Source organism: Stenotrophomonas sp. A3_2, from assembly GCF_036624925.1.
Taxonomy (GTDB): domain Bacteria; phylum Pseudomonadota; class Gammaproteobacteria; order Xanthomonadales; family Xanthomonadaceae; genus Stenotrophomonas; species Stenotrophomonas hibiscicola.
Window position 1 is genome coordinate 1 of sequence record NZ_JAZKVY010000316.1, and the last position, 81,391, is coordinate 81,391.

The window sequence follows — 81,391 nt, forward strand, 5'->3', positions numbered from 1 at the left end:
TGTGCGGTGATCCAGAAGGCCCCGTAAGGACGCTTTTGCTGGAAACGGAAAACGCCGGCGCAAGCCGGCGTTTTTGTTTGCAACGCTTCCAGTAGAGCCGAGCCCCAGCGAGGCAGGGGTTGGGGGGGCCAGAGCCGCGCCCTGGCTGGCCTCAGGTCCACCGACTACCAGCCGCGATTGGGCTCGGCTCTACAGGAAGCGATGCAAATAAACACGCCGGCTTGCGCCGGCGTTTTCCGTTTCCAGCAAAAGCGTCCTTACGGGGCCTTCTGGATCACCGCACACGCCAGGCGCGCGCCGGCGTTGCCGGTCGGCTGGGTCTTGTAGTCATCCGCATCGGCGTGGACGATCAGGCCGCGGCCGATGATGTCGAAGTCATCACCCTTGCCGATGTTGACGTTGCTCGACACCGGGCCGTCGATGGTGGCCATGCCCTTGTCGTCGGCCTTGATGTTGGGCATGTCGCCGCCGTGGTGCGGATCGGCCGCCACGCTTCCGTGGTCCTGCTTGCCCGGGTTGAAGTGGCCGCCGGCACTCATGCCGTCCGGCGCGCTGCAGTCGCCCTTCTCGTGGATGTGGAAACCGTGCTCGCTACCCGGCTTCAGGCCCGTAACCTGGCCGGTCACGTGCACCTTGCCATCAACCACCTTGAAGGTGACGCTGCCCTTGGTCTCGTTGCCCTGGGTCGGTGCCAGCTCGGCCGTTGCCGAAGCATCGGCCGCCGGTGCCGCAGCCGGTTCCGGAGTTGCCGCCGGTCCGGTGGTGGCGCCGTCGGCCGGCGCGGCCGGCGGAGTTTCAGTCTGCGGCGTGGCGGGCTGCTGATTACAGGCCGCCAGGCCCAGCGCGGCGATGGCCGCAAACAGCGAAGTGTGGATCAGACGCATTGGAATCTCTCCCTCGATGATGCCTGCAGTGATCAGCGGACGACCCGGATCACGCCACAGGCGATGCGGACGCCGGCATTGCCGGCGGGCTGGCTGCGATAGTCGTCGGCGTTGGCATGCACGACCAGTGCACGTCCGGCGATATCGGTGGCGGCGCCTCCGCCAAGGGTAACGCCCTTGAGGTGGATATCGACGTTGGCGCGGCCCTGGGCGTCGGCACGCAGGTTGTCCATGTCGCCCAGGTGGTGCTTGCCGGTGCCGGCGCGGCCATGCGCAGCGCCACCGGGATTGAAATGATTGCCGGCACTGCTGGCATCCACCGCACTGCAGTCGCCGCGCTCATGGATGTGGAAGCCGGCCTGCTGCATCGGCTGCAGGCCACCGACCAGGCCGGTGATGTGCATGCCGCCGGGCTCCACCATCAGTGCGATGCGGCCACTGACAATGCTGGCCGAGGCCGGCGCGAGATTGGCCTCGCCCTGCTTCGCAGCGCTGACCACGGTCGGCGGCGGCGGGGTGGGCTCGGCTTTCTTCGGCGTACTGCCACAGGCAGACAGCAGCACGGCGGCGGACAACGGCAGGATGGCAAAGGACAGACGCATCGAAGACTCCTTGCAGGTGACACTAAGCGTTGCATCGTCCATGAACGATCAACAGTTCGGCAAGCAGGCGCGAGGACCGCGTGCAGGGACCGTTCAATGGCCCCCGCGGCGGCGCCCGGCGCCCAGCTTGCGGGTAAGCGTATTGCGGCCCAGGCCCAGGCGGGCAGCGGCCTCGGCGCGGCGGCCATGGGTAATCTGAAGCGCCGCTTCCAGCAGCGCATGGTCGACCCGCTCGCGCACCTGCGCATGCAGCCCTTCCACACCTTCGGCCAGCTGGCGGCGCGCCCATTCGGCCAGCAGCACTTCCCACTGGCCTGGATCGGCACCGCTGATGCTGCCGCGACGGCCCCGCGTACGGTTCAGCGCGGTATCGACGTCGGCAACGCCGATGGTGTCAGCGGCGGCCAGCGCGGCCATCCGCCAGCACACGTTTTCCAGTTCGCGCACGTTGCCGGGCCAGTCGTGTTCGCGCAGCGCCTGCAGCGCTGCGGCGGTCAGGCGCTTCGGTGGCGTGTCCAGCCTGCGTGCGGCGGCAGCCAGGAAGGTGCTGGCCAGTTGCGCGATATCTTCACGGCGCTCGCGCAGCGGCGGCAACTGCAGGCGCACCACGTCGAGGCGGTGCAGCAGGTCCGCGCGGAACTTCCCCTGCGCGACCAGCCCTTCCAGGTCCTGGTGGGTGGCGGCCACCACGCGCACATCGACGCGGATCAGTTCGCGGCCACCGACGCGGAAGAACTCGCCCTGCGCCAGCACGCGCAGCAACCGGGTCTGCAACGGCAGCGGCATGTCGCCGATCTCGTCAAGGAACAGCGTGCCACCGTTGGCCTGCTCGAAGCGGCCGATATGGCGGCGCTGCGCACCGGTGAAGGCACCGGCCTCGTGGCCGAACAACTCGCTTTCCAGCAGCTCGGACGGGATTGCAGCGGTATTGAGCGCGACGAACGGCCCATGCGCACGCGGCGATTCGCGATGCAGTGCATTGGCCACCAGCTCCTTGCCGGTGCCGGTCTCGCCGGTGATCAGCACCGCCAGCGGCGCCTGCGCCAGGCGACCGATGGCGCGGAACAGCGCGCGCATCGGTGGCGTCTCACCCACCAGTTGCGGCGGTTGGTCGCCATGCGCTTCCGGCGCAGGCGTGGGCGCTGCCAGTGCCGGCGCCACCGCCGGCAGCACGCGCTGCGCCAGCGCCACGGCATCGTCCAGGTCGAACGGCTTGGACAGGAATTCATGCGCGCCGCCGCGGAACGCACCGGCCGTGCTGGCCACATCGGTATAGGCCGACATCACGACCACCGGCAGCTGCGGCAACGCGGCCTTGAGCTTGTCCAGCAGCACCAGGCCATCGTCGCCAGGCATGCGCACATCGGTGAACAGCAGCGCCGGCGGCGCGCCTTCGCCCAGGGCCTGCAGGGCTGCCGCAGCGCTGTCGAAATCGACGACCTGGTAGCCCGCCTCGCGCAGCGCGGTGCACAGCACGAAGCGCACGGCACGATCGTCATCGACCACCCAGATGCGCTGCGGGGACGAAGAAGACTCAGACATCGCGCGGGGCCTCCTCGGCCGGGGCGGCGCCACTGACAATCGGCAGCAGCAGGGTGAACACGGTATGGCCCGGGCGCGAGCGGTAGGTCAGCGTGCCGCGGTGCTCGCGCGCCACCTGCTGGGCCAGCGCCAGGCCCAGGCCAGTGCCTTCGGCGCGGCCACTGACCAGCGGCAGGAACAGGTGCTCGGCCAGTTCCTCGGGTACACCACGGCCGTCGTCGGCAATTTCCAGGCGCAACGCCAGCGTGTGCAGCTGCTCGGCGATGCGCGCGCCATGCTCCACGCGGGTGCGCAGGGTGATGCTGCCGGCACCGGCCTGGATTGCGTTTCGCACCAGGTTCCACACCGCCTGGGTAAGACGGTCGGCGTCGCCACGGAATTCGGGAATGCTGGGGTCGTAGTCGCGCTGCAGGCGCACTGCCCAGCCGGCCTCGTTCTCAGCCAGGCGCAGCACGCGTTCCAGCGCGGCATGGATGTTCAGTTCGGCGTGCGGTGCGGCCGGGGCCGGCGACAGCAGCTGGTCGAGCAGGCCGTTGAGGCGCTCGATCTCCGAGCCGATCAGTTCGATCAGTTCGCGCTCGCTGGCCTCGCGCTGGGCCGCGCGGCGGGCCAGCAGCTGGGCCGCACCCTTCAACCCGGCCAGCGGGTTGCGCAGCTCGTGGGCCAGGCCCTTCAGCGCCGCGCTGAGCGCGCTGGGCAGGGCCTGCGTCGGGTCCAGCCCAGGGAATTCGTCGACCGGATGTGCCTCCAGCAACCAGCCGCCATCGTCGCGGCGGCTCATCCAGCCCTCGGCGAAGCGCGGCGCCTCGCCGGGCACCGCCAGCGCCAACCGGTTCAGGCGCAGGCTGTCGCGCTCATCGCGTGCCAGGAAGTGGGCCAGCGCTTCGCCCTGCACTTCCAGTGCAGCCAGCGGCTGGCCCAGCAGGCGGCGCCCGCTGACACCCAGCCAGCGGCCGAAGGCCGGATTGCAGCCGATGATGCGGCCATCGGCCCCGGCCCAGGCCAGCGGCGTGCCCAGGGCATCGAGGGACGGCGGGGGTGCGGGGTCGGACATTGCACCAATGTAGTGCAAAATGCGGGGTTCGGGGTCAGAGCACGTTCCGCCAGAAAATGGACGCTTTGGCAAAGTCAGTGCTGTAGGCACCAACTATGGCGAATCGCGTGAGTACGAACTATGCCGAACTGTAGTTTCAGGGCAGGTTCCCAGATTCGACAGTTCAGGGAACTGCGGAACCAGATGAGAGCGTACGCCTGTTTGGCCAGCCAGGAACGCATTCGTGAGAATGAAGCGTTACGAGTAGCGGGCCATCTTAGGTGCCGAAGGCTAGCGCCCTTGCTCTGGCCCTCAGATTGCCTCGGTTGCCGCTTCCGCAGCCTCGAGGCACTATCCAGTGGCGGCCGGCTTGGCTGCATGGAAGGCGCTCAGGGGGAGCGAAGATATGCGCTTGGAAGCAATCAGCATTACCAACTTTCGTTGCTATGGGGATGAGATCCGGGTCGAACTGGACGATTTGACTACTTTTGTCGGCCGGAACGACATCGGCAAGTCAGCGATTCTGGAAGCGCTGGAAATATTCTTCAACGCAGACGTGGTGGCCATGGAGCAGGGAGATGCTCATGTTCACAGCGTAGACAAGACCGTTTCGATCACGTGTGAGTTCTCGGAGCTTCCGCCAACACTGACGTTAGACGCGGGGGCAGATACCACGTTGGCTGATGAGTATCTTTTGACCTTGGACGGCCGGCTGAAAATTCGTAAAACCTACGACTGCACCAGCAAGAAGCCATCCGCGGAAGTGCTGGTGCTTGCGTTTCACCCCACTGCGGCCAATTACGACAACCTGCTGGAATTGAAGGAGAAGGAGCTCCAGAAGAGGGTGAAAGATCTTGGCTTGGCGGTTGCATTGAAGGGCAACCCTGGCATGCGCCGCGCACTTTGGGCGGCCGCTGGCGACCTCAAGCTTCAAGAGGTCGCGATCGCGGTCGGCAAGTCCAAGGAGGACGTCAAACGTATCTGGGACCAGATTGAGCCTCACTTGCCGATGTTCGCTCTCTTCCAAAGTGATCGGAGCAGTCGGGACTCGGACAGCGAGGTCCAAAGCCCGATGAAGGCAGCCGTCGCTGCTGCCATTGCAGAGGTCCAAGATGACATTGCTCGAATCCAAACAAAGGTTCGCGAGAAGGCCGAAGAGATTGCGAAGAACACGCACAGAGCTTTGACCACGATCGATCCCAACCTTGCCAGCGAACTTACACCAGAGTTCAGCCCTCCCACCGCCGCCAAGTGGCAGGGACTGTTTTCGCTCGGCTTGAGCACCGACGATGGCATACCGTTGAATAAGCGAGGCAGCGGCGTCAGGCGGCTTGTGCTGGTGAGCTTCTTCAAAGCCGAAGCGGAGCGACGGCTCAAAACCAGCACCAAGCGCAGCATCATCTACGCGATCGAGGAGCCAGAGACTGCTCAGCACCCCAGCAACCAACGGATTCTCATCGACTCCTTCAAGGTGTTGTCAGAAGACCCCGGCTGTCAGGTCATATTGACCACTCACAGTCCCGGATTTGCCTCGGCGCTACCCCAGCAGAGCATTCGTTACATCTCTCGCCACTCCGACACGAAAAAGCCGCAGGTTGAGTCGGGGGTCGACGTGTTCGGTAAGGTGGCTGAAGCATTGGGCGTAACGCCTGACAGCCGGGTCCAGGTACTAGTGTGCGTCGAAGGTCCAACCGATGTACTAGCCTTGAAAGCCCTTTCCAAAGCGCTCCACGAGGTCGACTCCAACCTGCCAAATCTTTCATCCGATGAGCGACTGGCATTTGTTGTCCTGGGCGGTGGAACGCTGGAGCACTGGGTCAATCACCACTACCTGCGGGGCCTAGGCAAGCAGGAGGTGCACATCTACGACGGCGATGTCCCGGCATATGCCCTAAGCGCGCAGCAGGTCAATGACCGTGGGGACGGGTCATGGGCTGTCGTCACAACCAAGCATGAGATTGAGAGCTACTTGCACAAGGACGCAATTGCGCTCGCGTTCGGATTTGAGATTGAAGTCACTGATCACCCCATGGCGGGCAAAGCTGTTCCAAAGGTCTTCGGGGAGGCTTTTGTCGCCCACGCCGGCGTAGGCAGTCCGCTTAAAGACTCCAACGCCAAGAGAAAGTTGGCTCAGCATGCGTTCCCTTGCATGACAGCAGCCATGTTGGAAGAGCGTGATCCCGATGGCGAAGTTCGTGGTTGGATGCGTCGGCTAGGCGAGATGTTGGCTTAAATGCCCCTTTGGGTCGGAAACTGGCCTTCGTTACCACCGGTAAGAGTCCGTAGATCCAGCATTGGACATCTGCTCCCCAAGCCTAAGCTTTGGGCAAATGCCCCCTTCCGGCCACAAGCGGACCAGGTTGCGCTGCCGAAACGCTCCTGACCGTCCTGGCGGCGCTATTCCGTCACCGCCCAACCCGCTACGGCAGTCAGCAACACGACCAGGACCGGCGGAGCACGCGCAACGACCAGTAGCCCAAACGCAGCCAGTGCCATCGCGACATCCCACCGGTCATGGATCGCGCTTGTCCACACCGGGTCATACAACGCCGCCAGCAGGATGCCGACCACCCCGGCATTGACGCCTGCAATCGAAGCTTGGAGATCCTTGCGGTGGCGCAGGGACTCCCAGAACGGCAGCACCCCCACGAGCACAAGAAGGGCTGGCAGGAAAATGACCACCAACAGCGCAAGGCCGCCTGCCCAGCCACCCAGCGGCCCCTCGGCCATAGCCCCCAGATACGCTGCAAAGGAGAAGAGAGGGCCCGGCATTGCCTGCGCCGCACCGTAGCCGGCCAGGAGATCCGCCGTGCTCACGGTGCCGCTCTGGACGACCGCGGTCTGCAGCAGCGGCAGCACGACATGGCCGCCGCCGAAGACCAAGGCGCCAGCGCGGTACACACCCTCCATCAGCGCGGCCAAGGGGGAGCCGCTAGCCACCGCCCACAAGGGCAGCAGAACAAGCGGCAGGACCAGTAGCACTAGTGCCACCGCGCCGGTTCTTCGCGAGACGGAATAGCCGCAGTCTGATTGGCCGGACGCCGGTTCGATATTCAGTATCCAGCGACCGAGCAGTCCGCTGGCGATGATCACCACGATCTGGCCGGCGATCGAGGGCATGGACAAGGTCAACACAGCCGCAAAGACCGCCATCGCTGCCCGTAAACGATCCGGGCACAGGGATCTGGCCATTCCCCATACTGCTTGGGCCACCACAGCAACTGCCACGATCTTCAGGCCATGCAGCCAGCCGGATTCAATGATGGCCTGGTATTTGGCAACGCCCGAAGCGAAGAGGATCATCAGCACGGCCGACGGCAGCGTAAAGCCGGCCCAAGCGGCCAACAGGCCAGGCCAGCCGGCGCGACGCAAGCCCAGCGCCATGCCTACCTGGCTGCTGGCCGGGCCTGGCAGTAACTGACACAGGGCCACCAGATCGGAGTAGCTACAGTCCGTCAGCCAACGGCGGCGTTCGACGAACTCGAGACGGAAGTAGCTCAGGTGGGCGATTGGACCGCCAAACGACGTCAGCCCCAGTCGCAGGAACACCAGGAAGACGCGCCATGCGCTGTCGCTTGTCGTGGGATTCAGCGCCGACATGGGGCATGACCTCCTGTGGTTCTCAGCGGTGGCAAGCCAAGCCTGGCAATGGGATCACGGCGTCGAGCTTCCCGGGTGCCCGGTCACCAACTCTCCATCTTCCTTTCGGAACGGTCCGGGCAGCGGCGGCAGGATCTCCAGTACCACTTCCGAAGGCCGACACAGACGAGTACCCCTATCGGTCTGTACGAAAGGACGATTGATGAGTATCGGGTGCGCCAGCATCGCATCAAGCAGCGCTTCCTCGCTCAGTGCTGCGTCGCCTAGCCCGAGTTCGTCATACGGCGTTCCCTTCTGCCGGATGGCATCGCGCACGCTCAATCCCGCCGCCGCAATGAGATCGACCAGGCGCGCACGGGTGGGTGGGTTGGCCAGGTAGTCGATCACTTCCGGCTCGATCCCGGCAAAGCGGATCAGCGCTAGGGCATTGCGCGAGGTGCCGCACTTTGGGTTGTGATAGATGACAGCGTTCACGCACTTTCCTTCTGGTTCAAAACGGTCTCCACCACGCCTGCGGCAGCGGCCAGCGCCGCTGCCTCGACGGCCCCCTTGCGCTCGCTGTAGCGGTCCACCAGGTAGTCACTACGCCCGCGCACCAGCAGGGTGAACTTGACCAGTTCCTCCATCACGTCCACCACGCGATCGTAGTACGCCGAAGGCTTCATTCGACCGTCGTCATCGAACTCCTGCCAGGCTTTGGCCACCGAGGACTGGTTGGGAATTGTCACCATCCGCATCCACCGGCCGAGCACGCGCAGCGCGTTGACCACGTTGAACGACTGGGAACCGCCGCAGACCTGCATCACGGCCAACGTACGGCCCTGGGTGGGGCGAACGCTGCCCTCTTCGAGCGGCAGCCAGTCGATCTGGTTCTTGAATACCGCCGTAAGGGTGCCGTGGCGTTCCGGGCTGACCCACACATGTCCTTCCGACCACAGCGAGGCCTGGCGCAGCTCCTGCACCTTTGGGTGGCTGGCTGGCACCGAGTCAAGCATCGGCAGCTCATGTGGATCGAACAGGCGGGCTTCCGCCCCAAGCTGCTCCAGCAGCCGCTGCGCCTCCAGCGCCAGCTTGCGACTGAACGACTGCGGCCGCAGCGACCCGTACAGGATCAGGATGCGTGGCCGGTGTGGCTGCGCGGCCGGATCATTGAGCTTGGCGGCCGTGGGAATGTCCATGGCACCCGGGACCACGTTGGGGATCTGCTGCACGGGGGTTGTCCTGTCATTTCGCTTCCATTATTCTAGAATCATGGAACATAAGAACGCAACCCACGCCTTGGCAGCCCTGGGTCATGCCACCCGCCTGTCGATCTTCCGTCTTCTGGTTCAGGCGGGCAGCGCCGGCAAGCTGGCCGGCGACATTGCCCAAGCCCTCTCTTTGCCTGGCGCCACGCTCTCCTTCCACCTGAAGGAACTGCTGGCTGCGGGACTGATCAGCGCCGAGCAACGTGGCCGGACCATCTGCTACCGGGCCGAGTTCGTGGCGATGAACGCGCTGGTGGCCTACCTCACCGAAAACTGCTGTGCCGACGAACAGGCCTGTGAACGCCCCGCAGGCTGCTGACCCCTTACCCAGAGATCGCCAAAATGACCCGTCGTGTTCTGTTCCTTTGTACCGGCAATTCCGCGCGCAGCGTGTTGGCCGAATCAACCCTGAAAAAGTGGGGCGAAGGCCGCTATCAGTCCTTCAGTGCAGGCAGCCAGCCAGCCGGTCGGGTCAATCCGTTCGCCATTGCCCAATTGCAGCGCGAGGGCTTCCCGGTGGAGGGCCTGCGCAGCAAGTCCTGGGACGAATTTGCTGAAGCGGATGCTGCTGCCATGGATCTTATCGTCACCGTGTGCGACAGCGCGGCCGCCGAGGCGTGCCCGGTTGTGTTTGGCGATTTCGTGCGCGTGCACTGGGGCCTGTTCGACCCGGCCGGTGTGGAAGGCTCGGATGCACAGAAGGCTGAAGCGTTCGACAGGGCGCATCAGATCATCAAAGCCCGCCTGAAGGCTTTCCTGGAGATTCCTGACGGGACATGGGATGACCGTGAAGCCCTCCAGGCCCAGCTTGAACCGATTGCGCAGATCAACTGACCATCCTCCCGGAAGCCCCCATGACCACTGACACCTCCCGCCTGTCGTTTCTGGACCGGTACCTGACGCTGTGGATCTTCGCCGCCATGGCGCTCGGCGTCGGCCTGGGCGCGATGCTCGAAGGCGTGCCCAGCGCGTTGAACAGCCTTTCCGTAGGGTCGACCAACATCCCAATCGCCATTGGCCTGATCCTGATGATGTACCCGCCGCTGGCCAAGGTGAAGTACGAGGAACTGCCCACCGTCTTTGCCGACAAGCGCGTGCTGATGCTCTCGCTGCTGCAGAACTGGATCGTGGGCCCGTTCCTGATGTTCGGCCTGGCGGTGCTGTTCCTGCGCGACTACCCCGAGTACATGACCGGCCTGATCCTGATCGGCCTGGCGCGCTGCATCGCCATGGTGCTGGTGTGGAACCAGCTCGCCCGCGGCGACGGCCAGTACGTGGCCGGCCTGGTGGCATTCAACTCGATCTTCCAGATTGCGCTGTTCAGCGTCTACGCGTGGTTCTTTCTTTCGTGGTTGCCGCCGGTGTTCGGACTGCAGGGCAGCGTCATCGATGTCAGCGTCTGGACCATCGCAGAGGCGGTTCTGATCTACCTGGGCATCCCGTTCCTGGCCGGTTTCCTCACCAGTCGATGGCTGAAGGCGCGCAAGAGCGTGCAGTGGTATGAAGAGAAGTTCCTGCCTGCCATCAGCCCGATAACGCTCGCCGCACTACTGTTCACCATCGTGGCGATGTTCAGCCTGAAAGGCGGTGACGTACTGCGGATTCCCATGGACGCGGTGCGCATCGCGATCCCGCTGACGTTGTACTTCATCATCCAGTTCGTCATCAGCTTCTTCATGGGCAAGCTGATCGCCAAGGATTATCCACGCACCACTGCGATCGCGTTCACCGCGGCAGGCAACAACTTCGAACTGGCCATCGCGGTAGCCATCGCGGCCTTCGGCCTGGCCTCGCCGGTCGCCTTCGCCGCCGTCATCGGCCCGCTGGTGGAAGTGCCGGTACTGATCCTGCTGGTCCATGTCGCCCTGCGGCTGGGCAAGCGCTACTTTCCTGCCGACGCACGGAGCCGCTGAGCCATGAGCATCACCCGACACATTCCATTGCTGATCCTTGGTTCCGGCCCGGCCGGCTGGACCGCCGCCGTCTACGCCGCCCGCGCCAACCTGAAGCCGGTCGTCATCACCGGCCTGCAGCAGGGTGGCCAGCTGATGACCACCACCGAGGTGGACAACTGGCCGGGCGACGCCCATGGCCTGATGGGCCCGGACCTGATGGCGCGCATGCAGGCTCACGCCGAGCGCTTCGAGACCGAAGTCATCTTCGACCACATCCACACGGCCGACCTGTCCCAGCGCCCGTTCCGGCTGATCGGCGACAGTCACGAATACACCTGTGACGCCCTGATCATCGCTACCGGCGCCACCGCCAAGTACCTGGGCATCCCGACCGAAGAGGCGTTCAAGGGCCGCGGCGTGTCCGCCTGCGCCACCTGCGACGGGTTCTTCTACCGTGACCAGGATGTGGTCGTAGTCGGCGGTGGCAACACTGCGGTGGAAGAGGCCCTGTACCTGTCCAACATCGCCCGCAAGGTCTACCTGGTCCACCGCCGCGACACCCTCAAAGCGGAAAAGATCATGCAGGACAAGCTGTTCGCCAAGGTCGCGGCCGGCAAGATCGAAACCGTCTGGCACCACCAGGTCGAGGAAGTGCTGGGCAACGATGCCGGCGTGACCGGTGTGCGCGTGAAGTCCACCCTGGACGGCAGCACCCGCGACATCGACGCGCACGGCTTCTTCGTGGCAATCGGTCATCACCCGAACACCACCCTGTTCGACGGCCAGCTGGCGATGAACAACGGCTACCTGGAAATCCGCTCGGGCCTGGGCGGCAATGCCACCCAGACCTCGGTGGAAGGCGTGTTCGCCGCAGGCGACGTGGCCGACCAGCACTATCGGCAGGCCATCACCTCCGCCGGCTTCGGCTGCATGGCCGCACTGGATGCCGAGCGCTACCTGGATGCACTTAAGATCTCCGATCAACAGCAGCACAGGAACGCCGCCTGAGTGCAGCGATGTGAGGAATTCCAGATGGACAGCGTCGATGTGGTGGTGATCGGAGGTGGGCAGGCGGGTCTTTCGGCTGGCTACTTCCTGCGTCGCAGCGGGCTGTCCTATGTGATTCTTGATGCTGAAGCGTCACCTGGTGGGGCGTGGCAGCATGCGTGGAAATCCTTGCATCTGTTCTCGCCGGCGGGCTGGAGCTCGATTCCCGGTTGGCCGATGCCCGCCACCCGGGAACCGTACCCTTCGCAGGCGGAAGTGCTGGACTACCTCACGCGCTACGAGCACAAATATGCACTGCCCGTCATCCGTCCCGTGCAGGTGGAACGCGTCAGTCGTTCGGGAACCCGGTTGCTGGTGGAAGCAGATGACGGCCGACAGTGGCATACGCGTGCAGTGATAAGCGCCACAGGTACCTGGCGGCATCCCTACACGCCCGACTATGAAGGTATGGACGCATTCGGCGGCGCGCAGCTGCACTCGGCCCACTACAGCCATCCTGGATCCATTGCCGGAATGCGCGTGGCGATCATCGGCAGCGGCAACTCAGGGGCACAGATTCTGGCCGAGGTATCAAAGGTGGCCGACACCACTTGGATCACCCAGGGCAAGCCAGCCTTCCTGGCCGACGATGTGGACGGGCGCGTTCTGTTCGCACGCGCAACCGAGAAGTGGAGGGCCCAGCAGGAAGGCCGCGAACCGGATGTTCCGCACGGTGGTTTTGGCGACATCGTCATGGTGCCGCCGGTGGTGGATGCGCGGCGCCGCGGTGTACTGGTCTCCATGCCGCCACCCGTCCGTTTCACCGCCACCGGCATACAGTGGGCAGATGGCAGCGAACGCAACTTGGACGCCGTGATCTGGTGCACCGGCTTCCGGCCGGCGTTGTCGCACCTGGAAGGAATGGGCATGGTCAACGCCCTGGGTCGGATCGACGTGGATGACACCCAGGTCCGTTCGGTCGCAGCGCCATCGGTCTGGCTGCTTGGCTATGGCGACTGGAATGGCGCAGCGTCGGCCACGCTGATCGGGGTGACCCGATACGCGCGCGAGGCAGTAAGGCAAATCAGCGACTACGTTGGGGCTTTTTCTCCGCTGTCATCTGGCGCGTGAGCCTCGGCGCCATTGCCCAGCGCCCGCACCTGCGATTGCAGGGTCATGCGGTCCAGCGCTTCAGGCTTGAGCGCCAAGAGCAAGCCGAGACGATGCTGGAGCTGGTGAAGCGTGCTCAGGAACGCCTTGTGGACCTGCTCCGCGCTGCCCTGTACTGCAGCCGGGTCGGGGATACCCCAGTGAGCCGTAACCGGGTGACCTGGCCACACTGGACACGCTTCACCCGCTGCGCGATCGCACACGGTCACGATCAGATCCATCTGTGGTGCTTCCGGACCTGCGAATGCCTCCCACGGCTTGCTCGACAGCCCGGCAACGTCGAAGCCAATCTCCGAGAGCACCTGCAGGGCCACTGGATGAACTACGCCCTTGGGATAACTGCCGGCACTGTAAGCGCGGATACGTCCGCGCCCTAAATGGTTGGCTAGTGCCTCGGCAAGAATGCTGCGCGCCGAGTTGCCTGTGCAGAGGAACAGAACATTCAGGGTACGCATACCATCGCAACTATTTATCTAGAACAATCGAAGTATTACCTTCCCATATGTCAGTTCGATGACCGCCGGAAAGGACGCGGGCACCTTTCGGTGCCCGCTTCGCTCATTCAATGACCCGACGACAGCGCGGCGCCTGGCGTACGGTGCTTTCCCAGGCGATCAACCAAGGTCTCACTTGCATCGTTGAGACCGAACACTTCAACGGTCGCGCCGTGCTCGCGCAGCTTCATCACTACCCTGTCGAGCGCATCAACGGCGGTCAGGTCCCAGAAGTGGGCGTCCTTCAGATCGATTTTGACGTTCTTGGGGACATCCAGATAGTTGAAGCTGCTCACGAACTGTCCGGCAGACGCAAAGAACACCTGCCCCCTCACAACGTAGACGCGCGAGTCGATGTCGACCTGGGTGTCGTCGATGCTCAGCATCTTTCCGACCTTGCGGGTGAAGAACACGGCCGACAGGACCACGCCTGTCAACACGCCCTTGGCAAGGTCGTGGGTAGCCACGGTCACGATGACCGTCCCAATCATCACAATTGAAGAGCTCTTGGGATGAACGGCCAGCTCGCGCAGCGAGCGCCAGCTGAAGGTTCCGATGCTGACCATGATCATCACCGCGACCAGTGCGGCCATTGGAATCTGACTCACCAGGTTTGACCCATAAACAACGAGGAGGAGCAGAACCACGCCGGCCACCAGGCAGGAGAGACGGCCTCGGCCACCGGAAGTGATGTTGATCACCGACTGGCCGATCATTGCACAGCCTGCCATGCCCCCAAAGAAGCCCGTTACGGTGTTAGCCAAGCCTTGGCCCGCACATTCGCGATTCTTCTGGCTCGGGGTATCGGTCATGTCTTCGACGATCTGCGCGGTCATCAGCGATTCCAACAGGCCAACGACCGCCAAAGTCGCCGAAACCGGCAGCAGGATCTGGAGTGTCTCCCAGGTGAATGGCACGTCCGGAATCAGGAACGACGGCAGGCTGTCAGGCAGCGCCCCCATGTCGCCTACGGTGCGTACCTGGAAGCCGAAATACATGGAAGCGGCCGTAAGAACCACGATCGCCACCAATGCCGAAGGAACGGCTTTGGTCAGCAGCGGCAGCAGGTAGATGATTGCCAGACCCACAGCACAGATCGCATACACCATCCACGGCATGCCGATGAGCTCGGGAAGCTGCGCCATGAAAATGAGAATCGCCAGTGCATTCACAAATCCGGTCACCACCGAGCGCGACACAAAGCGCATCAGCGAGCCCAACCGCAGGGCGCCGGCCAGCATCTGCAGCACGCCGGCCAGGATGGTGGCGGCAAACAGATACTGGATGCCGTGCTCGCGCACCAGCGTAACCATCACCAACGCCATGGCGCCGGTCGCAGCCGAGATCATGCCAGGGCGGCCACCGGCGATGGCGGTGATGACGGCGATGCAGAACGAGGCATACAAACCTACCTTTGGGTCGACGCCGGCGATGATGGAAAACGCGATTGCCTCAGGAATCAGGGCTAGCGCAACGACGATGCCCGACAGCAGGTCACCACGGATGTTACCGAGCCATTGCTGGCGCAGGGGATAAATTGCAGACATAGGAAATGATCTCCGCGCACAGCCGTGCGCGCCAAACGAAAGAAACAGGCACCCTTCCAGACCTAAGTGTCTGGATCGCTTCTTCAATCAAGCGTCAGGGTGGAGTCATCGCTAGCCGATCCGTTAGGTATTTGACGGTCTATTGTAAACCGGCATAGCGCCTGAGGGGAAATCCGGCATCGCGGTCGCCTCGGTGCATTCTCAAGGGTAGCTTCCCAGATCCCAAGATCATTTCGCAGGCGAGGACGACAAGCTGGTAGGCAGTTGATCAGACTGAATTGAGCTCTGACCGAATCGCCAAAGAAGAGGTGGACATTCGCCGCGGGTCCTATGTCCCGCTATCGGCCATACGCAGACATCCACCCCATCCCTGATAAACATCCCTAGGCCGCAGCAGACCTCGAGCCTGCTGCGGTCAATTGGTTTTGGGGCAGACTACGCCAATGGCCTAAATTCCCCTAGGTCAGTGAGTCTAGCCCGTCCCTTCTAGGACGCCTTAGGCCACTTCAAGTTGATGCATCGTCCGCACAGAAGATCCCATGCATCGCGCCCAGCAGTGCTGCAACGCGCGGGTCTGCCATGCGGTAGATGATCGACCGCGATTCCCGCCGGGTCGCTACAAGCTTTCGTTGGCGGAGTTCGGCCAGTTGCTGGGAGAGCGCCGGCTGTCGAATGCCAGTTGCGTCCTCAAGTCCGCCCACCGTCATTTCACCTTGCGCGAGCTGGCATAGCAGCAACAGGCGCGAGGGGGTGGCCATGAAGCGCAGCAACTCGGCCACTTCGGGCACGCGCTCCTTCATCGTGGCTAGGTCAGACGGGCTGAATGGGGGGCTGGTCACAGGCAATGGCAACTTGGGCGGCTGATGTGATGCGAACACCATGGGTAACCGATTCAATCTAGCATGTTTCCATAGTTGCACAGATTACGTAACTATGTAATTCTCAGGCCACGAAGCCTCCTGGAGCCAGCCATGATCCCATCCGTAGCGGTAGACGCCCCCCTGGAGCAGGCTGTGCGCCTGGTCAGTGATGCGCGTGCCGGCCTGCTTCCCTCACCTTCCGTGAAGACGTTCTTTGACCCTGCTACGTTCACTGCCAGCCATGTCGTACGCGATCCAACTTCTTCAGCGTGCGCCATCATCGACAGCGTCCTGGACTTCGACATGGCCGCAGGCCGCACGTCCACGTCCTCCGCATCGGCGTTGGTGGACTACGTGCGTGCCGAGCGCCTGCAGGTGCAGTGGTTGCTGGAAACCCACGCGCATGCCGACCACCTGTCCGCGGCTCCATGGCTGCAGGAGCAGGTGGGAGGCGCGCTGGCTATTGGCGAACACATCACCACCGTCCAGGAAACCTTCGGCAAGGTCTTCAATGCCGGTACTGCGTTCAAGCGTGATGGCAGCCAGTTCGATCACCTGTTCGCTGACGGTGCCTCCTTCCGCATCGGTAATCTGCAGGCGATGTCGCTGCACGTGCCAGGCCATACTCCCGCTTGTCTGGCGTACGTGATCGGCGACGCCGTATTTCCTGGAGACACGCTGTTCATGCCGGACTACGGCACCGCCCGATGCGACTTTCCAGGTGGCTCGGCTCGCCAGTTGTATCGCTCGATCCAGCGCCTGCTGTCCCTGCCCGACGCCGCCCGTGTATTCCTGTGCCACGACTACAAAGCCACCGGCCGGGACCATTTCGCATGGGAAACAACCATCGGTGCCGAAAGGGCGACAAACATGCATGTGCACGAGGGCGTGAGCGAAGCCATGTTTGTGCAACTGCGGGAGGCTCGTGATGCCACGCTTCCGATGCCACGGCTGATCCTGCCATCAGTGCAGGTCAACATGCGCGCAGGCCATATGCCCGAACCCGAAGACAACGGCGTGCGCTACCTCAAGCTGCCGGTGGACCTGCTATGACGCTCTCTCATCTGGCTTGGTATTGGCCGCTCGCTGGGGGTGCGATGATCGGTACAGCGGCCGGAGCCTATCTACTCCTTCTCGGGCGCGTTGCTGGCATCTCGGGTCTGCTTGCCAGGGCACTGGGCATGACAGGTGACGGCGGGCGCAGCAGTGCTGTCCTGTTTCTGGCAGGACTTGCCCTGGCGTCAGGCTTGGCATTGGCGGCCAGACCCATACCCCTGCCGGCGCTCTCCGCAAACGGAACTGTGGTGCTGGTGATTGCGGGACTGCTGGTGGGTTACGGAACTCGCCTTGGGGCGGGCTGTACCAGTGGGCACGGTGTCTGCGGCCTGGGCCGGGCGTCGCCGCGGTCAGTGGTGGCGACCTGCGTGTTCATGCTCGTAGGCATGGCCACGGCGACCCTGGTACAGATTGCGACCGGGGGCCCGGCATGATCCGTCTTGCCGCGTTCCTGTGCGGCGCACTCTTCGGATTGGGCCTGGTTGTATCCGATATGGCCAACCCAGCCCGCGTGCTTGCTTTCCTTGATGTGAGCGACGCCTGGGACCCCTCACTGGCGCTGGTCATGCTGGGCGCACTGATTCCTTCCGGCGCAGCCTACCTGCGGATACGCGCCCGTAGAACACCTCTGCTTGCCGAATCGCTGCACATTCCCACCCATCGCATCATCGACCGGCGCCTGGTCATTGGTTCGGCAATATTCGGCTTGGGTTGGGGACTGGCCGGAGTGTGTCCCGGCCCTGCCATCGCATTGCTGGGAACCGGCCAGCCCTTCGCGATCATCTTCACCACGGCAATGATCGCAGGCGTGATCCTGCATGGCCTCATTCATCACCCCACTGCACCTATGGGACAACCATGAACCTCAAACCACTCTCTGCCAACCTCAAGGTATCCGGTCAGCTCCTGCCAGAGGATATTGAAACTCTGAAGGAGCAGGGCTTTGCGAGCGTGATCTGCAATCGGCCTGACGACGAACAGCCGGAGCAGCCCAGTCACCATGCGCTGCAGGCTGCCTGCCACCAGGCGGGCATGCAGTTTGCCTATCTTCCCGTCGTGCCTGGTGTCATTACCGATGATCAGGTGCATACCTTTGCCAGGTTGATCGACGCGCTGCCACGCCCTGTTGCCGCGTACTGCAGAACCGGCACCCGTGCTGCGATGCTCTGGGCGCTGTCGGAAGTCGTTCACAACAGAGCGGCGTTTGCCCACGTCCTGTCTGTTGCCTCGGACGCAGGCTATGACCTTTCCTCCATCGCAACACGGCTGCAGCAAGGTCCGGCGTCCGGCGACTGACATATGGAAACCCTATCTCTGCTGCAGTGGGTGCTGGGCGGCCTGTCTGGTGTTCTGGTCGGCTTCGTGCTCGGCGTGGTTGGCGGGGGCGGATCCATCCTGGCGGTACCACTGATGCTCTACGTGGTCGGCGTGGAAGATCCGCATGCGGCTATCGGCACCAGCGCCCTGGCAGTGGCGGTCAATGCGGTGTCGAATCTGGTGGTACACGCCCGTAGAGGGAATGTTCGTTGGCCCTGTGCTTCGGTCTTCGCCCTGGCGGGGGTCGCGGGCGCCTACCTGGGTTCCAGCGTGGGCAAGGCCTTCGACGGCAAGAGGCTGTTGGCGCTGTTTGCTGTGGTCATGGTCATTGTCGGCATCGCCATGCTTCGCAGGCGCAACACGCCTGGATTCGCGGACGCTCGGCTCGGCAGACGCAACGCGCCCGCACTGATTGGGCTGGGCGCCACCGCCGGCGGGCTATCCGGCTTCTTTGGCATTGGCGGAGGGTTCCTTATCGTGCCCGCACTGGTGGCCGCGACGGGCATGCCGATGATCGCCGCAGTCGGAAGCTCGCTCGTCGCCGTCGCCGCATTTGGCATGACCACCGCACTGAACTACGCGCATGCAGGTCTGATCAACTGGAAGCTCGCGGCAGTGTTCGTCGTTGCCGGCATGGCTGGTGGTACTGCAGGAGCAGCAACTTCGACGAAGCTTGCCAGCTATCGTGGAGCTCTGAACACGGTATTTGCAGTACTGATCTTCATTACTGCCGCATACATGCTGTGGAAGGTGGGCTGGCCGGATGTGTTCCAGACCACAGCCGAGCACTGATAGCCAGCGCAGCGCTTCAAAGGCATTGTTAGGAAATTACTACGAACGTTGGTCCACATCTTCCAGAGTCAAATTAGATACGACGGCTCGAAGCGCCTTGCGATCAGCTTCGAAATCCATGGCCAATAGGCCGCGCTCCAACGCAATGCGGGCATGCGCCTGTGATGCGACTCTAGTCGCTTCATTCGAGGACCCTGCCAACGCTACGAAGGCCTTCTGCAGCCGGATGTTGACCTCCAGCGAGCCGGCCGCATCCCTGGAGATTGGTGTGAATGCATCCTCGAACATGTCGCGGACATCGAGGCACTGCACGTGCACACGCGGATAAAGCACATCACACGTCGCAGCGTCCCCAGTGTGGCTGGCCCATGCACAGAGCAGCCTGACACAGGTCCCGATGACGTCGATGCAGGTGCCAGGGTCGTTCACTGCAGGTGACATGGCTCGCTGGGCAATTTCCGCAAGCACTACCAGCCCGAACCGTGGGTCATTCTCGATGGAGCGCGCGTCACTGAAGGAAATGGCTGAGATCACTTCACTCTGCACTTCCGGAAGTGGATTTCCCTCGATGGCTATCAAGGGACGGGCCGGAGTTGCGAACGTACCCGGCTGGCAGAGCAGATGAACGCGCAGATCATGTTCCTGTGCAATGCCGTCGATCCGGGCGACGTCCACATGTTCAACGTAGGCAACCTGATCGCCAACCAGCAGTACCGCCCCCTCCCCTACCGGGACAGCACTGGCTCCGCCGAGCCGAGGCTCCTCGGCGCGGCGCTTCATTGCCGCTTTGGTCGCCCGCTCCACCAGATCGATGGTTTCGCCAACGCGGCCAAAGCGTGAGAACTGCTCGATAGCCCTGAGCAACGTCACTGTGATGACAATGATGACCGCGATGGTTGCCCCGAACAGCACAAGCCGGCCGCTGTCCCCGTAGATGCCGGTGCTGAGCGCGATGAGGCCCACGATCGAGAACAGGAAGGCACCAATGAAGGTGGCCAGCGCACCTTGGGCCCGGGTGTCTTCGATCAGCAGGCGGGCCGCGCGCGGGGTGGCGCTGCTGGACGCGGAGCCGTATGCCGAAACCATGGTGGACAGCGAGAAGGTGGTGACCGTCAGCATCGACGCGGCAAGTATGCCAAGAATGTTACCGACGGAATCGGCGCCGATCCGTGCAGCAAGGCCGGAGGGAATTAGGAACTTCAGGAACGCGCCGGCCAACGCTGTGATGATGCCCAGGGCGCCATACAGGGTGGAGCGGAACCACATCCGCTTTGTAACTTTGCTGGCTGCAAGCCTCAATCTGGTGAGCACGGGCTACTTCCTGGGCAGTTCGACCATCAATAGCACGGTCGGGTGCCGAGGCCACGTCAAAGGCAGGGTCATGCCCGGCCCAAGGCAGATGCCGCCCCTCCGGGCGGCATCTGTGTACGGATTCTACGAGCGCACCTTGTCCAGGAACTGACGGTGGCGCTCGTACTGATCGAGCACATCGTGGATGAGCTGAACCTTGGTCCACCCCATGACGTCGTAGTCCTGCCCGCCCTCCCGCAGATAGACCTCCGCACGGTAATGACGGGTGCCCTCGCTGACCGGCCGACGGGGATCCTGCAGGGCGAACGTCGGCGGCTCATAGGGCTGGGGCCGTACGGAGTAGAAGAAGTCCATCTCCTCGCCATGGCCAACCTGTAGCCACGCACGACCATCCTCTCCCTTGGAGACCTGGACCGGCAGATCCTGCTTGCGAAGCTCAGCGGCAACCTCTTCCAATGCAGGAATGACGCGCTGCTCGATGAAGCCGGTCACCTCGATCTTCAACGGGTTGTGCGCCAGCAGGCGCAGGCGCGCCCGCCAATCCTCGCTGGTACCCGGTAGGATACGTGCCTCGCGCAGGATCGAGCGCTTGGTGGCATCCAGATGCATGGCCTTCAGCAGTCCCCAGCACATCAGGATCATGACGATCGTAAATGGCAACGCGCTGGCAATGGTGGCAGCCTGCAACGATTCCAGCCCGCCAGCCACCAGCAATGCAATCGCCAGGCCGCCGACCAGCAGCGCCCAGAAGATCCGCTGCCAGACCGGCGATTCCTGCTCACCCTTCGAGGTGAGCATGTCGATTACCAGGGCACCGGAGTCCGCTGAGGTTACGAAGAACAGCGCAACCAGGATGACCGCCAGCGAAGAGGTCAGCATGGTCAGCGGCAGGTGCTCCAGGAACTCGAAGAGCGCCATCGAGCTGTCGGTTGCGACCGCCTGCACCAACTGCTGTATGCCCTCTGCCCGCACCATGTGCAACGCGGTGTTGCCGTAGATGGTCATCCACAGGAATGTGAAGCCAAGCGGCACAAGCAACACCCCTACCACGAACTCACGGACGGTGCGTCCACGTGAGATGCGCGCGATGAACATGCCAACGAAGGGCGACCAGGCAATCCACCAGCCCCAGTAGAACAGCGTCCAGCCACCCAGCCAACCAGTGGGTTCGTAGGCATAAAGGTTGAAGGTCATCGAGAACAGCTGGGAAACGTACATGCCGGTGTTCTGCACCAGCGCCTGCATCAGGTGAACGGTAGGTCCACAGACCAGCACGAAGGCCAGCAGCGCCGCCGCCAGGATCATGTTGAGCTCGGACAACCTGCGTACGCCGCTGTCCAGGCCAGCCACGACCGATCCGGTGGCCACCAGTGTGATGACGGTGATCAAGCCAACCTGGGCGAGGGTACTGACCTCCAGGCCGAACAGGTAGTTCAGGCCGGCGTTGATCTGCATGACGCCCAGCCCCAGCGAGGTGGCGAGGCCGAAGATGGTACCCAGCGCGGCAAACGTGTCCACGGCATGTCCCAACGGGCCGTGGATACGGTCGCCGATGAGCGGATACAGCGCGGAGCGGACACGCAGCGGGAGATTGTGTCGGTACGCAAAGTACGCCAGCGACAGCGCCACCACAGCGTAGATCGCCCATGCGTGGATGCCCCAGTGGAAGAAGGTGATGCGCATCGCCTGGCGGGCAGCGGCGGCCGACTCGGGCGAACCAACCGGCGGCGTGGCGTAGTGCATGATGGGCTCGGCAACGCCGAAGAACATCAGACCGATGCCCATGCCGGCAGCGAACAACATGGCGAACCAGGAGCCGTAGCTGTAGTCCGGCGTACTGTGGTCAGGGCCGAGCTTGATGCGGCCGTAACTGCTGATGGCGACGCCGACAACGAAGACCAGGAAGCCGGCTACTGCAAGGATGGTGAACCAACCTGCATCATTGGCAGCCCATGACTTGGCCGCGGTGAACCACCGCGTGGCCATTTCGGGCGCGAAGGTGGCAAGCGCGAGCAGCGCGATGACGATGGCTGCCGTGGGAATGAACACCTGCGGAAGGATCCGCTGGCGAACGGGGGGATGTTGCGGAGCCGTGCTCTGCATGGATACCTCCGTGTTATTGGGTGGAAGAACCTGCGGCTTGCGCGAGGCCGATCAGAAGTAGAAGCCGATATTGAGGTTCAGCCGCGAATGCCAGCTGGAAGGGCCTCCTTCGTCGATGCCGATACCATCACCACCAGCAAACCACATGTTGCGGCCAGCGATCCAGTCGACATAGGTGAGCAAGATGCCTTTCTGCAGGCTGCAACCGGTCACGTTCTGCCACGAATCACGAAGGCCCGCGCGGTGCCCGACCGGGCGGGTCATGCTGAGGTTGTTATAGCAGGTGATGTCATCCAGCCAGCCCTTCTGGCCGAACGAATAGGCGATGTTGGCGCTTGGCACATCCGCCTGCGCTGCAACCTGGAAGGGGGATTGGAACGCCGACATTGCGATGCGATCTCCGGGCACGTCATACCGGTACCGCGCCCACTGCAGCTGCGCGGTCCAACCATCGCGCTGCCACTGTGCATGGAGGGCCGCGCCCTGATGACCGTAGTGACGCCGTGTCTGAGTGTTCTGCACCTTGCCAGCAAACGCTGATGCGCCCAGCAACAGTTCGCCGCCGCCCCAGTCGCGCGCGCTCTCCACGCGTGCATGCAGTCGTTGCCGCTCGCGATACGGCAACGCCTCGGTCTGCGCGACATCAAAGGAGTAGCGATCGTAGCGAGCCCCGGACCCGTATTCGTCTCCGGAGAACCAGCCAAGATGCCAAGTTGTGCTGCCGCTGCGGTGAATCACCACAAGGCCCGGATCGTAATCATCCTCGATGCCCAGGTAGTAGCCGGAGCCGAACCAGAAACTCTGCGAAACGGTGGGGAGCAGCCCGAACGGGACTTGCTGGATACCTGCCTTGAGCTGGGTAGCATCGGAGAACTGCCAGCCCGCGTAGGCGTGATGCACGGCGTCGAAACCATCGTACCAGCGGTACTGGGCAGAGAAGGAAAACGGTCCGGTTCCAGCATCAAGATCTGCACGCATCAGTTCAAGCTGCAGGCGGCTGGTCGGCCCGTAGTCGAGCCAGCCATAGTTGAACCTGACGGCGCCTCCTGGATCAAAGTAAGGATCTCTATGGAGGTTATCCTCAGAAGCATCTGCGGCCAGCGAAGTTCCCACCAACGCGGCAGCGACAATGAAGGGAATTGATCTCACGGTTGTGCGCGTTGCCTCCCTGATCTGCTACGGAAAGCGCTTGAGTCTAACGTCGATTCATCCATTGCCTCAAACAGGCGATCTCAAAGAACTCCTGGCGACGCCACAGCAATCACTCACGGCCCGTCTTTAGTCCTCAGGTCCATATACCACGCGAAAGTCACGTGCAGCGAGAGAGTAGCTAACACGATCCACTTTAGTAGTCGATCCTGTGATTGAGCGACTCATAGTGGATATGGAGTGACACGCAATGTCATTTGAGAATAGGCTAGGGCCTCGACACCGGGGGAAGAATTCATGACTATTGATATCAGCGGCCTTTCGGCCAAGGAACTTCGCTCACTGATTGCTCAGGCGGAGAAGCAGCAGTCTAAAGTGCTGTCACGCCCTAAGGCCACAGCGATGCGCGCCAAGATCAATAAGTACGTCAAAGATCATGGCTACACGATAGAAGAGCTCTACGGCGCTTCAGTGATCGCGCCCTCCGAAGCCGCCAAGAAGCGAGGCGATCGGAGGTCTGCTAAATCGACAGTGCCCAAGATCGCTCCCAAGTACCGTAATCCTGCAGTGCGCGGCCAGACGTGGTCCGGTCGAGGGCGGCAACCGCGATGGATAGCCGAGCTGGTAGCAAGCGGAAAATCACTGAATGACTTTCTGATCAAGTAGTGACAATGGGGCAGGCGTACACCGGTACCGCAGCCGGTCCTGAGAATCACTAGTCATCAGATCGAACAGGATGCTGGTGCGCGGAATGCCCTGCCAGGTAGGCGATCAAAGATTGGAGCTAGTCGCAGTTGATGTGACAGCGGGCGAACAGCAGGCGCTCCCCTTGCCTTTGGAGAGTGCGCTCAGGCAGCAATGATTGCAGTATCCGCTTCTGGCCTTGGATTCAACCGATCGACGCAACAGTTTGTCGATATCGCTCTGCCGGTGTTTCGTACCCCAGCGTCTTACGTGGCCGTTCGTTGAGCTGGCGCGCCACGGCATCCAGCTTCGCCTGCGTGACATCGGCCAGATTGATCCCCTTCGGGAAGTACTGCCGTAGTAGGCCGTTGGTGTTCTCGTTGGTGCCGCGCTGCCAGGGATGATGCGGATCGCAGAAGTAGACCTGGATGTCGGTGGCCAAGGTGAAGCGGCGGTGTCCTGCCATCTCCTTGCCCCGATCCCAGGTCAGCGACCGGTACAGCTGCTTCGGCAGGCGGCGCGCGTTCTTGATCAGTGCATTGACCACGGTCTCGGTGTCCTTGCCTGCCACCTTCACCAACATCAGATAGCGGGTCTGCCGCTCCACCAGCGTGGCGATCTGACTGTTCCGGTCACCGAACAGCAGGTCGCCTTCCCAGTGTCCCGGCACAGCCCGATCTTCGGCGCTGGCTGGCCGTTCGCTGATCGAGACGGTGTCGGTGATCCGGCCGTGGTTCTCTGTCTTCTGGGTGTGGTGTCGTGAACGACGCATCGCCCGCGTGCGCCTCAGATGCGCGAGCAGTTCCTGTTTCAAGGCGCCATGCGACTGGATGTAGAGCGTGCGATAGATGGTCTCGTGGGACACCTGACGGCTCGCATCATCGGGATAGGTGCGTTTAAGCCAGCCGGCCACCTGCTCAGGCGACCACTGTCGCTGGATTTTCTCTGCCACACGAGCGGCCAAGGCTCGATGCAGCGCCAGCTTACAGGGCTTGGGACGCCGCGCTCGGTCCCAGGCGGCATGGTCGGCTTGGCTGGCGCGGTAGCCCTCAGGGCCCTCATTGCGGCCGACTTCTCGGCTCACCGTGGAAGGCGCCCGCCCGAGCGATGCGGCGATCGCACGGATCGAGCGCCCCGCCGCCAGCCCACGGGAGATCTCCTCACGCTCGGCCAAGCTCAGCACCCTCGGAGATCGTCGCCGCACCGGCGGACGAATCCCGCCATGCTCGGCCAGGATGTTCCGCACCGAACTATGGTGCCGATCGAACAAGGATGCGATCTGGTGCAGCGACTCGCCCTGCTGCCAGCGATCCCACATCAGTGCCTTCTGGGTGTCGGTGTAGTAGATCCTCTTCCTGCGCTTCATCTGCAACACTCCCGCTGCCTGTGCAGCTATCCGTGTGTTGCTTCGATCATATGAATCCGCGGCCAGAAGCGGACTTGGATCAGGGCCAATGCGGCCGGGATAGCTTCGGGCCGCTGCGATCCTAGGCAACTCGGTCACTTCACCAGGTTCCAAGAGACGCCGGCGTCGAGCGGTACAGCCTACCAGAGTCGCCGAAAGTAACGGTGTTAGGTCAAAATTGCGTCGGATCCGAAGGATTAGAGCCCTCATGGCAAACCCTCGTCATATGAACTTTCGCTAGAATCAGCTAAACCTCCGGGGGCAGAAATGGCCAATAGAACTCAGCTTCGCCAAGCACTCATTGAAGCTCAGGCTTCTCTGCGCTTGGAGGGCCTGCCCATCGGAGATCGTGATGATGACATCTATGCCGCAGCCATTGATGGTTCGCTCAGTGGACCGTTGCGCGACCTGGTCTTGAAGCGTATTCGCACTGAGTTGGGACTGGCTCACGAGACGAATGAAAGTTGACAGAGGCCGCGAGGGCTAGGCGACGCTATGTGGTCGCCGGCCACCAGACCGCTGTTTTCGCAAGCGGTTCTCACTTAGCGCCTTCAGCACGTTTCGTGCTCCGAGCATCACCGAGAATCCCACATCCAGCGACACATTGCATCGCTGGCCGATTTGCTTGGCTGCCTGCTGAAGTTTGCGGTGGGATCCCACTTGGTCTACATCTCCTTCAACCATCTGTAGCGCAAGATCCATTGCCCTGTTCAAGTGAACTCTTTGACTGTACGGACCTTGCTCTTCGTATCTCAATTTGTACTCCTCGTAGACGTCAAGGTGCATCTCTCTTAGCAACTGCCTATTGAGCCTGAAGCGTCTAAGTACAACTTTCATCTGCGGTACATAGTGGTCTTTCTCGGATGACTTCAGAACATCTGAAAAGCATTTGGCACATCGCTCAAGCCGCTCCGCGTGCCTCCCAACAGGTAGCTTTAACGTTGCATAGCTAAACCAAAGATCCAACAGCGGCTCGGAAGCCGCCGCATCTGGGCTTAGCAAGATGTCGCGTGCTGAGATGGACTGGAGAGCGCAGAGATTGACAATGGCACGAATGGTCGTCCGACCCCTGGTCAAGTTCTTGGTGGCGCGGTAGAACTCCGCCTTGAGAGCGTTAGGATACGCGCGCCTCATCGGATGTCCGTCAACGAGCAGTTTCACGAATCGAACATAGTTTTCGAATGGAATCTGGGGTTGTGAGGGCGTCGCGCAAAGCTCGATTATGGACGCAAGCTGCTGCTGACCCCATGCCTCGTCGCCAGTAATCGCTGCGGCGACACCATCACCGGAAAGCGATTGCTTGCATTTGTGGCATCTTCTACGCCGCTGGTAGTCTGTTGAGCTCGGCTGGTCCGCGCCACACCTTGTACAGGTGGTTTCGAGCTTGCATTTATGCTGGTCACACTCAGCTTGAATGTCGACGATCCACGATAGCGGCTCATATGAGAGATCATCGTCCCAATCGCGGTAGCACACTGGGCACCAGCGGCGGCGCGTTGTGTCTCGGCCTCCTCCGTAGGTGGCCAGTACGTCCTCCAAAACCCAGAATGTGCCGCACTGCAGGTCGTCCTGGGCGGTCAGCATCTTGAGCGTGCTGATACGGTGACTGAAGTCACGGCTGGGACCGCAATACTTGCCCGAGCCCATGACTTGTCCTCTACGCCCACCATCAATAGCTGGACCGACTATCGACATCATATTGGCCATGGTCACGCCGACTGTCCACGCTTGCCGTAGAACGTAGTGCTCCAAGGATTCAACTCGCGACGTTCCCACACCCTTCAATTGAAGTGGAGGCAAGGACGACCAGGTAAATCGCTGAGTACTAGACTTCACGGCACACCTCCCCATAAGAGGAGGCCCAACTAGACTTGAGCCGTTTCGCCCTGGCTGTGGCGCTTCCAGCCTCCATTGCATCCTCGAAATCCTCGATATCTCGCCAAAGGTTGGCAAGATCGTTGTCTGAATAGTAGGAAGCCTCTATGTGACGTTTAAGGATCCGCTCGCTTCCTTCCTGCTTGGCCGCATCCTCAGCTCGCGACAGAAGCTGAGCGACCTCTCCGTAGACACCTCCCGTCGCGACCAGTAGATCCGCCGCCATTCGAATCAATAGGTCCTGTTTAGAGAAATTGTGCCTTTCGGTCAGCGACGTAAGGAGGCGCAAGAATGGAGCCCGGTCCTCCCTTCTTCTAACGCTATATGGCGGAACCCATATAGACGTCACACTTCGACGAAACTCGGATTCGATCGACCAGAGTTGAACTGCCCTGTGGATCCCGGTCATTATGAGCATCGACCCGGCGGACTCTGCTAACGTCATCAAGTGCAATACATGGTCCGCAGGTGACTTGTTTCTGTGGTTCACCAGAAGCGCTGATATTTGATCGATAGCGACATACTTGCAGTCACGCGCAATCATGGACCGCTTTACAGACGACCAACACTCCGCTTCGGTGAGCCTGAGTTGATACCGTCCAAGCTGAAGGTCTCTGTCGCGAACTTCGGCTTGAATGTCCGAAGGGGGCATTGACAAATGTGATCCGCCCTCCAGCGCCCAAGTCAGCGTCGGCGCATTAAGTTCTTTCAATAACTCGCGGGCGAGGTATCGCGAACTGAAGTATGCTCCAACTGGCAAGCACGCGAACGTCTCGATGGCAGGAACTTTTCCCTTTTCCCACAGGTTGGGGTTCCCAAACATCTCACGCATAACGCTCCGACGCATCGTGGTCTTCCCTACACCGGACGGACCGATGACGAAGACCATGTGCCCCGGTCTGTGATTGTCTAGAGCTGCCCTCAGGCGATCTCGCGGCCGTCTGTATGCTGGGTGCTGGAGAACTTTCATCAGAAATCCTCCGCTTTGTCGAGCGCTTCTATACCTTCCTGCGAAGGGTCTATATCTTGGCCCTCGTGACTCGTGGATTCCGCCACCTCTGCCAAGGGGGAGAGGAGTGCAATCGCAATGATTAATGCAGCCGCGAACTGCCTCCTGGCGTGCGGTTTTCGCGCGAGATTGTCGCGCCGCCGCCTTGCATCGGCGCCCCACCGCATCTGATTTAAGTCGGTAATCACCATTTCCTTTCCCTCAGGTTGGAGATCCCCAGCGCGCCTTCACATGTTCTGATCGCTCAGTAACACTGCCGGCAACCATGCTCATCTCAAAGGCGTCGATGTCCCGCCATAGGTTCCTAAGATCCTCACTTCCGTAGTAGGAGATCTCGATGTGTCGCTTGAGAATTCTGTTGCATCCCTCCTGCTTCGCAGCAATATCTGCCCGCCCCAGTAGTTCGACCACCTCAGCGAATACGCCGCCGGTAGCGGCAAGGATATCGTTGGCCATCCGGATTAGCAGATCATCCTGTGATAGCCCGTAGCGAGTGGCCAATGACTTGAGCAAACGAAGGAACGGCAGTTTGTCATCCCGACGCTTATCACTATATGGAGGCACCCAAACAGTTGTGACTCGGCGTCGTAACTCGGAGTTTACCGACCACAACTGCGTGGCTTTGTGCACCCCAGTCATAACGAACATCACGCCTGTGGCTTCAGCTATCGCCATCAGATGGAGGGTGTGGTCAGCGGGGGACTTGTCTCTGTGGTTGACTAGTAGCGCTGTGACCTGATCGATTGATACATACTTGCAACTACGCGCTCTCAGGCTTCGCTGCACCATCCCCCAGTACTCGCCTTCTGTCTGTCTTGTTCGCGCTAAGGACGCCCACTCCGATGTTGCTGCGGCGAGCTCACGTCGTATTCGCAGTTTTGCATCCTCCTCGAGATAGCTTCCGTCCAGTAGCCACGCCAACGTGGGCGCGTGCAACTCTTGCAGAATAGAGACAGCGAGCTGACGCGAACTGAAGTACGCGCCGTGAGGAAGTGTGGCGAATGTCTCGACCAGGGGTATCCGCCCACAATCCCAGCATGCTGGATTGCCAAACATCTCCTGCATTACCGAGCGCCTCATCGTGGTCTTGCCTACGCCCGATGGCCCGATTATGAACACCATATGCCCAGGACGATGTTGGTCAAGCGCCATTCGCAATCGCTTGCGTGGGCCCTCGTAGGCTGGGTGCTGAACCATCTTCATCAGTAGTCCTCCCGTTCATCGAACGGAACGATGTCCTGTGCGATCGCAGGTGGCACTGGCTCGATATCTATCCTCTCATCGCTGCCGGTCATTGGCGCCGGGGCAAGGTGCTCTGTTGCGGGCCTTGCGGCTTGGGCCTGCACTCGGCGCGAATGACGAGCACGGGCAACTTCCTCTTTTCTTTTTGCCGATTGTGAGCGCAACGTGGGTGCCCAGAGCAAATGAAACAGTCGCTCCTGATCCGACAAGAGCGCATCGCTTTGCACTTTATTGTGGAAGGCCTTGAACCAGCTCCCGCGAACCTTCACGTACATCACACTTGGGTCACAACAGTCGCTGCGAACCTCACTGGCATTCTCAGTTCGCAGCTCTTGTAGAAGCTCGTCACTGGTGAACCAACCATCGGCAGTGCGTACGCCACGCTGGCGGTCGATTCGCTTCTTGGTCTCCACCTTGATCGCAGTTCTGATTAGGAACCCATCGTCCCATTCGCACGGTGTTCCGACAGCGCCGTAGGCCGCGAGCGCCTCAACCCTCTTCTCAGCTGGCGTTGTATCATCTGGCCCCGGTGTCATAGGAAGGTCGTGATAGACGAACTTCAGGAACTCCTCGTGCACACGGACAAAGTCCGTCCTCGCATTGTTTCGGCTCTTGAACCTGCCGTCGACCTTACGTCCCATCTGGTCGGGCCGCGTGCTTCCTGGGAATCGCTGTGCTACTTGTTCGTTGACCTGCTTGATGGCGTTCTCAGCAATGCCATTCCAGGCGCTGCCCGCCGTTGGGGAGAACCTTAGACTAATCTCGCCATGGCAGAAATCTTGTAGCCAGCGGGAGGTGTTCTCCGGCCCTCGATCCAGATGGATCAACTTGGGCAGGAAGCCCTGTCTTCTGACGTACTCACGCATGAGCAATGCCAAGGCGTCGGTTCTTGCTGAGCCAAATACCATTGCATGAGCCATCGGATAGCCCGTCGCTCCGTCTATGCCGATATAGAACTTTGCTTTGCTTGCTGGGAAGCAGTGAATCAGGTTCGGCGCGCATCGAACATCTAGATCCGACGAATCCACGTGCAGTGTGTGGCCATATCCGATCGGAGGCAGCGAGCGATGGCGAGGATCGGTGCGTGTACGCGTCGCGTGGTAGGCGCGAAAGCCACCCGTGGATAGCGCATGACGTGTTGGGCTCTCGCTTCTTCGCCTGGCATCCAGTCGAGCTCTACCGCAAGGCTCAACCCCCAACCGAAGGCACTCCTCTTCAAACACATAAAGCAAGTCCTTCGGTCTATGTACTCTCCCCGTGTTCCAGTGCAGCGCGATGACGGTCTCTATGGCTTGCTCGTGTTCCGGAAGCAGGCGCGATGCTCGGTTTCCGCTAAGGGCATATTTGGTAAGACAAGCCGAAAGCGCGGATCTTCCTTCGGCAACAGCCTTTCGAACCTGTCGCTGCAGAGCGCCCATCCGTCGTGTTGCGGGCAGACTTCCGGCCTCAATCAGCGCAAGCCTACTGAGTCGCTGGTGTGCCCGCTGGAGGTCTGTAGCGGTTGCCACCAGTAATGGATCGTCCACAGCTGGTTGCGACTGAGCTTTGACAATGGCTCCAAGCAGTAGCTCGTCCGCCTCCTTGGCCTGCTCCTTCGTGCCATACAGATGGAAGCGGTCAGTCCTAGCCGCGGGAGTGCTCTGCCATGGACCGAAGGCCGCCGATCTTCCCAGCATCCAAAGCGCTAGGCGCGGTGTGAAGCCGGGCACCTCGGCGAGGAGACTGTCCAGCAGAAGGGGGCGCTTGGCGATTAGCCCAACTGCCTTGGTTACTGCGGTAGTTTCATGTTGCTGAAGGGCATCACCGGCTACCGCGTAGCAGGCTTCAAGGTTCTGGAGGTACACACCGGTTGGAGTGGGCGGCACCCAGACTCTGAACGCGAGGCCATGCTGCCGCGCCCATTGGGCGTAGGGGGAATAGGTCCATACCGCGTCCTGCTTGACCCAAAGGGAGTCCGGAAGCGCCAGTTGGCTCTCCAGCCACGATAGCGGCTTGCACTCCACTAGCTCTACGTGGTCCCTGCGAAATACAAGAAAATCTACATGTGCAGTGCTGATGTGATTGCGCCCGGACGCCGTGGTTCGCTGCACGCGGCGGCAGGGTACTTGTACGTAGTAGCCCAGCACCTCGGGGTCAAGCTCAAGCTCATAGGCAAAGACCAACTCGCACGTGTGGCTTTCAACTGTTCGCGCACTACCGTTCTTGATTGAGTTGTGCCGAACACGAACGTTTCTCAGCGCCGCCCTGCCTACGGTCTTGGTTCCGCTGCCGGCAATCATGTTCTCGAGCTGCCGAATACTGAGCTCACTTGCTTTTATGCGGGTGTAAAGCTGGTGACGGTCTTCAAACGATAAGCCACCAAATTGTGGGTCTGTGGACATGCCGATTCCTCATGCGCACCCCACAGGAGCACCGTCCAAGAGGCCTGGGCGAGCCCCACCAGCCGAGTCGGACATAGGTGCCCGTGACAGGCCTGCGCAGGCTTGACAGGGGAGTCAGGGAAGGGGAAAGTATCGGCAAGACCTGCAAAGTCGCCGACCCAAAAACCCGTGAGTCCTACCTCACGGGTTTTTTCTTTCCAACTTCCGGCAAGGGAAGTTCAGATTGGGCTAGGTCATGGGCTGCCTGCCTCCCTCGGAGATTGAGGTGCCTGAGATCGAAGGTATGCGCTGACATCGGCGGCGTGAGCGAACCACCCGCGACGACCTTGTGGACGAAACAGCGTCACTGGCAAACGACCTGTGGCGCTTGCCCGCCTAAGTGCTGCCGGGCTATTGAACCCGAGCAGTCGCGACAGGTCTTTGGCCGGCACCAGCCCACCATAGGTTTGCGCCACCCAAGCCACAGACAATGCATCCGGCTCTTTACTTGGTAGGCTCACGTACGCTCCAGTGATGCTAGGTTCCAGGTAACCCTAGCGCTCTACCGTAGCCTTTTCATCCAGCAAAACTACCCTTCCAACGTCTACTTTTTTTGGAGGTTTCCGATGGGGGAGTTGCACGAAGCTTGCCAAGCACTCCAAGCGATGCAGTGCTCCAATTTAGGTCGTCCTGCCTCTGATGCATCGGACAGGCTGCACTCCAGGATTCTCTGGAATACATGGTCTCTGGTGGAAGGCGGGGAGGAAGAGTTGAGGGCACGCTATGTTCTTCGGCGCCAGAGCCTAGATGGTGCGTTGATGATGCGCAGCGATGAGTTCAGTGCATATCGGCAGGGATTGCGATCACTATCACTGAGGCGGCGCAAGCACCTTGCCCTGCAGCACCCCCAACTTGAGGCGGTGCTTAAGTGGCCCTTTGCAGCCCTCAGCCTTCGAGAGTGGGATATGAGGACGGCTGTTGGCTGGAATCGCCTATTTACGTCCAGCGCCGGGCTACTCGGGGTGCGCTATTCATTCCCAGGCGACACGGCCAGCACTGATGAGAACCGCTTGCCGGTGATGGCATATGACCTGGATGGCCTTTATCAACGAGGTGACATCTATGGCTTTCTCATGCTCGCCTGCGCGTATCGCCTGTTCCACTTGCAGCGGTTGGCTGATCGCCAGTGGTATGCGGCAAGCCACATGATACGAGCACTATCGGGAGCATGCAGAGATCCCAGAGTGCGTCCATACGCTCATGAGTTGATCACACAGACGAAGCAACTTCTTCGCCTGCTGCCGGACACGAGCTTTCCAATTCACGTTAATGACGACGTGATCTGGGATCAGATCCGGAACGACGTCCACGAGCCCTCCTACTTGATGAGACGGGCTGCTGAAAGGCGTGGCGTTCACATCCCAGAGCCTGTGAGCCCAATCATCTCCTACCGATACCAAAAGTGCGCCCCTCAGCAACAGCCTTTGCTGTTCGCGCGTAACGGGTAGTCTTCTGATCCGACAAGGCCAAAGAACTGCGGCCGGGGTGGGGTCGGGAGGTTGGCAGTATCCGCGATCGCCTTCTATTCGAAAGATACCCTCTGGCAATGGGCTATAGGCTGATCCAAATCCAGCTTTCGAAATGCGCCCATCGCTGCAGCGTTCACCACGGAGGGAGCCTTGCTCCCGCAAATCCAGCGCATCGCCTGCATCAATTGGCCGTGGCTAAACACGACCACCTGCTCATGCGCGGAATAGGATTTAAGAATGCGCAGCGCTCGCGCAGCGCGGGCAACTAGCTGGGCAAATGACTCGGCACCAGGTCCATCCACATAGTTTGGATCGCAACGGGACCAGTAGTCCTCTACCCACTGCTTGCGGTCTGCTGCCGAGGTGCCCACGCACCGCTCAGGCGACAGATAAGTGAACTCGTGGACCCCCAGGGGCGCAACGACCATCTTGAAGCGTTCGGCGAGTGGTTGTGATGTCTGCCTAGCCCGGAGGAATCGTGAGGTAAAGATGCGGTCAGGCGCAGCCGACCAGGTCATTGCCAATGCGCGAGCCTGCTCCTCCCCTGCGGCAGTGAGGGCAATGGATTCGGGATCGGCGGTTGCAAATCCCGCATTAGCCATGCTTTGCGCATGCCTAACTACCACTAGCATCTTCCCTCTCCCCCTGTTCTGTTTGTCTTCTGGGCAGGTGCCTGCCGCCCGTCTCGGATGCACCCTGACTCCGACGCATAGGCCCTCTTAAGCCAGTACCTAGTGCTGTTAGGCCGCCTCGCATTGTCGCAATGGTTCTGGACCATTGTCTGCTGCGGCGGGCTACGCTCGTTTGCCTCGCACCACACAATCTTTGCCACTCAAGGGGGGGCAAAGCATGGTCCAAACCCTAACAGGCTGCACAGACTTTGGGGTTCCGGTGGGCACCTACTTTGGTGATGGGATCAAAAAGGGCTCCGGCCCCTGCCGCAGGTCGAGCGAGCTCGACCACTACCAGATGCGTGGCCGGTTACAGCTTCATGTTGAGGCCGACGAACACACTGCGTCCCGGGGCCGGCGAAAACATCGGGCGGGCGCTGTCCCAGAAGAAGCTGTCGTACCAGGCGTAGGCGTACTGGCGATTGGTGGCGTTCTTCAGCTGCAGGTCCACGCTGAATCGCGGGGTGAGCTGGTAGGCAGCACTGAGGTCGAGCACGGCGAAGCCACCGAACTTGCCGGCTACGTTGCGCTCTTCCAGGTAGTAATCGCCCTGTGCACGCGCCTGCAGGCCCAGCCGCAGCGCATCACTGGCGCGGTAATCCACGCCCAGATTGCTGATGTGGCGCGGGGTGGCAGCCACTTGGCGTCCCTGCAGGGAAACGCCGGCATCGCGGTCGTCGCGGGTGATCTTCGCTTCCTGGTAGGCGTGCGACGCCCACACCGTCCAGTCGTCGCCCAGTTGCAGGCTCAACTGCGCATCCACGCCGCGCCGGCGGGTCTTGCCCAAGGTGACCGTCGTACCGGTAGCCGGCATGTTGGATACCTCGTTCTCTGCATCCTGCTGCCACACCGCCAGGCGTGCCTGACTGCCGGCAAACGGCTGGAATTTCAGGCCCAGCTCCATGCCGGTGTTGGTGGACGGCTGCATCGGCGCCTGCCCCGGGGTGAGGTAGGCCGGTGCGGTGGACCCGGTCAGTACCTGGAAGGTGCGGCCCCAGTTCGCGTAGACGTGGGTGGTCTGGCCCAGGCTGTGGATGACGCTCAGCTTGGGCTGGCCGATCGTGCCGTAGTCCTGCAGGCGGCCGCTGATGCCGCTCATCAGGTGCGTGCTACCACTGAAGCGGTCGATACGGTAGGCCGGCACGATCTTCCACGCCTCGCCGGGCTGGTAGATGGCCTGCACGTAGGCACCCCAGTTGTCGAAGCTGTGGCGGTCGTTGTTCTGCACGCGCGCCGGTGCCTGGCTGAAATCGGTGGGTTCGGCGTAGGCGTAGCGCTCGCGGAGGTAGCCGTTGTCCTGCTGCTCGTAGTTCAGGCCGCCTTCGACGGTAAGCGCGGGGCTGGCCTGCCAGGTGAGCGTGCTGAGCAGGCCGGTCTGGCGCTCATCCCACACGCGGCGCTGGCGCGGCAGGTTGCCGGTGGGCAGGTCGCTGAAGGTCACGCGGCGATCGTCTTCGTAGCGGTTGTAGTACAGCCGCGTGCCGAAGGTAATCGTGTCGGACAGCTTCAGATCCACGTGCGCGGCGATCTGGCGCATGTCGCGGTCATCGCCATCGTTGCCGTTGCGCAGGTCGCTGCCGCGACGGTGCGTACGCAGTTCGTCGGCCGTCATGAAGCCGGGTTCGTCCGCCTCGTGGTGGTAGGCGCGTGCGGTCAGGCCCACGCGCAGGCCGTCGTCCAGCGAGCCATGGAACCACTTGCCGCCCAGCGAATACTTCTTCGAGGCATCGTGATCGCGGTAGCCGTCGCTGGCCTGGGTGCCGACGAAGTAGTTCTGCGCGAAGCCATCGCTTTCGCGGCCGATCGCCAGCTGCGCATCGCGGGTGTTGTAGCTGCCGTAGGCCAGCCGCACGTCGGTGTAGGTGCCACCCTGGCGCGTACCGAAGTTCACGTTGCCGCCGATGTTGTGCAGGCCGTAGCGCGGGTCGTTGGTACCGCGCACCACTTCGATGTAGCTGATGTCCAGCGGGAACAGCATGTCGATGAAGCGCTGGTTGCCGCTGTTGACGTTGCTGGGGATGCCGTCAATGAGGGTCTTGATCGCGTTGAGGTAGCCCTCGCCGTTGAAGGCGCGGAAGCTGACCTTGCCCGATTCGGCACCCTGCCGCGTTTCGGTGAGCTGGATGCCGGGCATCTGCCCCAGCAGCTCCCAGCTGTGCGAGACGTTGCGGTCTTCGATCTGGTCCGCGCCGAGCACGTCCACCGAAGTCAGTACCTGGTGCGCACTGAGCTGGCCTTCGCCGTGCTGGTGCACCTGCACCTTGCCGAGAGTGAGCGCGGCATCGGCGGACTGTGCGAAAGCTTCAGGGGCGAACGGCGCGGCCGCCAAGGCGGCCACAAGGGTGGGAGTCTTCATGGGAAGGGGCGGTTGCGGCGAAATGTAATCATATAACATTTCACGTGCCCGCTTTGCTGCGTCGAGCAAAGCTCGGCGCTACAAGGGCGGGAGCCGGGGGGATTACACCGGGTAGCCGGTGGCTTCCCGTGCCTTCTTCCAGGCGGCTTCGAATTCACGCGCGGAGATTTCGTCGTCCTCGTCGAAATCCAGGAACGACACCGGCTGGTCGGCCAGCAGGAAGCGGTCGTCGCTGTGGGCATGCTCGTCGGCCCAGACCATCCTGGTGCCGTAGATTTCCACCTGCCGCACGATCTTCTCGCCGCGCGCTTCCATCAGCACGTTGCCCTTGCCCAGGCCCGATTCGGCCCAGTGCTTGTAGTACTTCTTTGCGGCGGACTTCGCGCCGGGTTTTGCGTTGTGCTTTGCGTAGGTCATTGCAGGAGCCCTGGCCGCTGGCGCGGCCGGAAAGTGCGGAATGGCGCCATTATCGCCCGACCTCGCAGCGCGCAGGTGGGCGCTTCAGCGGGCCGGCGCTGGCAACGCCACGCCCTTCGGCCACAACATCCAGATGTTGCCCTTCTGCTTCATGTCGCCGGCCAGCTTGCCGGCGGCTTCGCCGCTGCCCCAGTACAGGTCGGCGCGCACTTCGCCGGCGATGGCACCGCCAGTGTCCTGCGCGGCCACCGGGCGCACCACCGGGCTGCCGTCCGGGCGCGCGGTGGACAGCCACAGCAGGCTGCCCAGCGGTACCACGGTGCGATCCACCGCCACGCTGTAGCCGGCGGTGAGCGGTACGTTCAGTGAACCACGCGGACCTTCCGGGCTGTCCGGAGTGCGCACGAAGAACACGTAGCTGGGGTTGCTGCGCAGCAGTTCCGGCACGCGCGCGGGATGGGCCCGGGCCCAGGCGCGGATCGCGTCCATGGTGACGTCTTCCTTCTTCAGCTGGCCCTGGTCCACCAGCCAGCGACCGATCGCGCGATAGGGGTGGCCGTTCTGCTCGGCATAGGCCAGCCGCACCTGCGTGCCATCAGCCAGGCGCACGCGGCCGGACCCTTGGATCTGCAGCAGCTGCAGGTCCATCGGGTCGGTCAGCCAGGCCAGCACCGGCGCCTTTACGCCTTTGGCGGCGATGGTGCCGGCATCGTCATAGGGCTTGAGCACCTTGCCCTCAACCCGCCCGCGCAGGCGCTTGCCCTTCAGTTCCGGGTAGAGGCTGTCCAGCTGCACCACGATCAGATCATCCGGCGTGCCGTACACCGGCACCGTGGCCTTATCGGTACGGGTAAGGCTGCCGGGGTAGATCGGCTCGTAGTAACCGGTGATCAATCCGTCGGCCTGATGGCCACCGGCACGCAGCGCATAGGCATCGAGGTCGCGCTGCAGGAACTGGCGGATCGCGGCCGGGTCCTTGTCTGACACGGCTGCGGCGGTGGCACAGGGCTTGGCCCAGGCAGCGTCGTTCTTCAGGCGGGTGCAGCTGCTGCGCCAGGCAACGAAGCCGGCCTGCAGATCGCTGTTTGAGACCGCTGGCAGGGCTTTCCAGTCGACCTTGGCGTAGGTGGCCGCCGGCGGTGAGGTCGCCGTGGGCGCTTCGGAACCCGTGCGGGGAGCGGTGGTGGCGCAACCGGCGAGCACCGCCGCTGCCAACAGGGTCCAGTGCTTGCGCTTGAAGAAGGTAGCGGAATCGATCATGCCGCCATGGTGGCGGGCCGGCCGCTGGGCGGCAACCCGGCGCGGGGTCAAGCGTTCATGCGCGGAGTCACGGCATCTGCAGCAGCAACGAATGCAGGATGCGGGCGTCCTCGGCATCCAGCGCCTTGGGCAGGTCGTCGCGGCCACGGAAACGGCGGTGGAAGGCGGCGACGGTGGCTTCTCGGTTGTCCAGTGGATAGCCGAAGCGGGCCAGCGCATTCCACGCGTCGAAGCCTTCCGGTGCCGCGCCGTCGGCCGCGCGCGGCCACACGCCGAAGCCGGCCTCGGCCAGCTGTTGCCACGGGAAGAAGCGGCTCGGATCCTGCTTGCGCGTCGGTGCCAGGTCGGCGTGGGCGATCACCTGGCGCGGCGGGATGTTCAGGCGGGTGGTTAGGTCACGCAGCAGCACGATCAGCGATTCGATCTGCGCCGCACTGAACGGGCTGCGGCCATCGTTGTCGAGCTCGATGCCGATCGAGGCCGAGTTGAGATCGGTGATGGTGCCCCATCGCCCGGCGCCGGCATGCCAGGCACGGCGCTCATCGGCGACGAGCTGGTAGCGATGGCCATCGGCGCCGATCAGGTAGTGCGCGCTGACCGGTCCACCGCTGTTGGCGGTACGCAGCGTATGCAGGCTCTGCTGCACCGATTTCTGCTCGGTGTGGTGGATGACGATGATGACCGGCGTGCGCGCGTTCTGGTTGGGCGAAGGCACCCAGGTGGCGAGCGGGTTGCGCGTTTCCCGTGGCGTGGAAGCGCAGGCGGCCAGCAACAGGCAGGCCGAGAGCATCAGTGTGGTGCGGATCGGAGGCATGGCCTGATTGTGCGCGATCTGGCGCGAGGGTGCATGTCACAAGAAAGATTCGGTAGATCCACGCCATGCGTGGATGCGCCACTCCGGCCGTGCCAGCCAACGGTCGGCACCCACCAGAGCAGACCCGGATCCTGTGCCAAGCAAGCTTGGCACCTACCAGAACCAGGACAGGAGAAGTGCCGACCAACGGTCGGCACCCACCACGTCAGTACGCCGCTACCTCAGGCCTCGTAGGCAGACTCGCCGTGCGAAGTCACATCCAGGCCAGTGCGCTCTGCTTCTTCGGTCACGCGCAGGCCCACCACGACCTTTACCAGCAGCAGGATGACCGCGGTCACCACCGCCGACCACAGCACGGTCAGGCCGACGCTGACCACCTGCACCCACACCTGGTGGCCGATATCCAGATCGGCCTTGGTGCCGCCCAGCGACTGCGCGCTGAACACGCCGGTGAGGATCGCGCCGACGATGCCGCCGACACCATGCACACCGAACACGTCGGCGGTGTCGTCCACCTTCAGCAGGCGCTTGAGGCCGGTCACGCCCCACACGCAGATCACGCCGGCGACGAAGCCGATCACGATCGCGCCAAGCGGGCCGACCGTGCCACAGGCCGGGGTGATGCCGACCAGGCCGGCCACCGCACCCGAGGCTGCACCCAGCGCCGACGGCTTGCCCTTGCCGATCGCTTCCACCAGGGTCCAGCCGAGCACGGCGGCGGCGGTGGCCAGCACGGTATTGAGGAAGGCCAGCGAGGCCACCGTATCGGCCGCAGCGGCGGAACCGGCGTTGAAGCCGAACCAGCCTACCCACAGCAGCATGGCGCCGATGTAGGTAAACGGTACGTTGTGCGGCTTCAGCGCGGTCTGGCCGTAGCCCAGGCGCTTGCCGACGAGCCACGCGCCGACCAGGCCGGCCACGCCCGCATTGATGTGGACCACGGTGCCACCGGCGAAGTCGATCGCGCCCAGTTCACCCAGGTAGCCGCCGCCCCAGACGATGTGCGCCATCGGGATGTAGCTGAGGGTGAACCACAGTGCCGAGAACAGCAGTACCGCACGGAACTTGATGCGCTCGGCGAAGGCACCGACGATCAGCGCGGTGGTGATGCCGGCGAAGGTCGACTGGAAGGCGACGAACAGGTAATCCGGCAGGCCCTTGATCGGCGTATTGCCCACCGACTCCGGAGTGAAGCCCTTGAGGAAGGCGAATTCGGTGAACGAGCCGAAGAACGGATTGCCGGCGCTGAACACCGCACTGTAGCCATAGGCCACCCACAGCAGCAGCACCAGCGAGAACACCACCAGGATCTGGCTGAGCACAGACAGCACGTTCTTCGAACGCACCAGGCCGCCATAGAACAGGGCCAGGCCTGGAACCACCATCAACAGCACCAGCAGGGTGGAGGTGAGCATCCAGGCGACGTCGCCACGATCATAGGCAGCGGCCGCTTCGGCCACGGCGGGCACGGCGGCGGTGGCGGCCGGATCGTGCAGCGGCTCGACCGCCACGGTTTCGCTCGGCAGCGGCGACACCTGTGCCTGGGCGTGGGCGCTGCCCGGCCAGGCACCAGCGGCCAGCGCGCTGAGCAGCATCAACAGGCACACCAGATGGAACCGGGCTTGCCACCCGGTGAGAAGGCGCATCTTCATGGGGGAGTCTCCGGAAGGGGGCTTACAGCGCGTCGGCGCCGATTTCGCCGGTGCGGATGCGGATGACCTGCTCGACAGCGGTCACGAAGATCTTGCCGTCACCGATCTTGCCGGTGCCGGCAGACGACTGGATCGCTTCGATCACCGCGTCGGCACGTTCGTCGGTGACGACGGTTTCGATCTTGATCTTGGGCAGGAAGTCGACAACGTACTCGGCACCGCGATACAGCTCGGTGTGGCCCTTCTGGCGACCGAAACCTTTCACTTCGGTCACGGTGATGCCCGACACGCCTGCATCGGACAGGGCCTCGCGGACCTCGTCGAGCTTGAACGGTCGGATGATGGCGGAGATCAGTTTCATGCGCATGTCCCGAGGGTGGATGGGGCCAGCGCGCCAGCGCGCGTTGGCATCAGGCAACCACGGGTCATCAGGATGATGACCGTGGCTGTTGCACCGGACACGTACAGGGCCGGGACGGCCGTGCCTCTCTCCTTGCACGACCGACGCGGGAGGGAGGGCGGCCCTGGTCGCGTATCCGGTCTCTCTCTTGCCCCTGGATAAGCGGGCCAATGGCTCGCGTTCCAATGCAGCGGACTGACAGTCCGCTCTACAACGGCGGGCCTGCGCCCGCCCTGCGGCTCCCCAGCCGCGAGAACGGAAGCGATGGCGGCGGGTGGGAGGGGGAACCCACCGCCATCGCGCCCGGTCAGCTCGCGTAGTACAGCTGGTATTCCAGCGGGTGGGTGGCCGCGCGGAACTTGGTCACTTCCTGCATCTTCAGCGCGATGTAGCCGTCGATGAAGTCATCGCTCATCACGCCGCCGGCCTTCAGGAACTCGCGGTCCTTGTCCAGCGCTTCCAGCGCCTGGTCCAGCGAGGAGCAGACCTGCGGGATCAGCTTCTCTTCCTCCGGCGGCAGGTCGTACAGGTCCTTGTCGCTCGGTGCCCCCGGGTCGATCTGGTTCTTGATGCCGTCCAGGCCGGCCATCATCAGCGCGGTGAAGGTCAGGTAGCCGGACTGGATCGGGTCGGGGAAGCGCATTTCGATGCGGCGCGCCTTCGGATTGGACACCCACGGAATGCGGCACGAGGCCGAACGGTTGCGGGCCGAGTAGGCCAGCATCACCGGCGCCTCGAAGCCCGGCACCAGGCGCTTGTAACTGTTGGTGCCCGAGTTGGCGAAGGCATTGATGGCCTTGGCGTGCTTGAAGATGCCGCCGATGTACCACAGCGCCAGCTGGCTCAGGCCACCGTAGCCGTCACCGGAGAACAGGTTGGTGCCGCCCTTGGACAGCGACTGGTGCACATGCATGCCGCTGCCGTTGTCACCGACGATCGGCTTGGGCATGAAGGTGACAGTCTTGCCGTTGCGATGCGCGACGTTCTTGATGACGTACTTCATGCGCAGCAGCTCGTCGGCCTTCTGCACCAGGGTGCTGAACTTGGTGCCGATCTCGCACTGGCCGGCGGTGGCCACTTCGTGATGCTGCACTTCCACTTCGATGCCGACCTGTTCGAGGGTCTTGCACATCTCGGCGCGCAGGTCGTGCAGGGTGTCGGTCGGCGGAACCGGGAAGTAGCCGCCCTTCACGCCGGGACGGTAGCCGCTGTTGGCGCCGTCATACTTGGCGCCGCTGTTCCATGCCGCTTCTTCCGAGTCGACCTTGAAGAAGGTGTTGCCCATTTCGTTGGCGAAACGGACCGAGTCGAAGATGAAGAATTCCGGCTCCGGGCCGAAGAACGCGGTTTCGGCGATGCCGGAGGACTTCAGGTAGGCCTCGGCACGCTTGGCGATGCCGCGCGGGCAGCGGCCATAGGCCTGCATGGTGGCCGGATCGAGGATGTCACAGCTGATCACCAGGGTCGGATCGGCGTAGAACGGATCGACGTAGGCGCTGGACGGGTCCGGCAGCAGCACCATGTCCGATTCGTTGATGCCCTTCCAGCCGGCGATCGAGCTGCCGTCGAACATCTTGCCTTCTTCGAACAGCGACGGCTCGACGATGCTGACCGGGAAGGTGACGTGCTGCTCGACGCCACGCATGTCCACGAAACGCAGATCGACGAATTCGATCTGGTTGTCCTTGATCAGCTTCTCAACGTTTTCCACGGACATCGGTACGACCTCGGATGGGGATGAATGCCTGCTGAGGTACAGCAATGACCGTGCCAACTTTTTGCGACCCGCAAGTCGTTGATTTCCCTAAGCCCGCCCCGCACCGGTGCGGAACAGCGCGCACCAAACGGGTGCAGTCGGCAGCAGGCGCACCCGTTTGGTGCAGCAGGGATCGTCTATCCTCTCGACCTTCTTCCTTCCTGCCGCGCGTGCCCGCACCGTCCATGTCCGACCTGCTCTCCGCCCTGCTGCTGGGCATCCTCGAAGGCTTGACCGAATTCCTGCCTATCTCCAGCACCGGCCATCTGCTCATTGCCCAGCACTGGCTGGGTGCCCGCTCGGACTTCTTCAACATCGTCATCCAGGCCGGCGCGATCGTCGCGGTGGTGCTGGTGTTCCGCCAGCGCCTGCTGCAGCTGGCCACCGGCTTCAACCAGCGTGAGAACCGGGAGTATGTATTCAAGCTGGGGGCGGCCTTCCTGGTCACCGCCGTGGTCGGCCTGGTGGTACGCAAAGCCGGCTGGTCGCTGCCGGAGACGGTCAGTCCTGTGGCCTGGGCGCTGATCATCGGCGGTGTCTGGATGCTGCTGGTGGAGGCCTACACCGCGCGCCTGCCTGACCGCGACCAGGTGACCTGGACCGTGGCGATCGGCGTCGGCCTGGCGCAGGTGGTGGCAGGCGTGTTCCCCGGTACCTCGCGCTCGGCCTCGGCGATCTTCCTGGCCATGCTGCTGGGCCTGAGCCGCCGCGCGGCGGCGGCCGAATTCGTGTTCCTGGTCGGCATTCCCACCATGTTCGCCGCCAGTGCCTACACCTTCCTGGAACTGGCCAGGGACGGGCAGCTGGGCAGCGAGAACTGGACCGAGGTGGGCGTGGCCTTCCTTGCCGCGGCCGTCACCGGCTTCGTCGTAGTGAAGTGGCTGATGGGCTACATCAAGTCGCACAGGTTCACGGCCTTCGCCCTCTACCGCATCGCGCTGGGCGCGGCGCTGCTGCTGTGGTTGCCCTCCGGCAGCTGAACAGCACCGGGGCACGGTAACCCCAATGCCGGCCCCACCCCGTTTCCCCCACGGTTCCCCAAGGAGAATCACCATGAACCGCAAGCTCACCCTGCTCCTCCCGCTGGCCCTGATGGCCGCGTGCAGCCAGACCCCGGCCCCGGCCGGCACCGGCGGCGATGACGTGGCCCCGGCCGCGGCCAAGGCAGCGGACCAGCAGACGCTGGCGCATCTGGACGCGCAGCGCCTGCAGAGCCAGCACTGGCTGCTGCAGCAGGCCACCGGCGCCGACGGCAAGCGCATCGACGCGCTGTTCGCCCGCCAGGACAAGCCGGTCACCCTCGACTTCGCTGACGGCCGCCTGTCGGTCAGCAACACCTGCAACCGCATGGGCGGTGGTTACACCTTCGACGCTGGCAAGCTGGCCGTCAGCGCGATGGCCTCGACCATGATGGCCTGCACCGACAAGGCGCTGATGGCGCTGGACGAGGCCGTGTCGAGCCGCCTGCAGGGCGAACTGAAGGCCGAGCAGGATGCCGATGGCAGGCTGACCCTGACCACCGCCAAGGGCGACACGCTGGTCTTCAACCCGGAACCGACCGCTGAAACCCGTTACGGCGGCGCCGGCGAAACCGTGTTCCTGGAAGTGGCCGCGAAGACCGAGAAGTGCTCGCACCCGCTGATCCCGGACTACCAGTGCCTGCAGGTGCGTGAAGTGAAGTTCGACGACAAGGGCCTGAAGCAGGGCGAGCCGGGCAAGTTCGAGAACTTCTACGGCACCATCGAGGGCTACACCCACGAAGACGGCGTGCGCAACGTGGTGCGCGTGAAGCGCTACGAGGTGAAGAACCCGCCGGCCGATGCGCCGTCGCAGGCGTACGTGCTGGACATGGTGGTCGAGTCGGCCATCGAGAAGAAATAAAACGATGGAAGGGCGGCCGAGAGGCCGCCCTTCTTCGTTGTGCGTTGTAGAGCCGAGCCCATGCTCGGCTGCTGTCTATCGGGAAAAGCAGCCGAGCATGGCTCGACGCTACCGAAAGCAACGCCGGCCAGCGGCCGGCGCTACCGGGGTTGCGGTTACAGCGCCGGGTTCAACGTGTAGGTGCCGTGCAGTGCGGCTTCGGCCAGCACGTGGCCGTGCATGGCGCGGTACGCGTCGGCGGCGGTGAAGCGCTGCGGCAGGTCCAGCGACGCCACGTCCAGCGCGAATACCCGGAAGAAATAGCGGTGCATGCGCTCGTCGTTGAACGGCGGATACGGGCCGTCATAGCCCAGGTAATCACCGGCCATGTCCGGGTTGCCCGCGAACCAGCCGGTGAAGTCGTTCAGGCCCTGGCGGCTGCCGGCCGGACCGGCGGGTGCGGGCTTTCCCTTCACCACGAAGCCGTCGCTGCAGCTGCCAGCGGCGATCTCCTGCACCGAGGCCGGAATATCGGCCATCACCCAGTGCACGAAATCGCAACGTGGCTGGTCACGCGGCACACTCATGTCGCTGCGGCCAACCGTCTCCGGCACGGTCGGCACGTCCGGGTCCACGCACACCAGCAGGAACGAGCGGGTGCCGGCCGGCGCCCCGTTCCAGGCAAGGTGCGGGTTGCGGTCGGGCGCAAAACCATTGGCATCGCCGGCGGCGAACTCACGATCAATCGGTGCGCCATTGGTCAGGCTGTTACTGGTCAGCTGCATCAGGATCTCCTCACTCTTCCGGGTAACCCAGGCGCACCGCAACCGGGGTGAGCTGGGCGAAGGCGGCGCTCATCACGTCGCGGTAGTTGCGCCAGTGGCCGGGCGGGAAGCGCGGCGCGCCCAACTGCGCCGCCGGCGGCATCGGCCGCTCGAACAGGCGGCCCAGCAGTTCGGCCATCGCCTGCGGATCGTTGCCGACCTGGTCGATGCGCAGCAGCACGTGGGGGTACAGGTCGTCCTCATGCAGCGTGGCAATCTGGTTCAGCGCGCGGGTCAGCCATTCACTGGCTTCGGCCAGCGAGGTCATCGCCAGCGGCGCGGCGGCACCGTAGGCCACCCAGTCCAGCAGCATGTCGCGCGGATCACGCAGCACCAGCACCAGTCGCCCCTGCGGCAGCTGCGGGCGCAACGCCCACAGCAGGGCGTTGTCCCACCACAGCAGCCAGTCGATGACGGTATCGCTCTGCAGGCCACGCGCCGGCAGCTGTTCGCGCCAACGCTGCACCAGCCGCTCCGGCGTCAGTACGCCCGAAGCGAGATCCTGCAGCGTGTTGTAGTTCTGGAACGCATCGTCGGGCGGGTTGCTGGTGTAGCGGTCGCTGCGCAGCACCGGGCTGGCGGCCGCCAGGCCGGTCGCCACGCGCTCCACGCCCGAGCCCGGCGCGCCCCAGAGGAAGATCGGCGCGGAACTGGTGTTGCCGTCAATCTCACCCTTCTCCGGCCAGCTTGGCGGAGACTTGGCCTGCGGTGGCAGCGGCAGGCGTTGCGGGGCCTGGTCGGCCTGCAGCGACAGCCAGGTACGCAGGGCCTCCTGCGGCTGGCCGGCACGGTCCTGGATCTCGCCCATCCAGGTGCGCAGATCGGCGCGATGCGCTTCCGGCGCCTGCTCGACCAGCGCCTGCACGCGGGCCACCGCAGCAGGCGGATCACGCTGCAGCAACCCTTCAACCAGGCGGGTTTCGCCACTGACACGCCCCGGTTCAATGCTGACGATACGCTCGGCAATGGCTTCGGCCTGCTCGTGCTCGCCCACCATGTCGTGCAGGCGCAGGCGTGCTTCCAGCGCCGGCAGGTGGCCCGGCATGGCGTCCATCCAGCGTTCAACGGTCGCCGCGGCAGCGGGGCTGCCAACTTCTTCCACGGCCAGGCGCGCCAGCCACAGATCATGCAGCTGCGGGTGCTGCTCCAAGGCAGCGTCGAGGCGTGCACGCGCCTCGTCTTCGCGGCCAAGGCGCTGCCAGGACATCAGCAGCAGCTGCAGCAGCTGGCGGTCATCGGGGATCGCTTCCAGCAAGGGCAGCAGATGGTCCAGCGCCTGCAGCGGCTGGCCGTTGCGCAACGCCAGCTCACCGGCCAGGCGCCGCATCGCCGGCACGTCCAGCTCCGGCTGCCGCAGGGCCACCTCCATGGCTTCGGCCGCCGCCGGCACGTTGCCCTGGCGCAGCGCCAGCTGCACCACCAGGCCATGCAGCGAGCTGATGGCCGGGTTCAGTTCCAGCACGCGGCGGAACGCCTGCTCGGCGAATGCCAGCATGTCCTTGCCAAGGTAGGCAAAGCCCAGCGCATAGAGCACGCGGGTGTCATTCGGCTGGGCCTTGTTGGCTGCCGACAGCAGCACCAGCGCACGGTCCGGGTCATCGCGGCGCAGCGCGATCATGCCGTCGATGGTCAGCAGCTCGGGGTGCTCCGGCTCCACGCGCGAGGCCAGGGTGGACAGGCGTTGTGCCTCGTCGAAGTCATTGCGGCCAACCGCCAGGTGCGCCTGCATCAGGTAGGCGGCGAAGGAATTCGGGTCGAGGCCGGTGGTGCGCGCCAGTGCCTCGTCCGCGCCCTGGTACTGGCGCAGGGCAAGCAGCAGGCCAGCGTGCTGCAGGTGCAGCTGGGCATCATCGGGGGCCAGCTGCAATGCCTGCTGCAGGGCCTCCATGGCATCTTCGGCCTTGCCCTGCTGCTGCAGCGCAAGCGCCAGCCAGCGGTGGGCCCCGGCCTGGCCGGGTTCGTCACGGGTCCACGCCTGGGCCAGCTGCACGGCCTGGTCGGCCTGGTTCTGGCGCAACGCTTGGATGATCTGGTCTTGCATGGCGGTCCGGTTCGAGTGCAAACCCGCATTGTAGCGGTCCACGCGCCGGTGCCGGTTCAGCCCGCCAGCACCCGCTGCAGGCGCTGCGCCACCCACCGTTCGGAGAAGCCGTCGCCCCGCCAGTTTTCCAGGAAACCGCAGTGGCCTCCCCAGCAGGCGGTCTCCAGGCGCGCGTGGCGCGGCAGCTGCCAGTCGCTGAAGGTCGCATAGGGAATCACCGGGTCGTCCTGCGCCATCAGGATGTCGGCCGGCACCTGCAGGGCCGACAGGCGGTCACCGGCAATCGAGTAGCCATCGAAATAGGCCTGCAGCGAGCCAAAGCTGGTATGCCGTTCAACCAACCAGGCGGTCAGCGCACGGATATCCAGCTTCAACACGCGGTCGTCGCAGTCGCTCAGCTCGGGGAACAGATCGCGCTTGCGGCGCAGCGAGCCGGCCCATTTGCGTCGGAAGTACCAATCGTACATTGCCGGACCATTCTCGATGCTCTCCATGGTCAGCCCCGGGTCCAGCACCGGGCACACCGAGGCCACGCGCAGCAGCGGCACGCCGGCGGCCGGCGCGCGCAGGGCCAGGCGCAGCACGAAATTGCCGCCCAGTGAGTAGCCGGCCGCCACCAGCGGCAGCTGCGGCCAGCGCTGGGCGATGTCTCCTGCGGCATGCACCACTTCATCGATCAGGTTGGAGTGGAAGATGCCGGGGTTCAGGTGATGGGTGTTGCCGTGGTCGCGGAAGTTCAGGCGCACGACATCGAAACCCTGTTCGATCATGCGCGCGGCCGCCATGCGCATGTAGCTGGATTCGGCACTGCCCTCCCAGCCATGCAGCAGCAGGGCCATGCCCTTGGGTTCGCGGCCTTCGACATGGCTGTGCCAGCCCTGCAGGCGCACGCCATCGCCGCCGTCGAGGATCAGCTCTTCGCTGACCGCGCCGGTGGCCGCCAGCAGCAGCAGGCCGCGCTGCAGGCGCATGCGGCTGGAGCTGAGCATCGACTGCAGGTGCGGGTTGCGCAGCCAGCGCGGCGGCTGGTAGTCAGCCGCATGCAACGTCGGCGTACCGGCGTCCAGGACAGGTGGCGGAACCAGGGCCACCGTGCCCTCAACCGGTGCTCATGGCCGCCACGATGCGCGCGCGCGAGGTCTCCGCGATGCGCCGACGGCCTTCCAGGTCCTGTGCACCGATCGGTGCCAGGAAGTGCACTTCCGCACGCCGCGCCGGCTCACCGAGCAGGCGCAGGAAATTGGCGAAGAAGCTCTCGCCGGGGCCGAATGCCACGATGGTCTGTGCGTCACCCTTGAGCCCATAGACCAGCGCCACCGGCTGCACCGGAACGCCGGTTTCAACCGCGGCCTGGAAGATGCGGGCATGGAACGGCCCCACTTCGTGGCCACCGCGGGTGCGCCCTTCCGGGAACACGCCCACTGCCTTGCCGCCACGCAGGCGATCAGCCATCACCTGCATCACCCCGCCCAGCGACTCGGTGTTGCCACGCTGGTGGAAGATGGTCTGCCCGCGCGCAGCGAGCCAGCCGACCAGGGGCCAGCTGGCGATTTCGCGCTTGGCGACGAAGCCCATCATGCGCTGGCTGTGCAGGATGCAGATGTCCACCCAGCTGACATGGTTGGCCACGAACAGCACGGCACCGGGCAGCGGCGCGCCCATCTGCACCACGCGGAAGCCGAAGATCCACATCAGGCCCCCCTGCCACCAGTTCACCACCTTCGCCCCGAAGGTATCCTCGCCCACGCGCAGCTCGCCCCACGGCGGAAGCATGCCGATCAGGATCAGCGGCAGGAACACGGTGATGTGGACCAACAGCAGCGGTACGCGGTACAGGTAACGGCACACACGCGCCACGCCGCCACGGGGGGCCGGAGTGGGGGAAGTCATCCGCGCACGATACCGGAGCGTCGCAGCAGCTGCCAGCCGATTTAGGCCATAACCGCCATTGACCGGGGCAATCGGTGGGGAACGCTGGGTTCTGCCGTCGTCAACACGCCCGACCGGGGGCTCAACCGTGGCCGGCCGCCACCACCGCCAGGGTCAGCCGCGAAATGCATACCAGGCGACCCTGCTCGTCCTCGATGCGGATCTCCCACAGCTGGGTGCTGCGGCCCACATGCAGTGCGCGGGCGGTGCCGGTGACAATCCCCGAGCGCACCGCCCGCACGTGGTTGGCATTGATCTCCAGGCCCACGCAGACCTGCTTTGCGGTATCCACGCACAGGTTGCCGGCGCTGCTGCCCAGCGTCTCGGCCAGCACCACCGAGGCCCCGCCGTGCAGGATGCCGTAGGGCTGGCGGGTGCGCTGGTCCACCGGCATGGTGGCCTGCAGCCAGTCTTCGCCCGCTGCGCTGAAGACGATGCCCAGGGATTCGATCGCCGTGTTGCGGCTGAGCGCATTGAGCTGCTCGAGGGAAACGGCTTCGCGGAACACCTGGGTCATGCGGTCACCTTCAGAGAATGGGAACGAGGCCGGCACCGAATGCGGTCAGCATGCGCACCAGCAGCCACTTCGGGCCGACGTTGACTTCGGGGAAGTCGCCGACGGCAACGTAGCAGCGATGGAACTCCGGGTCCTGCCGTGGCAGCGGCTGCGGGCAGTCCGGGCCGGGCTTGAACTCGTAGTCGGTGGCATAGCGCCATGGCCAGAAGTCGAGGATCGGCAGCGCTTCGGAGGCTTTGCCGACGCTGTAGTTCAGCCCCGACAGCACCGGCGGCTTGGCCCGCGGCGCCACCGTCCAGGAGTTCTGCGGATGGGTATCGCGCAGGATGCTCTCGGCCAGCTGCTCGGCAAACACCGGATCATCGATGATCACCGCGCCTTCGGTGTTGTAGTTCTCGCTGCGCGGATCGAAGTTGTGGGTGCCGACCACGCCGATGCGGCGGTCGACCACCAGCGACTTGGCGTGCAGGCCCATGCGCGCGCCCTTGCGGGTGACCGGCAATGGCTTGTTGACCGCCTTGCTGCCCAGGAACGAGGGCCGCGTTTCGGTGCGCAGCAGGCGCGTTTCCACCTCGCTGCCGGCCGCGCGGCGGCGTTCGCGCGCGTTCTGGTAGGCACTGCCGGTACGCGGATGATTCACCACTGCCTGCCTGCGCGTTGTTGCCCGGTCCCCCTCGCTGCCCCCCCCGGCATTGCTGCCGGCGGCGCTGCCGCCGATCAGCGGGTTGCGGCCGCCGTCGTCGTCTGCCCCGGGGGCGGCGATCGGGTCGGGCAGCAGGTTGCGGTAATCAACCGGCGCATCCAGCGGGAACGGCTTGTATTCGAAGATGTTGAAGCCCAGTTCGCGCATGTTGCGCCGCTTGTACTTGTACGACAGCGCATACACGATGGGATTGTCGGTGGCCGCCAGGCTGTTGCTCGACACCACCACGCGCGGTGGCTGCGGGCGCTTGCGCAGCTCGCGGAACAGCTTCTGCGCGGGCTTGGACAGCACCAGGTACGGCGTCTGCAGGATCACTTCCTTCTGCGCACCGGCAATGAGCGCATCCAGCTGGGGCTCGGTCACGTGCTGGCCAGCCAGCGGGGCATCGGCCTTCTCGCGCCGGTGCTTGCGCGGCAGGTCGGCGACATAGCGCACCGAGGCCACCGGCAGCGCGGTATCCACGAAGGAACGGGTGACGAAGTCCATGTCATTGGCTTCGGCACTGACCCGCTGCACCCGTTCCGGGCGGCGGAACGTGGCGGGGGGCAGCGCCGGCACGCCCTCGCGCAGCAGGGTGCGGCCGACATCATTCAGGCGCTCGGCCGGCACGCTGCGCTGGGCACGCCAGAAGGCATCGAAGTTGGCCGCCATCGCACGCGCCTCGGGGCCGGCAATCAGCACGTCGCGGTCGCGGAAGTTGTACTCGCGGTCCCAGTCGTAGTAGTCGTCCTGGTAGTTGCGGCCTCCGACCACGCCGATTGCGTCGTCGATTACCAGCAGCTTGTTGTGCATGCGCTGGTTGAAGCGCCGGAAGCAGCACAGCACGCTGCCGGCATAGTCGAAGTAATTCAGCCGGGCCTTGCCGAACGTCGGGTTGTAGACCCGCAGCTGGAAGTTCTGGTGGGCGCCGGACAGCGCGCCGAGGATCTGCAGGTCGGAGATCGCCGAGAGCTGGTCGATCAGCACCCGCACCTTCACCCCGCGCCGCGATGCAGCCAGCAGTTCGTCGATGACCAGCCGGGCGCTGTCGTCCTTGTCGAAGATGTAGGTCTGCAGGTCGATGCTGCGGGTGGCGCTGCGCAACAGGTTCAGCCGCGCCACCAGGGCGCCTTCTCCCTCGTCCAGCAGGGTGGCGTAGTGGCGCGGCTGCTCCGGGGTGGATTCGGTGAACGCCCGGCCGGCCAGCGCCCGCAGCGGCGAGTCCTGCGCGCAGCGGTCGGCGCGCTGGCAGTCGACCTGGGTCGAGCGCGCCTGCACGGCGATCGCTTCGGCGCGGTCGCGCTCGGTATTGGACAGCGATGCACAACCGCTGCCCAGCAACACGGTTGCCAGCGCCAGTACACGCAGCAGGAGGTTCACGGTTTCGGCGCCTCGCTCAGGCGCGCTCGCAATACGAAGGTCACACGATCACTCAAGGCAAGCTGCCAGCTGTCCATTCCATACCGGCCTCGCTGCACGGTACCGCGGCTGACGACGTCGCAATCATAGCCGGGTCGGGCGCACTCCGCCTTCTCCACCCTCAGCTTCTCGGGATGGCTGACCCCGCGCAGGGTCAGCCGGCCGTTGATGTCACCCCCCTCTTCCACGGTCTCCGGCCAGTACGGCAGCGAGTCGAACTCGACCACCGGGTGGCGGCCCGCGTCGAAGAATTCCTCGCCGCGCATCCAGCCGGTATAGCGCGCCTTGCCGGGGATCTCGACCGAGCGCGTGAACATCTTGAGGTGCACCTGGTGGCGGCCATCGGAGAGGATCTCGATGCGGCCCTCGAAGTGCGGGAACACGCCTTCGATGCGCTGGCCGAAGCGGGTGCGCACCTCGAAACCGATCTGCGAGCGTTGGGTGTCCAGGCGCAGGACCCGATGCGCTTCGGCGACCACCGGCGGCAGGGGCGTTGGCGTTGGCGGAGGAGGCGCGGCAGGCCAGGCCGCGCCGGAAGCCAGCAGCACGGGCAGCAGAAAGCGGCTGCGCCGCGCCAGGCTCATTGGATCACGGCCACCAGAACGCGTTCAGGCTGGCCACGCCCGGCTCGATCGAAGCCTCGCGCGGGAAGCCGAGCACGGCAATGCCGGCCGGCGGCATGCCGCGGTAGTCGCTGCTGGTGCCGTCGGTCATCAGGGCCACCAGCTGCTCCAGGCCCGGGTTGTGGCCCACGATCAGCACCCGGTCCAGGTCGCGACGCTCGTCCACCAGCGCCGCCAGGGTGCCCGGGGTGGCTTCGTAGATCCGGTCTTCCAGGCGCTTCTCGACATAGCCGATGGCCGTCATCACCGCTTCCAGGGTCTCACGGGTACGTCGCGCCGGCGAGCACAGTACGCAGTCCGGTAGCAGGTTGTTCTCCTTCAGCCACTTGCCGGCGGCTTCGGCTTCGGCCAGCCCCACCGGCGACAACGGCCGGTCGAGGTCGGCCTGGCCGGGGGTCGCCGGCTCGGCATGGGCATGGCGCAGCAGGATCAATTCACGCATCGCGGGTTTCCATGAAGAAGAGGATGCAGCAGGAAGGGTGATGCAGGCATCAAAGCTTCAGCCAGGACAGCAGCGGCTCCCAATCGGCCTGGTGCTCGCGCACCTGGGCCGAGCGGTAGTCGAACAGGCTGCGGCCAAGGCCGGTCATGACCACATAGCTCTGGCTGTCGCGCAGCTGCGCGACCACCGGGTACGGCCATTCACCCAGCATCTGCAGCGCCTGCTGCGAGGTCTGGGTCCAGGGCTTGGTACGGTTGAGCACCAGACCCACTGGCAGCTTGCGGCTGTGCACGCGCGGGTTCTGGGCCAGGCTGTTGAGGAAACCGACGATGGCTTCGATATCCAGCGCCGAGGGCAGCACCGGCACCACCACCGCGTCGGCAGCGTCGAGGAAATGGGGAATATCGTCGGCCAGGGCGCCGGCCGGCGCATCGATGATGACGGTGTCGGTACCGTCGGGCAGCTTCTGCGCCCACTGCTTCTTCCGATATACGTCGATCGGCAGCACCGCACTTTCCAGCCCGGCACGGCGTTGTGCCCAGCGGGTGCTGGAGCCCTGCGGGTCGGCATCGGCAATCACCGTGGCCTTGCCCTGCAATGCCGCGTACGCGGCCAGGTGGGTGGCGACGGTGGTCTTGCCCACCCCGCCCTTGGAACCGGCCACCAGGATCGTCTTCATGCCAGCCTCGCTTCCGGGTACGTTCCCCGAGCGTACACCGGCGATGGTGACGGGAGGTAGCGTCGTGCTGAACCAGCGGCCATCGCCTTTGCTATCGTGGCGCTCCCGAAGGATCGAACCGGCATGAGCGAACTGCAGGACCTGAGCGCGTTGATCCGCGCCAATACCCCACTGATCGTGATCGAGACCCAGGACGAGGGTCGCATCGTCGAGCTGTTCCGGCAGACGCTGATGCACGTATGGCGGGCGCTGCACCGCTGGTCGATCACCGAGGGCCTGCGCCGCATCGACCTGGACAGTGAAGACCCGCCGGTCGGGCCACCCGATGCCAGCGCGGCCCTGCAGATGATCCGCCAGGCCGACCAGCGCGGGGTCTACCTGCTGCTCGATTTCCACCCGTACCTGGGCTATGCCAGCCATCAGCGCGCCCTGCGCGACCTGATCCAGCGCCGCCACAGCGAGCCGCATGTGCTGGTGCTGATCGGTGCCAAGGTGGAGCTGCCGGCCGAGCTGGAAGCGTTGGCGGTGCGCTTCAACCCGCGCCTGCCTGATGCCAACGCCCTGTTGAAGATGCTGCGCGAAGAGGCCGACGCCTATGCGCGCGAGCACGGCGGCCGCCGGGTCGAAGTCGACAGCGAGGCGGTGAAGAAGATCCTGAAGAACCTGCAGGGCCTGAGCCTGGTCGATGCCCGGCGCATCGCGCGCCAGCTGATCTACGCCGATGGCGCGCTGCGCGACGACGACCTGCCGCAGCTGGCACGGCTGAAGTTCGAGCTGCTCAACCGCAGCGGCCACCTGTTCTTCGAGCATGACAGCGCGCGCTTCGGCGATGTGGCCGGCGCCAACCGGCTCAAGCGCTGGATCAACCAGCGGCGCGTGGCCTTCATCGCCGGCTCGGCGCCGGCCGGGCTGGACCCGCCGCGCGGCATGCTGCTGCTGGGCGTGCAGGGCTGCGGCAAGTCGATGCTGGCCAAGGCCACCGCCGCCGGCTTCGGTGTACCGCTGCTGCGCCTGGACGTGGGCGCGCTGTACAACAAGTACCACGGCGAGACCGAGGCCAACCTGCGCCAGGCACTGGCCTCGGCCGAGCAGCTGGCACCCTGCGTGCTGTGGATGGACGAGATCGAGAAGGGCCTGGCCAGTGGTGGCGAGGACGGTGGCGTATCACGCCGTGTACTCGGCTACCTGCTGACCTGGATGGCCGAGCGCAAGGCGCCGGTGTTCATCGTCGCCACCGCCAACCAGGTGCGCGAGCTGCCGGCCGAGCTGCTGCGCAAGGGCCGCTTCGACGAGATCTTCTTCGTTGACCTGCCTTCGCCTGACGTGCGCGTGGAACTGCTGCGGCTGCACCTGGGCCGGCGCCAGCTCAATGGCGACGACTTCGCGCTGCCGGCGCTGGCGGCCGCGGCCAATGGTTTCTCCGGCGCGGAGATCGAGCAGGCGATCGTGGCCGGGCTGTATGCAGCGCACGCCGAAGGCCGGCCGCTGGACACCGAGCTGCTGATGACCGAGATCCGCGCCACGCGGCCGCTGTCGGTGCTGATGGCCGAGCAGGTGGAGGCACTACGGGCGTGGGCGTCGGGGCGCACGGTTTCCGCGGACGACTGAGGTTTCCCGCGAACGGCGCAGCCCCTCGTGGTTGTTCGCTGAAGGCGAATGCCGGGTGGGGCCGGGCGGGCAGGCCGCGCAGGGGACGCTGCAAGTACGTCCATGTAAGCTCGATCGCCGCATCCATGCGGCTCACGCCCCTGCGCAGCCTGCCCGCCCGGCCTCTGACAGTTTCCGTTGGCGATCAGCCACGTAGAAGAAAGAAGAAGAGCACAAGCAAAAGCGCTTGGCCGGCCGCTCTTTGTAGAGCCGAGCCCACGCTCGGCTGCATTTCGATCAGATATCGAATAGTCGATTCCGATACAGATTCATCCACGCATGACGTGGATCTACCGTGTCGACCAAGGTCGACACCTACCAGCAGCAGGGAACTGTCGGAGGCGGGGCGGTGTGGGTTGGCAGGTCCGTTGGCGCCATGGATGGCGCCATCGAGCCCCCATGGACGGGTTTACGGCGTGTCCTGCCAACCCACACCGCCCCGCCATCCCACGGATTGCCCGCTGTTGCTGTTGCTGTTGCTTCGGCTCTGGCTGTCGCCTCTGCGGGTGCCGGGTGCAACCCGGCCGAACCCCTCCCTCAGGGCCAGGCAGGCGGTGCGGCCGCCCAGGCCTGCTGCACTTCGGCCAGCGACGCACGCTCATCCTCGCGCCACTGCGGCAGCAGCTGCGCATAGTTGGCCGTGGTATTCCACTGCGTCGGCTCGGTGCGTACCGCAGCCGCATACCACTGCACCGCCTCCTGCTTCTGCCCCATCCGCCACAATGCCAGCGCATAGGTCGGCGGCACCCAGCTCGGCTTGGTACGCGCATTGGCGGCCGAGGCCAGCCACTGTTCCAGCGCCGCCTCTGGCTTGCCCTGGCGCAGCAGGTCCCAGCCGTAGTTCCAGCGCACGCTGCGGCCACTGCTGCTCTGTGCCGGGGCCTCTTTCATCGCCTCGGCATACAACTGCTCGGCCAGCTCGCCACGGCCCTGCGCACCGGCCACCGAGGCCAGTTGTACCGTGGCCTCGACCGCACGGCGGCCGCGTTCACGCAGCTTGACCAGCTGGGCGACCAGATCATCGCCCCCGCCCTGCACCGCCACCATCGGCGTGGCCGCCGGGTCATTGTCGAAGTAGAACTCCTGTGGTGCCGGCATGGCCGGCGCGGCCCACGCCGTGGCCGCTCCCGAGGCCAGCAGCACGCTGGCCAGGATCTTTCCTGGAACTGACATCCCTTCTCCCCAGGCCGCGACTGCAGCCTCCCTCTCTCTCTCCCCGATCCTAACCCCAGCACCGCCACGGGCGCGAGTGCCGGGGCCTGCGCGGCCCCGCTGCTACAATTCGCGCCTTTCCCGCTGCGTGCGTGCACGCGGCCGGTGCCAGCCGATCCTACCGGGCCAGCCATGACCAGTACCGCGCAACTCACTTCGCCCTCTTCCGCCGACCTGCTCGACCGTGACTACACGCTCGACCACAAGTACACCCGCAACGAGGGGCGGATCTACCTGAGTGGCGTGCAGGCGCTGGTGCGGCTGCCGCTGATGCAGCGCCTGCGCGATGCCGCCGAAGGCATCGACAGCGCCGGCTTCGTCAGCGGCTATCGTGGCAGCCCGCTGGGTGGCTTCGACCTGGAACTGTGGCGCGCGCGCAAGCATCTTGAAGCGGCGAAGGTGAAGTTCACCCCGGGCCTGAACGAGGACCTGGGCGCCACCATGGTGTGGGGCACGCAGCAGACCAACCTGTTCCCCGGCGCCAACGTGCAGGGCGTGTTCGGCATGTGGTACGGCAAGGGCCCTGGCGTGGACCGCTGCGGCGACGTGTTCAAGCATGCCAATGCCGCCGGCACCTCGCGCTACGGCGGCGTGCTGGCGCTGGCCGCCGATGACCATGCCTGCCGCAGTTCGACCCTGCCGCACGGCAGCGAAGACGAATTCGTCAGCGCGATGATGCCGGTTCTCAACCCCGCCGGCGTGCAGGACATCCTCGACATGGGCCTGCTGGGCTGGGCGATGAGCCGTTACACCGGCCGCTGGGTCGGCTTCAAGACCATTGCCGAGACGGTGGAATCGTCGGCCTCGGTGCAGGTCGATCCGATGGCGCGCCGCATCGTGCTGCCGGGAGACTTCGAAATGCCCCCGGGTGGCCTCAACATCCGCTGGCCGGACCCGCCGCTGGACCAGGAGATGCGCCTGCACCGCTATGCGGTGAAGGCCGCACAGGCGTTCGCCCGCGCCAACGGCATCGACAAGGTGGTGATGGACGCGCCGCGCGCGCGGCTGGGCATCGTCACCACCGGCAAGAGCTATCTGGACGTGCTGCAGGCGCTGGAATACCTTGGCCTGGATGAAGCCGCGTGCGCCGACATCGGCATCCGCGTGTACAAGGTCGGCATGACCTGGCCGCTGGAACCGCAGGGCATCGCGCGCTTCGCACAGGGCCTGGAAGACATCATCGTGGTGGAGGAGAAGCGTGCCTTCATCGAGCGCCAGATGAAGGAACAGTTCTTCAACTGGCCGGCCAGCTGGGGCCACCGCCCGTCCATCGTCGGCAAGTACGATGAAAGCGGCGAATGGATCCTGCCGTCCACCGGTGAACTGACCCCGGCCACCATCGCCGGCGTGATCGGTCGCCGCATCCAGAAGTTCTTCAACAACGAGTCGATTGAGCAGCGCCTGCAGTGGATGCAGGAAAAGGAAGCCGAGCTTGCGCTGCCGCGCGCCAGCTTCCCGCGCGTGCCGCACTACTGCTCAGGCTGCCCGCACAACACCTCCACCCAGGTGCCGGAAGGTTCACGTGCGCTGGCTGGCATCGGTTGCCATTACATGGTGACCTGGATGGACCGCAGCACCGACACCTTCACCCACATGGGCGGCGAAGGCGTGACCTGGGCCGGGCAGGCGCCGTTCACCGACACCCCGCACGTGTTCCAGAACCTGGGCGACGGCACCTATTTCCACAGCGGCTCGCTGGCGATCCGCCAGGCGGTCGCCGCCGGCGTCAACATCACCTACAAGATCCTCTACAACGATGCGGTGGCGATGACCGGCGGCCAGCCGGTGGACGGCCCGCTGAGCGTGCCGGACATCGCAAAGCAGATGCGCGCCGAAGGCATCCACACCATCATGGTGCTGTCGGACAACATCGGCAAGTGGACCGGCCAGCGCGAACACTTCCCCAGCGACGTGGAGTTCCACGACCGCAGCGAACTGGAGGAGGTGCAGAAGCGCCTGCGCGAAGTGAAGGGTGTTTCGATCCTGATCTACGAACAGACCTGCGCCACCGAGAAGCGTCGCCGCCGCAAGCGCGGCAAGCTGGAAGATCCGCAGAAGCGGGTGCTGATCAATTCGCTGGTCTGCGAAGGCTGCGGCGACTGCGGCAAGAAGAGCTTCTGCGTGTCGGTGCTGCCGAAGGAAACCGAGTTCGGGCGCAAGCGCGAGATCGACCAGTCCAACTGCAACAAGGACTATTCCTGCGTGAACGGCTTCTGCCCGAGCTTCGTCACCGTGCACGGTGGCCAGCCGCGCAAGGGCAGCAAGCGCGATGCCTCCACGCTGCTGGACAACCTGCCGGCGCCGACGATCCGCGGCACGCTTGAGCAGCCCTGGAACATCCTGATCACCGGCGTCGGCGGTACCGGCGTGGTGACCATTGGCGCGCTGCTGGGCATGGCCGGCCACCTGGAGGGCAAGGGCGCGACCGTGCTCGACCAGACCGGCCTGGCGCAGAAGGGTGGCGCGGTGACCACGCACATCCGCATCGCACGCCGCCCGGATGACATCCACGCCGTGCGCATCGCCGCCGGTGAAGCCGACCTGGTGCTGGGCTGCGACATGGTGGTGGTCAACGACTACTGGGCGCTGTCGAAGGTGCGTGCCGGCCGTTCGCAGGTGGTGCTGAACACCTACGAAGCGATGCCGGGTACCTTCACCACCCGCCCGGACATGCAGTTCCCCGCCGCCGACATCATCGCCGGTGTGCGCGTGGCACTGGGCGGCCAGGAGCCGTTGCTGCTGGATGCCACCCAGCTGGCCACCGCGCTGCTGGGCGATGCCATCGCCGCCAACCTGTTCATCCTCGGCTACGCCTGGCAGCAGGGCCTGGTGCCGCTGTCGTTCGAGTCGCTGATGCGCGCCATCGAGCTCAATGGCGCTGCGGTGGCCATGAACCAGCAGGCCTTCGCCTGGGGCCGCCTGGCCGCGGTCGATCCGCAGGCCGTGCAGCAGGCCGCCGGCCTGGTGCGCAACCGCCACACCGATACCGAATCCACCCCGGGCCCGCTGCATCCGCTGCCGCCGGGCGAATGGGAGGGCAACGAATGGGGCGCCACCGCTGCACCGCGCAACACCGGCGACGAACGCGAGCTGCGCGGCCTGCCCTCGCACGGTGGCGACGTGGCATTCCTGCCGCTGGACGACGCGCGCCTGTCGCGCTCGCTGGATGAAATGATCGAGCGCCGCGCCGCCTTCCTGGTCGAGTACCAGGATGCTGCCTACGCCACGCGTTACCGTGATCTGGTGGCACGCGTGCGCGCTACCGAAGCCGAGCGTATCGGCGGCTCCACCGCGTTGACCGAGACGGTGGCCCGCTACCTGTTCAAGCTGATGGCCTACAAGGACGAGTACGAAGTGGCCCGCCTGTACACCAGCGGCGACTTCCAGCGACGCCTGCAGCAGCAGTTCGAGGGCGACTATCAGCTGCGCTTCCACCTGGCGCCGCCGCTGTTCGCCAGGAAGGACGAGCAGGGCCGGTTGCTGAAGAAGGAATACGGCCCGTGGATGTTCAAGGCGTTTGGCTTGCTGGCGAAGCTGAAGTTCCTGCGTGGCGGCCGCTTCGACGTGTTCGGCCGCACCGAAGAGCGGCGCATGGAGCGCAAGCTGATCAGTGATTACGAGGCCACTGTGCAGGTGCTGCTGGATGGCCTGGATGACGACCGCCTGGCGCTGGCGGTGGAGATCGCCAGCATTCCCGAACACATCCGCGGCTTCGGCCACGTCAAGGAAGCGCATTTCGAGCAGGCCAAGGCGCGCGAAGCGGCCCTGCTGGCGCAGTGGCGCAATCCGAAGGCGCTGCATATCGTGCAGGTGGCTTGATGGTAGTGCCGGCCGCTGGCCGGCATTCATCCCGGCATTCATCCCGGCAATCGGTTGCCGGCCAGCGGCCGGCACTACCGATGGATTACCCCAGCCGCCACAGCAGCAGGCGATTGTTGGCCGGCATCGCCACATCGCCCAACCGGGTGAATCCGTTGTCGGCCGCCAGCGCCTGCACCGCTTCGCTGTCGCGGATGCCGCTGCGCGGATCACGTGCCTTCAGCCAGGCATCGAACTGCGCATTGCTGTCGCTGGTGTAGCGGCCGCCGTAGTTGAACGGGCCATACACCGCCAGCAGCGCACCGTGGCGCAACAGGGGCGGCAGCGCCGCGAACAATGACTGGACGTGTGCCCAGCTCATGATGTGCAGGGTGTTGGCGCTGAATGCGGCATCGAACGTACTGCCCGGTGCCAGGTTCAGGCCGGGCGCTGGCGGCAGTTCCACCTGCAGCGCTACCGGCGGCAGCAGATTCAGCAATGCCGTTTCGGCACGCCATGCCTCGATGCCTGGCAGGTGGTCCGGATGATCACTGGGCTGCCAGCGCAGCCAGGGCCAGCGCTCGGCAAAGAAGGCCGCATGCTGGCCGGTGCCGCTGCCGATCTCCAGCACCCGGTGGCGGTCGCCCATCCACGGGTCGAGCGCGGCGGCGATGGGTTCGCGGTTGCGTTCGCAGGCTTCTGAATACGGCTTGCTCGACATCAGGACGGGGTCCAGGCGGGGTCGGCCCCATTGTGCACGAGGGGGTGTTGCTCGGCAGGGCGGCGCCCTGCACCCGCCGAAGCAACGGCAACAGCAACAGCGGGCTTCCTGTGGGATTGCGGGGTGGGTCCGGTTGCGGGGGACGCCGTAAATCCGTCCATGGAGGCTCGGTCGCCGCATCCATGCGGCTCACGCCCCCGCAACCGGACCCACCCCGCCTTCGACGGTTTCCTGCGGTCTGTTGGAACGGCTCTTGGGGTCGGATCCGTTTTCCACAGGAAAACGGATCTGACCCCGGATACATTTCGATATCTGACAGATTGTGTCGACCAAGGTCGACACCCACCAACAGCACACGAAATCTGTCGAAGGTGGGGCGGTGTCGGAGTGCGGGGTGTCAGCCGCATGGGCCCGAGGCATGCCTCGGGCGGGTTGGGCAGGACGCCCAATCCCGGTCTTGCCGTGTGCGCAGGAAAGCGCACACGAGCAAGCGGCTGCCAAGCCTCCATGGACGGATTCACGGCGTCCCCGCAATCCGACACCGCCCCACCCACCCACGGAATGCCCGCTTTTGACGTTGACGTTGCCCTGGCTTGAAGCAGGTGCAGGGCTGCACGCCCTGCCGAAACCCCCACCAACCATGACTGCAGTCACTTGCCCGCACGCGCCGCGCTGGCGAAAGTCGAGAAGTTGACGTGATCGGCTCGACCCATTGTCGGCCGCACGCAAGCGAGAGAGAGAAACGCTGTGCAACGACGTGAGTTCCTGGCTTTTTCCGGTCTGGGCCTGGCGGGCCTGCTGCTGCCGCATTCCCGTGCCATCGCCGCCGAGCAGTTGCTGGCCCCGGTCGACACCGCCCAGCGCAGGCGCCTGGCCGAGGTCGCGCTGGCCGCCGCACGCACCGCCAAGGCCAGCTACTGCGATGTCCGCATCGGCCGCTATCTCAACCAGTCGGTCATCACCCGCGAACACCAGGTCGGCAATGTGACCAACCGCGAATCATCCGGTGTGGGCGTGCGGGTGATCGTCAATGGCGCGTGGGGCTTCGCTGCAACCCATCAGCAGACCGAGGCCGCCGTGCGCGCCGCGGTCGAGCAGGCAGCGGCAATCGCCCGCGCCAATGCCGGCATCCAGACCCGGCCGGTACAGCTGGCGCCGACGCCGTCGGTCGGCGAAGTGCGCTGGCAGACGCCAGTGCGGAAGAACGCCATGGCGGTGCCGATCCAGGACAAGGTCGAACTGCTGCTGGCGCTCAACGCCGCCGCGCTGGATGCGGGCGCCGACTACATCAATTCCACGTTGTTCCTGGTCAACGAACAGAAGTACTTCGCCTCCAGCGACGGCTCGTTCATCGACCAGGACATTCACCGCATCTGGCTGCCGTTTACCGCCACCGCCATCGACAAGGCCAGCGGCAGGTTCCGTACCCGCGCCGGCCTCTCCTCGCCGATGGGCATGGGCTACGAGTTCCTCGATGGCGATGCGCGTGGAAAGGTCCAGCTGCCCGGCGGCATCACCGCCTACCGCGATTCCTACGACCCGGTCGAAGACGCCATCGCCGCCGCCCGCCACGCGCGCGAGAAACTGAAGGCGCCGTCGGTGAAGCCGGGCAAGTACGACCTGGTGCTGGACCCGTCCAACCTGTTCCTGACCATCCACGAGAACGTCGGCCACCCGTTGGAGCTGGACCGCGTGCTCGGCTACGAAGCCAACTACGCCGGTACCAGCTTCGCCACGCTGGACAAGCGCGATGCCGGCTTCCGCTGGGGCAGCGACATCGTCACTTTCTTCGCCGACAAGACCCAGCCGGGCAGCCTCGGCGCCGTCGGCTACGACGATGAAGGGGTGAAGACGCAGCGCTGGGACCTCGTACGCGACGGTATCCTGGTTGACTACCAGGCCACCCGCGACGAGGCCCATATCCTCGGCCGCGATGCATCGCACGGCTGCAGCTACGCCGATTCCTGGTCCAGCGTGCAGTTCCAGCGCATGGCCAATGTCTCTCTGGCACCGGGCAAGCTGCGGCTCAGTGTCGAGGACATGATCAAGGACGTGGAAAACGGCATCTGGATCCACGGCCGCGGTTCGTATTCGATCGACCAGCAGCGCTACAACGCGCAGTTCGGCGGCCAGCTGTACTACCAGATCAAGGACGGGAAGATTGCCGGCATGGTTGAGGATGCGGCCTACCAGATCCGCACGCCGGAATTCTGGAATGCCTGCACCGCCATCTGCGATGAACGCGACTTCCGCCTGGGCGGTTCGTTCTTCGATGGCAAGGGCCAGCCCGGCCAGGTCTCGGCGGTCTCGCACGGTTCGTCCACCACCCGCTTCAACGGCATCAACATCATCAACACCGCGCGCAGTCTCGGCGCTTGAGCCACCCATCCTTCGACATGGAGAGCAGCCTTGCAAAGACGTGACTTCCTGGCCCTGACCGGGCTTACCGCGGGCGGGCTGATCGTGCCCTCCTTCTTCGGCAAGGTGATCGCCGCCGAGCAGCTGCAGTCCAGCCTGGACCCGGCGCTGAAGAAGCGCCTGGCCGACGCTGCGTTGCAGGCCGCACGCAGCGCCGGCGCCACCTACTGCGACGTGCGCATCGGCCGCTACCTGCGGCAGTTCGTGATCACCCGCGAAGACAAGGTGCAGAACGTGGTGAACACCGAGTCCACCGGGGTGGGCATACGCGTGATCGTCAACGGCGCCTGGGGCTTTGCCGCCACCAATGCGCTGGGTACCGCCGATGTGGCCAGGGCGGCGCAGCAGGCCGCGGCGATCGCCAAGGCCAATGCTGGCGTGCAGACCGCGCCGGTGCAGCTGGCCAAGGCGCCGGGCGTGGGTGAGGTGAGCTGGCGCACGCCGATCCGCAAGAATGCGATGGAGGTGCCGATCAAGGAAAAGGTCGATCTGCTGCTGGACGTCAACGCCGCGGCGATGGGCGCCGGCGCCAGCTTCGTCAATTCGATGCTGTTCCTGGTGAACGAGCAGAAGTACTTCGCCTCCACCGACGGCTCCTACATCGACCAGGACGTGCACCGCATCTGGGCGCCGATGACGGTCACCGCCATCGACAAGTCCAGCGGCAAGTTCCGCACCCGCGAGGGCCTGTCCTCGCCGATGGGGCTGGGCTACGAGTACCTGGACGGTGCGGCTGCCGGCAAGGTGGTCAGCCCGAATGGCGTGGTGAACTACAGTTCTTCCTACAACATGAAGGAAGACGCCATCGCCGCCGCCAAGCAGGCGCAGGAGAAGCTGAAGGCACCGTCGGTGAAGCCGGGCAAGTACGATCTGGTGCTCGACCCGTCACACACCTGGCTGACCATCCACGAGTCGATCGGCCACCCGCTGGAGCTGGACCGTGTGCTCGGCTACGAAGCCAACTACGCCGGCACCAGCTTCGCCACCCTGGACAAGCGCGAGCAGCAGTTCCAGTACGGCAGCGAGCTGGTCAACATCTTCGCCGACAAGACCCAGCCGGGCAGCCTGGGCGCGGTGGCGTACGACGATGAAGGCGTGAAGTGCAAGCGCTGGGACCTGATCAGCAACGGCAAGCTGGTGGATTACCAGACCATCCGCGACCAGGCCCACATCCTCGGCAAGAGCGAGTCCGACGGCTGCTGCTATGCCGACTCGTGGTCCAGCGTGCAGTTCCAGCGCATGGCCAACGTGTCGATGGCACCGGGCAAGAAGCCGCTGAGCGTGCCCGACCTGATCAAGGACGTGGAGAACGGCATCTACATCATCGGTGACGGTTCGTTCTCGATCGACCAGCAGCGCTACAACGCGCAGTTCGGCGGCCAGCTGTTCTACGAGATCAAGAACGGCCAGATCACCCGCATGCTGGAAGACGTGGCCTACCAGATCCGCACGCCGGAGTTCTGGAATGCCTGCACCGCCGTGGCCGACGAGCGCGACTACCGCCTGGGCGGTTCGTTCTTCGACGGCAAGGGCCAGCCGGGCCAGGTCTCGGCGGTCTCGCACGGTTCGTCCACCGCGCGCTTCAACGGCATCAACGTCATCAACACCGCACGCAGCCTCGGCTGATCGGTCAGGAGCCCTTACACCATGAGTATCTTCACCGAAGCCCAGGCCAAGGCCATCCTCGACAAGGTCATCGCCCTGTCCAAGGCCGACGAGTGCACCGCCGTGCTGTCCGGCGCGATCAGCGGCAACATCCGTTTCGCGCTGAACAATGTCTCCACCAGCGGCATCGTCGACAACACCGAGCTGGCGGTCACCGTCGCCTTCGGCAAGCGCGTCGGCACCGCCTCGATCAACGAGTTCGACGACGCCGCGCTGGAACGCGTGGTGCGCCGTGCTGAAGACCTGGCGCGCCTGGCCCCGGAGAACCCGGAGTTCATGCCGGCCATCGGCAAGCAGAGCTACCGTCCCAGCCCGACCTTCAGCGAATCCACCGCCGCGATCGATCCGGCCTTCCGCGCGAAGGTCGCCGCCGATTCGATCGCCCCGTGCCGTGGCAACGGGCTCATTGCCGCCGGCTTCCTCGAGGACGGCCAGGGCTTCCAGGCGACCGCCAACAGCAACGGCAACTTCGCCTACCAGCGCACCACCAACTTCGATTACACCTGCACCGTGCGTACCGAAGATGGCCGCGGTTCGGGTTGGGTCGGCCGCAACCTGAAGGATGCCGCCGACTTCAAGGCCGACCAGGACATCCGCATCGCCATGCGCAAGGCCACCGAATCGGCCGAAGCCAAGGCGCTGGAACCGGGCAAGTACACGGTGATCCTGGAGCCGGCCGCGGCGGCAGGCCTGATCAGCTTCATGATGAACTTCTTCAGCGCACGCTCGGCCGATGAAGGCCGCAGCTTCCTGTCAAAAAAGGGTGGCGGCAACAAGCTGGGCGAGCAGGTCTACGACCCGCGCGTGACCATGATCGCCGACCCGTGGCATCCGGAGGCGCCGGTGCTGCCGTGGGACAACGAAGGCCTGCCGCGCGAACGCATGGCGATCATCGAGAACGGCAGGATCGCCAACCTGGACTACTCGCGATTCTGGGCGCAGAAGCAGGGCAAGACCGCCAAGGCCTCACCGGGCAACCTGCTGATGAGCGGTGGCGACAAGAGCACCGCCGAGCTGGTACGCGGCACCCAGAAGGGTATCCTGGTCACCCGCACGTGGTACATCCGCATGGTCGATCCGCAGACCGTGCTGCTGACCGGCCTGACCCGCGACGGCACCTTCTACATCGAGAACGGCCAGATCAAGCATCCGGTGAAGAACTTCCGCTTCAACGAGTCGCCGGTGATCATGCTCAACAACATCGAAGAGCTGGGCAAGCCGGTGCGGGTGGCCGGTGATGAATCCAGCTACGTGATGATGATCCCGCCGATGAAGCTGCGCGATTTCACCTTCACCTCGCTGTCCGACGCGGTCTGATGGATCGCCGGGCCTGCCTGCGCTGGTTGGCCGCTGCCGCTTCGGCGGCGGCGCTGCCAGCCTGGGCACAGGCAGGCCCGCGCAGTTCGCGCTATGACTTCTGGTTCACCCGCCTGCAGTACGACTCCGGTGACTGGGACGTGGACGCGCGCATGCCATCCAACCTGATCACCTCGCTGATCGACTACACCTCGCTGCGCGTGGACCCGCAGGAGCACGTGGTGGCACTGGCCGACCCGCGCATGCTGGAAGCGCCGTTCTGCTACCTGGCCGGCCACACGCTGGTGGAGTTCAATGCCGCCGAGCGGCAGAACTTCGTGCGCTATGTGCGCAATGGCGGCTTCGTCTTCGTGGACGACTGCAACCACGACATCGATGGCCTGTTCGCCACCTCGTTCGAGGCGCAGATGGGTCGCCTGTTCGGCCCGAAGGCACTGCAGAAGCTGCCCAACAGCCACCCGCTGTACCGCAGCTTCTTCCGCTTCCCCGACGGCCCGCCCGCCACCAGTTTCGAACTCAACGGCTGGGGCGACGACCTGGTGCACGACTACCTGAAGGGCATCGAGGTCGATGGCCGCCTGGGGCTGCTCTACAGCAACAAGGACTACGGCTGCGAGTGGGACTACGACTGGCGCAACAAGCGTTTCCTGGCCGAAGACAACACCCGCTTCGGCGTCAACATCGTGATGTACGCGTTGAACAACTGATAGGACCTGCACGCCCATGACCTCCCCCGACCTCGATTCCCTGCTGCCGCGCCTGGATGCGCTGCGCGCCGCGCTTGCACGCGCAGTGGTGGGCCAGAACACCGTGGTCGAGCAGCTGCTGATCGGCCTGCTGGCCGGCGGCCACTGCCTGCTGGAAGGCGCGCCCGGGCTCGGCAAGACCCTGCTGGTGCGCTCGCTCGGGCAGGCGCTGGAGCTGCAGTTCCGGCGCGTGCAGTTCACCCCCGACCTGATGCCCAGCGACATCCTCGGCACCGAGCTGCTGGAAGAAGACCACGGCACCGGCCATCGCCATTTCCGCTTCCAGCAGGGCCCGATCTTCACCCACCTGCTGCTGGCCGACGAACTCAACCGTACCCCGCCCAAGACCCAGGCCGCACTGCTGGAAGCGATGCAGGAGCGCACGGTCAGCTACGCCGGCACCACCTACGCGCTGCCCGCGCCGTTCTTCGTGCTGGCCACGCAGAACCCGATCGAGCAGGCCGGCACCTACCCGCTGCCGGAGGCACAGCTGGACCGCTTTCTGCTGCACGTGCTGGTGGATTACCCCAGCGAAGACGAGGAGCGGCAGATCCTGGAACAGACCACCGGCGGTACCACCGACGCGGTGCCGAAGGTGATGGATGCCGAAGCGGTGACCGCACTGCAGGCGGCCGTGCGCCAGGTGCATGTCAGCCCCGATGTGCTGGCCTGGATCACCCGCCTGGTGCGTGCCAGCCGGCCGGGCGAAGGCGCACCGGCAGCGATCAACCAGTGGGTGAAGTGGGGCGCCGGTCCGCGCGCCGGCCAGTCGCTGGTGCTCGCGGCAAAAGCGCGCGCACTGCTGCAGGGCCGCTTCGCCGCCACCCGCGAGGACGTGCAGGTACTGGCCGCACCGGTGATGCGCCATCGCCTGCTGCTGTCGTTCGCCGCCGAAGCCGAGCAGAAGCGTGCCGACGACGTGGTCGCTGCCCTGCTGCAGGCCGTGCCGTTCCCGGGTTGAGCCACGCGTGAACGCCGGTACCCCGCTGACCTTGCCACCGGACTTGCGTGCGCGCCTGCGCCTGCTGCGGCTGCGGCCGCGCCTGGCCAGCGGTGCCAGTGGCATCGGCCAGCACGCCAGCCGCAGCCGCGGTGCCGGCCTCGAGTTCGCCCAGTACCGTGCCTACGAGCCGGGAGACGAACTGCGCCAGATCGACTGGAAGCTATACGCCCGCTCGGATCGCTTCTTCGTGCGCGAGTCCGAACGCGAAAGCCCGATCACGGTCTGGCTGTTGCTCGATGCCACCGCCTCGGCCGGCCAGGCCGATCGCGCGGCACCGCAGCGCACGCGCCTGGACCACATGCGCGGCGTGGCCGCCTGCGTGGTGGAACTGGCGCTGCAGCAGGGCGACCGTTTCGGCCTGCTGGCGATCAATGGCGATGGCCTGCGGCTGGTTCCCGCGGCGAACGGCGCACGCCAGCGTGATCGCGTGCATCTGCAACTGCATGCCTTGCAGGCGCGCGGCGCCTGGCCCGCGCCTGATCGCCTGCGCCCGCTGTGGGAACGCGTGCGCCCGGGCGACCTGCTGCTGGCAATCGGTGATGGCTTCGACGACGCCGGCATCGTGTTGCTCGAACAGCTGGCCAGCGCACGCCGCGAAGTGGCACTGCTGCAGATCCTGACCGCCGACGAGCGCGACTTCCCGTTCGACGCCGGCCACCGCTTCCGCGACCCGGAGACCGGCGAGGAACTGCTGGGCGACGGCGCGGCGATCCGCGCCGATTACCTGCAGCGCTTCGCTGACGCACGCAGCGCATTACGTGCGCGCCTGCAGGCCAGCGGCATCGCCAGTGCCACCGGCTGGCTCGACCAACCGTTGGACCAGCCGCTGCAGGCGCTGTTCGGCCGTGGGGGCGCTGCATGACCCTGCTGTTCCCGCTCGGCCTGGCCGCTCTCGCCGCAGGGCTGCTGCCGCTGCTGATCCACCTGGCCCGGCGCCATCCGTACACGCCACTGGATTTCGCTGCACTGCGCTGGCTGCGTGCACAGATCCGGCCGCGCCAGCGCATCCGCTTCGATGACTGGCCGTTGCTTCTGGTGCGGCTGCTGTTGCTGGCTGCATTGGCCTTTCTGCTGGCACGACCTGCGTTGACCGGCCCTGCCCCTGTCCCCGCTGCCTGGACGGTAGTGGCACCTGGGATGGACGCCGCCGCACTGCGCGGCACCGCCGAAGAGGGCAACTGGCATTGGCTGGCACCTGGCTTCCCCGCCATCGATCAGGCACCACCGGCATCCAGCGCATCCCTGCCCAGCCTGTTGCGCGAACTGGACGCACAGCTGCCCGCGGGCACCGCGTTGACCGTGCACGTTCCCGATCCCCTGCCCGGCCTGGATGGCGCCCGCCTGCAGCTGTCGCGCGACGTGCAATGGCACACGCAGCCGATGCCGGTCACACCGCCGCAGACTGCAGCGGCATTGCCGCAGCTGCGCGCGCACGGCGGGGCATCCGCCACTGCCCAGCACTGGTTGAACGCACTGCGGCGCGCGTGGGGCGTGCAGGCAACGCTCGCTCCGCTGTCGGTGGATGCCCTGCCCGAACGCGGCGAGATCGGCGTGTGGAGCCGCAGCGATGCACTGCCGGCGAACTGGCAGGCGTGGCTGCGCGACGGCGGTCGTGTCATCACCGCCGGCAAGCCCGCTGCCGACGCCCGCATCCTGCTGCGCGACGCGGAGGGCGCACCGCTGCTGTGGCAACAACGCGTCGGCCACGGCTATCTGCTGGCGCTGCCGGGCGACTGGAATACCACGAGCAACGCCGCGCTGCGCGATCCGAAGTTGCCGCGTGCCCTGCTGCTGGCGCTGCAGCCACCCACGGCTCCGCGCCTGGGCGATGCACGTGACCAGGCACCGCAGCGGGCCGCATTGCCTGCTGCAACACCACCGCTGCGTGAGCCGACGCCTTGGCTGTTGCTGGCTATCGTGCTGCTGTTCGCCCTGGAACGCTGGATGGCCAGCAGCGCCCGCCGCAGGATGGCCGCATGAATACCTTGCAGCACGCCTGGCAACGTGCGCGCCGGCGCCGTGCGCTCATCACCCTGCTGCTGGGCCTGCCATGGGCGCTGGCTGCGGCGGGGCTGGCCCTGCGTCTGGCAGGTTTCGATATCGCCTGCGTCGTCGGTACGATCAGCCTGCTCGCGTGTGCGGGCTTCGCCACTGCGCATGCCCGCCAACTGGACCGGCAGTGGCTGCAACGCCACCTTGATGGCAGCGGTGCCAGCGAGGACAGTGCCGATCTGCTGTTCGCCGATGCCGCCACGCTCAATCCGCTGCAGCAGCGCCAGCGTGCGCATGTGCTGGCCACGCTGGAACGCGCGATGCCGGAGCTGCGTCCACACTGGCCGCCTGGGGCATTGGCGCTGTGCTGGATCGCAGGCCTGGCCATTGTTGTGCTGGCAGTCGGCTGGCCACGTTCGAACCCCGGTTCCGCGCCAGTCCGCACCTCAGCGCCAGGCAGCACGGCCGCCGCAGGCCCGCTACGCCTGCAGTCCGCCCGCCTGCGCATCGACGCACCGGCCTATACCGGCCAGGCCACGCTTACCCAGAATGCGCTGGACGCCAAGGTCGCCGCCGACAGCCGACTGTCCTGGTCGCTGCGCTTCGACCGCGCACCGGACAAGGCATGGCTGCAGTTCCACGATGGTCGCAGGTTGCCGCTGAGCGAGCACGAAGGACAGTGGCAGGCGCAGGATGTGGCACGCGCGCCGGTGCTGTACCGCGTGGTGAGCGAACCGGCACTGGCAGAGACCCGCCTGCATCGGCTGGATGTGGTGGCCGACCGTGCACCCAGCGTGCGCGTACTGGAGCCCACGGCCAGCCTGGTGCTGGGCACGCCGGGGCAACGACAGTGGGCACTGCGCTTCGAAGCCAACGACGATTACGGTGTCGCGGCGCAGGCAACGCTGTCGATCACCACCACCCAGGGCAGCGGGGAGAACATCACCTTCGTGAAGCGCGGCATCACGCTTGCCGGCAGCGGCGAAGCCACCGCGCGACGTTTCGCCCATACCCTGGATCTGGCTGCGCTGGGCGCGCAGCCCGGCAACGATGTGATCGCCCAGCTGGAGGTGCGCGACAATCACGCGCCCACGCCGCAGACCGGGCGCAGCAGCAGTGTGATCCTGCGCCTGCCCAGCGCCGAAGTCGCGCTCGGTGCAGAGCTCGAGGGCCGCATCAAGAAGACCCTGCCTGCGTATTTCCGCAGCCAGCGGCAGATCATCATCGATGCCGAAGCGCTGATCCGGCAGCGACGCAGCCTGGCCGACGAGGACTTCGTGAAGCGCAGCGATGCGATCGGTGTCGACCAGCGCATCCTGCGCCTGCGCTACGGCCAGTTCCTGGGCGAGGAAAGCGAAGGTGCACCGAAGCCACCGCCGACCAGCGACCTGCCCACCAGCGATACGCCGTCCGCCGGCGACCACGACGACGATCACGACCATGGCGCCGAGGCCGGCGCGCACGACGCGCATGACCATGATCACGGCGGCAAGCCGACCAATGCCGATACGCCACCGGTGTTCGGCAGCGACACCGACGTTCTCTCCGAGTATGGCCACACCCACGACCACGCCGAGGCGGCGACCCTGCTCGACCCGCAGACCCGCGCCACGTTGAAGGCCGCGCTTGACCAGATGTGGTCGGCCGAAGGTGAGCTGCGCCAGGGCCGCCCGCAGCAGGCGCTGCCATTTGCCTACAAGGCGCTGGGCTTCATCAAGCAGGTGCAGCAGGCCGAGCGCATCTACCTGGCCCGGATCGGGCCGGAGCTGCCACCCATCGATGAAAGCCGCCGGCTGGGCGGTGATCGCGCCGGACTGGCCAGTCGCGAACTGCCATTGGCCGCGCGCACCCCGCCCGATCCGGCCATCGTTGAAGCCTGGCAGCGCCTCGGTGATGACAACGGCGCACCGGATCTCGATGCGCTCGCGGCCTGGCAGCAGCGCAACGCGGCCTACCTGCCCGATGCATTGGATCTGGCTGCGGCCATCGAGCAGCTGCGCATCGAGCCCGACTGCATCGACTGTCGCCAGCGCCTGCGTGCGCAGCTGTGGCGCGCGCTGCAGCGTCCACTGCCGCAGGCGATGCGGCGCAGTGCGGCCGATGCGATGGGCCAGCGCTACCTCGATGCGCTGGAGGCGCAGCCATGACCGCCACCAGCCTGAACCTGTGGATTGCGCTGGCACTCACTCTGGTCGTGGTCATCGCCAGCGTGCGCCAGTTGCGTGGAAGCACAATGCACCCTGGCCGCCGGTGGAGCGTGATCGCACTGCAGGTCATCGTCGCCACGCTGCTGTACTTCTGCCTGATGCCGCCCACCCGCCAGCAGCCCGCAGGCGGGCTGGTCGTGCTTGGCGTCGATGCCGGCAAGGCCGGCGCACCCCCGGCCAGCGAAGGCCCGCTGTTGCTGTTGCCCGAAGCTGCCGATGTGCCCGGCGCACAGCGCGTTCCCGACCTGGCCACCGCGCTGCGCCAGCATCCGGCCGCCACGCTGACGCTGGTCGGTGCAGGTCTGGCCGCACGTGACCGCGACACGGTGCTGCCGTCGGATGTACGTTGGCAGGCCGCACCGGAGCCGCGCGGCTGGATCGCACTGCAACCACCGGCCGATGTCGCACCCGGTGCCCGCTTTGACGTGCAGGCACAGGCGCGTGGCGTGGCCAAGGCGAAAGCAGAACTGCTCGACCCGGCCGGCAGCGTGGTCGATCGCACGGACGTTGCCGACGACGGCCGCGTGCAGCTGAGCGGCATCGCCCGCGCCGAAGGCCGCAGCGTGTTCAAGCTGCGCCTGCTCGATGCCGACGGCCATGTGGTGGACAGCGTCCCGGTGCCGCAGCAGACCCTGCCGGCCGCACCGCTGCGCCTGCTGGTGCGCGCCAGTGCGCCGGGCCCAGAGCTGAAGTACCTGCGCCGCTGGGCGGCCGATGCCGGCATCCGTGTGCGGGTGCAGGCGGATACCGGGGCCGGACTCAGCATCGGCGATGGCGCGGTGGCGATTGATGCAGCATCGCTCACGCGCAGCGATCTGCTGCTGCTGGACGAGCGCAGCCTCGCGGCATTGAGTGCAGGCCAGCTGGCCACCGTGCGCCAGGCACTGCGCGATGGACTGGGCGTGCTGGTACGCAGTGCGGGCGCACCTTCGGCCAGTGCGCGCCAGCGCCTCCGCGATCTGGGCCTGCCCGTGCAGGGCGATGGCAGCAGCCGCACCCTCGAACTTCCCGCCGATGGCGAAGGCGCGATCCTCGCCGCACGCCGTGGCCCGCTCGCCGCCGGCACATTGCCCACCGGCTACGGCGAAGAGGCCGACCGCAGCTCGCACAGTGCCGCGCTGCCTTCGCTGGAAGCACTGGCGTTGCAGGCGCCGGGCGGCAGCGCACTGCTGCACGATCGAGCTGGCAACGCCATCGGTGGCTGGCGCGCGGTCGGCAAGGGCCGCATCGGCCTGCTGCCCATCACCGACAGCTGGCGTTGGGTGCTGGCCGGGCGCGATGACCGCCACGGCGAACTCTGGAGCGACGCGGTGGCCACGTTGGCACGCGCGCAGGACAGCGCTGATGCACTGTGGTCACCGCAGCCGATCGCCTGGGCAGGTGAACGACAGGCGCTGTGCGGTGTGCAGGCACCACTGCAGGCCTTCAACAAACGCGGCGACGACGTGCCCCTGATCGTCGATGGCACGGCGTCGGCGCTGCGCTGCGCCGGCTGGTGGCCCCGTGAGGCAGGCTGGCAACGCCTGCAGCATGGCGACAGCGTTGTCTGGCGCTACGTGTTCGACCCGAAGGATGCACCGACGCTGCATCGACAGGTGATGATCGATGCGACCACGCGGGCGTTGGCTGCCAGCACGCTGGCAGACGCGTCGGTGGTGCAACCCGTGCCGGGCTCGCGCTGGCCGTGGTGGCTGGCGTTCGTGCTGTGCGCATCATTGCTGTGGTGGCTGGAGCGGCGGCGCTGAGCCTGGGGTCGGATCCCCTTCGTTCGCGAAAGGGCTCCGACCCCGCCGTTGGATCGCGCACAGCATCCACGCGTGGCGTGGATCTACCGGCCCCATCCCTCATGCGCCCTTCAACGTTTTCCGGCGCGCCGGTACACACCGTTGAAACGCACGTTCATGCCACCGCATTCGCTGTTGTCGGCCACGATCAGTACCTCACCCAGCGAATGCACTCGCACCCTGCAGGTGTCCTCGACGAATTCCACATCAGCACCGCGCGGCGTCGCCCGCGCTTCCACCTGGCCCATGTTCGGCCCGTAGGGACGCTGTTCCGGCGTGGGGTTGGCTGAGGGCCAGTAGGCGTCACCCTCCACATGAAGTTGCCCGCCCTGCACGCGGATCTTCAGGCCGTTGTCGCCATCCTTCCACTCGCCCGCCCAATCCTGCAGCGCTGGCACGACCACCGGCAACGCCTGCAGCTTGCTGCGGTCGACCCAGCCGGCGCTGCCGCCCACCTTGTTCGGGAAGAACGCGCAGCGGTAACGGCCCAGGTCGCGACCGGTCACCACCGTATCGCCGTTGACCACATAGCTGCGCTGGCGGCAGGCCGGTTCGCCCTTGGCGGGGCAGCCATCCATGTCGCCGAGCAGGTACAGGCGCGGTACATCGACCACCCGCGCCAGCGCGAACCGGCTCTGTTCGGAGGGGAATGCGCCATTGCGGCAGGCGCCGCCATCGGCGATATCGGACGCGAAGGCGGAGGCCGGCAGCAACGCGGCCAGCAGGCAGAACGAACGCAGGGACATGACAGCATTACCGGTGGGGGGCCAGCAGCATATACCGGCCTACTTCACTGGCGCTGTGTCGCCGGCATCCTGCTCCTGTGAGAACCGCAGCGCGCGCTGCTGCTGTTCGGCGCTGAGCTCTGGCGGTGGCCGCGCCACGGCCGCCTGGATCTGGTCCGGCCCGCCGGTGAGTTTGTTGATGCCTTTGGCTGCCGCCATCACACCCTTGACCACGCCCATCATGATGTAGCCACCGCCCATGCTGACCTGCTCCGGCGACGGCGGCTCGCTCCAGTCACGGCTGAAGCGGTTGTCGCCGAACTTCACCGGGTTCTTGAAGCGGTACAGGTCCACCGGCTCGTCATCCGGCTTGAGCGCGCGAACTTCTCCCAAGGTGGTGACGCCGTCCTGTGGCGGGGTGGTGGAGATCGGCGCGGGGGGTGCGGCCGGCGCATCTACAGGAGGTGCAGGCGCAGGACCAGACGCAGGCACCGACTGCTGCGCCTGCGCGATGCCCGCCAGCAACAGGCTGGCCAGCAGTGCTCCCTGCGTTCCCGGTCGTGCCACAGCCATCCACCCTGTTGGTTGCGTCCAGTGAACAAGGATACGGATGCGGGCTTCAGATTTCGTTGGCATCGGCGGGGGCATTCAGGGTGTGTCACGCATCGTCGCTGCGCGGACCGGGCACCGAAGTTTGCAACGAACTTCATTCCCCTCGGGGCGCGGGGACGGCATCCTGCGGTTTTCCCGGTAAGGCCCTCCTTGATGACAGCTCCCTCCACACGCCCGCCGCGTCGGCCAGTCGCCTGCTGATGTCGCGCGCGGCAGTACTGGTTGGTCTGGCGGTCGTGTGCCTGATGGTCATCGCGACCGCAGCCGAATGGACATCGCGTGTCCGCGCAGGCATCGCCTCGCTGCGCCGCAGCAGCACGCTGCGGACGCTGGGCGCGGACGAACACATGGCACTGGCACCGGTGCGCGCGTTGACCGGCTGCGACCATGACGACCAGATAAAGCGGCTGAGTGGCGCCTTCACCGGCGGGGCGTGGCGGAACAGCTTCCCGGTCGGTGACGGCTTTCTGGCTGGCATTCCCGTGCTGGTGCCAAGACAGGCATGGCCCTACCTCTCGGAAGACAATGAAGCTGACGTGGTACTGGGTGATCACGTGGCCATGGTGGTGCGTCTCAATGGCTTCACCATCGCTGCTGCACGGCCGGATGCAGCCACCAGCCGCGTCTGTGGCGAGCGCCTGGAGACACCCGAAGAAGTCTCGATGCGACGGGGTCCCGGCCTGCGCCCGTCCCCGCTGCTGATTGCCGCACTGGCGCTGTGGGCCGCCACCGGCGTCCCGGGCCTGCTCGCCATGCCGTTGCTCGCCATCGCCGGTCTTGCGGCCTGGCTGGGCTTCCCTCGCCGCAACGGCCCTGCGACAGCGCAGCGCGTGCTGCGGGTCCGCGGGCGCCTGCGCGCGTACCAGCGTACTGCCCAGACATCACGGGTGTGGTTGCTGGGCAATGACCGGCGTGTGCAGCTTCCAGCGGAATGGGAGCACGCTGCGGCATTCTCCCGCAGGCGCTCGATGCTGCTGGATGTGCGCGCCTGTGACGGCGCAGTGCTGGGCGCTGGCACGGCGTGGTGCCTGGCCAGCGACCGACGCCGCTATCCGCCCCCGGGAGGGTCCTGGCAACTGGCGTGGCTGGGCCTGCTGCTGTGCGTGCTGGTCTTCGGCGCCGCCTGGATGCCGTAGTCGCAGCGCCTGGAGCTGGGCTGGCCGCTTGCGTCTGGCTGGGGGGCGGTGGCATTGCTGGCGTTGGGCTGGCACGCGATGCGGATTGTGATCTGCATGGTGCAGTTCTTCCGCCGCAACGAGGCGCTTGAAGCGGACATCGCGCAGCGTCCGGACCCGTCCGTGGCAATGAACGGTTCACGCCCCTCGCGCGCGATGTCTCACATCCTGAGACGTGGATGTGGTGCCATGTGACCCCTCGCAATCCGTCCCGGCTCCACTTTCCATGGCCTACGAACTCGCCAAGCGCACCGCCGACGCCGAGCAGAAGCTCGCCACCCGCGACGGCCTGCCCGCCCGCGACGGCGCCCTGCTCAGCGCGCGCCTGCAGCGCCGCTACCAGGACCGCATCACCGGCAGCTTCGCCATTCCCGGCCGCGAAGGCCGCTACGCGCCCATTCCCAGGTCGGTGCCGCCGGCCCTGGCCGCGGCCCTGAAGGCACGCGGCATCGAGCAGCTCTACAGCCACCAGGCCGAGGCCTGGGAGGCCAGCCAGCGTGGTGAGCACGTGGCCATCGTCACCCCCACCGCCAGCGGCAAGTCGCTGTGCTACACCCTGCCCGTGGTCAGCGCGGCGATGCAGGACAAGGCCAAGGCGCTGTACCTGTTCCCGACCAAGGCGCTGGCACAGGACCAGGTGGCCGAGCTGCTGGAACTCAACCGTGCTGGCGATCTGGGCGTCAAGGCCTTCACCTTCGATGGCGATACCCCGGGTGATGCGCGCCAGGCGATCCGCCTGCATGGCGACATCGTGGTGTCCAATCCGGACATGCTGCACCAGGCGATCCTGCCGCATCACACCAAGTGGGCGCAGTTCTTCGAGAACCTGCGCTACATCGTCATCGACGAAGTACACACCTACCGCGGCGTGTTCGGCAGCCACGTCACCAACGTGCTGCGCCGGCTCAAGCGCATCTGCGCGTTCTACGGCGTGCAACCGCAGTTCATCCTGTGCTCGGCCACCATCGGCAACCCGCAGGCACATGCCGAGGCGCTGATCGAGGCGCCGGTCACCGCCATCACCGAATCCGGCGCGCCCAGCGGGCCGAAACAGGTGCTGCTGTGGAACCCGCCGGTGATCAATCCGGACCTGGGCCTGCGCGCCTCGGCGCGGTCGCAGAGCAACCGCATCGCGCGCATCGCGATCAAGTCCGGGCTGAAGACCCTGGTGTTCGCGCAGACCCGGTTGATGGTCGAAGTGCTGACCAAGTACCTGAAGGACATCTTCGACCACGACCCGCGCAAACCGCCGCGCATCCGCGCCTACCGCGGTGGCTACCTGCCCACCGAGCGGCGCGAGACCGAGCGCGCGATGCGTGCCGGCAACATCGACGGCATCGTCAGCACGTCGGCGCTGGAACTGGGCGTGGATATCGGCAGCCTGGACGTGGTCATCCTCAATGGTTACCCCGGCAGCGTGGCCGCCACCTGGCAGCGCTTTGGCCGTGCCGGTCGCCGCCAGCAGCCCGCGCTGGGGGTGATGGTGGCCAGTTCGCAGCCGCTGGACCAGTACGTGGTGCGGCATCCGGACTTCTTCGCCGAGGCCTCGCCCGAGCACGCGCGTATCGCGCCGGACCAGCCGCTGATCCTGTTCGACCATATCCGGTGCGCGGCCTTCGAGCTGCCGTTCCGGGTCGGCGATGGCTTCGGCCCGATCGATCCGGAGGTATTCCTGGAAGCGCTGGCAGAGACCGAAGTGATCCACCGCGAAGGCGAGCGCTGGGAATGGATTGCCGACAGTTATCCCGCCAATGCGGTCAGCCTGCGCGCGGTGGCCGACGGTAACTTCGTGGTGGTCGACCGCAGCGATGGCCGCCAGCAGATCATCGCCGAGGTCGATTACTCCGCCGCCGCACTCACCCTGTACGAAGGGGCGATCCACATGGTGCAGTCCACCCCGTACCAGGTGGAGACGCTGGACTGGGAGGGCCGCAAGGCCTACGTCACCCGTACCCACGTGGACTACTACACCGACAGCATCGACTTCACCAAGCTCAAGGTGCTGGACCGTTTCGACGGCGGCGTGGCCGGCCGTGGCGATTCGCACCATGGCGAAGTGCATGTAGTGCGGCGCGTGGCCGGCTACAAGAAGATCCGCTATTACACCCACGAAAACATCGGCTACGGCCCGGTGAACCTGCCTGACCAGGAACTGCACACCACGGCGGTGTGGTGGCAGCTGCCTCAGGCGCTGCTGCTGCGTGCGTTCGCCAGCAAGCAGGATGCACTGGATGGTTTTCTCGGCGCCGCCTACGCGCTGCACATCGTTGCCACCGTGGCGGTGATGGCCGATGCGCGCGACCTGCAGAAGTCGGTCGGCAACGGCGATGGTTCCTGGTTCGCCATCGCCGACCAGAGTGGCCGTGGCCAGCTACGCGGCAGCGAGGGCGATCCCACTGGAGTGGAGCTGCTGCAGGAATTCGTGCCCACCGTGTACCTGTACGACAATTTCCCCGGCGGTGTCGGCCTCAGCGAACCGCTGTGGCAACGCCAGGCCGAGCTGGTGCAGCGCGCGCGCGAACTGGTGCAGCGCTGCGACTGCAAGGCTGGCTGCCCGGCCTGCGTGGGTCCGGTGCTGGCCGCGCAGGAAGACGATGAGACTTCGCCGCGCACGCTGGCGCTGCGCGTGCTCGACCTGTTCGATGCCGACGCCTGCCAGGATGTGCCCGACGTGGTGATCACCACGCGCGAGCCGATGGAGTTGCTGGCACCGTGAGCCTGAGCCTGGACAAGCTGCGCCTGCTGCGGAAGCAGGCCGGCGACCCGAAGGCGAGCACACCGGCCGCGCCGGACGTGCCCCCTGCGCCACCGGCATCCGTGGCCGCCAACGATGCGCGGCAACCACCGGCCGAACGTTCGGTGTTCGCCTGGGTCGAACAGGAAATCCGCCACAAGCCGACCGGCGCTGCGGCCTCCGCACCGGCACCCACACCGCTGCGTCGGCCGGAAGTAGGCAGCCTGCATCGCCTGCTCGGCCTGCGCTCCCGCGGCAGTGCCACGCCGGCACGCGCCAGCGCACAGGATCGTCAGCTGCCCGGCGAGGAGATCGCACCGGGCCTGTTCCTGATCGAATCGCTGCAGCCGCAACCAATCCCGACCACCCCGCTGTCATTGGCCTTCGCCAAGCGCGAGGACCAGCACGTAGCTGCGCGCGACCTGCTGTTCTTCGATACCGAGACCACCGGCCTGGCCGGTGGCACCGGCACGCGTGCCTTCATGATCGGCGCTGCGGACTGGCACACGTGCCCGCAACGCGGCGACGGCCTGCGCGTCCGCCAGCTGCTGATGTCGACGATGGCCGCCGAAGAGGCCATGCTTGCCACCTTCGCCAGCTGGCTGCAGCCCTCCACCGTGTTCTGCAGCTACAACGGCCGCAGCTACGATGCGCCGCTGCTGAAGGCGCGCTACCGGCTGGCGCGCCAACGCGATCCGATCACCGCGCTGGACCATGTGGACCTGCTCTACCCCACCCGTCGCCGCTATCGCGGCACCTGGGAGAACTGCAAGCTGTCCACCATCGAGCGGCAATTGCTGCGCGTGGTCCGCGAGGACGACCTGCCCGGTTCGGAAGCACCCGGTGCATGGCTGCGTTTCCTGCGTGGCGGCGACGCGGTGAACCTGCGCCGGGTGGCCGATCACAATCATCAGGACGTGGTGACGCTGGCCTTGCTGCTGCAGCGGCTGGTGCGCGAGGAACAGCGCGAGCGCGAGACACTGGCGCTGGTCGGGCAGTAATGACACGGGGCAGCGTTGACATGCCCTGACGGTGGCAGCGGTGACACTGCCGCCACCATCCACGCCTGGAGCCCGACGATGCGCCTCAATCCCCTGGTCCTGCTCGCCATCCTGCCCTTGGCCGCCTGCAGCCATGCCGGCAGCAGTACCGCGCATGAGACCACGCCGCCACCGGCGGCCGATGGCCCGCATGAGTGCCAGCCCGACAAGCTTGAACCCTTCACCGGCAAGACCGCCGACGAGGCCACCGTGAAGCAGCTGGTCAGCGCCAGCGGCGCGCGCAATGCACGGGTGGTCAAGCCTGGCATGGCGGTGACCATGGACTTCCGCCAGGACCGCGTGACCGTGCAGGTGGATGCGCAGAACCGCATCGAACGCGCCAGCTGCGGTTGATGTTCCGCTGGTAGCGCCGGGGCCGGCCCCGCGCCCTGCCGCGGCAGGGGGGGCGGGGGGGGGGGCGGGCCGGGGCCGGCCGGGGCCCGACCCAGTGGCGGTTGGGCCGGGCGGCGCGCCGGCAGGGCGCGGCCGATACCGCCGTTTCAGAGGCGCTCGGCCTTGCCGCTGGCCAGTGCACGCGCGATCACCTGCTGTGCCTGCTG

The 81,391-nt window shown here is 65.1% G+C and carries 69 protein-coding genes and 1 pseudogene; 29 read left to right on the forward strand and 41 right to left on the reverse strand.

Translation table 11 applies throughout. The features are described from left to right. Positions 1–257 precede the first annotated feature (257 nt). From R5H29_RS14505 to R5H29_RS14520, 4 genes are all read right to left on the reverse strand, one after another. Complete coding sequence (locus R5H29_RS14505; protein WP_332329356.1) at positions 258–884, reverse strand: superoxide dismutase family protein; 627 nt, start codon at positions 882–884, stop codon at positions 258–260. Positions 885–916: 32 nt separating this feature from the next. Next, positions 917–1,486 (reverse strand): superoxide dismutase family protein, encoded by a 570-nt coding sequence (locus tag R5H29_RS14510; protein ID WP_019661930.1) that lies wholly within the window; start codon positions 1,484–1,486, stop codon positions 917–919. Between the two features lie 93 nt (positions 1,487–1,579). Then, the gene (gene ntrC, locus R5H29_RS14515; protein ID WP_332329357.1) at positions 1,580–3,028 is read right to left on the reverse strand and encodes a nitrogen regulation protein NR(I); all 1,449 of its coding nucleotides are present in this window, start codon (positions 3,026–3,028) and stop codon (positions 1,580–1,582) included. Continuing rightward, entirely contained in the window at positions 3,021–4,082 is a 1,062-nt protein-coding gene (locus R5H29_RS14520; RefSeq protein WP_021204071.1) for a nitrogen regulation protein NR(II), read from the reverse strand. Before R5H29_RS14520 ends, ntrC begins: the two co-directional genes overlap by 8 nt. A gap of 385 nt (positions 4,083–4,467) precedes the next feature. On the opposite strand from R5H29_RS14520, the gene R5H29_RS14525 reads away from it, so the two are divergent. Further along, the gene (locus tag R5H29_RS14525; RefSeq protein ID WP_065195982.1) at positions 4,468–6,294 is read left to right on the forward strand and encodes an ATP-binding protein; all 1,827 of its coding nucleotides are present in this window, start codon (positions 4,468–4,470) and stop codon (positions 6,292–6,294) included. A 164-nt stretch (positions 6,295–6,458) separates the two neighbouring features. On the opposite strand, the gene chrA is transcribed toward R5H29_RS14525, so the two are convergent. Genes chrA through arsH form a run of 3 tightly spaced genes read right to left on the reverse strand, consistent with a single transcriptional unit; the run spans position 6,459 to position 8,872 of the window. Then, on the reverse strand, positions 6,459–7,661 hold the full coding sequence (chrA, locus tag R5H29_RS14530) for a chromate efflux transporter (protein ID WP_102944314.1): 1,203 nt from the start codon (positions 7,659–7,661) through the stop codon (positions 6,459–6,461). 54 nt (positions 7,662–7,715) lie between these two features. Continuing rightward, positions 7,716–8,135 (reverse strand): arsenate reductase (glutaredoxin), encoded by a 420-nt coding sequence (gene arsC / locus R5H29_RS14535; protein ID WP_332329358.1) that lies wholly within the window; start codon positions 8,133–8,135, stop codon positions 7,716–7,718. Then, the gene (arsH, locus tag R5H29_RS14540; protein WP_099472787.1) at positions 8,132–8,872 is read right to left on the reverse strand and encodes an arsenical resistance protein ArsH; all 741 of its coding nucleotides are present in this window, start codon (positions 8,870–8,872) and stop codon (positions 8,132–8,134) included. Before arsH ends, arsC begins: the two co-directional genes overlap by 4 nt. A gap of 40 nt (positions 8,873–8,912) precedes the next feature. Between arsH and R5H29_RS14545 the strand changes: the two genes are divergently transcribed. The 5 genes from R5H29_RS14545 to R5H29_RS14565 are packed head-to-tail and all read left to right on the forward strand — an operon-like array spanning position 8,913 to position 12,921. After that, the gene (locus tag R5H29_RS14545; RefSeq protein ID WP_099472789.1) at positions 8,913–9,227 is read left to right on the forward strand and encodes a helix-turn-helix transcriptional regulator; all 315 of its coding nucleotides are present in this window, start codon (positions 8,913–8,915) and stop codon (positions 9,225–9,227) included. Positions 9,228–9,250: 23 nt separating this feature from the next. Next, entirely contained in the window at positions 9,251–9,742 is a 492-nt protein-coding gene (locus R5H29_RS14550; RefSeq protein ID WP_102944315.1) for an arsenate reductase ArsC, read from the forward strand. Positions 9,743–9,762: 20 nt separating this feature from the next. Continuing rightward, complete coding sequence (gene arsB, locus R5H29_RS14555) at positions 9,763–10,821, forward strand: ACR3 family arsenite efflux transporter (RefSeq protein ID WP_102944316.1); 1,059 nt, start codon at positions 9,763–9,765, stop codon at positions 10,819–10,821. A gap of 3 nt (positions 10,822–10,824) precedes the next feature. Beyond that, positions 10,825–11,811 (forward strand): thioredoxin-disulfide reductase, encoded by a 987-nt coding sequence (gene trxB, locus R5H29_RS14560; RefSeq protein ID WP_164078513.1) that lies wholly within the window; start codon positions 10,825–10,827, stop codon positions 11,809–11,811. A gap of 24 nt (positions 11,812–11,835) precedes the next feature. Then, complete coding sequence (locus tag R5H29_RS14565; RefSeq protein ID WP_102947285.1) at positions 11,836–12,921, forward strand: ArsO family NAD(P)H-dependent flavin-containing monooxygenase; 1,086 nt, start codon at positions 11,836–11,838, stop codon at positions 12,919–12,921. Here the strand turns inward: R5H29_RS14565 and R5H29_RS14570 are convergent. The 3 genes from R5H29_RS14570 to R5H29_RS14580 all read right to left on the reverse strand — a co-directional run bounded on the left by R5H29_RS14570 (position 12,882) and on the right by R5H29_RS14580 (position 15,801). After that, positions 12,882–13,415, reverse strand: a complete 534-nt coding sequence (locus R5H29_RS14570; RefSeq protein ID WP_102947286.1) for an arsenate reductase ArsC — start codon at positions 13,413–13,415, stop codon at positions 12,882–12,884. The two genes, R5H29_RS14565 and R5H29_RS14570, sit on opposite strands and share 40 nt — an antisense overlap. Before the next feature lie 107 nt (positions 13,416–13,522). Then, entirely contained in the window at positions 13,523–15,001 is a 1,479-nt protein-coding gene (locus tag R5H29_RS14575) for a SulP family inorganic anion transporter (RefSeq protein ID WP_102947287.1), read from the reverse strand. A gap of 506 nt (positions 15,002–15,507) precedes the next feature. Continuing rightward, positions 15,508–15,801: a metalloregulator ArsR/SmtB family transcription factor gene (locus R5H29_RS14580; RefSeq protein ID WP_049441866.1), complete on the reverse strand. Its 294-nt coding sequence runs from the start codon at positions 15,799–15,801 to the stop codon at positions 15,508–15,510. A 171-nt stretch (positions 15,802–15,972) separates the two neighbouring features. On the opposite strand from R5H29_RS14580, the gene R5H29_RS14585 reads away from it, so the two are divergent. Genes R5H29_RS14585 through R5H29_RS14605 form a run of 5 tightly spaced genes read left to right on the forward strand, consistent with a single transcriptional unit; the run spans position 15,973 to position 19,026 of the window. Continuing rightward, complete coding sequence (locus tag R5H29_RS14585) at positions 15,973–16,914, forward strand: MBL fold metallo-hydrolase (protein WP_205416972.1); 942 nt, start codon at positions 15,973–15,975, stop codon at positions 16,912–16,914. After that, entirely contained in the window at positions 16,911–17,351 is a 441-nt protein-coding gene (locus tag R5H29_RS14590) for a YeeE/YedE family protein (RefSeq protein ID WP_102947288.1), read from the forward strand. The genes R5H29_RS14585 and R5H29_RS14590 overlap by 4 nt, the downstream gene beginning before the upstream one ends. Then, complete coding sequence (locus R5H29_RS14595; RefSeq protein WP_102947289.1) at positions 17,348–17,779, forward strand: YeeE/YedE family protein; 432 nt, start codon at positions 17,348–17,350, stop codon at positions 17,777–17,779. Before R5H29_RS14590 ends, R5H29_RS14595 begins: the two co-directional genes overlap by 4 nt. Next, positions 17,776–18,213, forward strand: coding sequence for a TIGR01244 family sulfur transferase (locus R5H29_RS14600; RefSeq protein ID WP_099472807.1), 438 nt, complete (start codon positions 17,776–17,778; stop codon positions 18,211–18,213). The genes R5H29_RS14595 and R5H29_RS14600 overlap by 4 nt, the downstream gene beginning before the upstream one ends. Positions 18,214–18,231: 18 nt before the next feature. Then, positions 18,232–19,026 (forward strand): sulfite exporter TauE/SafE family protein, encoded by a 795-nt coding sequence (locus R5H29_RS14605; protein WP_102947308.1) that lies wholly within the window; start codon positions 18,232–18,234, stop codon positions 19,024–19,026. 39 nt (positions 19,027–19,065) lie between these two features. Here the strand turns inward: R5H29_RS14605 and R5H29_RS14610 are convergent, their stop codons facing one another. The 3 genes from R5H29_RS14610 to R5H29_RS14620 form a co-directional block, all read right to left on the reverse strand. Beyond that, complete coding sequence (locus R5H29_RS14610) at positions 19,066–20,337, reverse strand: DUF2254 domain-containing protein (protein WP_102947290.1); 1,272 nt, start codon at positions 20,335–20,337, stop codon at positions 19,066–19,068. A gap of 123 nt (positions 20,338–20,460) precedes the next feature. Beyond that, positions 20,461–22,440, reverse strand: coding sequence for a choline BCCT transporter BetT (locus tag R5H29_RS14615; RefSeq protein ID WP_116896466.1), 1,980 nt, complete (start codon positions 22,438–22,440; stop codon positions 20,461–20,463). 51 nt (positions 22,441–22,491) lie between these two features. Next, positions 22,492–23,589, reverse strand: a complete 1,098-nt coding sequence (locus R5H29_RS14620) for a hypothetical protein (RefSeq protein ID WP_102947292.1) — start codon at positions 23,587–23,589, stop codon at positions 22,492–22,494. A 297-nt stretch (positions 23,590–23,886) separates the two neighbouring features. Between R5H29_RS14620 and R5H29_RS14625 the strand changes: the two genes are divergently transcribed. Then, entirely contained in the window at positions 23,887–24,255 is a 369-nt protein-coding gene (locus tag R5H29_RS14625) for an H-NS family nucleoid-associated regulatory protein (RefSeq protein WP_099472814.1), read from the forward strand. Between the two features lie 223 nt (positions 24,256–24,478). On the opposite strand, the gene R5H29_RS14630 is transcribed toward R5H29_RS14625, so the two are convergent. The 15 genes and pseudogenes from R5H29_RS14630 to glnA all read right to left on the reverse strand — a co-directional run bounded on the left by R5H29_RS14630 (position 24,479) and on the right by glnA (position 42,980). Continuing rightward, positions 24,479–25,639, reverse strand: a complete 1,161-nt coding sequence (locus tag R5H29_RS14630) for an IS30 family transposase (RefSeq protein ID WP_102947293.1) — start codon at positions 25,637–25,639, stop codon at positions 24,479–24,481. Positions 25,640–26,161: 522 nt separating this feature from the next. Continuing rightward, positions 26,162–27,391 (reverse strand): hypothetical protein, encoded by a 1,230-nt coding sequence (locus R5H29_RS14635; protein ID WP_324618425.1) that lies wholly within the window; start codon positions 27,389–27,391, stop codon positions 26,162–26,164. A gap of 112 nt (positions 27,392–27,503) precedes the next feature. Beyond that, positions 27,504–28,442, reverse strand: coding sequence for an ATP-binding protein (locus R5H29_RS14640; protein WP_229302255.1), 939 nt, complete (start codon positions 28,440–28,442; stop codon positions 27,504–27,506). Between the two features lie 80 nt (positions 28,443–28,522). After that, complete coding sequence (locus R5H29_RS14645) at positions 28,523–28,753, reverse strand: hypothetical protein (RefSeq protein WP_102947296.1); 231 nt, start codon at positions 28,751–28,753, stop codon at positions 28,523–28,525. Positions 28,754–28,763: 10 nt separating this feature from the next. Further along, positions 28,764–29,018 carry a hypothetical protein gene (locus R5H29_RS14650; protein ID WP_229302317.1) on the reverse strand — a complete coding sequence of 85 codons (255 nt, stop codon included), beginning with the start codon at positions 29,016–29,018 and terminating at the stop codon, positions 28,764–28,766. Positions 29,019–29,186: 168 nt separating this feature from the next. Beyond that, positions 29,187–29,765 (reverse strand): annotated as a pseudogene (locus tag R5H29_RS14655) (AAA family ATPase); the annotation flags it as partial. Further along, a complete protein-coding gene (locus R5H29_RS14660; RefSeq protein WP_102947298.1) occupies positions 29,765–32,185 on the reverse strand; it encodes a DDE-type integrase/transposase/recombinase in 2,421 nt (806 codons plus the stop codon). The gene R5H29_RS14660 and the pseudogene R5H29_RS14655, both read right to left, overlap by 1 nt. A 1,561-nt stretch (positions 32,186–33,746) precedes the next feature. Then, positions 33,747–34,325 carry a histidine phosphatase family protein gene (locus R5H29_RS14665; protein WP_072167369.1) on the reverse strand — a complete coding sequence of 193 codons (579 nt, stop codon included), beginning with the start codon at positions 34,323–34,325 and terminating at the stop codon, positions 33,747–33,749. A gap of 349 nt (positions 34,326–34,674) precedes the next feature. Beyond that, positions 34,675–36,720, reverse strand: a complete 2,046-nt coding sequence (locus R5H29_RS14670) for a TonB-dependent receptor (protein ID WP_332329359.1) — start codon at positions 36,718–36,720, stop codon at positions 34,675–34,677. A gap of 102 nt (positions 36,721–36,822) precedes the next feature. Beyond that, a complete protein-coding gene (locus tag R5H29_RS14675; RefSeq protein WP_021204073.1) occupies positions 36,823–37,137 on the reverse strand; it encodes a hypothetical protein in 315 nt (104 codons plus the stop codon). Positions 37,138–37,221: 84 nt separating this feature from the next. Then, a complete protein-coding gene (locus R5H29_RS14680; protein ID WP_332329360.1) occupies positions 37,222–38,397 on the reverse strand; it encodes an MltA domain-containing protein in 1,176 nt (391 codons plus the stop codon). Positions 38,398–38,464: 67 nt separating this feature from the next. Next, positions 38,465–39,211 (reverse strand): N-acetylmuramoyl-L-alanine amidase, encoded by a 747-nt coding sequence (locus R5H29_RS14685; RefSeq protein ID WP_206621525.1) that lies wholly within the window; start codon positions 39,209–39,211, stop codon positions 38,465–38,467. 221 nt (positions 39,212–39,432) lie between these two features. Next, the gene (gene amt, locus R5H29_RS14690; RefSeq protein ID WP_332329361.1) at positions 39,433–40,863 is read right to left on the reverse strand and encodes an ammonium transporter; all 1,431 of its coding nucleotides are present in this window, start codon (positions 40,861–40,863) and stop codon (positions 39,433–39,435) included. Between the two features lie 22 nt (positions 40,864–40,885). Next, positions 40,886–41,224 carry a P-II family nitrogen regulator gene (locus R5H29_RS14695; protein WP_004134334.1) on the reverse strand — a complete coding sequence of 113 codons (339 nt, stop codon included), beginning with the start codon at positions 41,222–41,224 and terminating at the stop codon, positions 40,886–40,888. A 346-nt stretch (positions 41,225–41,570) separates the two neighbouring features. Further along, entirely contained in the window at positions 41,571–42,980 is a 1,410-nt protein-coding gene (gene glnA / locus R5H29_RS14700) for a type I glutamate--ammonia ligase (RefSeq protein WP_019661939.1), read from the reverse strand. 224 nt (positions 42,981–43,204) lie between these two features. Between glnA and R5H29_RS14705 the strand changes: the two genes are divergently transcribed. Together R5H29_RS14705 and R5H29_RS14710 are read left to right on the forward strand one after the other, a co-directional pair. After that, positions 43,205–43,999, forward strand: coding sequence for an undecaprenyl-diphosphate phosphatase (locus tag R5H29_RS14705; protein WP_111097740.1), 795 nt, complete (start codon positions 43,205–43,207; stop codon positions 43,997–43,999). A 73-nt stretch (positions 44,000–44,072) separates the two neighbouring features. Beyond that, positions 44,073–44,900: an META and DUF4377 domain-containing protein gene (locus tag R5H29_RS14710; RefSeq protein WP_155028770.1), complete on the forward strand. Its 828-nt coding sequence runs from the start codon at positions 44,073–44,075 to the stop codon at positions 44,898–44,900. A gap of 155 nt (positions 44,901–45,055) precedes the next feature. Here the strand turns inward: R5H29_RS14710 and R5H29_RS14715 are convergent, their stop codons facing one another. The 9 genes from R5H29_RS14715 to R5H29_RS14755 all read right to left on the reverse strand — a co-directional run bounded on the left by R5H29_RS14715 (position 45,056) and on the right by R5H29_RS14755 (position 54,035). Beyond that, on the reverse strand, positions 45,056–45,664 hold the full coding sequence (locus tag R5H29_RS14715; protein WP_058980253.1) for a YbhB/YbcL family Raf kinase inhibitor-like protein: 609 nt from the start codon (positions 45,662–45,664) through the stop codon (positions 45,056–45,058). 10 nt (positions 45,665–45,674) lie between these two features. Next, positions 45,675–47,744, reverse strand: coding sequence for a tetratricopeptide repeat protein (locus R5H29_RS14720; protein WP_332329362.1), 2,070 nt, complete (start codon positions 47,742–47,744; stop codon positions 45,675–45,677). Between the two features lie 56 nt (positions 47,745–47,800). Beyond that, a complete protein-coding gene (locus R5H29_RS14725) occupies positions 47,801–48,790 on the reverse strand; it encodes a YheT family hydrolase (RefSeq protein WP_026347255.1) in 990 nt (329 codons plus the stop codon). Between the two features lie 52 nt (positions 48,791–48,842). Then, positions 48,843–49,634 (reverse strand): lysophospholipid acyltransferase family protein, encoded by a 792-nt coding sequence (locus tag R5H29_RS14730; RefSeq protein ID WP_332329363.1) that lies wholly within the window; start codon positions 49,632–49,634, stop codon positions 48,843–48,845. 121 nt (positions 49,635–49,755) lie between these two features. Then, positions 49,756–50,190: a hotdog fold thioesterase gene (locus R5H29_RS14735; protein ID WP_021204081.1), complete on the reverse strand. Its 435-nt coding sequence runs from the start codon at positions 50,188–50,190 to the stop codon at positions 49,756–49,758. A 10-nt stretch (positions 50,191–50,200) separates the two neighbouring features. After that, on the reverse strand, positions 50,201–52,252 hold the full coding sequence (locus tag R5H29_RS14740; RefSeq protein ID WP_021204082.1) for a phospholipase D family protein: 2,052 nt from the start codon (positions 52,250–52,252) through the stop codon (positions 50,201–50,203). Then, complete coding sequence (locus R5H29_RS14745; protein ID WP_019661947.1) at positions 52,249–52,875, reverse strand: YceI family protein; 627 nt, start codon at positions 52,873–52,875, stop codon at positions 52,249–52,251. The genes R5H29_RS14740 and R5H29_RS14745 overlap by 4 nt, the downstream gene beginning before the upstream one ends. A gap of 4 nt (positions 52,876–52,879) precedes the next feature. After that, positions 52,880–53,356: a histidine phosphatase family protein gene (locus R5H29_RS14750; protein WP_019661948.1), complete on the reverse strand. Its 477-nt coding sequence runs from the start codon at positions 53,354–53,356 to the stop codon at positions 52,880–52,882. A 49-nt stretch (positions 53,357–53,405) separates the two neighbouring features. Beyond that, the gene (locus tag R5H29_RS14755; protein ID WP_010487235.1) at positions 53,406–54,035 is read right to left on the reverse strand and encodes a ParA family protein; all 630 of its coding nucleotides are present in this window, start codon (positions 54,033–54,035) and stop codon (positions 53,406–53,408) included. Positions 54,036–54,158: 123 nt separating this feature from the next. On the opposite strand from R5H29_RS14755, the gene R5H29_RS14760 reads away from it, so the two are divergent. Continuing rightward, entirely contained in the window at positions 54,159–55,643 is a 1,485-nt protein-coding gene (locus tag R5H29_RS14760; RefSeq protein ID WP_332329364.1) for an AAA family ATPase, read from the forward strand. Positions 55,644–56,219: 576 nt separating this feature from the next. On the opposite strand, the gene R5H29_RS14765 is transcribed toward R5H29_RS14760, so the two are convergent. Continuing rightward, positions 56,220–56,855, reverse strand: coding sequence for a type IV pilus biogenesis/stability protein PilW (locus R5H29_RS14765; RefSeq protein ID WP_019661950.1), 636 nt, complete (start codon positions 56,853–56,855; stop codon positions 56,220–56,222). A gap of 171 nt (positions 56,856–57,026) precedes the next feature. On the opposite strand from R5H29_RS14765, the gene R5H29_RS14770 reads away from it, so the two are divergent. Continuing rightward, complete coding sequence (locus R5H29_RS14770; protein WP_332329365.1) at positions 57,027–60,713, forward strand: indolepyruvate ferredoxin oxidoreductase family protein; 3,687 nt, start codon at positions 57,027–57,029, stop codon at positions 60,711–60,713. Between the two features lie 85 nt (positions 60,714–60,798). On the opposite strand, the gene R5H29_RS14775 is transcribed toward R5H29_RS14770, so the two are convergent. After that, positions 60,799–61,413 (reverse strand): DUF938 domain-containing protein, encoded by a 615-nt coding sequence (locus tag R5H29_RS14775; protein ID WP_019661952.1) that lies wholly within the window; start codon positions 61,411–61,413, stop codon positions 60,799–60,801. Positions 61,414–62,160: 747 nt separating this feature from the next. On the opposite strand from R5H29_RS14775, the gene R5H29_RS14780 reads away from it, so the two are divergent. The 9 genes from R5H29_RS14780 to R5H29_RS14820 are packed head-to-tail and all read left to right on the forward strand — an operon-like array spanning position 62,161 to position 74,506. Then, on the forward strand, positions 62,161–63,792 hold the full coding sequence (locus R5H29_RS14780; protein ID WP_180877373.1) for a TldD/PmbA family protein: 1,632 nt from the start codon (positions 62,161–62,163) through the stop codon (positions 63,790–63,792). Positions 63,793–63,822: 30 nt separating this feature from the next. Then, on the forward strand, positions 63,823–65,457 hold the full coding sequence (locus tag R5H29_RS14785) for a TldD/PmbA family protein (RefSeq protein WP_332329366.1): 1,635 nt from the start codon (positions 63,823–63,825) through the stop codon (positions 65,455–65,457). A gap of 21 nt (positions 65,458–65,478) precedes the next feature. After that, positions 65,479–66,813, forward strand: a complete 1,335-nt coding sequence (locus R5H29_RS14790; protein ID WP_308305808.1) for a TldD/PmbA family protein — start codon at positions 65,479–65,481, stop codon at positions 66,811–66,813. Then, positions 66,813–67,520: a DUF4159 domain-containing protein gene (locus R5H29_RS14795; protein WP_019661956.1), complete on the forward strand. Its 708-nt coding sequence runs from the start codon at positions 66,813–66,815 to the stop codon at positions 67,518–67,520. Before R5H29_RS14790 ends, R5H29_RS14795 begins: the two co-directional genes overlap by 1 nt. A 16-nt stretch (positions 67,521–67,536) precedes the next feature. Beyond that, positions 67,537–68,520, forward strand: coding sequence for a MoxR family ATPase (locus tag R5H29_RS14800; RefSeq protein ID WP_019661957.1), 984 nt, complete (start codon positions 67,537–67,539; stop codon positions 68,518–68,520). A 7-nt stretch (positions 68,521–68,527) separates the two neighbouring features. Continuing rightward, complete coding sequence (locus tag R5H29_RS14805; RefSeq protein WP_332329367.1) at positions 68,528–69,424, forward strand: DUF58 domain-containing protein; 897 nt, start codon at positions 68,528–68,530, stop codon at positions 69,422–69,424. Beyond that, positions 69,421–70,542, forward strand: coding sequence for a BatA domain-containing protein (locus R5H29_RS14810; RefSeq protein WP_155028763.1), 1,122 nt, complete (start codon positions 69,421–69,423; stop codon positions 70,540–70,542). Before R5H29_RS14805 ends, R5H29_RS14810 begins: the two co-directional genes overlap by 4 nt. Further along, positions 70,539–72,701, forward strand: a complete 2,163-nt coding sequence (locus tag R5H29_RS14815) for a hypothetical protein (protein ID WP_155028762.1) — start codon at positions 70,539–70,541, stop codon at positions 72,699–72,701. The genes R5H29_RS14810 and R5H29_RS14815 overlap by 4 nt, the downstream gene beginning before the upstream one ends. Next, positions 72,698–74,506: a hypothetical protein gene (locus R5H29_RS14820; protein ID WP_155028761.1), complete on the forward strand. Its 1,809-nt coding sequence runs from the start codon at positions 72,698–72,700 to the stop codon at positions 74,504–74,506. The genes R5H29_RS14815 and R5H29_RS14820 overlap by 4 nt, the downstream gene beginning before the upstream one ends. A 110-nt stretch (positions 74,507–74,616) precedes the next feature. Here R5H29_RS14820 and R5H29_RS14825 read toward each other — a convergent pair whose 3' ends face one another. Continuing rightward, complete coding sequence (locus tag R5H29_RS14825; protein WP_332329368.1) at positions 74,617–75,291, reverse strand: hypothetical protein; 675 nt, start codon at positions 75,289–75,291, stop codon at positions 74,617–74,619. 39 nt (positions 75,292–75,330) lie between these two features. Continuing rightward, positions 75,331–75,843, reverse strand: a complete 513-nt coding sequence (locus tag R5H29_RS14830) for a hypothetical protein (RefSeq protein WP_227852941.1) — start codon at positions 75,841–75,843, stop codon at positions 75,331–75,333. A 284-nt stretch (positions 75,844–76,127) separates the two neighbouring features. Between R5H29_RS14830 and R5H29_RS14835 the strand changes: the two genes are divergently transcribed. The 4 genes from R5H29_RS14835 to R5H29_RS14850 all read left to right on the forward strand — a co-directional run bounded on the left by R5H29_RS14835 (position 76,128) and on the right by R5H29_RS14850 (position 81,185). After that, positions 76,128–77,018 (forward strand): hypothetical protein, encoded by an 891-nt coding sequence (locus R5H29_RS14835; RefSeq protein WP_332329369.1) that lies wholly within the window; start codon positions 76,128–76,130, stop codon positions 77,016–77,018. Between the two features lie 265 nt (positions 77,019–77,283). Continuing rightward, a complete protein-coding gene (locus tag R5H29_RS14840) occupies positions 77,284–79,773 on the forward strand; it encodes a DEAD/DEAH box helicase (RefSeq protein WP_332329370.1) in 2,490 nt (829 codons plus the stop codon). Further along, a complete protein-coding gene (locus R5H29_RS14845; RefSeq protein WP_332329371.1) occupies positions 79,770–80,792 on the forward strand; it encodes a ribonuclease H-like domain-containing protein in 1,023 nt (340 codons plus the stop codon). The genes R5H29_RS14840 and R5H29_RS14845 overlap by 4 nt, the downstream gene beginning before the upstream one ends. Before the next feature lie 78 nt (positions 80,793–80,870). Continuing rightward, the gene (locus tag R5H29_RS14850) at positions 80,871–81,185 is read left to right on the forward strand and encodes an I78 family peptidase inhibitor (RefSeq protein ID WP_019661967.1); all 315 of its coding nucleotides are present in this window, start codon (positions 80,871–80,873) and stop codon (positions 81,183–81,185) included. The last annotated feature ends 206 nt before the right edge of the window (positions 81,186–81,391 follow it).

Coding starts and splice junctions, on each gene's coding strand:
- R5H29_RS14505 (WP_332329356.1), bottom strand. CDS start 884: ATGCGTCTGATCCACACTTCGCTGTTTGCGGCCATCGCCGCGCTGGGC.
- R5H29_RS14510 (WP_019661930.1), bottom strand. CDS start 1,486: ATGCGTCTGTCCTTTGCCATCCTGCCGTTGTCCGCCGCCGTGCTGCTG.
- ntrC (WP_332329357.1), bottom strand. CDS start 3,028: ATGTCTGAGTCTTCTTCGTCCCCGCAGCGCATCTGGGTGGTCGATGAC.
- R5H29_RS14520 (WP_021204071.1), bottom strand. CDS start 4,082: ATGTCCGACCCCGCACCCCCGCCGTCCCTCGATGCCCTGGGCACGCCG.
- R5H29_RS14525 (WP_065195982.1), top strand. CDS start 4,468: ATGCGCTTGGAAGCAATCAGCATTACCAACTTTCGTTGCTATGGGGAT.
- chrA (WP_102944314.1), bottom strand. CDS start 7,661: ATGTCGGCGCTGAATCCCACGACAAGCGACAGCGCATGGCGCGTCTTC.
- R5H29_RS14545 (WP_099472789.1), top strand. CDS start 8,913: ATGGAACATAAGAACGCAACCCACGCCTTGGCAGCCCTGGGTCATGCC.
- R5H29_RS14550 (WP_102944315.1), top strand. CDS start 9,251: ATGACCCGTCGTGTTCTGTTCCTTTGTACCGGCAATTCCGCGCGCAGC.
- arsB (WP_102944316.1), top strand. CDS start 9,763: ATGACCACTGACACCTCCCGCCTGTCGTTTCTGGACCGGTACCTGACG.
- trxB (WP_164078513.1), top strand. CDS start 10,825: ATGAGCATCACCCGACACATTCCATTGCTGATCCTTGGTTCCGGCCCG.
- R5H29_RS14565 (WP_102947285.1), top strand. CDS start 11,836: ATGGACAGCGTCGATGTGGTGGTGATCGGAGGTGGGCAGGCGGGTCTT.
- R5H29_RS14570 (WP_102947286.1), bottom strand. CDS start 13,415: ATGCGTACCCTGAATGTTCTGTTCCTCTGCACAGGCAACTCGGCGCGC.
- R5H29_RS14575 (WP_102947287.1), bottom strand. CDS start 15,001: ATGTCTGCAATTTATCCCCTGCGCCAGCAATGGCTCGGTAACATCCGT.
- R5H29_RS14580 (WP_049441866.1), bottom strand. CDS start 15,801: ATGAAGGAGCGCGTGCCCGAAGTGGCCGAGTTGCTGCGCTTCATGGCC.
- R5H29_RS14585 (WP_205416972.1), top strand. CDS start 15,973: ATGATCCCATCCGTAGCGGTAGACGCCCCCCTGGAGCAGGCTGTGCGC.
- R5H29_RS14590 (WP_102947288.1), top strand. CDS start 16,911: ATGACGCTCTCTCATCTGGCTTGGTATTGGCCGCTCGCTGGGGGTGCG.
- R5H29_RS14595 (WP_102947289.1), top strand. CDS start 17,348: ATGATCCGTCTTGCCGCGTTCCTGTGCGGCGCACTCTTCGGATTGGGC.
- R5H29_RS14600 (WP_099472807.1), top strand. CDS start 17,776: ATGAACCTCAAACCACTCTCTGCCAACCTCAAGGTATCCGGTCAGCTC.
- R5H29_RS14615 (WP_116896466.1), bottom strand. CDS start 22,440: ATGCAGAGCACGGCTCCGCAACATCCCCCCGTTCGCCAGCGGATCCTT.
- R5H29_RS14625 (WP_099472814.1), top strand. CDS start 23,887: ATGACTATTGATATCAGCGGCCTTTCGGCCAAGGAACTTCGCTCACTG.
- R5H29_RS14630 (WP_102947293.1), bottom strand. CDS start 25,639: ATGAAGCGCAGGAAGAGGATCTACTACACCGACACCCAGAAGGCACTG.
- R5H29_RS14640 (WP_229302255.1), bottom strand. CDS start 28,442: ATGGTCTTCGTCATCGGTCCGTCCGGTGTAGGGAAGACCACGATGCGT.
- R5H29_RS14645 (WP_102947296.1), bottom strand. CDS start 28,753: ATGGTGATTACCGACTTAAATCAGATGCGGTGGGGCGCCGATGCAAGG.
- R5H29_RS14650 (WP_229302317.1), bottom strand. CDS start 29,018: ATGGCCAACGATATCCTTGCCGCTACCGGCGGCGTATTCGCTGAGGTG.
- R5H29_RS14660 (WP_102947298.1), bottom strand. CDS start 32,185: ATGTCCACAGACCCACAATTTGGTGGCTTATCGTTTGAAGACCGTCAC.
- R5H29_RS14665 (WP_072167369.1), bottom strand. CDS start 34,325: ATGCTAGTGGTAGTTAGGCATGCGCAAAGCATGGCTAATGCGGGATTT.
- R5H29_RS14670 (WP_332329359.1), bottom strand. CDS start 36,720: ATGAAGACTCCCACCCTTGTGGCCGCCTTGGCGGCCGCGCCGTTCGCC.
- R5H29_RS14675 (WP_021204073.1), bottom strand. CDS start 37,137: ATGACCTACGCAAAGCACAACGCAAAACCCGGCGCGAAGTCCGCCGCA.
- R5H29_RS14680 (WP_332329360.1), bottom strand. CDS start 38,397: ATGATCGATTCCGCTACCTTCTTCAAGCGCAAGCACTGGACCCTGTTG.
- R5H29_RS14685 (WP_206621525.1), bottom strand. CDS start 39,211: ATGCCTCCGATCCGCACCACACTGATGCTCTCGGCCTGCCTGTTGCTG.
- amt (WP_332329361.1), bottom strand. CDS start 40,863: ATGAAGATGCGCCTTCTCACCGGGTGGCAAGCCCGGTTCCATCTGGTG.
- R5H29_RS14695 (WP_004134334.1), bottom strand. CDS start 41,224: ATGAAACTGATCTCCGCCATCATCCGACCGTTCAAGCTCGACGAGGTC.
- glnA (WP_019661939.1), bottom strand. CDS start 42,980: ATGTCCGTGGAAAACGTTGAGAAGCTGATCAAGGACAACCAGATCGAA.
- R5H29_RS14705 (WP_111097740.1), top strand. CDS start 43,205: ATGTCCGACCTGCTCTCCGCCCTGCTGCTGGGCATCCTCGAAGGCTTG.
- R5H29_RS14710 (WP_155028770.1), top strand. CDS start 44,073: ATGAACCGCAAGCTCACCCTGCTCCTCCCGCTGGCCCTGATGGCCGCG.
- R5H29_RS14715 (WP_058980253.1), bottom strand. CDS start 45,664: ATGCAGCTGACCAGTAACAGCCTGACCAATGGCGCACCGATTGATCGT.
- R5H29_RS14720 (WP_332329362.1), bottom strand. CDS start 47,744: ATGCAAGACCAGATCATCCAAGCGTTGCGCCAGAACCAGGCCGACCAG.
- R5H29_RS14730 (WP_332329363.1), bottom strand. CDS start 49,634: ATGACTTCCCCCACTCCGGCCCCCCGTGGCGGCGTGGCGCGTGTGTGC.
- R5H29_RS14735 (WP_021204081.1), bottom strand. CDS start 50,190: ATGACCCAGGTGTTCCGCGAAGCCGTTTCCCTCGAGCAGCTCAATGCG.
- R5H29_RS14745 (WP_019661947.1), bottom strand. CDS start 52,875: ATGAGCCTGGCGCGGCGCAGCCGCTTTCTGCTGCCCGTGCTGCTGGCT.
- R5H29_RS14750 (WP_019661948.1), bottom strand. CDS start 53,356: ATGCGTGAATTGATCCTGCTGCGCCATGCCCATGCCGAGCCGGCGACC.
- R5H29_RS14755 (WP_010487235.1), bottom strand. CDS start 54,035: ATGAAGACGATCCTGGTGGCCGGTTCCAAGGGCGGGGTGGGCAAGACC.
- R5H29_RS14760 (WP_332329364.1), top strand. CDS start 54,159: ATGAGCGAACTGCAGGACCTGAGCGCGTTGATCCGCGCCAATACCCCA.
- R5H29_RS14765 (WP_019661950.1), bottom strand. CDS start 56,855: ATGTCAGTTCCAGGAAAGATCCTGGCCAGCGTGCTGCTGGCCTCGGGA.
- R5H29_RS14770 (WP_332329365.1), top strand. CDS start 57,027: ATGACCAGTACCGCGCAACTCACTTCGCCCTCTTCCGCCGACCTGCTC.
- R5H29_RS14775 (WP_019661952.1), bottom strand. CDS start 61,413: ATGTCGAGCAAGCCGTATTCAGAAGCCTGCGAACGCAACCGCGAACCC.
- R5H29_RS14790 (WP_308305808.1), top strand. CDS start 65,479: ATGAGTATCTTCACCGAAGCCCAGGCCAAGGCCATCCTCGACAAGGTC.
- R5H29_RS14795 (WP_019661956.1), top strand. CDS start 66,813: ATGGATCGCCGGGCCTGCCTGCGCTGGTTGGCCGCTGCCGCTTCGGCG.
- R5H29_RS14800 (WP_019661957.1), top strand. CDS start 67,537: ATGACCTCCCCCGACCTCGATTCCCTGCTGCCGCGCCTGGATGCGCTG.
- R5H29_RS14810 (WP_155028763.1), top strand. CDS start 69,421: ATGACCCTGCTGTTCCCGCTCGGCCTGGCCGCTCTCGCCGCAGGGCTG.
- R5H29_RS14815 (WP_155028762.1), top strand. CDS start 70,539: ATGAATACCTTGCAGCACGCCTGGCAACGTGCGCGCCGGCGCCGTGCG.
- R5H29_RS14820 (WP_155028761.1), top strand. CDS start 72,698: ATGACCGCCACCAGCCTGAACCTGTGGATTGCGCTGGCACTCACTCTG.
- R5H29_RS14825 (WP_332329368.1), bottom strand. CDS start 75,291: ATGTCCCTGCGTTCGTTCTGCCTGCTGGCCGCGTTGCTGCCGGCCTCC.
- R5H29_RS14830 (WP_227852941.1), bottom strand. CDS start 75,843: ATGGCTGTGGCACGACCGGGAACGCAGGGAGCACTGCTGGCCAGCCTG.
- R5H29_RS14835 (WP_332329369.1), top strand. CDS start 76,128: ATGGTCATCGCGACCGCAGCCGAATGGACATCGCGTGTCCGCGCAGGC.
- R5H29_RS14840 (WP_332329370.1), top strand. CDS start 77,284: ATGGCCTACGAACTCGCCAAGCGCACCGCCGACGCCGAGCAGAAGCTC.
- R5H29_RS14850 (WP_019661967.1), top strand. CDS start 80,871: ATGCGCCTCAATCCCCTGGTCCTGCTCGCCATCCTGCCCTTGGCCGCC.